Annotated in this window: 106 protein-coding genes and 8 pseudogenes (1 of these 114 running past the window's edge); 60 read left to right on the top strand and 54 right to left on the bottom strand. The window is 72.0% G+C overall.

Features of this window, described 5'->3' with window-relative positions; all coding sequences use genetic code 11:
* Positions 1–92, top strand: the final stretch of a protein-coding gene (locus tag ACZ3X1_RS02705) for a SigB/SigF/SigG family RNA polymerase sigma factor (RefSeq protein ID WP_436840744.1). The gene continues 829 nt to the left of window position 1, outside the view; 92 of the gene's 921 nt are visible here — the last part of the coding sequence; its start codon lies beyond the left edge, outside the window; the stop codon is at positions 90–92.
* An 85-nt stretch (positions 93–177) separates the two neighbouring features.
* A complete protein-coding gene (locus tag ACZ3X1_RS02700; RefSeq protein ID WP_467275856.1) occupies positions 178–1308 on the top strand; it encodes a mechanosensitive ion channel family protein in 1131 nt (376 codons plus the stop codon).
* Here ACZ3X1_RS02700 and ACZ3X1_RS02695 read toward each other — a convergent pair.
* From ACZ3X1_RS02695 to ACZ3X1_RS02660, 8 genes are all read right to left on the bottom strand, one after another.
* The gene (locus tag ACZ3X1_RS02695; protein WP_467275854.1) at positions 1289–2131 is read right to left on the bottom strand and encodes a class II glutamine amidotransferase; all 843 of its coding nucleotides are present in this window, start codon (positions 2129–2131) and stop codon (positions 1289–1291) included. The two genes, ACZ3X1_RS02700 and ACZ3X1_RS02695, sit on opposite strands and share 20 nt — an antisense overlap.
* Before the next feature lie 173 nt (positions 2132–2304).
* Complete coding sequence (locus ACZ3X1_RS02690; RefSeq protein WP_030652127.1) at positions 2305–2556, bottom strand: EF-hand domain-containing protein; 252 nt, start codon at positions 2554–2556, stop codon at positions 2305–2307.
* Positions 2557–2656: 100 nt separating this feature from the next.
* Positions 2657–3208 (bottom strand): rhodanese-like domain-containing protein, encoded by a 552-nt coding sequence (locus tag ACZ3X1_RS02685; RefSeq protein ID WP_467275852.1) that lies wholly within the window; start codon positions 3206–3208, stop codon positions 2657–2659.
* Between the two features lie 316 nt (positions 3209–3524).
* Positions 3525–4034 (bottom strand): hypothetical protein, encoded by a 510-nt coding sequence (locus ACZ3X1_RS02680; RefSeq protein ID WP_356811557.1) that lies wholly within the window; start codon positions 4032–4034, stop codon positions 3525–3527.
* A gap of 107 nt (positions 4035–4141) precedes the next feature.
* On the bottom strand, positions 4142–5074 hold the full coding sequence (locus ACZ3X1_RS02675) for a 2-dehydropantoate 2-reductase (protein WP_467275848.1): 933 nt from the start codon (positions 5072–5074) through the stop codon (positions 4142–4144).
* Complete coding sequence (locus tag ACZ3X1_RS02670) at positions 5071–6030, bottom strand: DMT family transporter (protein WP_467275846.1); 960 nt, start codon at positions 6028–6030, stop codon at positions 5071–5073. Before ACZ3X1_RS02670 ends, ACZ3X1_RS02675 begins: the two co-directional genes overlap by 4 nt.
* A gap of 53 nt (positions 6031–6083) precedes the next feature.
* Positions 6084–6818 carry an ArsR/SmtB family transcription factor gene (locus ACZ3X1_RS02665; RefSeq protein ID WP_467275844.1) on the bottom strand — a complete coding sequence of 245 codons (735 nt, stop codon included), beginning with the start codon at positions 6816–6818 and terminating at the stop codon, positions 6084–6086.
* Between the two features lie 59 nt (positions 6819–6877).
* Entirely contained in the window at positions 6878–7402 is a 525-nt protein-coding gene (locus ACZ3X1_RS02660; RefSeq protein WP_467275842.1) for a hypothetical protein, read from the bottom strand.
* 116 nt (positions 7403–7518) lie between these two features.
* Between ACZ3X1_RS02660 and ACZ3X1_RS02655 the strand changes: the two genes are divergently transcribed.
* Entirely contained in the window at positions 7519–8352 is an 834-nt protein-coding gene (locus ACZ3X1_RS02655; RefSeq protein WP_356811562.1) for a class I SAM-dependent methyltransferase, read from the top strand.
* 30 nt (positions 8353–8382) lie between these two features.
* On the opposite strand, the pseudogene ACZ3X1_RS02650 reads toward ACZ3X1_RS02655, so the two are convergent.
* The 3 genes and pseudogenes from ACZ3X1_RS02650 to ACZ3X1_RS02640 all read right to left on the bottom strand — a co-directional run.
* A pseudogene (locus tag ACZ3X1_RS02650) lies at positions 8383–8857 on the bottom strand (NUDIX hydrolase); the annotation flags it as partial.
* Positions 8858–8926: 69 nt separating this feature from the next.
* Positions 8927–9424 (bottom strand): GNAT family N-acetyltransferase, encoded by a 498-nt coding sequence (locus ACZ3X1_RS02645; protein ID WP_467275839.1) that lies wholly within the window; start codon positions 9422–9424, stop codon positions 8927–8929.
* Complete coding sequence (locus tag ACZ3X1_RS02640) at positions 9421–9789, bottom strand: ArsR/SmtB family transcription factor (protein ID WP_356811564.1); 369 nt, start codon at positions 9787–9789, stop codon at positions 9421–9423. The genes ACZ3X1_RS02645 and ACZ3X1_RS02640 overlap by 4 nt, the downstream gene beginning before the upstream one ends.
* Before the next feature lie 212 nt (positions 9790–10001).
* On the opposite strand from ACZ3X1_RS02640, the gene ACZ3X1_RS02635 reads away from it, so the two are divergent.
* The 4 genes from ACZ3X1_RS02635 (at position 10002) to ACZ3X1_RS02620 (ending at position 13132) form a co-directional block, all read left to right on the top strand.
* Entirely contained in the window at positions 10002–10130 is a 129-nt protein-coding gene (locus ACZ3X1_RS02635) for a hypothetical protein (protein WP_467275835.1), read from the top strand.
* A 142-nt stretch (positions 10131–10272) separates the two neighbouring features.
* On the top strand, positions 10273–10470 hold the full coding sequence (locus ACZ3X1_RS02630) for a hypothetical protein (protein WP_467275833.1): 198 nt from the start codon (positions 10273–10275) through the stop codon (positions 10468–10470).
* A 56-nt stretch (positions 10471–10526) separates the two neighbouring features.
* Positions 10527–11894: an FAD-dependent oxidoreductase gene (locus ACZ3X1_RS02625; RefSeq protein WP_467275831.1), complete on the top strand. Its 1368-nt coding sequence runs from the start codon at positions 10527–10529 to the stop codon at positions 11892–11894.
* Complete coding sequence (locus ACZ3X1_RS02620; RefSeq protein WP_467276292.1) at positions 11891–13132, top strand: MFS transporter; 1242 nt, start codon at positions 11891–11893, stop codon at positions 13130–13132. Before ACZ3X1_RS02625 ends, ACZ3X1_RS02620 begins: the two co-directional genes overlap by 4 nt.
* A gap of 91 nt (positions 13133–13223) precedes the next feature.
* On the opposite strand, the gene dacB is transcribed toward ACZ3X1_RS02620, so the two are convergent.
* The 7 genes and pseudogenes from dacB to ACZ3X1_RS02585 all read right to left on the bottom strand — a co-directional run bounded on the left by dacB (position 13224) and on the right by ACZ3X1_RS02585 (position 18575).
* Positions 13224–14870, bottom strand: coding sequence for a D-alanyl-D-alanine carboxypeptidase/D-alanyl-D-alanine endopeptidase (dacB, locus tag ACZ3X1_RS02615; RefSeq protein ID WP_467275829.1), 1647 nt, complete (start codon positions 14868–14870; stop codon positions 13224–13226).
* Between the two features lie 272 nt (positions 14871–15142).
* Complete coding sequence (locus tag ACZ3X1_RS02610; protein ID WP_467275827.1) at positions 15143–15397, bottom strand: hypothetical protein; 255 nt, start codon at positions 15395–15397, stop codon at positions 15143–15145.
* Positions 15394–16266, bottom strand: coding sequence for an isocitrate lyase/PEP mutase family protein (locus ACZ3X1_RS02605; RefSeq protein ID WP_356813237.1), 873 nt, complete (start codon positions 16264–16266; stop codon positions 15394–15396). Before ACZ3X1_RS02605 ends, ACZ3X1_RS02610 begins: the two co-directional genes overlap by 4 nt.
* Before the next feature lie 184 nt (positions 16267–16450).
* A pseudogene (locus ACZ3X1_RS02600) lies at positions 16451–16672 on the bottom strand (carotenoid oxygenase family protein); the annotation flags it as partial.
* A gap of 41 nt (positions 16673–16713) precedes the next feature.
* Positions 16714–16983 (bottom strand): annotated as a pseudogene (locus tag ACZ3X1_RS02595) (carotenoid oxygenase family protein); the annotation flags it as partial.
* Positions 16984–17151: 168 nt separating this feature from the next.
* Positions 17152–17556, bottom strand: coding sequence for a hypothetical protein (locus ACZ3X1_RS02590; protein ID WP_362622123.1), 405 nt, complete (start codon positions 17554–17556; stop codon positions 17152–17154).
* A 122-nt stretch (positions 17557–17678) separates the two neighbouring features.
* Positions 17679–18575 (bottom strand): oxygenase MpaB family protein, encoded by an 897-nt coding sequence (locus tag ACZ3X1_RS02585; RefSeq protein ID WP_356813240.1) that lies wholly within the window; start codon positions 18573–18575, stop codon positions 17679–17681.
* A 108-nt stretch (positions 18576–18683) separates the two neighbouring features.
* Here ACZ3X1_RS02585 and ACZ3X1_RS02580 point away from each other — a divergent pair, with 108 nt between their 5' ends.
* A complete protein-coding gene (locus ACZ3X1_RS02580) occupies positions 18684–19034 on the top strand; it encodes an STAS domain-containing protein (protein WP_356813241.1) in 351 nt (116 codons plus the stop codon).
* Between the two features lie 64 nt (positions 19035–19098).
* Positions 19099–19557: a DUF5709 domain-containing protein gene (locus tag ACZ3X1_RS02575; protein WP_356813242.1), complete on the top strand. Its 459-nt coding sequence runs from the start codon at positions 19099–19101 to the stop codon at positions 19555–19557.
* Positions 19558–19598: 41 nt separating this feature from the next.
* On the opposite strand, the gene ACZ3X1_RS02570 is transcribed toward ACZ3X1_RS02575, so the two are convergent.
* A complete protein-coding gene (locus ACZ3X1_RS02570) occupies positions 19599–20135 on the bottom strand; it encodes a SixA phosphatase family protein (RefSeq protein WP_467275821.1) in 537 nt (178 codons plus the stop codon).
* A gap of 119 nt (positions 20136–20254) precedes the next feature.
* On the opposite strand from ACZ3X1_RS02570, the gene ACZ3X1_RS02565 reads away from it, so the two are divergent.
* Complete coding sequence (locus ACZ3X1_RS02565; RefSeq protein ID WP_356813244.1) at positions 20255–20629, top strand: hypothetical protein; 375 nt, start codon at positions 20255–20257, stop codon at positions 20627–20629.
* A gap of 40 nt (positions 20630–20669) precedes the next feature.
* Here ACZ3X1_RS02565 and ACZ3X1_RS02560 read toward each other — a convergent pair whose 3' ends face one another.
* Positions 20670–20855 (bottom strand): hypothetical protein, encoded by a 186-nt coding sequence (locus tag ACZ3X1_RS02560; RefSeq protein ID WP_356813245.1) that lies wholly within the window; start codon positions 20853–20855, stop codon positions 20670–20672.
* A gap of 136 nt (positions 20856–20991) precedes the next feature.
* Here ACZ3X1_RS02560 and ACZ3X1_RS02555 point away from each other — a divergent pair, with 136 nt between their 5' ends.
* Together ACZ3X1_RS02555 and ACZ3X1_RS02550 are read left to right on the top strand one after the other, a co-directional pair.
* A complete protein-coding gene (locus ACZ3X1_RS02555; RefSeq protein WP_390074158.1) occupies positions 20992–22200 on the top strand; it encodes an FUSC family protein in 1209 nt (402 codons plus the stop codon).
* A 50-nt stretch (positions 22201–22250) separates the two neighbouring features.
* A complete protein-coding gene (locus tag ACZ3X1_RS02550) occupies positions 22251–22637 on the top strand; it encodes a VOC family protein (protein WP_356813247.1) in 387 nt (128 codons plus the stop codon).
* 46 nt (positions 22638–22683) lie between these two features.
* Here the strand turns inward: ACZ3X1_RS02550 and ACZ3X1_RS02545 are convergent, their stop codons facing one another.
* Positions 22684–22839, bottom strand: coding sequence for a DUF6131 family protein (locus ACZ3X1_RS02545; RefSeq protein ID WP_167389254.1), 156 nt, complete (start codon positions 22837–22839; stop codon positions 22684–22686).
* 642 nt (positions 22840–23481) lie between these two features.
* Here ACZ3X1_RS02545 and ACZ3X1_RS02540 point away from each other — a divergent pair.
* Positions 23482–24341 (top strand): IS5 family transposase gene (locus ACZ3X1_RS02540; protein WP_467276289.1). Its coding sequence is split into 2 segments (ribosomal slippage): positions 23482–23827 and positions 23827–24341, totalling 861 coding nucleotides; the frame shifts between segments, so codons are not numbered across the junction.
* Between the two features lie 61 nt (positions 24342–24402).
* The gene (locus ACZ3X1_RS02535) at positions 24403–24918 is read left to right on the top strand and encodes a GNAT family N-acetyltransferase (RefSeq protein ID WP_356813248.1); all 516 of its coding nucleotides are present in this window, start codon (positions 24403–24405) and stop codon (positions 24916–24918) included.
* 57 nt (positions 24919–24975) lie between these two features.
* Here the strand turns inward: ACZ3X1_RS02535 and thpR are convergent, their stop codons facing one another.
* Both thpR and ACZ3X1_RS02525 read right to left on the bottom strand, forming a co-directional pair.
* Positions 24976–25596: an RNA 2',3'-cyclic phosphodiesterase gene (gene thpR / locus ACZ3X1_RS02530; protein ID WP_390074164.1), complete on the bottom strand. Its 621-nt coding sequence runs from the start codon at positions 25594–25596 to the stop codon at positions 24976–24978.
* A 26-nt stretch (positions 25597–25622) separates the two neighbouring features.
* The gene (locus tag ACZ3X1_RS02525; protein ID WP_467275814.1) at positions 25623–27230 is read right to left on the bottom strand and encodes an FAD-binding oxidoreductase; all 1608 of its coding nucleotides are present in this window, start codon (positions 27228–27230) and stop codon (positions 25623–25625) included.
* Positions 27231–27298: 68 nt separating this feature from the next.
* Here ACZ3X1_RS02525 and ACZ3X1_RS02520 point away from each other — a divergent pair, with 68 nt between their 5' ends.
* Positions 27299–27937 carry a TetR/AcrR family transcriptional regulator gene (locus ACZ3X1_RS02520; protein ID WP_356813252.1) on the top strand — a complete coding sequence of 213 codons (639 nt, stop codon included), beginning with the start codon at positions 27299–27301 and terminating at the stop codon, positions 27935–27937.
* 57 nt (positions 27938–27994) lie between these two features.
* Here ACZ3X1_RS02520 and ACZ3X1_RS02515 read toward each other — a convergent pair whose 3' ends face one another.
* Positions 27995–28960, bottom strand: a complete 966-nt coding sequence (locus ACZ3X1_RS02515; protein WP_467275811.1) for an ArsR/SmtB family transcription factor — start codon at positions 28958–28960, stop codon at positions 27995–27997.
* Positions 28961–29044: 84 nt separating this feature from the next.
* Between ACZ3X1_RS02515 and ACZ3X1_RS02510 the strand changes: the two genes are divergently transcribed.
* A complete protein-coding gene (locus ACZ3X1_RS02510; protein WP_467275809.1) occupies positions 29045–30118 on the top strand; it encodes an alpha/beta hydrolase family protein in 1074 nt (357 codons plus the stop codon).
* A gap of 144 nt (positions 30119–30262) precedes the next feature.
* Here the strand turns inward: ACZ3X1_RS02510 and ACZ3X1_RS02505 are convergent, their stop codons facing one another.
* A complete protein-coding gene (locus tag ACZ3X1_RS02505; RefSeq protein WP_356813255.1) occupies positions 30263–31246 on the bottom strand; it encodes an aldo/keto reductase in 984 nt (327 codons plus the stop codon).
* Between the two features lie 101 nt (positions 31247–31347).
* On the opposite strand from ACZ3X1_RS02505, the gene ACZ3X1_RS02500 reads away from it, so the two are divergent.
* A complete protein-coding gene (locus tag ACZ3X1_RS02500) occupies positions 31348–31929 on the top strand; it encodes a TetR/AcrR family transcriptional regulator (RefSeq protein WP_356813256.1) in 582 nt (193 codons plus the stop codon).
* A gap of 108 nt (positions 31930–32037) precedes the next feature.
* Here the strand turns inward: ACZ3X1_RS02500 and ACZ3X1_RS02495 are convergent, their stop codons facing one another.
* A complete protein-coding gene (locus ACZ3X1_RS02495; protein ID WP_356813257.1) occupies positions 32038–32493 on the bottom strand; it encodes a hypothetical protein in 456 nt (151 codons plus the stop codon).
* Positions 32494–32833: 340 nt separating this feature from the next.
* On the opposite strand from ACZ3X1_RS02495, the gene ACZ3X1_RS02490 reads away from it, so the two are divergent.
* The 5 genes from ACZ3X1_RS02490 (at position 32834) to ACZ3X1_RS02470 (ending at position 41031) form a co-directional block, all read left to right on the top strand.
* Positions 32834–34246, top strand: coding sequence for a family 2B encapsulin nanocompartment shell protein (locus tag ACZ3X1_RS02490; RefSeq protein WP_467275805.1), 1413 nt, complete (start codon positions 32834–32836; stop codon positions 34244–34246).
* An 89-nt stretch (positions 34247–34335) separates the two neighbouring features.
* Positions 34336–35688, top strand: a complete 1353-nt coding sequence (locus tag ACZ3X1_RS02485) for a family 2 encapsulin nanocompartment cargo protein terpene cyclase (protein WP_467275803.1) — start codon at positions 34336–34338, stop codon at positions 35686–35688.
* A 14-nt stretch (positions 35689–35702) separates the two neighbouring features.
* Positions 35703–36587, top strand: coding sequence for a geranyl diphosphate 2-C-methyltransferase (locus tag ACZ3X1_RS02480; protein ID WP_362622081.1), 885 nt, complete (start codon positions 35703–35705; stop codon positions 36585–36587).
* A 116-nt stretch (positions 36588–36703) separates the two neighbouring features.
* On the top strand, positions 36704–37645 hold the full coding sequence (locus tag ACZ3X1_RS02475) for an NAD-dependent epimerase/dehydratase family protein (protein WP_356813261.1): 942 nt from the start codon (positions 36704–36706) through the stop codon (positions 37643–37645).
* Entirely contained in the window at positions 37642–41031 is a 3390-nt protein-coding gene (locus tag ACZ3X1_RS02470; protein WP_467276287.1) for an aminotransferase class I/II-fold pyridoxal phosphate-dependent enzyme, read from the top strand. Before ACZ3X1_RS02475 ends, ACZ3X1_RS02470 begins: the two co-directional genes overlap by 4 nt.
* A gap of 11 nt (positions 41032–41042) precedes the next feature.
* On the opposite strand, the gene ACZ3X1_RS02465 is transcribed toward ACZ3X1_RS02470, so the two are convergent.
* The 11 genes from ACZ3X1_RS02465 to ACZ3X1_RS02415 form a co-directional block, all read right to left on the bottom strand.
* Positions 41043–41621, bottom strand: coding sequence for a toxin (locus ACZ3X1_RS02465; protein ID WP_356813262.1), 579 nt, complete (start codon positions 41619–41621; stop codon positions 41043–41045).
* The gene (locus tag ACZ3X1_RS02460; protein ID WP_362622075.1) at positions 41618–42070 is read right to left on the bottom strand and encodes a helix-turn-helix domain-containing protein; all 453 of its coding nucleotides are present in this window, start codon (positions 42068–42070) and stop codon (positions 41618–41620) included. Before ACZ3X1_RS02460 ends, ACZ3X1_RS02465 begins: the two co-directional genes overlap by 4 nt.
* 300 nt (positions 42071–42370) lie before the next feature.
* Complete coding sequence (locus ACZ3X1_RS02455) at positions 42371–43534, bottom strand: MAB_1171c family putative transporter (RefSeq protein WP_467275797.1); 1164 nt, start codon at positions 43532–43534, stop codon at positions 42371–42373.
* Position 43535: 1 nt separating this feature from the next.
* Positions 43536–44264 carry a TetR-like C-terminal domain-containing protein gene (locus ACZ3X1_RS02450; protein ID WP_467275795.1) on the bottom strand — a complete coding sequence of 243 codons (729 nt, stop codon included), beginning with the start codon at positions 44262–44264 and terminating at the stop codon, positions 43536–43538.
* Positions 44265–44406: 142 nt separating this feature from the next.
* Entirely contained in the window at positions 44407–46959 is a 2553-nt protein-coding gene (locus ACZ3X1_RS02445; protein WP_467275793.1) for a discoidin domain-containing protein, read from the bottom strand.
* 173 nt (positions 46960–47132) lie between these two features.
* Positions 47133–49517, bottom strand: a complete 2385-nt coding sequence (locus ACZ3X1_RS02440) for an ATP-binding cassette domain-containing protein (protein WP_467275792.1) — start codon at positions 49515–49517, stop codon at positions 47133–47135.
* Between the two features lie 95 nt (positions 49518–49612).
* The gene (locus tag ACZ3X1_RS02435; protein WP_467275789.1) at positions 49613–50026 is read right to left on the bottom strand and encodes a VOC family protein; all 414 of its coding nucleotides are present in this window, start codon (positions 50024–50026) and stop codon (positions 49613–49615) included.
* 10 nt (positions 50027–50036) lie between these two features.
* The gene (locus tag ACZ3X1_RS02430; protein WP_362622058.1) at positions 50037–50489 is read right to left on the bottom strand and encodes a helix-turn-helix transcriptional regulator; all 453 of its coding nucleotides are present in this window, start codon (positions 50487–50489) and stop codon (positions 50037–50039) included.
* 185 nt (positions 50490–50674) lie between these two features.
* Complete coding sequence (locus ACZ3X1_RS02425; protein ID WP_356813270.1) at positions 50675–51769, bottom strand: carboxylate-amine ligase; 1095 nt, start codon at positions 51767–51769, stop codon at positions 50675–50677.
* A gap of 184 nt (positions 51770–51953) precedes the next feature.
* Entirely contained in the window at positions 51954–52202 is a 249-nt protein-coding gene (locus tag ACZ3X1_RS02420; protein WP_467275785.1) for a hypothetical protein, read from the bottom strand.
* Positions 52203–52232: 30 nt separating this feature from the next.
* Positions 52233–52556 carry a plasmid stabilization protein gene (locus ACZ3X1_RS02415; protein ID WP_356813272.1) on the bottom strand — a complete coding sequence of 108 codons (324 nt, stop codon included), beginning with the start codon at positions 52554–52556 and terminating at the stop codon, positions 52233–52235.
* A 165-nt stretch (positions 52557–52721) separates the two neighbouring features.
* Between ACZ3X1_RS02415 and ACZ3X1_RS02410 the strand changes: the two genes are divergently transcribed.
* Positions 52722–52964: a DUF6213 family protein gene (locus tag ACZ3X1_RS02410; protein WP_356813273.1), complete on the top strand. Its 243-nt coding sequence runs from the start codon at positions 52722–52724 to the stop codon at positions 52962–52964.
* Between the two features lie 18 nt (positions 52965–52982).
* Here the strand turns inward: ACZ3X1_RS02410 and ACZ3X1_RS02405 are convergent, their stop codons facing one another.
* A complete protein-coding gene (locus tag ACZ3X1_RS02405) occupies positions 52983–53417 on the bottom strand; it encodes a DUF5133 domain-containing protein (RefSeq protein ID WP_467275782.1) in 435 nt (144 codons plus the stop codon).
* Between the two features lie 207 nt (positions 53418–53624).
* Here ACZ3X1_RS02405 and ACZ3X1_RS02400 point away from each other — a divergent pair, with 207 nt between their 5' ends.
* The 5 genes from ACZ3X1_RS02400 to ACZ3X1_RS02380 all read left to right on the top strand — a co-directional run bounded on the left by ACZ3X1_RS02400 (position 53625) and on the right by ACZ3X1_RS02380 (position 59342).
* A complete protein-coding gene (locus ACZ3X1_RS02400) occupies positions 53625–54542 on the top strand; it encodes a hypothetical protein (RefSeq protein ID WP_467275780.1) in 918 nt (305 codons plus the stop codon).
* A gap of 138 nt (positions 54543–54680) precedes the next feature.
* On the top strand, positions 54681–56834 hold the full coding sequence (locus ACZ3X1_RS02395) for a CHAT domain-containing protein (RefSeq protein ID WP_467275778.1): 2154 nt from the start codon (positions 54681–54683) through the stop codon (positions 56832–56834).
* 12 nt (positions 56835–56846) lie between these two features.
* On the top strand, positions 56847–58265 hold the full coding sequence (locus ACZ3X1_RS02390; protein ID WP_467275775.1) for an alpha/beta hydrolase: 1419 nt from the start codon (positions 56847–56849) through the stop codon (positions 58263–58265).
* A 43-nt stretch (positions 58266–58308) separates the two neighbouring features.
* The gene (locus ACZ3X1_RS02385; protein WP_356813278.1) at positions 58309–58821 is read left to right on the top strand and encodes a GNAT family N-acetyltransferase; all 513 of its coding nucleotides are present in this window, start codon (positions 58309–58311) and stop codon (positions 58819–58821) included.
* Between the two features lie 95 nt (positions 58822–58916).
* Positions 58917–59342: a secondary thiamine-phosphate synthase enzyme YjbQ gene (locus ACZ3X1_RS02380; RefSeq protein ID WP_467275771.1), complete on the top strand. Its 426-nt coding sequence runs from the start codon at positions 58917–58919 to the stop codon at positions 59340–59342.
* 20 nt (positions 59343–59362) lie between these two features.
* On the opposite strand, the gene ACZ3X1_RS02375 is transcribed toward ACZ3X1_RS02380, so the two are convergent.
* Positions 59363–59821 carry a hypothetical protein gene (locus ACZ3X1_RS02375; RefSeq protein ID WP_362622035.1) on the bottom strand — a complete coding sequence of 153 codons (459 nt, stop codon included), beginning with the start codon at positions 59819–59821 and terminating at the stop codon, positions 59363–59365.
* Positions 59822–60007: 186 nt separating this feature from the next.
* Here ACZ3X1_RS02375 and ACZ3X1_RS02370 point away from each other — a divergent pair, with 186 nt between their 5' ends.
* The 6 genes and pseudogenes from ACZ3X1_RS02370 to ACZ3X1_RS02345 all read left to right on the top strand — a co-directional run bounded on the left by ACZ3X1_RS02370 (position 60008) and on the right by ACZ3X1_RS02345 (position 65600).
* Positions 60008–60928, top strand: coding sequence for a YhjD/YihY/BrkB family envelope integrity protein (locus ACZ3X1_RS02370; protein WP_467275767.1), 921 nt, complete (start codon positions 60008–60010; stop codon positions 60926–60928).
* A 41-nt stretch (positions 60929–60969) separates the two neighbouring features.
* Positions 60970–63654 (top strand): winged helix-turn-helix domain-containing protein, encoded by a 2685-nt coding sequence (locus tag ACZ3X1_RS02365; protein ID WP_467275765.1) that lies wholly within the window; start codon positions 60970–60972, stop codon positions 63652–63654.
* Positions 63655–63825: 171 nt separating this feature from the next.
* Positions 63826–64023, top strand: coding sequence for a hypothetical protein (locus tag ACZ3X1_RS02360; protein WP_030662027.1), 198 nt, complete (start codon positions 63826–63828; stop codon positions 64021–64023).
* A gap of 124 nt (positions 64024–64147) precedes the next feature.
* On the top strand, positions 64148–64612 hold the full coding sequence (locus ACZ3X1_RS02355; RefSeq protein ID WP_356814990.1) for a DUF7144 family membrane protein: 465 nt from the start codon (positions 64148–64150) through the stop codon (positions 64610–64612).
* Between the two features lie 217 nt (positions 64613–64829).
* A pseudogene (locus ACZ3X1_RS02350) lies at positions 64830–65116 on the top strand (NAD(P)-dependent oxidoreductase); the annotation flags it as partial.
* Positions 65117–65360: 244 nt separating this feature from the next.
* Positions 65361–65600, top strand: a complete 240-nt coding sequence (locus ACZ3X1_RS02345; RefSeq protein WP_356814989.1) for a chaplin — start codon at positions 65361–65363, stop codon at positions 65598–65600.
* A gap of 65 nt (positions 65601–65665) precedes the next feature.
* Here the strand turns inward: ACZ3X1_RS02345 and ACZ3X1_RS02340 are convergent.
* Positions 65666–65954: pseudogene (locus tag ACZ3X1_RS02340) on the bottom strand (carbonic anhydrase); the annotation flags it as partial.
* Positions 65955–66359: 405 nt separating this feature from the next.
* Between ACZ3X1_RS02340 and ACZ3X1_RS02335 the strand changes: the two are divergent.
* Complete coding sequence (locus ACZ3X1_RS02335) at positions 66360–67007, top strand: hypothetical protein (protein ID WP_356814988.1); 648 nt, start codon at positions 66360–66362, stop codon at positions 67005–67007.
* A gap of 27 nt (positions 67008–67034) precedes the next feature.
* Here the strand turns inward: ACZ3X1_RS02335 and ACZ3X1_RS02330 are convergent, their stop codons facing one another.
* Positions 67035–68519, bottom strand: coding sequence for a glycoside hydrolase family 18 protein (locus ACZ3X1_RS02330; RefSeq protein ID WP_467275760.1), 1485 nt, complete (start codon positions 68517–68519; stop codon positions 67035–67037).
* A 1105-nt stretch (positions 68520–69624) separates the two neighbouring features.
* Between ACZ3X1_RS02330 and ACZ3X1_RS02325 the strand changes: the two genes are divergently transcribed.
* From ACZ3X1_RS02325 to ACZ3X1_RS02305, 5 genes are all read left to right on the top strand, one after another.
* Positions 69625–74340 carry a DEAD/DEAH box helicase gene (locus ACZ3X1_RS02325; protein ID WP_467275758.1) on the top strand — a complete coding sequence of 1572 codons (4716 nt, stop codon included), beginning with the start codon at positions 69625–69627 and terminating at the stop codon, positions 74338–74340.
* Positions 74337–75854: a nuclease-related domain-containing DEAD/DEAH box helicase gene (locus ACZ3X1_RS02320; protein WP_467275756.1), complete on the top strand. Its 1518-nt coding sequence runs from the start codon at positions 74337–74339 to the stop codon at positions 75852–75854. The genes ACZ3X1_RS02325 and ACZ3X1_RS02320 overlap by 4 nt, the downstream gene beginning before the upstream one ends.
* Positions 75851–79030 (top strand): helicase-related protein, encoded by a 3180-nt coding sequence (locus ACZ3X1_RS02315; RefSeq protein WP_467275754.1) that lies wholly within the window; start codon positions 75851–75853, stop codon positions 79028–79030. Before ACZ3X1_RS02320 ends, ACZ3X1_RS02315 begins: the two co-directional genes overlap by 4 nt.
* On the top strand, positions 79011–80813 hold the full coding sequence (gene drmB, locus ACZ3X1_RS02310) for a DrmB family protein (RefSeq protein ID WP_467275752.1): 1803 nt from the start codon (positions 79011–79013) through the stop codon (positions 80811–80813). Before ACZ3X1_RS02315 ends, drmB begins: the two co-directional genes overlap by 20 nt.
* A 387-nt stretch (positions 80814–81200) precedes the next feature.
* Positions 81201–81761: a hypothetical protein gene (locus ACZ3X1_RS02305; RefSeq protein WP_467275750.1), complete on the top strand. Its 561-nt coding sequence runs from the start codon at positions 81201–81203 to the stop codon at positions 81759–81761.
* A gap of 658 nt (positions 81762–82419) precedes the next feature.
* Here ACZ3X1_RS02305 and ACZ3X1_RS02300 read toward each other — a convergent pair.
* Positions 82420–83862, bottom strand: a complete 1443-nt coding sequence (locus tag ACZ3X1_RS02300; RefSeq protein ID WP_467275748.1) for an NF041680 family putative transposase — start codon at positions 83860–83862, stop codon at positions 82420–82422.
* 703 nt (positions 83863–84565) lie between these two features.
* On the opposite strand from ACZ3X1_RS02300, the gene ACZ3X1_RS02295 reads away from it, so the two are divergent.
* A complete protein-coding gene (locus tag ACZ3X1_RS02295; RefSeq protein WP_390074201.1) occupies positions 84566–85066 on the top strand; it encodes an SMI1/KNR4 family protein in 501 nt (166 codons plus the stop codon).
* Positions 85067–85150: 84 nt separating this feature from the next.
* Here the strand turns inward: ACZ3X1_RS02295 and ACZ3X1_RS02290 are convergent.
* From ACZ3X1_RS02290 to ACZ3X1_RS02275, 4 genes and pseudogenes are all read right to left on the bottom strand, one after another.
* Positions 85151–85579, bottom strand: a pseudogene (locus ACZ3X1_RS02290) (IS5 family transposase); the annotation flags it as partial.
* 199 nt (positions 85580–85778) lie between these two features.
* Positions 85779–86049 (bottom strand): annotated as a pseudogene (locus ACZ3X1_RS02285) (VOC family protein).
* Between the two features lie 38 nt (positions 86050–86087).
* Entirely contained in the window at positions 86088–87194 is a 1107-nt protein-coding gene (locus ACZ3X1_RS02280) for a PP2C family protein-serine/threonine phosphatase (protein WP_467275744.1), read from the bottom strand.
* Between the two features lie 111 nt (positions 87195–87305).
* Positions 87306–88109, bottom strand: a complete 804-nt coding sequence (locus ACZ3X1_RS02275) for a LysR family transcriptional regulator substrate-binding protein (protein WP_467275743.1) — start codon at positions 88107–88109, stop codon at positions 87306–87308.
* Positions 88110–88167: 58 nt separating this feature from the next.
* On the opposite strand from ACZ3X1_RS02275, the gene ACZ3X1_RS02270 reads away from it, so the two are divergent.
* Positions 88168–88572, top strand: a complete 405-nt coding sequence (locus tag ACZ3X1_RS02270) for a DUF5997 family protein (protein ID WP_356814982.1) — start codon at positions 88168–88170, stop codon at positions 88570–88572.
* An 88-nt stretch (positions 88573–88660) separates the two neighbouring features.
* Here the strand turns inward: ACZ3X1_RS02270 and ACZ3X1_RS02265 are convergent, their stop codons facing one another.
* Entirely contained in the window at positions 88661–89236 is a 576-nt protein-coding gene (locus ACZ3X1_RS02265) for a YdeI/OmpD-associated family protein (protein WP_356814981.1), read from the bottom strand.
* A gap of 74 nt (positions 89237–89310) precedes the next feature.
* Positions 89311–89766, bottom strand: a complete 456-nt coding sequence (locus tag ACZ3X1_RS02260; RefSeq protein WP_467275739.1) for a DoxX family protein — start codon at positions 89764–89766, stop codon at positions 89311–89313.
* A gap of 472 nt (positions 89767–90238) precedes the next feature.
* Between ACZ3X1_RS02260 and ACZ3X1_RS02255 the strand changes: the two genes are divergently transcribed.
* From ACZ3X1_RS02255 to ACZ3X1_RS02235, 5 genes are all read left to right on the top strand, one after another.
* On the top strand, positions 90239–91192 hold the full coding sequence (locus ACZ3X1_RS02255) for a tellurite resistance/C4-dicarboxylate transporter family protein (protein ID WP_467275737.1): 954 nt from the start codon (positions 90239–90241) through the stop codon (positions 91190–91192).
* 128 nt (positions 91193–91320) lie between these two features.
* Complete coding sequence (locus tag ACZ3X1_RS02250; protein ID WP_356814978.1) at positions 91321–91755, top strand: VOC family protein; 435 nt, start codon at positions 91321–91323, stop codon at positions 91753–91755.
* A 79-nt stretch (positions 91756–91834) separates the two neighbouring features.
* Complete coding sequence (locus tag ACZ3X1_RS02245) at positions 91835–92521, top strand: Rossmann-fold NAD(P)-binding domain-containing protein (protein WP_467275735.1); 687 nt, start codon at positions 91835–91837, stop codon at positions 92519–92521.
* A gap of 57 nt (positions 92522–92578) precedes the next feature.
* Positions 92579–94864, top strand: a complete 2286-nt coding sequence (locus tag ACZ3X1_RS02240; RefSeq protein WP_390074207.1) for a phosphatase domain-containing protein — start codon at positions 92579–92581, stop codon at positions 94862–94864.
* A gap of 24 nt (positions 94865–94888) precedes the next feature.
* Positions 94889–95257, top strand: a complete 369-nt coding sequence (locus ACZ3X1_RS02235; protein WP_467275731.1) for an NYN domain-containing protein — start codon at positions 94889–94891, stop codon at positions 95255–95257.
* A gap of 7 nt (positions 95258–95264) precedes the next feature.
* Here the strand turns inward: ACZ3X1_RS02235 and ACZ3X1_RS02230 are convergent, their stop codons facing one another.
* Positions 95265–95753: a hypothetical protein gene (locus ACZ3X1_RS02230; RefSeq protein ID WP_467275729.1), complete on the bottom strand. Its 489-nt coding sequence runs from the start codon at positions 95751–95753 to the stop codon at positions 95265–95267.
* Between the two features lie 1025 nt (positions 95754–96778).
* Here ACZ3X1_RS02230 and ACZ3X1_RS02225 point away from each other — a divergent pair.
* The 5 genes from ACZ3X1_RS02225 to ACZ3X1_RS02205 all read left to right on the top strand — a co-directional run bounded on the left by ACZ3X1_RS02225 (position 96779) and on the right by ACZ3X1_RS02205 (position 99770).
* Entirely contained in the window at positions 96779–97153 is a 375-nt protein-coding gene (locus ACZ3X1_RS02225) for a YbjQ family protein (protein WP_356814973.1), read from the top strand.
* A 47-nt stretch (positions 97154–97200) separates the two neighbouring features.
* The gene (locus ACZ3X1_RS02220) at positions 97201–97830 is read left to right on the top strand and encodes a class I SAM-dependent methyltransferase (protein WP_356814972.1); all 630 of its coding nucleotides are present in this window, start codon (positions 97201–97203) and stop codon (positions 97828–97830) included.
* A gap of 274 nt (positions 97831–98104) precedes the next feature.
* Positions 98105–98563 carry an LPXTG cell wall anchor domain-containing protein gene (locus tag ACZ3X1_RS02215; protein ID WP_467275725.1) on the top strand — a complete coding sequence of 153 codons (459 nt, stop codon included), beginning with the start codon at positions 98105–98107 and terminating at the stop codon, positions 98561–98563.
* 8 nt (positions 98564–98571) lie between these two features.
* Positions 98572–99255, top strand: coding sequence for an RNA polymerase sigma factor (locus tag ACZ3X1_RS02210; protein ID WP_467275723.1), 684 nt, complete (start codon positions 98572–98574; stop codon positions 99253–99255).
* Positions 99252–99770 carry a hypothetical protein gene (locus ACZ3X1_RS02205; protein ID WP_467275721.1) on the top strand — a complete coding sequence of 173 codons (519 nt, stop codon included), beginning with the start codon at positions 99252–99254 and terminating at the stop codon, positions 99768–99770. Before ACZ3X1_RS02210 ends, ACZ3X1_RS02205 begins: the two co-directional genes overlap by 4 nt.
* Positions 99771–99824: 54 nt before the next feature.
* Here ACZ3X1_RS02205 and ACZ3X1_RS02200 read toward each other — a convergent pair whose 3' ends face one another.
* A complete protein-coding gene (locus ACZ3X1_RS02200) occupies positions 99825–100280 on the bottom strand; it encodes a MarR family winged helix-turn-helix transcriptional regulator (RefSeq protein WP_467275719.1) in 456 nt (151 codons plus the stop codon).
* Here ACZ3X1_RS02200 and ACZ3X1_RS02195 point away from each other — a divergent pair.
* The 3 genes and pseudogenes from ACZ3X1_RS02195 to ACZ3X1_RS02185 form a co-directional block, all read left to right on the top strand.
* A pseudogene (locus ACZ3X1_RS02195) lies at positions 100264–100932 on the top strand (MFS transporter); the annotation flags it as partial. The gene ACZ3X1_RS02200 and the pseudogene ACZ3X1_RS02195 overlap by 17 nt on opposite strands.
* Positions 100933–100972: 40 nt before the next feature.
* Positions 100973–101431, top strand: coding sequence for a GlcG/HbpS family heme-binding protein (locus ACZ3X1_RS02190; RefSeq protein WP_467275717.1), 459 nt, complete (start codon positions 100973–100975; stop codon positions 101429–101431).
* 59 nt (positions 101432–101490) lie between these two features.
* Positions 101491–103113 (top strand): beta-N-acetylhexosaminidase, encoded by a 1623-nt coding sequence (locus tag ACZ3X1_RS02185; protein ID WP_467275715.1) that lies wholly within the window; start codon positions 101491–101493, stop codon positions 103111–103113.
* Positions 103114–103184: 71 nt separating this feature from the next.
* Here ACZ3X1_RS02185 and ACZ3X1_RS02180 read toward each other — a convergent pair whose 3' ends face one another.
* Complete coding sequence (locus ACZ3X1_RS02180) at positions 103185–103490, bottom strand: DUF3040 domain-containing protein (RefSeq protein WP_467275713.1); 306 nt, start codon at positions 103488–103490, stop codon at positions 103185–103187.
* A gap of 114 nt (positions 103491–103604) precedes the next feature.
* Positions 103605–104429 (bottom strand): endonuclease I family protein, encoded by an 825-nt coding sequence (locus ACZ3X1_RS02175; protein WP_467275711.1) that lies wholly within the window; start codon positions 104427–104429, stop codon positions 103605–103607.
* Between the two features lie 227 nt (positions 104430–104656).
* Between ACZ3X1_RS02175 and ACZ3X1_RS02170 the strand changes: the two genes are divergently transcribed.
* Positions 104657–105223: a DJ-1/PfpI family protein gene (locus ACZ3X1_RS02170; RefSeq protein ID WP_467275709.1), complete on the top strand. Its 567-nt coding sequence runs from the start codon at positions 104657–104659 to the stop codon at positions 105221–105223.
* Between the two features lie 112 nt (positions 105224–105335).
* Here ACZ3X1_RS02170 and ACZ3X1_RS02165 read toward each other — a convergent pair whose 3' ends face one another.
* Complete coding sequence (locus ACZ3X1_RS02165) at positions 105336–106148, bottom strand: glutamate ABC transporter substrate-binding protein (RefSeq protein ID WP_356814962.1); 813 nt, start codon at positions 106146–106148, stop codon at positions 105336–105338.
* Between the two features lie 218 nt (positions 106149–106366).
* Between ACZ3X1_RS02165 and ACZ3X1_RS02160 the strand changes: the two genes are divergently transcribed.
* Together ACZ3X1_RS02160 and ACZ3X1_RS02155 are read left to right on the top strand one after the other, a co-directional pair.
* Positions 106367–107485, top strand: a complete 1119-nt coding sequence (locus ACZ3X1_RS02160; protein WP_467275707.1) for a hypothetical protein — start codon at positions 106367–106369, stop codon at positions 107483–107485.
* A gap of 125 nt (positions 107486–107610) precedes the next feature.
* Positions 107611–108162, top strand: coding sequence for a TerD family protein (locus ACZ3X1_RS02155; RefSeq protein WP_467275705.1), 552 nt, complete (start codon positions 107611–107613; stop codon positions 108160–108162).
* A 151-nt stretch (positions 108163–108313) separates the two neighbouring features.
* On the opposite strand, the gene ACZ3X1_RS02150 is transcribed toward ACZ3X1_RS02155, so the two are convergent.
* Complete coding sequence (locus ACZ3X1_RS02150; RefSeq protein ID WP_391704233.1) at positions 108314–108946, bottom strand: TetR/AcrR family transcriptional regulator; 633 nt, start codon at positions 108944–108946, stop codon at positions 108314–108316.
* 151 nt (positions 108947–109097) lie between these two features.
* Here ACZ3X1_RS02150 and ACZ3X1_RS02145 point away from each other — a divergent pair, with 151 nt between their 5' ends.
* Both ACZ3X1_RS02145 and ACZ3X1_RS02140 read left to right on the top strand, forming a co-directional pair.
* The gene (locus tag ACZ3X1_RS02145) at positions 109098–110012 is read left to right on the top strand and encodes a phosphatase PAP2 family protein (protein WP_467275702.1); all 915 of its coding nucleotides are present in this window, start codon (positions 109098–109100) and stop codon (positions 110010–110012) included.
* Positions 110009–110908, top strand: a complete 900-nt coding sequence (locus tag ACZ3X1_RS02140; protein ID WP_467275700.1) for a DMT family transporter — start codon at positions 110009–110011, stop codon at positions 110906–110908. Before ACZ3X1_RS02145 ends, ACZ3X1_RS02140 begins: the two co-directional genes overlap by 4 nt.
* Positions 110909–111043: the final 135 nt, after the last annotated feature.

Below are 111043 nucleotides of genomic sequence, written 5' to 3'. Positions count from 1 at the left end.
TCGGCGAGGAGGTCGGCCTCTCCCAGATGCACGTCTCCCGCCTGCTCGCCCGCACGCTGGAGACCCTGCGCGAGGAGATGCTGCACGACTGACCGCGGTCCGAGGACCTCAGGCGGTCGGGCGCCCGTCGGCGCCCGACCGCCCCGACCCGTTCCCGAGACCTGACACCGGGGAGTCATGAACAGCTTCGTCCGACTGCTGGCCGTCCTCGGCGGCTCCGTCGTGCTCACCCTCTTCGTGGGCCGCCTCACCGACCTCCTGCTACGGCGGGCGGACGCCCGCCACCCCGAGACACCACTGTGGAACATGCTGCGCCGCTGCGGACCGTCGGTGCGGGTGCTGCTGTTCACGGCGGTGCTGCGCGGGGCGTACCGCCAGATCGAATGGCAGCCGCTGCGCGAGCACGAGACCGCCGTGGGCCGGACCCTGACGCTCGTACTGATCGGCGCGGGCGCCTGGTGCGTCGTCGGCATCGCCTCCGCCATCGTGGAATCCTCCTACGCCCACTACGCGTTGGGTACCCGCGACCCCTCCCGCGTGCGCCGGGTCCGCACCCAGGTGACGCTCATCAGAAGGTTCGTCACCGCCGTCGTCGCCGTGGTCGCGGCGGCCGCGATGCTGCTCACCTTCCCCGCCTTCCGGGCGGTCGGCACGTCCGTACTGGCCTCGGCCGGCATCATCGGCATCGTCGCGGGCGTGGCCGCCCAGTCGACCCTCGGCAACCTCTTCGCCGGCTTCCAGATCGCCTTCGGCGACATGGTGCGCATCGGCGACACGGTCGTCGTCGACGGTGAGTGGGGCGTGGTCGAGGAGGTGACGCTCACCCTCATCGCCGTGCGCACCTGGGACGAGCGCCGGATCACCATGCCCGTCTCGTACTTCACCTCGCGGCCCTTCGAGAACTGGTCGCGCGGCGGTGTCCAGATGACCGGCACGGTCTTCCTCCACTGCGACCACACCGCCCCCGTCTCCCTCATGCGCGAGAAGCTGAAGGAAATCCTGGACGGCTGCGAGGCGTGGGACGGCCGCGGCTGGGACCTCTCCGTCACCGACACCACCCCCACCACCATCGTGGTCCGGGCGATCGTCACCGCCCAGGACGCGGACCGGCTGTGGACCGCGCGTTGCGAGGTGCGTGAGCAACTGGTCGGCTGGCTGGCCGAGAAGCACCCGTACGCCCTGCCCCGCGTCGCCACGTCCACCGCCGTGCCCTCGCCGGAAGCCGGAGCGGGAGCGGGTGCGGGCATGGGAGCGCCCGCGGAAGGGCGTACCGAGGCCCGTGCCGACGTCAGGCGGCCAGCGGGGTGAAGGGGTACAGCCCCTCCGCACCCGGCTGCACGACGCCGTAACTGCTCTCCGGCACTTCGTTCCACGCCCCCGGCAGATTCCCGAGGGGCTCGGACACCACCAGGCGTGTCTCGTCGGACACGTCCTGGAGGAAGCGCACGTCGGGGTGCAGCCTGCGCAGCGTGTCCACCCGGCTGCTGTAGAAGAGCGACCGCGAGGCGCCCTGGCTGGAGTAGCGGAAGGCCCACACTGCGGCCCCGTCGGTGACGGCCACCGTCATCTGCATCGGGTACTCCACGCCGTGCTCGTGGCCGACGCGTTCCACCACCCCCACCATCCTGGCGACGGCGCCCGGAGGGTCCTCCTCCAGGCCGAAGGTGAGCGCCAGGTAGAACATGACCTCCGAGTCCGTCGTGCCCTCGATATCCCCGAACAGCGCGGGGTCGACGAGCAGGGCGAGGTCCCGCCGCATCGCGTGGAAGCCGGCGATGGCTCCGTTGTGCATCCACATCCAGCGGCCGTGCCGGAACGGGTGACAGTTCGTCTGCTGCACCGCCGTGCCCGTCGACGCCCGGATGTGGGCGAAGAACACGGGGGAGGTGACATGGTCCGACAGCTCCCGCAGGTTGCGGTTGTTCCATGCGGGACCGACGTCCCGCATCAGGGCGGGCGTGCCGTCGCCGCTGCCGCCGTCCGGATACCACCCGATGCCGAAACCGTCACCGTTGGTCGTCTCCACGCCCAGCTTCGAGTGGAGGCTCTGGTCGATCAGCGAGTGGGCGGGTTTGTACAGGATGGTGTCGAGCAGCACAGGGGTTCCCGAATACGCCAGCCACCGGCACATGTGCGATCACCTGACTCGTCCGCCCCGTCCGGGTTGGTCGTGCCGCGGACCGGCCGGGGCCGTAACCGCCCGCATGGGCGCCCCGCCGCCCATGCGCCATTCTCCCGCTGCCCGGGGGCGGCCGCACGCGGGACGACCGCACCCAGGGCGCAGCGCGCCGGACGGCCCGGCGGCTACCAGCCGAAGCGGCGGTCGACGACGGCCGCGAACTCCTCGAAGCTCAGCACGCGGTCGCCGTTCTGGTCGGCGGCGTCGAAGAGGGCCGAGGACTCCTCGGTGTCCCCCACGCCCCAGAACGGGATCGCTCCCTGCGCGGCGAGGGTCGGACCCTTCGAGCGCAGGGCACCGATGACCTCGGCCCGTGTCAGGGTGCCGTCCTGGTCGAGGTCGAGGGCGTCGAACAACCGCCGGGCCTTCTCACTCATCACATGTCCTCTCAGCGGTGCACACGCCGTCTCGGCCGGCGGGTCCTGTACGCAAGGACGCGCTGCGGCCCCGTGAGGTTGCCGCGGCCGGGGCCGGACCTCAGGGACGGACCTCGGCGCCCCTCCGGTTGAACGGCAGCCGGCCCAGTAGAACCGCCATCCCGCAAGTGCCGGTGAGCGCGGAGAAGACCAGTCCGCCGCCGATCGCCGCGGACAGCAGCGACAAGGCCGGGTGGAGGAGCAGCCCGAGGAGCAGACCGGCCAGCACGAGGGCACCCGCCGTGCCGCGGACCTGGCGTTCCATCGCCCACACGGCCCGCGACCGGGCACCGCCGGGGTACTCCAGGGCGTGGCCGCCGGCCGCCCAGGCCTGCGTACCGCCCGTGAGACCAGTTGCGGGGATGCCGTGCGGGGCGAGGGCCGCGACGGCGTCGGCCGAGCGGGCTCCGGAGGCGCACACGATCAGCAGGGGGCGGCGTTCGGCGGCCCGCCGCAGTTCCGGCAGGCTCCGTACGAGCCGGTCGAGGGGGACGTTGACGGCGTCCGGGAGGTGGCCGGACGCGAACTCGCCCGGTGTGCGGACGTCGACGACGGTCAGTGCGCGCAGCCGCGGGTGCGCCTGCTCGACGTCGAGCGAGGTGGGGACTTTCATGGCGGACCTGGTCCTTGGCGCGGGGGAACGGAGGGGAGGTCCGGCGCCGCGCGCCGCACGGGGTGCGGTACGGCCCGCGGCACCGGAGCCCTGCCGGGGATGGTAGGCCCCCGCGGGGCGGCCCGGCCGGATCCCGGCGGCCCTGCCACACGACTGCCATGTTCCGGAAACAGCCGGCGCCCGGGCGGGCCCTTGCCCGTTCGTGCTCACCAGGCCGCTACGGCGGGGAATCAGCGCCGCTCGACCATGCCCGGCTGCACCCGTCCCCGCGGCCGGCCGCGGGGACGGCCCGTCGGCCCGGGGTGCCCGCCGGAGTTCAGTAGCGCAGGGCCGTGGCGGTCTGCGCCGACACCGTGCCTGTCAGCTTGTGCGTGCTGCGGGCCGTGCCCTGGCCCGTGCCCTTCCCGGCGACATCGGAGACCGTCACCACCACGGTGTCGACGACATGGCCGCTCTCGTCCTTGAACTCGACCTGCACCGCGAAGGACTTGGTGGCGTCGTCGGTGTTGCGCACGGTCACGGGGACCGTCGTGTAGCCGTCCGCGTCGCCGGCCACGGCGCCCAGGGACACCTGGTCCTTAGCGTCCACCCCGCCCTTGACCTCGGCGAGCTTGTCCTTCGCGACGGCGGCCGCGGACTCGGCGGACTTCGCGGCCTCGGAGGCGGCCGACGAGACGGCCTCTCCGGCCGACTTCACCGCGGACGCGGCACTGGAGACGGTCCCGGCCGGGTCGCCGTCGCCGCCCGAACAGCCCGCGGCGCCGAGCGCCACCGCCGCCAGTACCACGCCTGCCGCACCACGCATCCACGCGACCGTCGCCACCACGCCTCCAAGGATGTTCCGGGCCCCCCAGTCAAAGCCCCGGCGACCCCCGGATGCCCACTGGACGGGGCATCCGGGTGAGGAGCTGCGGCGATGGGCGAGACAACCCCCTAGGGGGTGCGTCCCGCGGCCAGGCGGTGCTCGTGGACGCGGAGGTGGAGGGCGGCCAGGTCCAGCAGGGGAGTGGCCACCCCCAGCGCGCGGGCGCGGACGGTGAGGTCGGTCAGCACGTGGTCGGCCTCCGTCGGCGCTCCGGCGACCAGGTCGCGGTAGAGGGACGGGGTGAGGGGTGAGCCGGGGGCCGTGACCGTCGCCGTGGTGAAGGCCAGCTCGGCCGCGGGCACCGGGTGCCCGGCCGCTGCGGACACCGCCGCGGCCTCGGCGAGCAGGGACGCTCCGAGGGCCGCCCCGCCCGCGACGGCGTTCACCTCCCCGACGGTGCCGCGCATCAGGCAGGTGACGGCGACGAGGGTGGAGATGAAGACCCACTTGTGCCACATGGCGGCGACGATGTCCGCGGTCGGCGGCGAGTCGATGCCCGCCCCGGTCAGGACCGTACGGATCGCGTCCACCCGGGCCGAGGGACGGCCGTCGAGCTCGCCGGTCAGGATGACCGCGGGCGGCGCCATGCGCAGGATGTCGCCCTCCTCGTTCAGGGTGGTGACCACCTTCGCGACCCCGCCGAGGACCGCGCGGGCCCCGAGGCGCGCGACGAGCGCGTCGAGCTGGGCCACCCCGTTGAGCAGCGGTACCACGGCGGTCCCCCGGCCGACGGCCGGCGCGACGTCCGCCAGCGCCTGGTGCAGGGCGGTCGCCTTCACCGAGAGCAGGACCAGGTCGTAGTCACCACCCGGGGCGCCCGCCGTCACCAGCTTCGGCGTGAGGCGGAGTTCCTCCCCCTGGCCGTCGACCCGCAGGCCGCGGGCCTCCAGGGCCTTCGCGCGGGCCGGCCGGACCAGGAAGGAGACGTCCTGGCCGGCTTGCGCGAGCCGGGCGCCGAAGAAGCCGCCGACGGCGCCGGCGCCGACGCTGAGGATCCTCATGCGCGGGTGCCTTTCGTGGGGGTGAGCGGGGTGCCGTCGACAGGGGTTCGAGGGGAGCGCGGGGTGCGCGGCGCATACCGGGAGACCGCGACGCCGGCCAGGCACAGCAGCCCGCCGAGCAGCGTCAGCCAGGCCGGTACCTCGCCCAGCAGAGCCCAGCTCAGCAGGACGACGATGGCCGGGACGGCGTACGTCGTCGCGCCCAGCCGGCCGGCGGGCATGCGCGCCAGGGCGTAGGTCCACGTGGTGAAGGCGAGGGCGGTGGGAACCACGCCCAGGTAGACCATGTTCAGGGTCGCGGACACCGGCGCCCGCGGCAGTTCGTCGAGCAGCCGACCCGTGAACGGCAGACAGACCGCGGCGCCCGTCATGCAGCTGTACGCGGTGATCTGGAGGGGCGTCCCGTACGAGAGGGCGGGTTTCTGGGCGATGACGCCGGTCGCATAGGCCACCGCTGCCAGCAGGCACAGGACCACTCCGAGGAGCGAGGTGGAGCCGCCGTCCCCCGACGACATGGACAGGCCCACGACCACCGCCCCGACGAAGGAGACGGCCATGCCGGCCAGCAGGCGCGGCGGCAGCGCCTCGCCGAGCAGGCGGGCGGCCAGGAGCGCCATGAGGATGGGCCCGGTGTTCACGAGCAGGGACGCCGTACCGGCGTCGACCAGCCGCTCGCCCCAGTTCAGCGCGACCGTATAGCCGCAGAACCACACCACGCCGGAGATCAGGATCCCGCGCCACGCCTCGCGGGGCGGCAGGCCCTGGCGGCGGATCAGGAGCAGGACGCCGAGCACCAGCGAGGCGGCCAGCAGTCGGCCGAGGGCCAGGGCGCCCGGGGAGTACGCGGCGCCCGCGCTGCGGATGGAGACGAAGGCGGAGGCCCAGGCGAACACCGTGAAGGTGACGGCGCCGACCGTGAGGACGCCGGGCGGGATCGGATGCGAGCGGAACGTCATGCCACCACTCTAGGACCGAAACATTTCGGCGTCGACCGAAATAATATTCCAGCTTAGCCCCATTCCTGAGAGGTGATCCCCAGAAGGTCAGCGAAGGCCCGCTCGCCGGCCGCGGTCACCTCCAGTGCGCGCCCGCCGCCCGGTGGGCGCACCACCCAGCCCTCCGCCAGGGCCCGCGCGCACAGCCGCGCCCCCGCCAGGCCGCCCAGATGGCGGCGCCGCTCGGTCCAGTCCAGGCAGGAGCCGGCCGGCCGCCTGCGGCCTTCGCCCGCGAGGGCGATCCCGGCCTCGGCGCACCAGAGGCGGCCGGCTTCCGTCAGTTCGAACACGCCGTCCGTGCGCAGCAGTCCGCGCCGTTCCATCGCGTCGGTCACCGCCATGCCCAGCCGCCCGGCGAAGTGGTCGTAGCAGGTCCGGGCCCTGGCCAGCGGATCCGGTGCGCCGACCACCGGAACGGCGTGCGCTGCGTCCCGGTCCGGGACCGCGTACGAGGCGAGTTCGTCCAGCAGGCGGGCGGTCGCGGCGTCCGCGATGCGCACGTAACTGTGCCGGCCCTGCCGCTCGGTCACGCAGAGGCCGGCATCGAGCAGCCGGGTCAGGTGGCCGGAGATGGTGGAGGGCGCCACCCCTGTGGTCCGGGCCAGCTCGCCGGCGGTCCAGGCGCGGCCCTCCAGCAGCGTCATGCAGATCGAGGCCCGTGTCTCGTCGGCCAGGGCGGCGGCGAAGGCCGCCAGCCGGGCCGCGGGGGCCGCGGCGTCCCCGGGCGGCCCGGGATGCAACTCGTCCATGCGTCCAGGATGCCCCATGATTTCGGCATACGGCGAACCATTCGCCCCCGTAGGCGGTCTCAGTGCCCCGCCGCGGCCTTCACCAGGGCCACCGCCAGGCCGATCGCCGCGTCGAGGGCACCGGCCAGCAGGGCGACGGCCGCGCCGCCGCCCATGCGGACGCCGCCGTACCAACCCCAGCCGAAGAGGCTGGCGACGCTCACGCCGGCCGAGGCGTACAGGGCGGTCCGCAGGTCCATCACCCCCAGGGCGGAGGAGGCGATCAGGATCAACGGGGCGACGGCGGACAGCAGCAGGGGGCTGCCGACCCACAGCATGTGCCGCAACTCGGCCCCGGTGGCGAGACGGCCGTGGACCACGCGGTGCGCCTGCTGGTCGGCGACGAGCGTCGCCAGCCACAGCCCGACGGCTGCGGTCAGCACCGTGGCCGCGGTCCCGGCGGCGTCGGCGTGCTCCGATGCGGCCAGACCGATCACCACGGAGATCATGGTGATGGTCGCGTACAGCCGCTCCTTCAGCCGGGCGGCGGCGGCCGCCGCCACGCCGGCGGGCGAACCGGCGTCTCCGGCATCGGCATGGTCCATGCCGTCAGACTAGAGTGTGTCCGGCCCCGGACCCGCCCTCTGTCCTGACGGGGCTTCACGGGCCACACTGGTGGCTCGGGGGTGCGACGCCCCCGTCACGAGGAGGCGGTGGCGTGGTGTCGGAAGACCCTGCGGAGCGGCCCGCTCCGGCGGTACGGCCCGAGGTGTGGGAGACGTACGGACCGGCCGATCTCAGCGCCGTGCCCGTGTTCGCCGGAGGGTTCATCAACTTCGGCTACTGGCACTCCCTCGACCTCGAAGGGCCGCTCTCGCAGGACGACCGGATCCGTAGCGAGCAGGACCTCTACCGGCACGTGCTCGACGCGGTCGCCCCCGACGGCGGCCGCGCCGTGGAGGTCGGCTGCGGCCTCGGCCTCGGGTGCGCCCTCGCCCTCGACGAGTACGGACCCGCCACGGTCACCGGCGTGGACATCCATCCCCAGCAGCTCCGGCGGGCCCGCGAAGCGAACTCCCCGCTCCTCGCAGCGCAGCCACGGCGGCTGCACTTCGTACTCGGAGCGGCCGAGAGCCTCCCGCTCGGCGACGCGGAGTTCGACTGCCTGTACAGCGTCGAGGCGGTCCAGCACTTCCCGGACCTGCCGGCGTTCGCCCGGGAGGCGGCGCGGGTGCTGCGCCCCGGCGGGCGGGTCGCGGTCGCCGGCTTCTTCAGCGTGGACGGCGCGTCCGCCCCCGAGGAGCGGCTCGCCGCGCTGCTGGAGACGTTCGCCAGCGGACTCGACATCGCCCGGCCGGTCTCCCGGCTCGCGGACGCCCTCGCCGAGGCCGGCTTCGGCGACGTCCGGGCCGACTCGATCGGCCCGCAGGTCTGGCCCGGCTGGGACCGCTGGCTCGCCCGCCTCTGGGCGCCCGGAACCTGGCCGCGGAATTTCATGGCCGCCTGGGAGCAGCAGATCTTGGACTACTACCTGGTCACGGCCGCCCGCCGGTAGCCGTCCGGGAGGTCGCCGCAGCTGCGAGCGGCTCGCCCGGTAGAGCCGGAACGCCTCCCGGGCATCGGGGACGAACGCCTGGTCGCGGACGAGGTCGGCCAGTTCGCCCTCGGTCACCCAGCTGTGCCGGGCGATCTCGGAAGGATCCGGCCGGACGGGTCCCGTGGCGACCGCCTCGTGCAGACCGAGCCAGTACGGGCTGATCGCCCCCGCGCACAGGAACTTGAGCACGAGACGAGGGCGGGCGAGAACGCCGAGTTCCTCCGCCAGCCCCCCTCGCGGCGGCATCCTCGTACGACTCGGCGACGTTCACGGCGCCGCCGAGCATCCAGTTGAGGTGCCCCGGAAAGCGGGCGACACCGTCAGGGCGGCGGTGGACCAGGATCCGTCCCCCGTCGTCGCGGCACACGATCGTCGCCACGCGGTGCGCCCAGCCGCGACGAATCGCCTCCCTCCGGTCCACGACGCCCAGCACCTCGTCGTGCTCGTCGACCCGCTCAACCAGTTACGCTCGGCTGGTCCTGGGCCGACCCCATCGCCGCCCTCGCGCGTACGGGAGACCTGAATTCCCGGATCAGTTCACCAGGCCGCTGCGGCGCTCCAACAGGAGAACGTCCCGCCACGCGCCGTGGTGGAGGCCGATCCGCTCGCGGGTGCCGATGACGCGGAAGCCGGCTCCCTGGTGGAGGGCGAGGCTGGCAGTGTTCTCGGGAAAGATCCCGGACTGGATCGTCCAGATTCCCGCGGTCTCGGTGGAGGCGATCAGCGCGTCCAGCAGTGAGCGGGCGACGCCGCGGCCGCGGGCCTCGGGGTGGACGTAGACGGAGTGCTCGACCACGCCCGCGTACGCGCACCGGTCCGAGACCGGGCTCGCCGCCACCCACCCGAGCACAGCGCCACCGCCATCGAGGGCGACGAACCGGTGCCGGGGCAGCCTGCCTTCGTCGAACGCCGTCCACTGGGGGGCTCGCGTCTCGAAGGTGGCGTTGCCCTCGTCGATCCCGGCCTGGTAGATCGCCAGAACCTCCTCGGCATGCCCGGGCAACAGAGCCTCGATCCGCACTGCGCTCACGCCGTGACCCCCGCGCCGGACAGGAGGGCGCCCATCGCGGCGAGCACGGCAGGCTCGACCCGGTAGTAGACCCACGTCCCGCGCCGCTCGGAGGACAGCAGCCCGGCCTCCTTCAACTTCTTGAGGTGGTGGGAGACGGTGGGCTGGGACACCCCCACGTCGGAGATGTCGCACACGCACGCCTCACCGCCCTCGTGGGAGGCGACGGCGGAGAACAGGCGCAGGCGGACCGGGTCGCCGAGGGCCTTGAACATCTTCGCCGCGACCTCGGCCTCGTCCGCGGACATGGGGCGCTCGTTCAGCGGGGGGCAGCACGGGACGACGGCCTCGGGCTCCAGGAGCGGCAGAACCTTCGCATTCGACATACGTCTATGTTGACACATGTCGAAGCAGGCCGGGTGGGGCGTGCCTCACCGCAGATGCCGGGCCAGTCGGCGGGGCCGCGCGAGCAGCGTCCCGGCCGGCGCCGCGCAGGCTGTTCGAGGGCAGGCCGCGCCGCCACTCCAGCCCGACGAACGCGAGCCCCGGGTGGGCCGGGGAGGCGCCGTCGCGGTGCCGCGGGCGCGGGGGCGCAGTCGTGTCCAGGGTGCCGTCCCGCCACGCCGCCGGCCCGGGCGTGAAGATCCGCACCGGCTGCGGCCCGGCCCGCGTCGCGACGGAGGCGGGCAGCCGGTTCCGGGTCGGCCTGGAGGACGGGCCGTTCTGACGGCCGGGGCCGTGGTCGTGGCGTCGGGGAGCTTCGGCAGCAACCCCCTAGAATTCGACGAATGTCTATGTTGACGTTCATCGAAACAGGTGCCATGCTGGCGGCAAGGCATCGACAGTCATCGAAACAACAAGGAGTGGTCATGACCGAGCCCGTCACCCCCGTCACCGAGACCGCAGCCTCGTGTTGCGGCCCGGCCCCCGCGCAGTCCGCCGCCGAGACGGCCCCCGCCGAGGCCTCGCCGTGCTGCGGCACCAGCGAGCGCGCGGAAGAAGCCGGAGCCTGCTGCGAGCCGCAGGCCAAGCGCGAAGCCGTCGCCACCGGCGCCGGCTGCTGCTGACCACCCGAGCCCGCCCCACCTGCCCGCCTGCTGCACGAAGACCCCGGAGACACGTCATGAGCGAGACCACCACCGACCTGCCCGTCGTCGTGATCGGGGCCGGCCCCGCCGGCCTGGCCGCCGCCGCCCACCTCCACGAGCGGGGGCTGGACTTCCTCGTCCTCGAAGCCGGTTCCCGCGCCGGAACGGCCACGCGCGAGTGGTCGCACGTGCGGCTGTTCTCCACCTGGGGTGAAGTTGTCGACCCGGCCGCCGAGAAGCTCCTGGCGCCGACCGGCTGGACCAAGCCCGACCCGGCCACCTACCCCACCGGCGGGGACTGGGCCGCCCTCTATCTCCAGCCCCTCGCCGACACCTTCGGTGACCGCGTCCGCTACCGGGCCCGCGTCACCGGCGTTTCCCGGGCGGGCCGCGACCGCATCGTCGACGCCGACCGCGAGGCCCAGCCGTTCGTGGTCCACGTCGAGTCCGGCGACGGCCGCGAGGAGCGTCTGTTCGCCCGTGCGGTGCTCGACGCCTCCGGCACCTGGTCCACCCCGAGCCCCGCCGGCGCGAGCGGTCTCGCAGCCCTGGGTGAGAAGGCTGCCGCGGACCGGATCACCCACCGCGTCCCGGACCTCACCGATCCCGCCGTCCGCGCCCGGTACGCAGGTAGGCGCACCGCTGTCATCGGCTCCGGCGCCTCCGCCTTCACCGCCCTGGCCTACCTCGCCGACCTGGCCGAGACGGACGACGGGGCCGGCACGCACGCCACCTGGATCCTGCGCCGCGGTATCTCCGGCTCCACCTTCGGCGGCGGGGAGGCCGACGAGCTGCCCGCCCGCGGCGCGCTGGGACTCGCGGCCAAGGCCGCGGTGGACGGCGGCTACGCGGACGCGGTCACCGGCTTCCGCACCGACGCCTTCGAGCGGGACGGTGACGGCCGCCTGGTCCTGGTCGGCGAGGACGGGCGCCGACTGGACGCGGTGGACGAGGTCATCGTGCTGACCGGCTTCCGCCCCGACCTGTCCTTCCTGGACGAACTCCGCCTCGGCCTGGACGAGCGCCTTCAGGCCCCGCTCGCCCTGGCACCGCTGATCGACCCCAACCAGCACTCCTGCGGCACCGTCTACCCGCACGGCCAGGCCCAGCTCTCCCACCCGGAGAAGGACGTCTACCTCGTCGGCATGAAGTCCTACGGCCGCGCCCCGACCTTCCTGGCCATGACCGGCTACGAGCAGGTCCGCTCGATTGCCGCCCACCTCGCCGGCGACCACGAAGCCGCCGAGCGCGTCGAACTCACCCTCCCCGAGACCGGCGTCTGCGGCGGCGCGGGCCTCTTCGACCAGCCCGAGGCAGCCGAGCAGAGCGGCGGCGGATGCTGCGCAGCCCCGGCCACCCTCACCCTCGCAGCCCCCGCCGCGGTCTCCTCCGGCGGCTGCTGACGGTGCCGAACACCAAGGCCGGCGTGGCCGCGACCGGGACGGGGGTCCCGTCGCGGCCACGCGGCGTGCTGCCCGCCCTGTGTGTCACGCAGATCACCAGCTGGGGCGTCCTGTACTACGCCTTCCCCGTCCTCAACCCGGCCATCACCCGCGACACCGGCTGGCCCGCGAGCGCGACCACGGCCGCGTTCTCCGCCGCCCTCATCGTCTCCGCGGTCGTCGGCATCCACGTGGGCCGGGTGCTGGACCGTCAGGGCCCCCGCACGGTCATGACGGCCGGCTCAGTCCTCGGCCCGCTCAGCCTCCTCGTCGTGGCCGCCGCTCCCAACCTCGTGGTCTTCACCGCCGGATGGCTGCTGGCCGGGGCGGCGATGGCCGCCACCTTCTACCCGCCCGCCTTCGCCGCCCTCACGCGCTGGTGGGCTCCCGACCACATACGGGCCCTGACCGTCGTCACCCTCGCCGGCGGACTCGCCTCCACCGTCTTCGCACCCCTGACCGCCGTCCTCGCCGAGCACTACTCCTGGCGCACCACCTACGCCGTCCTCGCTGGAATCCTCGCCGCCCTGACCATCCCCACCCACGCCCTCGCCCTCCGCGCCCCCTGGCCGCCGGCCCCCCGCGCCGGTTGCCACCAGTCGGCCGCCGGACCGGACCCCGCGGTGCGGAGCAGGGCGTTCTGGATGCTGGCCGGGACCTTCACCTTCTCGGGGTTCGCGATGTACGCCGCCGTCATCACCCTCGTCCCCCTCTTCCTCGAACGCGGCTACACCACCACCCAAGCCGCCTGGGCCCTCGGACTCGGCGGCGCCGGACAAACCCTCGGCCGCACCCTCTACGCCGCCCTCGCCCGCCACACCGGCACCCTCACCCGCACCGCAACCCTCGTCGCGCTCGGCGGGCTCACCACGACCGCATTCGCCCTCATCCCGGGCCCGTACGCCCTCCTCGTCGCGCTGTCCGTGCTGGCCGGGATCGTCCGCGGCAATCTGACCCTCCTCCAGGCCACCGCCGTCACCGACCGCTGGGGCACCACCCACTACGGCCGGCTCTCCGGACTCCTCGCCGCACCCGCCCACACCGCGGCCGCCCTCGCCCCCTTCGCCGGCACGCTCATCGCCGGCCCGCTCGGGGGCTACCCGGCCTTGTTCGCCGTACTGGCTGCCCTCTCAGCCACTGCCGCCATCACGGCCATCGGCACCCGCCCGGCGAGGACCAGTACCAGGGCCAGGACCTGACGGCCGTCCGGGTCGGCCAGTTCCTGCTCCGTCCGCCCGCCCGCCAGGGTCTGGCGGCCGCCGGCCGAACCGGACCCCGCACCGGCGCCCGTCAGGGCGTGGGCGGCGCCTCCTGCAAGTAGGCGGCGATCATGGCGAGGTCGTTGGCGATGGCCACCACGTCCTGGGTGTTCGGGCCGGGGGTGGAGGCGCCGTTCACCCCCGCGTAGAAGGGGTCGAAGCGGCCGCCGCCCCGGTCCAGGTACCCGGCGATGGTGATGGCCCCGACGGCCAGCCGGTCGTTGAGCGCGTCCGCTCCCACCGCCGCACCGGTCTTGCCGAACACCTTCCCGCGCGCCGGGCAGTCGCGGCAGTTCGAGGCCAGCAGACCGTCGACGCCGAGGATGGGCAGTGCCTCCCGGAACAACCGCGCGTCGGGCGTCCGCTGCCAGTACGCCAGCATCTGCACCAGCGCGGCGGGCGTGGCCCGGTCGGCCGGGTTGCCGCCCCGGCCGTCCGCCAACTGCAGCTGCCCGCGCTTGACACCCGCCTCGTCCAGGAAGCCGGCGAGGACCGGGAAGCCGTCCTCGCACTGGCGGCTGCCCGTGGACACGGCCATCAGGCAGATGCCCAGGTTGGCGCCCAGATTGTGGCTGACCTTGAGGATCAGCTTGGCGTACTGGGCGTAGGGCGGGGAGGTGTACGCGGCCACCCGCGGGCGGCCCTCGTAGTCGCGGGGCAGCCTGGCGACCGGATTGGGACCGGCCGGATCCGCGGTGACCTCCACCCCGGCGCGCCCGAGGGCCTCGATCAGCGCGGCGCGCCCGAACGCGGCGGGGTCGGTGACGGGGGAGGTGCGCAGCAGCGGCTGGGCGTCCGCCGCGATGGTGCCCGAGAGCCGGATCCGGGTGCCCCCGTCCGTGGCCGTCACCGTGATGTCGGTCGGTTGGCCGGCGGCGACCGTCTTCACCGTGGTACTGACCTCGTACGGGGCGACCTTCGGCCGCCAGTCCAGCCGGGCGGTGGCGCCCGCCCGGTCCCCGGGACGGGTCAGGAGGTCGATCAGGTTGTCGTTGATGATCAGCGGCGTGGGGGTCGGGTCGAGGACCGGGTCGGGGGCGAACAGCCGGCTGTCGACGATCACGTCCCCGTCGACGCGGGTGATGCCCGAGGCGCGTACCTGCCGGGCGAGCTCGTCGATCCCGGCGAGGGGGTCCTCCGGCGTCAGGGTCGCGCCGGTGAAGTCGTTGGCGTAGGTGTGGTCGAGGTCCGTGTACGCGACCGTGCCGTCGGGGCGCGTCCTGCCGCCCATGGTCAGGTCGCCCTGGGCGACGAGGTCGAGGTCGCCGGTCAGGGTGGAGCCGCTGCGGGCGCCGACCGCGTAGACCGGTGTCACGAAGCGGTGTTCGGAGCCGAGGGTGTGCCACGGACCGGAGACGCTGATCAGCTTGGCGGTGGACCCGGGGACGAAGAACTGGTCGGGGTACATGCTGTGCACCACGCGGCCGCCGTCCGGCCCGGTCTGCAGCAGACCCCATTGGGCGTTGCGGTACTCCGGCTTCCGCATGATTTCCGTGATGCGCGGGTCGAGCCCGCCGGCCTCCCCGCGGCCGGACGACGAGGGGGCGGGGGTGGGAGTGGGGGGCGGGGACGGGGCCGCACCGGTCGCGGTGCCCGAGGCCGGCGCCACGAAGAGGAGCGCGGCGAAGGCGGCGGCCAGGGCGCGGCCCAGCGGGGCGGAAAGGTTCGGACCGTTCACAGCGCGCTCCGTTCGTCGCGGCTGCCTTCCCCGAGGCCTGTGAACAGGGTGGCACGGGCGGTTCCGGCATGCATGTCACCGCCGGCCGCACCCACCCGGGTCACATGCGGTGACCCCCGCGGGCAAGATCGTTCGCAGGCATGCGACTGAACGTACGAACCGCCGCGACCTGTCGGGGGAGGACTGACGCGTACCGGCAGCGGAGAACGGCCGGCCCCGCCGCTGCGGGGCCGGCCGTTCCCGTCGGCGCCGGGAAGGGTCGGTCGGTCCGGTCAGTCGTCCTCGTCGCCGGGGCGCACCGCCTCGACGAGGGTGGCGAGCACCTCGACGGCGCTGCCGTCGTGGTCGCTGCCCGCCGTCCCGCTCCCGCTCTGGAGGTTGGCCGCGCGGTCGACCTCGACGACGGAGTCGGAGTGCGAGTTGTCGATGACGGTGATCAGGCTGCCGCTCGCGGCGGCCGGCGTCGCGCCGCCGCCGACGAGGGCCACCGCGAGCGCGGCCGCGGCCCGGATGCGCGCGCCCGTCACACCTTCACGCTCTCACGTGCCACCGGTACGGGGCGGTGGCGTGAGATGTTCTTCGTCAGCAGCCTCGTGGACTCGCCGACACCGACCTCCTCGCCGCCGTCCGCCGCGGGCAGCCGCCCGTCGGCGAGCCGCAGTTCGGCGAGGGCGGTGTCCATCGCCTTGTGCGCGGCGAAGAGGCACGGGGTGCTGTAGATGGCCATGTCGACACCGAGGTCGGTCAGCTCGCTGAGCGAGAGCCGCGGTGACTTGCCGCCTGCGATCTGGTTGAACAGCAGGGGCTTGCTGCCGACGGCCTCGCGGATCCGCTCGATCCACTCCACGCTGCGCACCCCGTCGACGAGTACGACGTCCGCGTCGGTCGCCGCCAGGGCCTGGGCGCGGTGGATGATGTCCGCCTCCTCCGTCGCGTCGGTCCGCGCGACGACGACCAGGTCCTTGCGGGTCGCCAGGACCATCTCCAGCTTCTCGAGGTACTCCGCCAGCGGCAGCACCTGCTTGCCGTCGGCGTGCCCGCACCGCCGGGGGCGCTTCTGGTCCTCCAGGATGACGCCGGAGGCGCCCATCCGCTCCAGCCCCTCCACGACGTGGCAGGCCACTTCGGGGTCGACGTAGCCGTCGTCGATGTCGACGAGCAGGTGGTGACGGGGGAAGGCGCCGCGCAGTCGCTGGACGAAGGCCACCATGTCGGGCCAGGCGATGAATCCGATGTCGGGCAGCCCGTAGTAGGAGGCGGCGAACCCGAAGCCGGACACGAACATCCCGTCGTAGTGCGCGGCCGCCACCGAGGCCGAGTACATGTCGTACACCCCGATGAGCGGCGTGGTGCCCGGCTTCGCGATCTGTTCCCGCAGCTTGTTCCCGTAAGTCATCGTTCGGTTCCTCCGAGGAGCGCATCGGCACAGGGAGGTAGAGAGCCGCGCCACCAGGACTCTTTACCTAAAGCAGATCCTTCCTTGGTGAAGTGCAGATCTTTCGCGGATGAAGCCTTTACTCACCCTGATGGCCCATCCGGTTCACCACAGAAACGTCACTGGGCGAGGCCGGCCGCCGGGTTCACGCTCCGCCGGCAGCCAGCAGCCGTGCAGCCCGAGCGGCACCCGGAGGGATGCGGGCACGGGCCACCGGCCCCGCCGCCGGGTCCTCGGCGGGGATGACCAGGAACCAGCTCGCCCCGTCCGTACGGTCGGTGGCGAAGGTCAGCCGGTGCCCGTGCTCCTCGGAGTCCCGCCCGGGCTCGGGGGCGAAGACCGGCTCGCCGACGGACAGATCGCCGGCCTCCCGGACGCGGGAGCTTCCCGTCTCCGTGTCGTACCGGCGCGCGGCGTCGTACGGCCCCCGGAGACCCGGACCCCGTGCAGCCTGCCGTCGCCGTCGATGGGGTAGAGGTACGAGCCGATCGGGGTGAACCGCGGGTTGGGGCCGTTGCGCAGGTACAGGCCGTCCAGCGAGGGCGGGAGTTCGCCCGTCACCTCCAGGGCGGCCACGTCGACCTCCTCCGAGACCGGGGCGAACGACCCCAGCAGGCGGGGGACGCGGGTGGGGTCGAATCGGGGCGGCGTCTGCGTGTTCACGGAACCTCCCGGCATGTGACCGGCGGGGTCCGGCGACCGGAAGGGGCCTCCCGCACGGGCGCGCTGTCACGGCACTCTCCAGTGAAACGCGGTCCCCGTACGTACGGGTGCCGGAGCGGGCCGGCCACGGCCGGCCGGACACCCGTGCCCGTACGGGCAGTCGGGCCGGCCCGTACCGGCAGGTCAGGCGGGGGCGAAGAGGTCCGCCCGGGCGTCGTCGAGGACGAAGCCGTTGTCGAGGCGGACGCGCACCGTCACCCGCGGCCCGTGCTCCCCGTGCGCGATCCACCCGGGTTCGAGGGAGGCGACCTGCTCCTCCAGCTGCTGCCTGCTCGCCGGGGGCATCTGGTGGCCGAAGTCGTCCAAGAGCGCCTTGAGCCGCACATATTCGCGCACTTCGTGGCTCTGCTCCCGTTCCCGGGGCGCGTCCACGCGCTCGACGGTGCCCGCGGTGCCCGACGCGAGGGCGAGCGAGCCGACGCCGGTGTCCTCGCCCGCCGGGGAGGCCCCGGCCGTGACGACCGTCCCGGCCAGCCTGAGGTCTGCCGCCAGCTTGACGCGCTGGCCTTCATGGAGCTGGGGCGTCATTGATCGTTCACGTCTCCGGTGGGGGTCGGGTCAGGGCCGGCGGTCGGGGTCGGGCGGCTGCCTACGCCAGTGTCCCACCCCTCCCGACGGCGACGATCTCGGCTCTCGTGCTGGCCGGTTGCTCAGCCGCCGCCGCGCGGCGACGGTGGAGGAGCCGGCGGCAGGGCCCAGCGGATCGCCCGGGTCACCGCATGGCCGCCCGCCCGGGCGGCCGGGCCCGGCAGCCGCTCGGCCGCGGAGCCCGAGCCGCCGGCGACGGCCGCCCTCGCCCACGGCGGCAGCAGGTCCACGGCGGCCGCCGCGAGCAGCGCGTACGGCAGCCGGGCGGCCCCCGGCAGCGGCGGATCGGTCAACAGGAAACGGGCGGTGTCCCGGGACGCGGCCGTCGGCCGCAGGCAGGGCCGGAACCGCGCCAGCCGCGACGCCAGCTCCCGCACGTCCTCCGGCGGCCGGTCCGCGCCCAGTGCCCGGGCCACCCGTGCCGTGTCGGCGAGGTAGGCGTCGCAGCCCGCCGGATCCAGCGGGCGCCTGCCGTACCGCTGGTGGGCGCGCAGGAAGCAGTCCGCCTCGGCGATGTGCACCCAGGCCAGCAGCTCCGGATCGTCGGCCCGGTACGGCACGCCGTCGGCCGTCCGGCCGCGGACGCGGGCGTGGACCTCCCGGACGCGGGCCACCGCCGCCTCGGCGTCCGCGCTCGTGCCGAAGGTGGTGACCGCCAGGAAGGTACTGGTCCGGTGCAGGCGCCCCCACGGGTCGCCGCGGTAACCGGAGTGCGCCGCCACGGCGGCCATCGCCACGGGGTGCAAGGACTGGAGCAGCAGGGCGGCGAGGCCGCCGACGAACATCGACGCGTCCCCGTGGACCCGCCTGACCGGCCGGTCCGGGGTGAACCAGCGGGGCCCGGGAGCCGAGTGGATCCGCTCCCGGTTGCGGGCTCCGTCGGGTCCGGCGACGCGCAGGAACACCGCCTCGCCGGTTTGCCGCCTGATCCGCCGGACGGCCGTCGTCGGGCTCGCCATGTGCCCAGTATGCGCCCGGCGCCGCGCCGCGGTCCCATGGACCGTAGGACGGCCGGGACGGTTGAGAGGTACCGCGCCGGGCAGGTGCCCCGTACGAGGAGGTACGTCATGGCTGCTGAGCACGCGCCCGTACCGGAGGCCGCCGCGGGCACCGAGCACCACGACCGTTACGTGGTGCGGGTGAGGGGCGACATGGACATGGACCACGCGGGCGAGCTGCGGGAGACGCTCGCCGCCGCCCTGTCACAGGCGCCCGAGGGCGCCGCGGTCACCGTAGACCTGCGCAATTCCTCCTTCTGCGACTCCACGGGCCTCACCACGCTGCTGGACGCGCGGCGGCACGGCGCACGGACGGGCCACGTCCTGCGCTTGGCCACCCCCAGCCACCAGCTGCTGCGTCTGCTCGAACTCGCCGGTTCGAGCGGCTCCTTCCCCCTGGACGCCTCCGTGCCCGGCTGAGCGGTCCGGGGACCGGTGCGCCCCCAGCCGGCGGCACGCCGACCCCGAACGATCGGAGAACCCGATGACCAGCGCCGACGAAACCTACGGCGACGACGTCTACCAGCCGCAGGAGACCGACGAGTCCGCCGAGGCGCAGCCCGACCTGGAGAACACCCTCGACGAACCGGGCCTCGACGAAACCCTCGACGCCGCCTACGTGCCCTTCGACCGTCCCTTGGCGGTCGACGACAGGGGGACCACCGCAGCCGAGGCGCGCACGGGCGAGACGCTCGAACAGCGCCTGGCGCGGGAGCAGCCGGAGGTGTCGGACCAGGACGAGATCTCCGACGAGGCCGGCGACGCCATGCTGGTCGGACCGGACCGCGCGGGCCGCCTCGCCGCCGTGGACGAGTCCTCTCCGCAGCGCCACGTCTCCGTACTGGCCCGCGACGTCGGGATCGACGGCGGCGCCGCCTCGGCCGAGGAGGCCGCGGTCCACGTCGTCGAGGAACTGCCGCCGGGCGAGGACCTGGACGCCTGAGCGGCGCCGCCCGCTTCCCCTCCCGCGGCGGTCGTCCGGCGTCAGTGAGCCGGTGACCACATGGCGGTCAGGTGCCCCCTGCCGGGAGCCAGGTCCTCCCAGCCGCCCGCAAGGTCCACCACCACGACCCCGGACGTCGGGAACCCGTCCTTCAGCTGTTCCAGCAGCTCCGCCGACCCGGTCCCGCACAGGGCCGTGGCCAGCTCGTGGATACCGGTGTTGTGGCCGACCAGCGCCACGCAGCCGAGCCCCGCCCCACGCTCGGTCAATACGGTGACCAGCGCGTTCGGCGCCGCGTTGTAGAGCCTCTCGTCATAGACGACGTCCGGCGGGTCGGGCAGGGCGGGCGCCAGCAGCTGCCAGGTCTGGCGCGTCCTGCGGGAGGGCGAGCACAGCGCCAGGTCGGCGTTGTAGCCCTTGTCCGCCAGCCAGCGGCCCGTCCGAGGGGCGTCGGCCTTGCCGCGTTCGCCCAGGGAACGCTCGAAGTCCTCGGCGGGATCCCCTTTCGGAACCGCTTTGGCGTGCCGTACCAGCAGCAGTCGGCACCCGGTCGTGTGCGGCGCTGGGTCCGAGGACATGGCGGTCTCCCTTGTGGCGGGTGCGCGTACACGGGCGCACGGTCATGGTGCGGTCGGCCGGCGGCGCGTGCACCCGGACGCGCACCCGGTCCGGCCGCGGGCGCACTACGCTCCACAGGATGGAACGCGCAGACGTACTCAGGCGAGTGATCGGCATCCTCACCGAGGCCCAGGACATCCGCCGGGCCGCCGAGGCGGGGGCGGACGAGGACATCCCGGCCGGGACGGCCGGAGTGGCCACACAACTCCTGAACGAGATGCTGCCGTCGATCAGCGTGCCCGCCGACGCGTCACCGCAGCAGGTGGCGACCCTGGTGGCGGAGGCGCTCGGTCCGGCCCTGCACACGATGGTCTCCGGTTTCAGCCTGGCGTTCACCAGCCTCGCGATCGCCCACGACGACGGGCGTACGGACATCTCCTCGATCGAGGTACTCCAGGAACTCGCCCTGGAGGTCGAGGCCGGCACCTACGACGGGGGCCCGTGGGAAACCTGACCCCGCCCGGAGGGCGGCCGGCGCCCGTGAGCGGACGACGTCACTGCGCGTCCCGATCCTGCGGGTGGGACATCTTCCGCTCCTGGCGGATGCGCAGCTCCTCCGGCGTCTTGCCGGCGACCGGCTTGCTGGCCTCGGGGTGCACCGGGTCCGGACCCGGATGTTCCTGCGCCTGCTCTTCGCGGCCTCCGACCGGCTCCTGAGGCCTGCCCTCCGTACCCTTCATGGCTGTCGCTCCCTCGCAGATCCGATCAATGCGGACTTCGGACTCCCTCCACCTACCCCGCGGGCCACTCCCGACACGACCGGACCCATCAGTTCCGGTACGCGTCATCCGTCACAGGCTGGGAAGATGCCCAGACATGTCGGAAACGATCAGCAGCTTCGCCACCCGTGTCGTGCGCCGCCGCCGCGAGCCGGTCGCCGTCCAGGCGCTCCGCTCCACCGCCGCGGCCGTGATCAGCTACGTCGTCGCGCTGCGCCTGAGCAGCGAACCGAACCCGCTGACCGCGCCACTTACGGCGCTGCTCGTCGTCCAGGTCACGCTGTACTCCACGTTGACCACCAGCGTCCGCCGGGTCAACTCGGTGGTCGTCGGAGTCCTGATCGCCATCGGGTTCAGCGTGCTCGTCGGCCTTACCTGGTGGAGCCTCGGGCTGCTGATCCTGGCCTCCCTCGTGGTGGGCCATCTGGTGCGCGTGGACGAGTTCGTGCCCGAGGTCGCGATCAGCGCCATGCTCGTCCTCGGAGTCACCCAGGTGGCCGACACCGCCTGGGACAGGGTGCTGGAAACCCTCATCGGCGCGGTGGTCGGGCTGCTCGTCAACCTCCTCCTGGCACCGCCCCTCTGGATCGGCCCGGCCGGCGCCGCGATCACCGATCTCGCCCTGCGCATGAGCCGCCTGCTCGACCACCTCGGCGAGGAACCCCTCGGTCCGGGAAAGGTCGAACAGGCCGCCGCCCGGCTCCACGAGGCACGCCGCCTCGACAACGACATCGCTCAGGTCGACACCGCGCTACGGCAGGCCGAGGACAGCATCCGGCTCAATCCGCGGGTCAAGGAGGGCCTGCTCTTCCGGCTGGTGCTGCGCACCGGCCTGGACACCCTGGAGATCTGCGCGGTGGTGCTCCGCGTGGCTTGCCGGACCGTGACCGACCTGGCCAAGGCCCGCCCCGACGGTCCGCTGTTCGAGCCCGCGACCGCCGCGGCCCTGCGCGAGGTGCTGCGCCACACCGCGATCGCCGTCGAGAGCTTCGCCCAGCTGATCACCGCTCAGGTGAGCGCCAACGCGGAAGAGGCCGAGGCGCGCCTGACCGGCGAGCTGGCCGTGGCCCGGGCCCACCGCGACCGGCTCGCGGACCTGCTGCTGGCCTCCGCCCGCGAGGACCCCGAGCACTGGCAGTTGCGCGGTGCGCTGCTCACCGAGATCGACCGGGTCCTCGACGAACTGGGCGTGGAGAAGCGCTCGCAGCGCCTCCTGGAGGAGCTCGACCAGCACGCCCGTACGCAGCACAAGGGGCGACTGCGGGCATGGACCCGCAGGCGCGGCCGCGCGGAGCGCGCGGAGTGAGCGAGCGGGATGCGCGTGCGCCCGGGCGGCCCGTGCGCGAGGGTGGGGGCATGGTGCATGTACTGGGCAGCAGGGTCCTGCTCCGTCCCACGGACCCGGAGCGCTCCCGCACGTTCTACGGCGAGACGCTCGGCCTCGCCGTGTACCGCGAGTTCGGCACGGGACCCGAGCGCGGCACGGTGTACTTCCTGGGCGGGGGCTTCCTCGAGGTGTCGGGCCGGGCCGACGCGCCGCCCGCACCGGGCATGCGGCTGTGGCTCCAAGTCGCCGACGTACAGGCGGCGTACGAGGAGCTGCACAGCCGCGGCGCCGAGGTGCTGCGGCCCCCGCTGCGTGAACCATGGGGACTGATCGAGATGTGGATCGCGGACCCGGACGGCGTACGGATCGCCGTGGTGGAGGTCCCGGCGGACCATCCGCTGCGCTACCGCCCCTGATCGGGGCGGATCCGGGTCCGCCGGGAGCGCCAGGAATGCCCCGGCGTCAGTAGTAGTGCTTGCGGCCGCCCACGGCGTGCCCGACCGCGCCCAGCAGCCAGAGCACCAGGCCGATGACGACGAGGATCACGCCTATCGTCCAGAGGATCGAGATCCCCGTGACGAAGCCGATGATCAGCAGGATGACGCCCAGAACGATCATGACTACCTCCTGGTTCTTGTCGAACCGGTTTGCAGGGCGTCTACCACGGTTGTGCGTCCTTATGCCTGTTTCGGCCCAGATGTCATTCAGCCCGCACGTCATTCAGCCCGGATGCCGGTCGGCCCGGGCCGGCAGTCCCACGAGCCCCGTGTCGCGCATGATGCGCTCGACCGTCTCGGCGAGGGCGCTGTGGGCTCCGACGACGGTCTCGACGCCACCGGGGAGGAGGTCGCGCCGGGCCGGCGCGCTGAAACTCGCTCGAACAGGGTGAGGTCATCCTCGCGGGGGATCGCGCGGCCGTGCGCGGCCTTTCCGGTCCATGGGGGGCGAACTTCGGCCTCTCCCGCTGAAGTGGGGTGAGGCGCGGTCCCTTCCGGACCCCGTGGCGACTGCAGGGCGGGATCCCGCCGGTCACCGCAGTGGCCACGTCGGTCACGGGGGCCGGCCGCCGTGGCCCGGGCCGGGAGTGGCTCGCCGATCACCAGGTGGTGGAGCGCATCGGCCCGGGCCCCGTGCGGCCGCGGGCCTGTTCCGCCTGCTCGCGCTGGGCGCCCCCGCGTAGTCGGTGGCGCACCTCCGCGCGTGGCCGTAGGGCGTCCGGTACTCGACGGTGCCGCTAGGCCGTTTCGTTCGGATCATCCGATCGTTGGGCTGGGTGTGTCGTTGACTGACGCGCAGTGGGCGCGGATCGAGCCTCTACTTCCGGATCGGTCACCAAAGCGCGGTGGCCGATGGCGCGACCACCGACACGTGATCGATGCGATCGCGTTCACGTTTCAGACCGGCTCGCAGTGGGTGCACCTACGGGAGAGGTTCGGCAACTGGCGGGGCGTTTACAACCGCCTGCGGATGTGGGCCGTGGACGGCACCTGGGAGCGGGTGTTCACCGCGCTCATGGCCCAGGCCGATGCCGATAAGGACCTGAACTGGGCCGTCTCGGTGGACTCGACCATCGTGCGGGCTCACCAGCATGCGTCGGGGGCCCGCAAAAGGGGGCCCCAGCCGGCGAGCCACTTGACCATGCCATCGGCCGGTCCCGCGGAGGACTGACCACAAAGATCCATCTCGCGTCTGACGCCCACTGTCGTCCTCTGGCCTTCGTTCTCACCGCTGGGCAGGCCGGTGACGCACCTGCATTTCCGGAGGTGATGGCACAACTCCGCGTCCCTCGTCCACGCGGGCGACCCCGGACCAGGCCGGACATGGTTCTCGCCGATAAGGCGTACTCCTCACGCGCCATCCGCGAACATTTGCGTAAGCGCGGCATCCGTGCGGTGATCCCCGTCCCGGCAGACCAGCAGGGCCACCGGCTACGGCGAGGCAGCCGGGGCGGAAGACCTCCGGCCTTCAACCGCGAGGAATACAAACAACGCAACACCGTCGAGCGATGCATCAACCGCCTGAAGCAATGGCGCGGTATTGCCACCCGCCACGAGAAGACCGCCACGATCTACCTGGCCGGACTCCACATCGCGGGCATCTTCCTTTGGTCCGCGAGATGAGGTCATCTCACGGACGGACCCTGCACACACGCCGGACCGGCCGGGGAGTCAGACTGCGTAGATGCTGATCAGACGAGAGACCTCCGCCGACCTGGCCGCAGTCCGTGCGGTGACCATCGCCTCCTCCCACCAGCCAAACGAGGAGGAACCGGTGGAGGCGATACTGCGGGACACCCTGCGGAGTGGTGAAAACTGGATCCCAGCGCTCTCGCTGGTGACCGAGAGCGACGACGGCGCCATCATCGGCCATGCTCTATGCACCTGGGGACGAATCGGTAACGCCCGAGTCCCCAACCTCAGCCTGCTCGGCGTTCACCCCGACCATCGCCGCTGCGGCTTCGGAACAGCGCTGGTCCACGCCACGCTCGCAACCGCGGACGCCCTCGACGCCCCCATGGTCGCTGTCCTCGGCGACCCCGACTTCTACGGGCGGTTTGGCTTCCGACCGAGCACTGACTTCGGCATCGTCGGCGAGGAACCGGCCTGGGAACACCTTTTCCAGATCCGCATTCTGGCCGCCTACGACCCGTCCGTAGCAGGCGAATTCATCTACCCCGAACCCTTCGGCAGCATCTGACCCCGACGCGGCCGTGAGGTGGAGCCCGGCCTGACTCGGTGATCCAAACGAAACGGCCTAGCCGCCGTGCTGGAAGCTCCAGGCCTCGATGTCGCGGTAGTGGATCGGGCCCGGGCCGCGGCCGAAGTTGCTGCCCACCAGGTGCAGGCGGGCGGTCCGCCAGCGGCGGCCGGAGAACGCGGCGAGTCCGGCGGCGGCCTCCACCACGCACGCGGGATCGTTCCGGCGGGTCCGGGCCAGTGTGAGGTGGGGGCGCAGCGGGCGGTCCTGGAAGGGGACACCGCACTCCTTGACCACGGCGCGCACCTCGGAGGCGAGCAGGTGCAGTCCTTCGAGGTCGCCGTCGATACCGCTCCACAGCACCCGCTCGTCGAAGTGTCCGCCGCCGCGCAGTGCCAGTTCCAGGGGGCGGCGGGCCGCCGCGAGATCCGCCAGCGGCGGCCGCAGGAGCGGAACGGTCCCGACCGGCAGCTCCCCGAGGAAAGCCAGCGTGATGTGCCAGTCCTCGATCCGGTTCCACCGCATGCCCGGGTACGCCGCGTAGGCGGGCCGCAGCGCCCGCGCGAGCTCCTCCTTGGCGTCGTCGGGCGGGGCCAGCGCTATGAACACGCGAACGGTCGAGGGCTGGATCTGTTCCTTCACGGAGTCTTCGTACCGCACGCCGCCCGTTCCGGTCATCTTCCGGCCCGTCGCTGCGCTGCCGCTCAGTCGACGAGCACGCCCGGGTTGAGGATGCCCCGCGGGTCGAGCGCGGTCTTGGCGGCGCGCAGCGCGAGGGCGAAGGGGTCGGGGCGCTGGCGGTCGTAGCCCGGGCGGTGGTCGCGGCCGACGGCGTGGTGGTGGGTGATCGTGGCCCGGTGGCGGTGCAGGACGTCGCTCGCCACGGCCTTCAGGTCGTCCCAGAAGGCCACCTCGTCGCCGGGGCGGCCGGCGGCGAGGACGGTGAAGTACGGTGCCGCGCCGTCGGGATAGACGTGGGTCAGGCGGCAGTTGACGGTCGCGGGGTGGCCGGAGGCCTTGAGCGCGGCGTCCCCGACCTCCTTGCGGACCGCTTCGATCAGGCCGGGGATCCGGTCCCAGGTGGCCGCCGTCTCGAAGGTCTCCGCGACGGCGCCCATCCGGGCCAGACCGTCGCGGAGGTAGGGCATCCGCAGGAAGGCCGAGCGCCAGGCGCTGACGGCCGCGTCGGAGTTCGCGGCGTCTGCGCCGTCCACGCTGCCGGGCCTGCCGCCGTGGGAGCGGGCCAGGTCGACGGCCTGCCCGAGCCGCGCGGTGACCGGTCCGTCCGCGGACTCGAATCCCAGGACGAGCACGGCGGAGCCGTCGTGAGAGGCGCCCGACAGCGCGGCCTCGCCGCCGTCCAGCAGCCGGCAGTTGGCGGGGGAGAGGTCCGACTGCGCGATGGCGCGCACCGCGTCCAGCGCGGCGTGGAAGTCGGTGAAGGCGAGGGAGGCGGACGCCTTGTGGGTGGGGCGTTCCTGTAGGCGCACCCACGCCTCGGTGATGACCCCGAGTGCGCCTTCGGAGCCGAGGAACATCCGGTCGGGGGAGGGACCCGCGCCGGACGCGGGCAGCCGCCAGGAGGCGCTCGTGCCGGCCGGCGTGACCACGCGCAGGGACTGGACGAAATCGTCGATGTGCGTGCGCCCGGTGGCGTAGTGGCCGCCGGCCCGGGTGGCGAGCCAGCCGCCCAGGGTCGAGAACTCGAAGCTCTGCGGGAAGTGCCGCAGGGTCAGTCCGTGGGGGCGTAGCTGGTCCTCCAGGCTCGGCCCCAGCGTGCCGGCCTGGATGCGCGCCGCCCGGCCGACGGTGTCGACCTCCAGGACGCGGCCCATGGCCGTCAGGTCCAGGGACAGCACCGCGCGGTGGGCGTCGCCGCGGTACTCCACGCCGCCCGAGACCGAGGAGCCGCCGCCGTACGGGACGACCGCGACCTGCCGCTCGCCGGCCCAGTCCAGCAGGTCGGCCACCTCCCGCTCGTCCGTCGGCCGTGCGACCAGGTCCGGGATGCGGCCGGGGCGTCCGCGCAGGGCACGCACGACGTCCCGGTAGGCCTTGCCCATGGCATGGGCGGCCCGCTCGTCGGGCCCGGTGGCGACCAGGTGCGCCAGACCGGCGGGGGGCTCCACGGCGGGCCGCTCGATGTCGAGGTCGCGGACGCGCGGGACGGGGAGGGGGTGGGCGAGGGTGCCGGGTACCAGGGCGCCCATCGCGGCGCACTCCGCGTCGTCGGGGTGCGCGTCCGCCCACCCCCACCCCCACCAGGACCGGGTGCGCGGTGCGGAGGTCGGCTGCGGCGTCGTACCGGGCATGGGGCGCTCCAGGGGTCGCGGGACGCGAACTTACCTTGCGGTAAATTACTTACTGATAATATCGGTCCATGGCAACCCCACGCTCGAACGCCGGCACCAAAGGTGTCCCGCGGCAGCAGCGCCGGCAGCAGATCCTGGCCGCCGCCACGGAGGAGTTCGGCACCCGCGGCTACGCGGCCGCATCCCTCCCCGCCATCGCCGAGCGCGTCGGAGTCACCAAGACCCTGCTGCACCAGTACTTCGGCACCAAGGAGGACCTGTACCTCGCCTGCCTGGTGCCCGTCGGGGACCGCCTGCTGGACACCGTCCGCACCGCCATGGGCCAGGACGGCACCACCGCGCACACCCCCCTGCGGGTGCTGCAGAGCATCTTCACCGCCCTGGAAGGGCAGCGGGAGGCGTGGTTCGTCCTGTACGACACCTCCCTGCCGGCCGACGGCGCCGCCGCCCGCCGGGCGGCTGAGTACTGGTCCGCCATCGACGCCCTCGCCGCCGGCGGTACCGCCGAACTGCTGCGCTCGGCCGGGTCCGACGACCCGCTCGACGCGGACGCGCTCACCTACGTCTGGCGGGACCTGGTCGCCACCCTCGTCCGCTGGTGGGTCAAGCACCCCGACCAGTCCCCGGAGGCCATGACCCGGCGCTGCGCCCGCCTCTTCGCCGCGGCCGCGGCCCTCACGTCCGATCCCGTCGACCCCTTCCGCTGACACCTTCGGGGAGCTGTCCGCCGAACAGGGCAGCTTCGCGGACCCGCCGCTGGCGGACTACGGCGGCCCGGCACCCGCGACCAGAGTGCCGAGGGCCGTGCGCCGGTGGGTGACTGAGCGGCCCGTACGGGTCGTCGTCGCCAAGCCCGCCGATCTGAGCGCCGCCGCGTGGGAGGAGGCCGTCGCGTTGCTGACGCGGAGGGCGCGGGCCAGGGACGTCGTGGTGTGAGGCTCGGCGAGGAGGCGCAGGGCGTCGAGCCGGGTGCGGCCCAGAACGGCGGCCAGGGCCTCGACCTGGACGACCGCGCGCCCGGCCGTGGGCGGGAGGCCGGGACCGGCCGGGTACGTCAGGACGGCGGACCGGCCAGGGACGTCCTGAAGGAGTGGGCCCTCCGGGTGGTGGAAGGTGGGCAGGAGAACCAGGCCGCGCCCGTCGAGGCAGACATCGCGGGCCGGTGCTGCGCCGGGCCACCTCCACACGCCCTCATGGAACCGGCTGCCCGGGGCCAGGGCGGTCAGCGCGGCGGCCACGCCGTGCTCCGCCACCGTCAGGGCGTAGCGGGTGAACTCCGCGCGGTGCAGGTCCTGCACGACGGGCCAGACCGGGGCGAGGACCGTCTCGTACGCCGCTTGCTGGGCGCGGTGCAGGGTGCGCCAGGCCGTCTCGTCGCCCGCGTGCAGAGCGCGGATCCAGCGGGGGGCAGCCATCGACCCGTAGACCCGTTCCAGCTCGGAGCGGACGACGCCGGGGCCGGCGGTGCGGATCTTTTCGAAGCCGTCGGCCATGGTGTCGCCGAGGACGTCGAGGAAGGAGGGCGGGCGGCCCGCCGGCACCAGGTCGGCGAGCGCGCCAGCGGCGGCCGGGAGAGAGCGCAGGACACGGCCGCCCCACTGTGCGAACAGCGGACCGCCTCGCCGGGCCACGGCTGTCGTCAGGGCGGCGTGCAGCTCCTGGAGCGGCGCCGGACGGGGTGCGAAGCGGATGCGGACGATGTCCGCTGCGGTGAAGTGGATTCGCAGCACCCTCACAACTCCTCGTTCCGCGCAGGCCTTTCGGCCAGCGCCTGAACCTTCGCACCGTGACGGCCCCGCCCCAAGGATGCACATATGACTTCTCGACGCACTCTTGTGAAAGGCACCCTGTTCGCCAGTGCCGCCGCCCTGCTGCCCACGGCTGCGTCCGCCGTCGGCGGCGGCTCGGTCCTCCGGCTGCCCGCGCCTGCCGGCCCGTACCCCGTAGGCATGCGCAGGGTCCATCTGACGGACCCCTCCCGAACCGACCCGTGGGTGGGCGGTGTGCGGGAGTTGATGCTGACCGTTCTGTATCCGGCCCGATCGGTGCGCGGCTTCTCCCGCGCCCCGCAGCTCACCCCGGAAGAGGCCGAGGTGTTCGCCGGGTACGCGCCGCTCGTTCGTCCGGGGCTGCCCGAGCCGGGGGCGGTGGACTGGGGCGAGGTCCTCACCCACGGGTATGTGGGCGCGCCGCCGCTGCCCGGGCGGCGGCCCGTGCTGGTGTACTCACCCGGCGGCGGTGACTCCCGGACGCTCGGCAGCACCCTCGCAGAGGACCTGGCGAGCCACGGCCGGGTGGTCGTCCTGGTCGACCACCCCGGTGACGCTTCCCAAGTGGAACTGCCGACCGGCATGCGAACGACGGTCCTGATCGGACCGCCGGATCCGGCGACCTTCCGCACCATGGTGGACACTCGGATCGCCGATCTGCGCCTGGTCCTGGACCGGCTCGGTGACCTGCCGCTCGCCCCGGTCATGGACTCCTGTCGGATCGGGCTGTACGGGCACTCCGCGGGCGGCACGGCAGCGGTGTACGCGGCCCTCCGCGACCGCCGGGTCGGGGCGGTGGCGAACCTGGAGGGCTACCTCGACCTGTACCCGACGCCGGTCGGATCCGAACGGCCGATGCTGCTGTTGCGCACCGACGGATTCGTGGGCGGCGGCCGAATCGAGTCTTCCTGGGAGAGCTTTCCCGGCCGCCGCGTGTTGCTCGCCGCCGCGAACCACTGGGCGTTCACCGACTACGGCCCGCTCGTCGCACGGCTCCAGGACGCCGGTCTGGTGGCGGCGACAGCGCGTGCCGCGCTCATCGGCACCGGCGACCCGGTGGTGACGCTCGATGAGGTACGGGCCCGGGTGGGGGCCTTCTTCGCCCGCCACCTGTCGTAGCCGGCCCATGAGGCGGCGGGCGGTGGCCTGCTGCGGCCGCACGACGGCCGTCGGCCGTCCGTCGTCGAACGATCGGATGACGACGGTTCGCCTGGTTCCCGGCCGGCGTCGGCAGCGTGACGAGGAGTCCGGCCCCCGGGCCGGTCAGCCGTTCAGGGAGGCCATCAGTTCGGGGGCGTAGCGGTCGCCGGAGGCCACGCCGTGCGGGGCCACGGCGTCGATCGCGGCCAGTTCGGCCGGGGTGATCGTCACGGCGGTGGCGGCGACGTTCTCCTCCAGGTAGCGGCGGCGCTTGGTGCCCGGGATGGGCACCGCGCCCTGGTGGAGGGTCCAGGCGAGGGCGAGCTGCGAGGGCGTCACGCCCTTCTCGGCGGCGAGCCGGCGCACCTGGTCCACGACGGCCAGGTTCCGGTGGAAGTTCTCGCCCTGGAACCGCGGGTCGGTGCGGCGGAAGTCGTCCGCCGCGAAGTCGTCGGGGCTGGTGATGGCACCGGAGAGGAACCCGCGGCCGAGCGGGGAGTAGGCGACGAGCCCGATCCCCAGTTCGCGGAGGGTGTCGAACACGCCGTCGTGCTCGATGCCGCGCTCGAACAGGCTGTACTCGGTCTGTACCGCGGCCAGCGGGTGCACGGCGTGGGCGCGGGCGATCGTGGCGGGGGAGACCTCGCACAGGCCGATGTGGCGGACCTTGCCGGCCTCGACCAGTTCGGCCAGGGCGCCGACGCTCTCCTCGATCGGCACGTTCGGGTCGACGCGGTGCAGGTAGTAGAGGTCGATGTGGTCGGTGCCCAGGTGGCGCAGGGAGCGGTCGGCCGACCGCCGGATGTACTCGGGGCTCGCGTTGTGGCCGAGCAAGGCGCCCTCGTCGGTGAACTCGACCCCGGTCTTCGTGGCCACCACGGCCGCCTCGCGGCGGCCGGACAGGGCCTTGCCGAGCAGCTGCTCGTTGCGGAAGGGGCCGTAGCCCTCGGCGGTGTCGAGAAGGGTGACGCCGAGCTCCAGGGCGCGGTCGATCGTGGCGAGGGACTCGGTCTCGTCGGTGGCGCCGTAGTGGGCGCTCATGCCCATCAGCCCGAGGCCCTCGGCCCCCACCTCCAGACCCTGGCGGCCCAGTGCGCGCATCTCCATGGTGTGCTCCTCGAAAGAAAGTAACTAACCGGATAGATAGAGTCTGCGACGCGTCGGTGCCAGTTGTCAATAACTGGATAGTTACTTGCTAGGCTGCGGGCATGGCACGGGATTCCCACGCGACCAAGGCGCGCCTGCTCGACGCGGCCTTCTCCGAGTTCGCGACGTACGGCATCGCCGGAGCGCGCGTCGACCGCATCGCCGAGGCCGCGCAGGCGAACAAGCGGCTCATCTACGTCTACTACGGCAACAAGGAGCAGCTCTTCGACGCCGTGCTCCAGCGGGCCCTGGAGACCGGCTCGGAATCCGTCCCCTTCGACGTCGACGACCTGCCCGGCTACGCGGGCGCCGTCTTCGACCACCTCGTCGAGCGGCCCGAGCTGATGCGGCTCGTGCTGTGGAAGCAGCTGGAGCGCCCCGGGTCCACGGGCGCGGAGGCCGCATCCTACGAGGGCAAGATCGAGGCCGTGCGGCAGGCGCAGGAAGCGGGCCGCATCGACGCGGGCATCGCCCCCGCGGACGTGCTGACGCTGGTGATCGGCATCTCGCAGGCCTGGTTCGGAGCGGTGGGCGGCCCGGCGGCGGGAGCCACGGGCACCGCCTGGACCGCCGGCCGTCTGGCCGCCCACCGCGCGGCCGTGATCGAGTCCGTCCGCCGGCTCACGGCACCCGCGACCGCCTGACACCGGCGCCGCGCCCGCGCCGTTCGCGCCGTTCGCGCCGTCCGTGCCGCGTGGCGTCGGTGCCGCGAGGAGCGCGGCCAGGGACCCGGACCCGCTCCAGGGGTCCGGTCAGCGCGCCGGCGGAGCGGAGGGACGCTGGGCCAGCAGTTCGGCCACGTGCCGGGCGGTCTTCTCGCCCGCCCGCTGCTTGATCAGCCCCTCCTTCGCGGCGCCGCGGACGCGGACCGCGGTGGCCCCCGGTCCGGTGCCCGTCAGCGTCACGGTGACCAGGACCGGGTTCATGTTCCCGAACCCGCCGCCGACGAGGGCCCGGACGACCCGTACGTCGCCGGGGCGCTCCGCACCGGCGGTGCGCACCGGGGTCCCCAGGCGCAGGAGGACGTCGGCGGCGCGGGCGGCGGCCTCGGCCGGCGAGACACCCCCCAGCGCCAGCTCGACCTCGTGCACGTTCTTCTTCAGCCGTCGGGCCGCGAACTTCGCGCCGAACCGGCCGCCGGAGCCGCCGCCGACGGCTCCCGCCGCGCCCAGCGCTTCCGTGAGTATCAGGTCCTCGTCGTCCGTCACGGCGGTAGCGTACGCCGTCACCGCGACCGCCACCGCGAGCGCCCCGGAACCGGCCGCGGCTGCCCGGAAGTTGACCGCGCGACGCGGCCCTGGCGGAAAGCCCACGGCGCACATGTCCGAAACCGCCGAGATCATGATCAAACACGGCGCGGCTCAAGATCACCGGTTCGAGGTAATCCCCGTTCCTTCCCTTGGGTGTGCCGGTTCACAGACGGTTACTGTGCTTCCGGATCTAGAGGGATTGCCCGGGTATTCACCCTATTTTCTTCTTTCACTGGTGACGTGCACGCCCATGCGCTGATCACCGCCCGCACGAAGACACGAAGGAAAGGCCTGCGCGATGACCGTGGACACCAGCCCAGAGGCCCAGCTGGAGCCGACCCAGCAGAAGAGTCTGGGCACGGCGGCCGCCCGCAACCTTGCCACCACGACCAAGTCCGCCCCCCAGATGCAGGAGATCACCTCCCGGTGGCTCCTGAGGACGCTCCCCTGGGTGGAGACCAAGGGCGGCACCTACCGCGTCAACCGCCGCCTGACCTACACCGTCGGCGACGGCCGCATCGAGTTCGTCCAGGACGGGGCCACCGTCCGGGTGATCCCCCGCGAACTCGGCGAACTCGCCATGCTGCGCGGCTTCGAGGACGAGCAGGTACTGGCCACGCTCGCCGACCGCTGCGTCCAGCGCGACTTCCGCGCCGGTGAGGTGCTCATCGAGCGGGGCGCCCCCGCCGAGCGGATCCACCTCATCGCCCACGGCCGCGTCAACCAGACCTCCGTCGGCAAGTACGGCGACGAGATCGCCGTCGCGGTACTGGCCGACGGTGACCGCTTCGGCGAGAACGCGCTGCTGGACCCCGACGCGACCGCCGACTGCACAGCCACCGCCGAGACCTCCGGCACCCTGCTGACCCTCTCCCGCGCCGACTTCGCCGCCGTCCTCGACGCGGCACCGAACCTCCGCGCCCACATCGAGCGGTTCGGCTCGCTGCCGCACCAGCGGCAGAACAAGCACGGCGAAGCCGAGATCGCTTTGTCCGCCGGCCACACCGGCGAGGCCGAGCTCCCCGGCACCTTCGTCGACTACGAACTCAAGCCGCGCGAGTACGAACTCTCCATCGCCCAGACCGTACTGCGCGTCCACACGCGCGTCGCCGACCTCTACAACGGGCCGCACAACCAGACCGAGGAACAGCTCAGGCTCACCATCGAGGCGCTGCGCGAGCGCCAGGAGTACGAACTCGTCAACAACCGGGAGTTCGGCCTGCTCCACAACGCCGACTTCAAGCAGCGCATCCAGACCCACTCCGGCCCGCCCACCCCGGACGACATGGACGAACTGCTCTGCCGCCGCCGCGGCACCAAGTTCTTCTTCGCCCACCCCAGGACGATCGCGGCGATCGGGCGCGAGTTCAACGCCCGCGGGCTCTACCCGGACCACGTCGACCTCGGCGGCCAGCAGGTCCCGGCCTGGCGCGGGGTCCCGATCCTCCCCTGCAGCAAGATCCCCATCAGCAAGGAGAACACCAGCTCCATCCTCGCCATGCGCACGGGCGAGGACAACCAGGGCGTCATCGGCCTGCACCAGACCGGGCTGCCCGAGGAGTACGAGCCGGGCCTGTCCGTGCGCTTCATGGGCATCAGCGAGCAGGCGATCATCTCGTACCTGGTCACCACCTACTACTCCGCAGCCATCCTGGTGCCCGACGCCCTCGGCGTGATGGAGAACGTCCAGATCGGCCGCCGGCGCGACTGACGGCCCGGCCGCCGTCAGCCCGGACCCTCCCGGATCCCGGCCGCACGTGCCCGGGATCCGGGACAGCCCACCTCACCTAGGAGCCACGGATGCCCGTTCCCGGGCCTTCCCCTGCGCAGTCGAGCCCGCCTGCCGCCGCGGCCCGCTTCGGGGCCCACGGCCGCGGGGCCGACGCCGTCACCGTAGGCAAGCCCGCGCTGCCGACCGGGCCCGCACTGCCCTTCGGGCCGGCGGCCGCCCGGCCTTCCCCCCTCGCCCCCGATGCGCCGCCCGTACCGGGCGGCGACCTGGTCGCGGAGCCGGCTCGGGTGGCCGCCGCCGCGACGGCCACACCGAACCCCGCCCTGGAGCGGATCATGCGCGGCCCCAGCGGCGTGGGCACCGAGGGGCTGTTCTTCACCCCCCGTCAGGCCCCGCCCACCGCGCCGGCACCCGAGGCGCCCGCGCCCCCGCCGGCGGCGGAGGGCCGGCCGATCCCCGGCCTGTACCACCACCCGGTCCCGGAGCCCGACCCCGCCCGCGTGGCGGAGGTCAGCCGCCGGATCAAGCGCTGGGCGGTGGACGAGGTGGAGGCGTACCCACCGGAGTGGGAGGACCAGTTCGACGGCTTCTCCGTCGGCCGCTACATGGTCGCCTGCCACCCGGACGCCCCGACCGTCGACCACCTGATGATCGCCACCAGGCTGATGGTCGCCGAGAACGTGGTCGACGACTGCTACTGCGAGGACCACGGAGGTTCGCCGGTCGGACTGGGAGGAAGGCTTCTGCTGGCGCACACCGCACTCGACCCCGTCCACACCACGGCGGAGTACGAGCCGAAGTGGGCGCGAACACTTCTCTCGGACGCGCCCCGGCGCTCCTACCGCTCGGCCATGGAGTACTTCACTCGGGCGGCGACGCCGTCGCAGGCCGACCGGTTCCGGCACGACATGGCCCGGCTCCACATGGGGTACCTCGCCGAGGCCGCCTGGGCCGAGACGAAGTACGTCCCGGAGGTGTCGGAGTACCTGGCGATGCGCCAGTTCAACAACTTCCGCCCCTGCCCCACCATCACCGACACCGTGGGCGGCTACGAACTCCCGCCCGAGCTGCACGCGATGCCCGCCATGCAACGGGTGATCGCGCTGGCGGGCAACGCCACCACCATCTCCAACGACCTCTACTCCTACACCAAGGAGCTCGAAAGCCCCGGCATGCACCTGAACCTGCCGGTGGTCATCGCCCAACGGGAGGGCCTCTCCGACAAGGAGGCCTACCTGAAGGCCGTCGAGGTCCACAACGACCTCATGCACGCCTTCGAGGCCGCGGCCGCGGAACTGGCCGTCTCCTGCCCCGATCCACGCGTGGTGCGCTTCCTCCGGGGCGTGGCCGTCTGGGTCGACGGCAACCACTACTGGCACCAGACCAACACCTACCGCTACAGCCTGCCCGACTTCTGGTAAGGATGGACTTGTTCGTGACTAGCACCGATCTCACCGTTGCCGCCGCCACCTCGGCCTTCATTCCCGCCCCGGCGACGCCCTACCAGGGCGACATCGCCCGCTACTGGGACCACGAGGCACGGCCGGTGAACCTGCGCCTCGGCGATGTCGACGGCCTGTACCACCACCACTACGGCATCGGTGACATCGACCACGCCGCCCTCGGGGACACCGAGGACAGCGCATACGAGAAGAAGCTGATCGCCGAGCTCCACCGCCTGGAGTCCGCGCAGGCGGACGTCCTGCTGAGCCACCTCGGCAGCATCGGTCGCGGCGACACGCTCGTGGACGCCGGCTGCGGCCGCGGCGGTTCGATGGTCATGGCCCACCAGCGGTTCGGGTGCAAGGTCGAGGGCGTCACCCTGTCCGCCAAGCAGGCCGACTTCGCGAACCAGCGCGCCCGCGAGCTGGGCATCGAGGACTCCGTCCGCGCCCGCGTCTGCAACATGCTCAACACGCCGTTCGAGACCGGGCAGGCCGCCGCCTCGTGGAACAACGAGTCGAGCATGTATGTCGACCTGCACGACCTGTTCGCCGAACACTCCCGCGTCCTCGCGGTCGGCGGCCGCTACGTGACCATCACCGGTTGCTGGAACCCGCGTTACGGCCAGCCTTCGAAGTGGGTCTCCCAGATCAACGCGCACTTCGAGTGCAACATCCACTCCCGCCGCGAGTACATGCGCGCCATGGCCGACAACCGCCTCGTCCCGCAGGCCGTCATCGACCTGACCCCCGAAACCCTGCCCTACTGGGAGCTGCGTGCGACGTCGTCCCTGGTCACGGGTATCGAGGAGGCGTTCATCAACTCCTACAAGGACGGCTCCTTCCAGTACGTCCTGATCGCGGCCGACCGCGTCTGACGCCGGGCGAAGGAGGCCGGGCCCGTGCGGACGGGCCCGGCCGCCGCATGTCAGAGGTTGTCTTGTACTGGCCAAACTCGTAAGAGATCGATCAGGTCTCGCGCTACTGTGCGCCCGTGAGTCTTCATGTCGTCATGGGTTTCGGGCCCGCGGGCGCCGCCACCGCCCGTTTGCTGGCCGAGCAGGGACATTCCGTACGCGTCGTCACCAGGTCGGGCAGAGACCCGGAACCGGGGATCGAGCACCTCGCCCTCGACGCGGCCGACCGGGAGCGGCTGACCGCCGCCGCCCGGGGCGCGACGGCGATCCACCACTGTGCCGCGCCGCCCTACCACCGCTGGGTGCGCGAATGGCCGCCGCTCGCCGCCTCGGCCTGCGCCGCGGCCGAGGCCACCGGGGCCGTCCTGGTCATGCTGGGCAACCTCTACGGCTACGGGCCGGTGGACGGCCCCATGACCGAAGGGCTGCCCCTCGCGGCGACCGGCCCCAAGGGCCGCGTGCGCGCCGCCGCGTGGGAACAGGCGCGGACACTGCACGAACAGGGCCGCATCAGGGCGGTCGAGGTGCGGGCCTGCGACTTCTTCGGCCCCGGCGTCACCGACGGCGGGCACCTCGCCGGACGGGTCGTGCCGGCGCTGCTGCGCGGCAGGCCGGTCTCCACGCTCGGTGACCCGGACGCACCGCACAGCTGGACCTACCTCCCCGACGTGGCGGCGGCGATGGCCGAGGTCGCCGGCGAGGAGCGGGCCTGGGGACGCCCCTGGCACGTCCCGACCCGACCCGCGCACTCCGTGAGGGAAATGGCGGACCTGCTGGCCGCCGGCGCGGGAACCGGGCCGGCGGTGGTGCGCAGGATCCCGCCGGCGGTACTCGGCCTCGCGGGTCTGTTCTCCCCGCTGATGCGCGAACTCAAAGAGATCCGCTACCAGTTCGACCGTCCCTTCGTCGTCGATTCGAGCGCCTACGAGGCCGCGTTCGCGGTGCGCGCCACCCCCGTCGACGAACAGGTCAAGGCCACGCTCGACTGGTGGCGCGCACACCCGACCACCACCCGATGACCTCCGTGACAGGGGCCCGGCCCCCGCTGCAGGAGCGCGAGGCGATAGCGGTCGTGGGCATGGCCTGCCGGTTTCCGGGAGCCCGGAACCCCAACGAGTACTGGCGGCTCCTGACGGCCCCGCGGGCACAGTTCTCCACCGTCCCGGACTCGCGCTGGCGCAGCGCCGCCTTCCTCACCGACGACTTCCGCGACACCTCGTCCGCCTACACCGACACCATGGCGCTGCTTGCGGACGTGGGCCACTTCGACGCCGCGCACTACGGGATACCGCCGCGCCGGGCCGCCGCGATGGACCCCCAGCACCGGCTGCTCATCGACCTCGCCCGCGAGGCGATCCAGGACGCGGGATGGGAGGCCGACGGCTTCGACCGCGAGGAGACCTCGGTGATCACCGCCCTCACCGAGAGCGGCTACCGCGAACTGAGCACTATGCGGATACGGATGCGCCAGCTGGCCGGCGGCGAGTTCGGAGCCCCGGCGGCGGACCCCGGCTGGCAGGAGACCGTACGCGCGGTCCACGGCCTGCACGGTACGTCCGTCGCCGGCCTGCTCCTCAACATGGGACCCAACACCATCAGTTCGGTCTTCGACCTGCACGGCGAGAGCTACGCCCTGGACTCGGCGTGCTCCGGCGGGCTCATGGCCGTCGCCAACGCGGTCCACGCGCTGCGCGCGGGCCGCTCCCGCATCGCGATCGCCGGTGGGGCCCAGCTGATCCTCGCCCCGGACCTGCTGGTGGGGCTGTGCCGGATAGGCGCCATCTCGCGCAGCGGCAGATGCCTGCCCTTCGGCGCCGAGGCCGACGGCTTCGTACTGGGGGAGGGCGCCGGCGTCCTGGTGCTGCGGCCCCTGTCCGACGCCCGGGCAGCCGGCGACCGCGTCTACGCGGTGATCCGCGGCGTGGGCACGGCCAACGACGGAACCGTGCAGGGCGGGCTGCACCCCCGGGCGGGCGGCCAGCTCAGGGCCCTGCGCCGGGCCTACCGCGACGCGGACCTGTCCCCTGGCGCCGTGGGCTACCTGGAGGCGCACGGCACCGGTACCACCGTCGGCGACCCCGTCGAGCTCGCGGTCCTGGGCGAACTGCGCGGTGCGGACGCCGCTCCCGCCCACCTCGGCGCGGTCAAGGCGGTCGTCGGGCACTCGCTCAACTCCGCAGGACTGGCCGGACTCATCAAGACGGTCCTGGCCGTGCAGCGGGGTGTGATCCCGCCACAGCCGGAGTTCGGCCTCGCCGACACCGCCGCCCTCGACGCCGCGCGGCTGACCGTCGCGACGGCACCGGTCCCGTGGTCCGGGAGCGGCCTGCCCCGCCGTGCGGGCGTGAGTGCCTTCGGCTTCGGCGGTACCGGCGTCCACATGGTCGTGGAGGAGTGCCCCGAGCCGCCCGCGGCGCGGGCACCGGCCGAGGGGCCGTACGAGCTGGTCCTCACCGCCCGGGACCGGACCGGTCTGGCCCGGTACGCCAGGGACGTGGCGCGGACCATCGCCGAGGACGGGCCGCCACTGGCCCGGGTGGCGGACACCCTGGCCCGCCGCGCCCCCTTGACGGAGCGCCTCGCCCTGGTGGCGCGGGACAGCGCCGACGCCACCGCCCGGCTGACCGCGGCGGCCTCGGCGCTGGAGGCCGGGAATGCCGGAGAGTCCGTGGCGACGGCCGCCGGACCCTCCGCGGCCGGACGCACACCGCCGTGCACCCTGCCGCCGAGCCCGCTCGCCCCGCGCCGCCACTGGGTCGTGGACGATGCGGCACGGGAGGTGGCGGAGCTCCCCGTGGGCCCCGCGACCGAACGCGCACCGGTCGAGCCGGCCGCCCCCGCCGAGCCGGCCGCCCCCGCCGAGCCGGCCGCGCCCGCCGTGTCCGGCGCTTGCGCCGCTCCCGGCCAGGACACCGCGTCCCTCGTGCTGGCGGAGGTGTCGCGCACCGGGGTGTTCCCCCTCGCGGACCTCAGCGAGGACATGACGCTGGTGGCCGGCCTCGGCTTCGACTCCCTCATGCTCCAGGAACTGGCGGTCAACATCGGCAAGCACGCGCCCGGCTTCCGCTCCGAGGACCTGTTCGCACCCGAACTCACCGTCGGCGGACTGATCGCGCTGCTCGATCCGGACCGCGCGGGGCCGGCCGCCCCCGTCCGGCCGCAGTCCCACGGGGCACGGACGGCCGAATGGCGCGCCGATGCCGCGAGCGTCGACGCATTCCCGGAAGTCGCCGTCTTCGAGCAGCGCCTGGGCGCGGTCACCGCCGGTGGCGCCGCCTTTCCGTACTTCCGCGTCCACGAGGGCACCATCCGCGACACCACCGTGATCGGCGACCGCTCGTACCTGTCCTTCGGGAGCTACAACTACCTCGGCATCTCGGGCCATCCGGCGGTCAACGAAGCCGTCCACCGGGCCGTGGAGCGGTACGGGACCTCGGTCTCCGCGAGCCGCGTCCTCTCGGGCGAGCGGGAGCTCACGGTCCGGCTCGAAGGCGCCCTGGCCGATTTCCTCGGCGTGGAGGACTGCCTCACGCTGGTCAGCGGCCACGCCACCAACGTCACCGCGATCGGGCACCTCGTCGGCGCGGGAGACCTGGTCCTGCACGACGCGCTGGCCCACGACAGCATCCTGCAGGGCTGCGCCCTGTCCGGGGCGGCGCGACGTCCGTTCGCCCACAACGACGCCGACGGTCTGGAACACCTGCTGCGCCTCAACCGGTCCCGCTTCCGCCGGGTGTTGATCGTCGTGGAGGGCGCGTACAGCATGGACGGCGACCTGGCAGACCTGCCCGCCGTCATCGAGCTGAAGAAGCGGTACGGCGCCCTGCTGATGGTCGACGAGGCGCACAGCATCGGCACCGTGGGCGAACACGGCCGTGGCGTCGGGGAGTTCTTCGGCGTAGACCGGTCCGACGTGGACCTGTGGATGGGCACCCTCTCCAAGTCCTTCGCCAGCTGCGGTGGTTACCTCGGCGGAACGGCCCGTACGGTCCGGTGGCTGCGGCACACCCTCCCCGGCTTCGTCTACAGCGTGGGACTCACCCCGGCCAACGCGGCCGCGGCCCTGGCCGCCACCGAGCTGATCGCCGCGGAGCCCCACCGCGTACGCGCACTCAGACGCAACGCCGCACTGTTCCTCCGTCTGGCCGCCGCAGCCGGTCTGGCGACCGGCTCCAGTGCGAACACCCCGATCGTGCCGGTCCTCCTCGGCGACTCGACGCGCACCCTGCACGTCGCCGACCGGCTGTTCGCCCGCGGGGTGATCGCCGATCCGATCTTCCATCCCGCCGTCGAGGAGGGCCTGTCGAGACTGCGGTTCTTCCTCACGTGCGAGCACCGGGAGGACGACATCCGCCGGGCGGTCGCCGCAGTGGCCGAGGAGGTGACGGCGTCCGCCGGTGCCTGACCGGGCCATCGTCAGAACAGCGTTCGTTCGATCCGGCTGAGCATGGCGCTGGTCCCGGGGTCGCCGGCCGCTGCCGCCTCTCCGGACGGGGTGGCACCGTCCCGCCCCTCCGCGCCGCCCATCCGCTGGGAGAGCAGGTAGGCGATGATCTCCGCCTCCTGCTCCTGTACGTCGTCGTAGGCCGCGCGCAGGAGCATGTCGCGTACGAGTTCGGGGTCGAGGTTGGGGAAGAGCAGACGGGCGGCCGTCTCGTCCAGCCCGCCGGCCCCGCGATGGCAGCAGATGATGTGGCCCAGCTCGTGCAAGATGATGTGCTCCTGATGCGCGCTGGTGGTGTTGGCGTCGTAGAAGATGAGGTCCTCGTCGCGGGCGGCGACCCACATGCCGCACGGATGCGACGAGGGCATCTGCATCGGGACCAGGATGATCGGGCGGCCCCGCGCCTCGCCGAGGTGGCGGCACAGCTCGGCGACGTCGGTCGCCGCCGGCAGGTCGAGTTCGGCGATCCGCTCCGCACCGGCCTTCCGGAGCTTCTTGAGCTGACTGCGGCGGTCCTGGTCCGCCGACCGCTCCTTCCTGGCGCCCCTCATTCGGGGCCGGAGGGGTCGTCGACGGGCGGGAGGCCCTGCAGCTGCCGGTACTGGTCCATGATCGCCGTGATGGCCCGGAGGTTCTCCTTCTTCATCCCGGCCGCCCGCATCGCCACGGCGCGGACCCCGGACTGTCGCAGCGCCTCGATGGCGGCGATCTCACTGAGGACCGACTGGGCGACCTTGTCGTCGAAGAAGTAGGCGACCGAGACGCCGAAGAAGCGGGCGAGGGCGGCGAGGAGGTCGGGGGAGGGATTGGAGCGCTTTCCGGTGCGCAGCTGCGACAGGTACACGCCCCCGACCTTGAGTTCGGGGTTGACCCGCTTCAGTTCCTCCGCCACCTCGGCGTTGGTCCAGTGCTTGCCCTTGGGGCGAACCGTCTTGAACAGGTCGTCGAGACGCACTGCGAGCAGGGGCCGGTCATCGCCCCCGGTCTCGGTCTCCGTCATGGTGAACCTTCCTCCCGTCACCTCCTCGGCATAGCCCTTGGCTATACGTCACTTTCCCAGAATAGCGGTCAGTTGACAATTGGCCTGGACTCCGCCAACGTTGGGTCTCGCCGATAGCTGTCAGCTAACGCGACTCACGGGGGAAACGGGGTCGTGTTGCTGCGGAAATCGGAGTGGCCCGGCCCTCGGGGGATGGGCCGGGCCAGTCCGGGCGGAAGCCACCGGTCCGGCCCGATGGAACACGGGGGAACGGGAGAAGCCCGCCCGGTTTGACGGGGGATGCAAACCGGGCGGGAGCTCTCAACTCGCCTTGCTGAGCTTACTGTAGGCGGCGGCAACCTGGGTGAGCCAGGCGACTTCCGCTCCGAAGTTGTCGGTGTCCCGGTCGTCGAAGTCACCGGCGTCCTTGCTGTGGTCGGGGACGATCCCGGTCCGCTTCGCCTTCAGGGCCTGCTTGATCTGCGCCGCTTCGGCGAAAGCCTGGCGCAGCTCCGCGCCCGCCTCCCCTGCCGTGTCCCCGCCCGCAACGCCGGCCGCGTTCGTCTCGCGGTCGATGTAGGGCCTCAAGTCCCGCCATCCGTCGCGGATTTCGACCACCCGGCGGTGCAGCCGGTAGTTGAGGTCGGATACCGAGGGCCCCGGGGGCTCCAGCGCGATGTCCGGCGAGGCCTCGTACAGGTCCCGCCAGAGCGGGTGCAGAGCCCGGTAGGACCGGTAGCTGCGGGCCCACTCCGTCAGTCGTGAAACGGGCGGCCCCCAGAGGGAGTTGATCAGGCTGAGGGAGAGGATCACGATCCCCGAGGCGCTGAAGACGTTCGAGGCGAGTTTCCAGGCGCCGATGTCCACCCCGGCCGCCGCGGTCAGGATGTTGACCGTACGGGCCGTGCAGTAGAGGAACAGCACCACGGCGGCGACCGACAGCATCCGCAGGGCCTGTCGCAGCGAGGCGTTGTCCGTCATCCGGGCGTACGGGCCGCACTGGCGGTAGATCGTCACGCACGGAACCGCCTGGGACACGATGAAGACCAGGAGGTAGGTCAGGAGCAGCGGCCTGCTGGTGCCGTCGAAGTCCGAGGCCGGCCGGCCGGGGCCGTCCGCGAGGAAGAACAGGGCCGTCAGCAGCACGTCCAGGACGATGCCGGTGATCAGCCAGTACCTGGTCCCGCGGGCCGCCGCCTCGTCCGTCGCCGCCCAGCGCAGCAGGATGATCTGCGCGGCGACGCAGAAGGCGACGGCGGCCAGGTGCATGATCAGGATGGCCAGGTTGCCGACGCCCAGGAAGCTCCCGCCGCCCATGGCGACGGCGCCCATGGTGAAGGTGAGGCACTGGAGCAGCAGGGTGGCGATCAGGGCGCGGTAGGCGCCGTCCCGCCAGCTGCGGCGGGCTTGGGAGAGGCGGTAGAAGAGCGCGGCGTAGGAGGAGAGCGCCGCTGTCGCGAAGCAGAGGGTTCGGATCGCGTTCACGTCAGTGGCCGCCCTCGCCCAGCGGGACCACGAGTCCGACGGTCTCGGCCGTCACGGCCACGGCGTAGTCGAAGTAGGCGGCCTCGTCGCGGACGCTGTCGTGCGTACGGCTGAAGACCTGGAACACCAGCAGCCCGATCAGGCTGCTCCACAAGGCGATGCCGCGTTCGACGATGTCCGAGAACGGAGCCGGGGGCGCACCGCCGAAGAGGTCCAGGGCTTCCGGTCGGAGCAGCGACGGGCCTGACCGCGTCCGGCGGGGCGGGGTCAGTTCACCGCCTTCCAGCGCCGACCGCAGGATGCCGGCGAGCACCGCGGGAGTGCGCGAGGCGGGCGCCACGGTGTCCTGCGGGGCGTGGTAGCCCGGCACGGGCGAGCCGTAGATCAGCGTGAACTCGGCCGGGTGGGCGAAGGACCACTGCCGCAGGGCGCGGGTCGCCGCGAGCAGCCGGGCGCCCGCCGGCGCACCGGTGTCCGCGGCGGCCCGGTCGGCCTGCTCCATCGCGGCGCCGGACGCGTCGTAGGCGTCGATGACCAGCGCCGTCAGCAGGTCGTCCCGGTGCGGGAAGACGGCTTCCACATCGGTGACGGGGAGACCGCTGCCGCGGGCCACCCCGTCCAAGGACAGTCCTGCCGCCCCCAGTTCCCTCATCTGGCGGCGGGCGGTGTCCTTGACCACCGCCGACAGGGCCATGTCGTTGTCACTCGATCGGGTTGTGGAAACGTCCATGCGCGAACCGTACCCGTGGACGACCGGACGGGCAGCCGAGTCGCCCGAACACCCGTGCCACCCGCCGTGTTCCGGCCACGGCGGGTGGGGTGGGGGCCGGGCGCGGCCGCTTCGGGCCCCGGCCCGGGACGCGGCCTGCCGGTCAGGAGACGGTGACGAACTGCCCGATGCTCGGCACCCCTTGGGCGTCGAGGGCGAAGAGCATGTACGTCCCCGGCAGTACCACGCCGGTGTCCGAGGGGATCGACACCGTGTACGCGCCCGCTCCCGCAGGAGTGGACACGAGCGGGACCCGCCGCTGGTCGTTGTCGGTGGAATGGGTCGCGGCCGCGGCCCGCATCAGGACGAACGACGACACGGACGACTCGGTCCTCACCGTCAGCGACGTGCCGGGAGCCGCCCTCGGGGGCACGCCCCCGGTGATGACGGGCCTCGGCTTCGGCGTCCCGTCCGCGTTGAGCAGGTAGGGCGGCGTGAAGACCGCCCCGTCGGGATGGTTGGTGGCGCAGTCGCCGCACAGGCCGCCGCCGCCGGAGAAGATCCGTCCGTCCGGCAGCAGGTTGGCCACACTGTGGTAGTTGCGCGGGACGGCCATGGTGGCGAGCGGGGTGAACCTGCCGGTCGCCGGGTCCCAGAGCTCGGGGGTCAGGACCGAGGTGGCGTCGCTGAACGGCACCGGGTGGGCCTGGCCGCCGAAGACGGCCACCTTGCCGTCGGGCAGGACGACGCTGTTGCTGAACGCGCGGGCGTACTCCATGTCCCCGGTACGGGCCGCCTGGACCTGGCTCCCCGAGATGCCCACGGTGTAGGCGCGCCGTGTGGCGGGGGAGTCCTGGTACGCCGGCGAGCCGCCCAGTGTGACCAGCTTGCCGATGTCGTACGGGACGGCGTTGCCGGTCATGGCGTCCTGGCTGTCGGCCCGGGTGCCGGCGGGCGTCACGGCGCCCTGGCCGCTGGTCGAGATCCAGTTCATCTGCTTGCTCGGACCCAGCTGCAGGACCTTGCCGCCCGAAGTGGCGTGCAGCCACATGTGGTTGTCGGCGCGGTAGGGGCCGGCCGGATCGGCGGTCAGCGCCTGCGCGGCGGGGACGCCGGGGAGCCTGCGCCACGTACGGGTGTCCGGCGACCAGACCTCGCCGGCCTTGTCGGTGCTCGCGCTGCCGCTCCAGGACCCGCCGAGGACGAAGGCCTCACCGGTGGAGAGCAGGGTCATGGCCTGGTAGCCGCGGGCGATGTTCATGCTGGTGGTCGCCGACCAGGAGTCGGTGGCCGGGTCGTAGACGCTGGCCTTCTCCGCGTTGCTGCCCCCGGTGACCAGCACCCGGCCGTCGGCCAGCATGGCTATGCCGGGGCAGAACATGTCGTGGCCGGTGTTGTCGATGCGGCGCTGGGTGACCTTGCCCGTCTTCAGGTCCAGGATCGCCGTCTGCGTGTAGCCGCTGCTGCCGCCGAAGCGGTCCACCGCGTACGCCGACCACGCGAGGAGCTTGTCGCCGGGCAGGGCGGCGGTGGCCACGGGCACCAGCGGGAAGCCGATGATCCGGCCCCAGGAACCGTGCACGGCGGGGCTGGCCGGCCCGCTCAGGCGTATCTCGCCCGCCGAGGTCCACGGACCGCGGCCGCCGGCCTCGCTGGTCACGGTGAGGCGCACGTACCGGGCGCGCTCGGCACGGGTGAAGGTGGCGGTCTTGGCGGTTTCGTCGTCCCGCCAGGTGCCGGAGGCCACCGGGGCGCCGAAGGCGAGGCCGTCGGTGCTGGTCGCGACGGTGTACGCGCCGGCGCGCCCGTTGGGCCCGTCGCCGCGGGGATGGTAGGTGAGCGCGGAGACGACCGCCGTGCGGTGCATGTCGATGGTGATGCTGTGCGGCAGCGGAGTGGGGGTGCCGGACCACTTGCTGTGCCAGATGGTGTTGGCGTTGCCGTCGAGGGCGTTGGCGGCGCGGCCGTTCTCGCCGGTGGTCTCCTCGTCGCTCGCCGTCGCCGTCCACCCCGCCCGGGACAGGTCCACGGTGGCGGCCGGGGTGCCGGGGTCGCCCAGCAGGTCGATCTCGGCGGCGGAGGTCCAGGGCCCGCGGTTGCCGGCCTCGGTCAGCGCCGTCAGCCGCACGAACCGGGCGCCCGTCGGGGCGAATCCGAGGGTCTTGGCGGTCGCATCGTCCGCGAGGGTCCCGGTGGCGAGGGGGCTGCCCCAGTTCTGACCGTCCGCGCTGACGTCGATCGCGTATTCGCCGACGCGCCCGTTGGCGCCGCCCGCACGGGGGCGGTAGACGAGCGCGGAGACCACCGCCGTGCGGTGCATGTCGATGGTGATCGTGTGCGGCAGCGGAGCTGCCGTAGCAGTCCACTTGCTGTGCCAGATGGTGTTGTTGTCACCGTCGAGGACGTTGGCGGCGCGGCCGTTCTCGCCGGTGGTCTCCTCGTCGCTCGCGGTCGCCGTCCATCCGGCCCGGTCGAGGACGGGGGCCGCGGGTTCCATGGCGTTCGCCGGCGCGACACCGTGGTGCGGTGACTGTACCGCCGCCTGCTGGTCGGTGGGCACGGGCGCGGCCCGCGGTCCCGGGGTGCGGCCGGCCGCGGTGCTCGTGACCGCGAGCCATGGCGTCAGGCCGATCAGCAGGGAGCCGAGGGCGAAGGCTATGAGCAGGTGGGAACGGCGTAAGAGACGAGAGAGCGCGAGGGGGCGCCTGGACTGCAATCTGACCTCCTGGGGCGAACTGATGTGCCCCGAAGAAGATAGTCAGCGCAAGTGCAACTCGTCCGGAAGTGTGGAGAGTTGGCGGGAAATCACAACGGCCCGTACGCGTCCGCGAGCCCCGCGGCCGAAAGGCCGCGGGGCCGCGCGGGGCCGCGCGGGGCCGACGGCGGGGGTCAGGCGCCCACGTAGGCCGCGAGGTGCTCCCCGGTGAGGGTCGAACGGTCGGCGACGAGATCGGCGGGCGTGCCCTCGAAGACGATCCGGCCGCCGTCGTGGCCGGCCCCGGGGCCGAGGTCGACGATCCAGTCGGCGTGCGCCATGACCGCCTGGTGGTGCTCGATGACGATGACCGACTTGCCCGAGTCGACGAGCCGGTCGAGCAGGCCGAGCAGTTGTTCGACGTCGGCGAGGTGGAGACCCGTGGTCGGCTCGTCCAGGACGTACACACCGCCCTTGTCGGACATGTGCGTGGCCAGCTTCAGCCGCTGCCGCTCGCCGCCGGACAGCGTCGTGAGCGGCTGGCCGAGGCTGACGTAGCCCAGCCCGACATCGGCGAGCCGGCTGAGGATGCGGTGCGCGGCCGGCGTGGCTGCCTCACCGGACCCGAAGAACTCCAGCGCCTCGGTCACCGGCATCGCGAGCACCTCGCTGATGTCGCGGCCCCCCAGGTGGTAGTCCAGCACCGACGCCTGGAAGCGCTTGCCCTCGCAGTCCTCGCAGGTGGTCGCGACGCCGGCCATCATCGCCAGGTCGGTGTACACCACCCCCGCGCCGTTGCACGTGGGGCAGGCGCCTTCGGAGTTGGCACTGAACAGCGCCGGCTTCACCCCGTGGGCCTTCGCGAAGGCCTTGCGGACCGGGTCGAGCAGACCGGTGTACGTCGCCGGGTTGCTGCGCCGGGACCCGCGGATCGCCCCCTGGTCGATCGACACGACCCCTTCGCCCGCCGGGATCGAACCGTGGATCAGCGAACTCTTCCCGGAGCCCGCGACTCCGGTGATGACGGTGAGAACGCCCAGCGGGATGTCCACGTCGACGTCACGCAGGTTGTGCTTCGCGGCACCGCGGATCGCGAGCGCGCCGGTCGGCTTGCGCACCGTCTCCTTCAGCGCGGCCCGGTCGTCGAAATGCCGGCCGGTGATGGTGCCGCCCCTGCGCAGCCCGTCGACGGTGCCCTCGAAGCAGACGGTTCCGCCCGCCGTCCCGGCGCCGGGACCGAGGTCGACGACGTGGTCGGCGATGGCGATCGTCTCCGGCTTGTGCTCCACGACGAGCACCGTGTTGCCCTTGTCCCGAAGCCGCATCAACAGGCCGTTCATGCGCTGGATGTCGTGCGGGTGCAGCCCGGTGGTGGGCTCGTCGAAGACGTACGTGGTGTCGGTGAGCGAGGAACCGAGGTGGCGGATCATCTTCACGCGCTGCGCCTCGCCGCCGGAGAGCGTGCCCGCGGGACGGTCCAGGGAGAGGTAGCCGAGCCCGATCTCGACGAACGACGCGAGGGTGTGGTGGAGCGTGGCGAGCAGCGGTGCCACCGAGGGCTCGTCGAGGGAGTCGACCCATTCGGCCAGGTCGCTGATCTGCATCGCGCACGCGTCGGCGATGCTGACCCCCTTGATCTTCGACGACCGGGCCGCCTCGGTGAGCCGGGTGCCGTCGCAGTCGGGGCAGGTCGTGAAGGTCACCGCCCGGTCGACGAACTCCCGGATGTGCGGCTGCATCGACTCGCGGTCCTTGGCCAGCATCGACTTCTGGATCCGGGGGACCAGCCCCTCGTAGGTCATGTTGATGCCCGCGATCTTCATCCTGACCGGCTCGCGGTGGAGGAAGTCGTGCAGTTCCCTCTTGGTGTACGTGCGGATCGGCTTGTCGGCGTCGTAGAGGCCCGACTCGCTGTAGAGCCGGTAGCTCCAGCCTCCGGGCTTGTAGCCGGGGACGGTGAGCGCGCCGTCGTTCAGCGACTTGGAGTCGTCGTAGAGCTGGGTCAGGTCGAGATCGGTGACCGAGCCCCGGCCCTCGCAGCGCGGGCACATCCCGCCGGTGATGCTGAAGGAGCGGCGCTCCTTGACGGTCTGGCCGCCGCGCTCCACGGTGACCGCGCCCGCTCCGCTGATGGAGGCGACGTTGAAGGAGAACGCCTTGGGCGAGCCGATGTAGGGCTTGCCGAGTCGGCTGAAGAGGATGCGCAGCATCGCGTTGGCGTCGGTGGCGGTGCCCACGGTGGAGCGGGGGTCGCCGCCCATCCGCTGCTGGTCGACGATGATCGCGGTGGTCAGGCCGTCGAGGACGTCGACCTCGGGCCGTGCCAGCGTCGGCATGAAGCCCTGCACGAAGGCGCTGTACGTCTCGTTGATCAGCCGCTGCGACTCGGCGGCGATCGTGTCGAAGACCAGCGAGCTCTTGCCCGAGCCGGAGACGCCGGTGAACACCGTCAGGCGGCGCTTGGGGATCTCGATGCTGACGTCCTTGAGGTTGTTCACGCGGGCGCCGTGCACGCGGATCAGGTCGTGGCTGTCGGCGGCGTGCCGGGCGGGGGGCTGCGTGTTCTTCCTCGTGGCCATGCTCGACGTCTCTCCATCCATGGTGCGGGCCTCGGCCCGGTCACGGTCACGCCGGTCGGCGCGGCCGTGACCGGGGCCGTCAGGGCGGGTGGTTCCTACTGCTTGCGGGGCTGGTTGAAACGGAGCATGTTGCCCGCCGGGTCGCGGAAGGCGCAGTCGCGGACACCGTACGGCTGGTCGATCGGCTCCTGCATGACCTCCCCGCCGGCCGCCCGGATGCGTTCGAAGGTGGCGTCGACGTCGTCGGTGGAGAAGATGACACCGCGCAGCATGCCCTTGGCCAGCAGTTCAGCCATGGCATGCCGGTCCGCGGCGGGGGCGCCGGGGTCGGCGAGCGGCGGTTCGAGGACGATCTCGACGTCTTGGGAGGGTGAGCCGACGGTCACCCAGCGCATCCCTTCGAAGCCGACGTCGTTGCGTACCTCCAGGCCCAGGACGTCGCGGTAGAAGGCGATCGCCTTGTCGTGGTCGTCGACTGCGATGAAGCACTGCGAGAGGTTGATGTTCATGGCTCCGACGCTACGAGGCGCCCGCCGATTCCGCTTCTCCATTCCTGATCGGTTCACGGCGGATCGGTTCACCACCCCTGACCGGTCGTGTCATGAACTTCGCGACGCACGCCGGGATGGCCTCACCCGCCTCGTGCCGGCGGGCCCGGTAGGCGCTGGGGCTCTCGCCGACCAGCTCGGTGAAGCGCGAGCTGAAGGACCCCAGCGACGTGCTCCCGACGGCGATGCAGACGTCGGTCACGCTCATGTCGCCCCGCCGCAGCAGAGCCTTCGCCCGCTCGACGCGCCGGGTCATCAGGTAGCTGTACGGGGTCTCCCCGAAGGCGGCGCGGAAGCTGCGGGAGAAGTGCCCGGGGGACATCAGGGCGACCTTCGCGAGCGCCGGAACGTCCAGCGGCTGCGCGTAGTCGCGGTCGATGACGTCCCGGGCGCGGCGCAGCCTCACCAGGTCTTCCAGAGTCATGCCCAAAGCATCGCACGGCGCGGGCCGCTCGCCCCGGCGTCCGCGGGATCCGGCCGAGTCCGCGCAGGACCGTCGCCGCGGCGACGGTCCTGCTGACCGCCTGCTCCTACGCGGTCACGACCCGGGCACGCACCCTGCCCCCGACCCGACCGAGGGCGGGCCGGGCCCCGGGCCCGGCCGGCCGGTCAGCCGGAGGGGGAGTCGCCGACGATCAGGCTTCTGAGGGCCGGCATGCCGCCCTCCCGGAGGGCGCGCCGCTGCCGGTCGGCCGGCGTCCCCTCCTGGAGGAGGCGGTGGACGAGGGACGACACCTCGCGCTCGTCGCCCGACTCCGCCAGGGCCGGAGCGACATGGGCGAGCAGGGAGTACAGCACGTCACCGCTGCTGCGGCAGCGCCCGTCGGGATCGACCAGGGTGGAGTTCAGGCCGTGCCGGGCCGCGTGCCAGTTGGCGGCCTGCAGCAGCTCCGGCCGGCACCGCACCGGAGCGGCCCCGGCCTTCTCCTCGGCGAGGGCGACCGAGACCAGCGCGCGGACCAGGCCCGCCAGCATCACCGCGTCGTCGGCCCGCAACTGCACGTCCAGGCACCGCACCTCGACGGTCGGGAAGCGGTCGGACAGACGCGCCTGCCAGTACAGCTGGCCCCGGTCGGCGATCACCCCGGAGCCGACCAGGGCGTCGATCCGCTCCTCGTAGTCGGCGAGCCCGTCGAAGTACGGTGGCGGGCCGCTCACCGGCCAGCGGCCGAAGACGATCGTGCGCCAGCTCGCGAAGCCGGTGTCCTTGCCGTCCCACAGCGGAGAGTTGGCCGACATGGCAAGCAGTGTGGGAAGCCATACCCGGATGCGGTTCAGCACCGCGACGCCGGTCTGCGGATCGGGCACGCCCACGTGGACGTGCATGCCGTTGATCAGCTGTTCGTCCACCAGCTGCCGTGCCTGGCCCTCCATCCTGAGGTACCGCGGCTTGCGGGTGACCGGCACCGCCGACGTGTCCCTGAGTGGTGCGGCCGCGGCCATGGCGACCCGGCAGCCGTGCTCCTCCGCGGCCGACGCGACCGCGTGGCGCAGCCGCAGGAGGTGCCCGCCCACCTCCTCCAGCTCCGTGCAGACCGGCGTGGCCACCTCGACCTGCGCCTGGAGCAGCTCGTCCTGCACCTCGCCGTCCTCGACGAGCGGACCGAGGCCCGCCGCCCTGCGCACGTACTCGGCCCCGGGGACCGGCAGCACCGTCACCGGGTCCACCAGGAGGTATTCCTCTTCGACGCCGAATGTGATCACGCCGTGCGGTTACCCCGGGAGCGGCACGATCATCCGCCGAATGCGCCGACCGGCCTAGGGTGTGTCCGCGAAGCCCCGCCTGCGGGGGCGCCCGCACTCCGGGCGGCCGACGCTGCTTCGCGGGCACTCCCCAGGACGTGTTTTCCGGATCCTGTCGGGCAGCGCGGGCCCGGCAACGGACCGCTCAGCGGTCGTCGTCCCCCGGCTCGGTGCGCTCGCCCCGCGGGGGGTGCGGGCGGACCTGTTCCTCGCGGCCGGTGCCCGGACGCTGCCGCTTCGCGGCACGGGCGTCCGCCTCCCCGTCGGCCCCGCCGTCCGAACCGCTCAGGACGGCCTCGTCCGCCTCCCTGCGGGCCTCCCGGTCACCGCTCTCGCCAGGCGCCTGTGACGGGGTGGTCCGCTCCCGCCCCTGGTTCTTCCCCTGTCGTGTCATGGTGTCCTCCTTCGTCGGCGTGCGCCGGGCTCAGTAGCCCAGCTCCCGCTTGAGCTCGGCCTTGTCCATGGACGACCGGCCATGGAGGTTCTTGCGCCGGGCTTCCTCGTAGAGCTGGTCGTAGGTCGGCCCCTGGGCACCCTTGTGGGAGTGCAGCCCGCCGCGCTTCGCGGACGACATGTCCTCCAGCGAGGTCCTGCTCGCCGTCTCGGACTCGCCGGCCCGGGCCCGTTCCTTGTTCACGGTCCGAGCGGCGATCTCCTTGGCCCGCTCCGGGCTCTCGCCGCGCTCTTCGGCGCTCTCCTTGATGTGCTCGTACTGGCGTTCCCGCTTGGGGCTGGAACCGCGAGGCATGATGACTCCCTGGCTGCTGTGCGGCCGGTCCGGTACGTCGGGCGCCTACCCCTGGCGGGACGCCGCACACGGCCCGCCCCGGCCGGCGGTCCGGGGCGGCAGGTGGATTGGCCGGCCGTTGACCGGGTAGTCGCCGCGGACAAGGGTTCTCCGGGAGGGCTTGCCATGATCCACGTGTCGATACCGCTGATCCCCGCGACGGACGGCGCACTGCTGATCCCCGCCGACCACGTGACCACCCTGCTGCGCCGCCTCGCGGCGGACTGGGTGCAGTCGGCCGAATCCGGCGAGCTGCGCGGCGACCGGCAGACCGCCGGCGACCTTTCCGGAGTGCTGACGGAGCTCGCCGACCAGATCGACGTCGAGTGCATCGGGTTCGCCTCCGCACTCGACGACGACAACGCCTGAGGGGAGCCGCCGCGCCGGTCAGTCCGGTCCCGCTCCCGCCAGGTGCAGTTCGGCTGCCAGGACGGCCTCCTGGACGGTCGACCGGCCCATCAGCACACACAGGGTGTAGGCGACGTCGTCCATGGCCCTGCGGGCCGTCCCGTCGCCGGGGGCCGCGGCGAGTCGCTCCCGCGCCGTCCGGAAGCGGGCGAGGACCTCCCCGGTCCGGGCCCGGCTGGGCAGCAGCCCCACACCCCGGACGCCCCGGCCGCCCTCCGGCCCGGGCCGGGGGCCCAACAGGGCATCGACCGCCCGGCGCAGCGCCCGCTCCCACCGGGCGGGTACCGGTTCCCCGTGCGCGCCCGCGACCACCGCGGCCGCGAAGTCCGCCAGCGGGAGCTGTGCCAGCTCGGCGGCGGCCGCCAGTACGAGCCGCGCCTCGCGGGTCCCGCAGGGTGCCTGGGCCATCACCATGCCCGTGGCCCGCTCCACCGCCTGCTCGCCACGGAGGACCGGTACATGCCCTTCAGAGGACTGATGAATGCTTTGAGACGTCACCGATCATCCTTTCAACCGAAGGCTGCGCGAGCGGTGGAGGGAAGTATGGAAGGTATTCCCGCGCCGACTGGCTTCCCACACCCGAAGTAGGCTCCCTGGCCGCCGCCTTGTAGGTTCGGCCGCATGACCTTCACGACCCCACCGCGGCCGCTCGACGTCGAGGCCCTGTTCCCGGGGCTGGCCGCCCATCGCGCGACGGCGACCCGGCTGCACCCCCGCGCCGGCAGTCCGACGGCGCGGGACAGCCACGTGGGAGGTCCGCTGCTGTGGCCGGCCGGCGAGCCGTGGCCGGTGTGCGACGAGCCGCACCGGCACAGCGGGCCGCTGCTCGCGGTGGCCCAGCTCTACACCCGGGACGTTCCGGACCTGGCCGCCGGACCCGACGGCTGCGATCTCCTCCAGGTCCTCTGGTGCCCTTTCGACCTCCACGGGCCCACGGGGCACGGCATGCACGTACGGCTGAGGTGGCGGCGGTCGGCCGAGGTGCGTGAGGTACTGGCGCCGCAGCCGGCACCGGCGCGCGTCGGCTTCGACGGGTACCTGCCCAACCCCTGTGTGCTGCACCCGGAGCGGGTCACCGAGTACCCGTACATCGAAACGCTGACCGGCGAGCTGGGCGAGCGCGTCGAGGAGTGGGAGGACGCGCAGGAGGAGGCCGCCTACGAGGCCGAATGCGAGCAGGGCTTCGAGGTCGAGTGCGAGGACGGCCACGGGGCCGGGGGCGAACCCCCGCCCGCCCTGCCGAGCTACCAGTGCGACCTGTCCGTCGCGCCCGGCTGGAAGGCCGGCGGGCACGCGGCGTGGAACGTCACCGGGCCCGGGAGCACGGACTGCCCCGGCTGCGGCCGCGGGATGCGCCTGCTGCTGACCGTCGACTCGTACGAGTGGCGTTCCGACACCGAGAGTTGGCGCCCGCTGCCCACCTCCGCCGGAGCCGACGCGAACCGCCCGACGTCAGTGGCCGTGGCCAACTTCGGCAAGCTCAACATCTTCGCCTGCCCCCACGACCCCGCCCACCCCCACCGCTTCAGCCTGCAGTGAGGTTGAACGTCGAACCTTCGCCCCGTACTTCGCCCTGCTTCGTCAGGGCCGGGCAACGAATCGGTGGGATAATCCTGTGTGGGGAGACCGGCGCCGCACACCGGATCGCAAGGCTCGGGCGACTCGAAGGAGGACGCGATGAGCACCCCCGCCGCTACCATCGCCGACCTGCTGGAGAACGTACCGAGGGCCGCCAACCCGGCCACGCGGCCACCGCCCCCGCCCCCCGAGGAGGCGCCGCGCGCCGACGGCCCGTCCCTGGGCATCACGGTGATGTGGGGCGACCTCGCGGAGGTCGCCGCCGACCTGCACGTCACAGGGCACTACCAGTCGGTGGTGCCCGCCGACGCGGAGCTCGCCCTGGACCGCGCCATATCCGTCGGGCCCCGCGGACTGATCACCGCGCACACCAAGCTCGGCTGGATCGACGCCCAGCTGGGGGAGGTCACGTACTTCCCGTGCGGCGACGGTACGGTGCGGTCCGCCGCCGTCGTCGGCATGGGCCCGATGGGGACCCTCACGGAACGCCGCGCCGGCCAGCTGTACGCCTCCCTGCTCGGCGAAGCGGTGGCGCTCGGCCACGTCGGGACCATGGCCACCGTGCTCATCGGATCGGGCACGGGAAACCTCAGCGTGAAACAGGCGGCCCGCGCCCTCGTACGGGGATTCGCCGGGGTCCTCGCCGCGCTGACGACGTCCCCGACGCCGCCCCGCCTCACCGAGGTGCTCCTCGTGGAGGTCGACCGACTGCGCGCCGAGCAGCTGCACCTCGCGCTGACCGAAGCCACCGCGAACCTGCCCCGGCTGAGGATCACCCCGGAGCTGCGCGAGGGCGGCGGCGGCCGGATGTCCAGGCCCTCCGCCGCCGTGTACGCCCTGGCCGCTCTCACCGGGCTCGGCGGACCGGACGACGAGAGCGCCCTGCGCGCCGTACTGAAGGACTTCGACGACAACATCCAGGCGCAGATCCGCGAGCAACTCATCGACCTGGCAACGGTGAAGCGCACCGACCTCTCCCTGACGGTCGGCCGGTCCGCAGAGGCACCGGACGGCTCCGTGCCCGTCCGGATGTCCGTGCAGTCGGGCATCGGCGGGCTGCGCTGGGCCGCGCTGACCGGGCGGGCGACCGTACCCGAGCGGCTCGTCCCCGTGGAGATGGGCCTGCTGCGGGAACTCGTGGACCGGCTGACGGAGCCGAGCGTCGAGGACGCGCGCGAACTGCCCGACCTGCTCTCCCGGTTCGTGGTCCCCTCGGAGTTCCAGCGGCTGATCACCGACGACGCCACGGTGCTGCTCGAACTCGACCGGGACACCGCCTCCGTACCGTGGGAGTTCCTGACCGAGATCCGGCAGGCGGGCGCCGAGAGGCGCGACCCGCTGGCGATCCGCACCCAGCTGTCCCGGCAACTGCGCACGCCCTACTCGCGCGTGATGACCGAGGGGCTGTCGGACGGGCCGCTGAGCGCCCTGGTGATCGGCGACCCGGGGGACCCGGAGAAGGGCTTCAAACTGCCCGGAGCCCGCGAGGAGGCCCTCGGCGTCGCCGCCCAGCTCAGGGAACTGGGCGTGAACGTGACCCTGTTCATCGGCGCGACCAACGCCTCCCGCGAGCAGGGGGTCGATCTCGCGCGGCGCCTCGACGTCCTGCGGGTCCTGCTCTGCGGCGGCAACCACATCGTCCACTACTGCGGACACGGCGACTTCGACTTCTCCGGTACGGGTCGACGCGCGGGCTGGGTCTTCGCGGACGGCCTGCTGACGTCCCAGGAGCTGACCATGCTCGAACAGCCGCCCCTCATCGTCATGGCCAACGCCTGCTACACGGCCCGCCTCGGCGGGCCGACCGGCCCCGGTACGGGGACCGGGACCGGCAGCGGCGCCGGCGCGGGCACCGGCGCCCAGCCCCTACCGTCCGCGGTCGCGGACCGGACGCCGTGGGGGAACCCGCAGGCCGCGCTGGTACCGAGCCTCGCCGACGAGTTCCTCCGCGCGGGTGTCGGGCACTACATCGGGGCGGCCTGGCGGATCCCCGACGACCAGGGGGTCACCTTCGCCCGGCAGTTCTACAAGAACCTGTTCTCCGACGGCACCGGCGACGGCCCGCCGACCGTGGGCGGCGCGGTCCGGGCGGCCCGCAAGGCGATCTACCGGCCGGACGCCGGAAGCGAACAGGACCCGGGCACCGTGACGAACGGGCAGCGGCAGAGCGCCTGGGCCGCCTACCAGCACTACGGGGACGCGGCCGAACCGTTCGCCCCGCCCGGCACGTCCGACCGGCCGGGGAGCAGCTAGGAGGTTCCGCTCATGGCCAGGATTCCGATGGGTGACGTCGTCGTACTGCTCCCCGGCATCGCCGGGAGCGTACTGACCAGGAACGGCAAGGACGTCTGGGCGCCCTCGCCGTCCGCCGTACTGGGAGCGCTGGCCAGCCTGGGCGGCTCGCTGGACTCCCTCGAACTGCGGGGCGACGACTGGCGCGCGGACGATCTCGGAGACGGCGTCGTCGCCGACCGGCTGGTTCCCGACCTGCACACCCTCCCCGGCCTGTGGAAGATCGACGGCTACACGGCGGTCGAGAGGTTCCTGCTGGACCGGTTCGACCTGGAGAAGGGCAGGAACTACTTCCCGTTCCCCTACGACTGGCGGCGCGACAACAGGGCCGCCGCCCGCCGACTCGCCGAACGGAGCACCACCTGGCTGCGCGACTGGCGCGAGACGAGCGGCAACAACGCGGCCCGGCTCGTCCTGGTCGGGCACTCGATGGGCGGACTCGTCGCCCGCTACTTCGTCGAGGCCCTGCAGGGATGGAGGGACACCCGCGCCGTCGTGACCTTCGGCACCCCCTACTACGGCTCCCTCAACGCCGTCGAGTTCCTGTGCAACGGCTTCCAGAAGCGGATCGGCCCCTTCGAACACGACCTCACCCGCCTGCTGCGCTCCCTCACGTCCCTGCACCAGCTCGTGCCCGTCTACAAGTGCGTGTACGGGCCGGACGGCCGGGCCGCGGTCCCCGCCAAGGCCGGACTGCCCGGCTGGCAGCCGCAGTGGAGCAGCCATCTCACCGAGTTCTTCGAGGAGATGGAGAACGCCGCCGACGAGAACCGGAAGGATCCGGCTTGGGAGGCCGACCCGGTGGTCTACCACCCCATCGTCGGCATGGACCAGCCCACCCTGCAGTCGGCCCGGATCACCGACCACAAGGCCGTGACGCTGAGGGCCCGCGACGCCTTCGACGAGGGCGGCGACGGCACCGTCCCCAAGCTGTCCGCCGCGCTCTCCGGCACCGAGGACGCCCGCACCTTCGTCCCGCAGAAGCACGGGAGCCTGCAGAACCAGGAGGCGATGCTCGACCACCTGAAGGGCATCCTGCAGTCCCTGCACGACATCCGCATCGACGACCTGCGATCCGCCGTGACCTCCTGGTTCAGCTACCTCGGCGACGACCTCTACCTCGTCGACGAGCCCGTCGTCTGCGAGATCGGAGCCAACAGCGCCCTCCGTGACCGGGACCTGCCCGAGATCGAGGCCAACCTCTCGGTGACCGACCGCTCCACCGGTCTGAGCGTCCGCAACGTGCCCGTCACCGTCCCCCGGGTGCGGCAGCAGTTCACCCTCGGCCTCCTGCCCCCCGGCACGTACGACCTGCTGATCAGGGCGAAGGCCGACACCGCGCCCCTGTCCGACGTCTTCGTCGTCGCCGACCCCAACACCGCGCAGCCCTGACCCGGCCACGGGTCCCCTCGGCCGGGGATGCCATCCTCTCGTCATGAGCGAGCACACCACGGCGACCGTCGTCCGCAGCGTCGGCCGCCTGGTCCGGGAACCGGACGCACTGGCGGCACTGCTGACCGCATACCACCTGCGCACCGAAGAGGAGAAGGGGAACCCGGTCGCGGACGCGACCCGGCTGCCCCCGCGCTACCGCGCCGAGATCCAGGACCCGCGCACCGCCTTCGCGGACGACACGGTGCTGATCGCCGTCGAGGGCGGCGTTGCGGCGGGCTGTCTCGTGGTGACCGCTCCGGCCGGCGGGAGTGCGGAGATCAAACGGTTGTGGACCGACCCGGCCCGTCGGGGGCGCGGCATCGCCTCCGTGCTGCTCCGCGAGGCGATCGCCCACTGCGCGGACAGCGCTGTCGCCACCGTCCGCCTCTCCGTGTGGCGCTGGCGGACCTCCGCGATCGCCCTCTACGAACGCTCGGGCTTCCGGGTCACCGGATCGTGGGACCCGCGCGAGGACCTCGTGTGCATGGAGTACCCGGCGGCGACCCGGAGGTGAGCGACCTTTGGGGGTGGGCATCGCGGACCTCCGGTCACCCGCCGGCACCGGCCTGGTTGCGCCGGCGCGGAGCGGGGCGGGGCGAGGATGGCGACATGGCAGACACCTTCGTATCGCGCACCATCGACGTGACGACCGGGGACCGGGAGACCGTCCACGACCTGACCTCGGCGTGTGCCGCCTTCCTCGGGGAGGTGGCGCGCGGCCGGAGCGGACTGCTCAACGTCTTCACGCCCCACGCCACCGCCGGGCTCGCCGTCATCGAGACGGGAGCGGGCAGCGACGACGACCTGCTGACCGCCCTGAAGTCGCTGCTGCCGGCCGACGACCGGTGGCGGCACCGGCACGGCTCGCCGGGCCACGGACGCGACCACGTCCTGCCGGCGATCGTCCCGCCCCACGCGACGCTTCCGGTGGTCGACGGGACGCTGGAACTGGGAACCTGGCAGTCCGTCACCCTGGTGGACACCAATCGGGACAACCCCCGCCGTCAGGTCCGGCTCTCCTTCCTCGCCGGCTGACCCGGCCGCCGAGCGGGCGCTCACCAGCGCCAGGTGAGGGATCCGCCCTCCGCCACCTCCGACCAGCGTCCGGCGGCACCGTCGAGCGCCGCGCACGCCAGGGCGACCTGCCCCTCGTCGAGCGGGCTCCGGCCCACCCCCCTGCCCTGCGTGCTCAGCCCCGACCAGACGCGGTAGGCCCAATTGACGGACAGCTCGGCCCGCAGCACCGCGTCGCCGCCGCGCCGCAGGACCTTCAGCCCCGACCGGCGGTGGCGGGTCGGTACCACCGGTTCGAAATCCTCGAAGGTCGCGCCCTGCGCCATGGCCCCCCAGAACCCGTCGGTGATCGAGAGCGCGCTCTCGACCGCCGCGTGTACGAGGTCGTGCGGCATGCTCGGGCCGGTCGCCCGGCCCAGCAGCCGCACGTCCGGCCCCCGCCGGCCGCGCACTTCGAGATCGTGCCGGTTGTCCGGAAGCTTCCGGAAGATGATCTCCATCGTTACTTCCCTCCTGCGCCTGACGGGCCCGGCCCGGATCGTAGGCGTGCGGCCGCCGTGGCCGCGCGCCTTTTTCCCGCGCGGAAACCGGCCTCCCGACGTGCCGGACCCCCCGGGCTGCCCCATCCTGCTCATGGACGGCAACCGCAGCTGACAGGCGCCGTCCCCGCGGAAGGAGCCGTCACCGTGTCCGGACCGCGCGACGACAAGTCGCCCCGCTTCACCGTGCCGGGCTGGATGCGCAAGTACACGCCGTTCCTGGGCCGGACCCTCGAACAGTTCGCCCGCGTCAACCTGCTGGACTGCGCGACCCGGCTGGCCGCGCAGGCCTTCCTCGGCGCGATCCCCGCCATCTTCGTCATCGGGGCCCTCGCACCCGACTGGCTGCGCACCCAGCTCATCTCCACCGTCAGCACGACCCTGGGCCTGACGGGTCCGGCGCTGGACCAGATCCGCGCGGTGTACCAGGCCGGTGACACGGCGGCCGTCGCGAGCACCGGGGCGGTGGGCGTCGTCGTCACGCTGCTGTCCGCGACCGCCTGCAGCCGCGCCCTCCAGCGGACCTGCGAGCGCGCGTGGCACCTGCCGAAGGCGGGCGCCCGGCTCGCCGCCTGGCGCTGGGTGGCCTGGCTGCTGGTCTGGCTGGCGGCCCTGTTGTTCCAGGGGCCGGTACAGGAGGCGTTCGGGGCAGGCCGGGCCCTCGGTGCGGTCGTCTCGCTCCTCAGCGGGACCCTGCTGTGGTGGTGGACCCAGCACCTCCTGCTGGGCGGCCGGGTCGCGTGGCTGCCCCTGCTCCCGGGCGCCGTCCTGGTCGCGGTCGGCGAGAGCGTGCTCAGCTGGGGCTCCAGGTTCTACATGCCCCGCGCCATGAACCACAGCCTCCAGCAGTTCGGCGGCCTCGGGATGGTCTTCGTCATCCTGTCCTGGCTGATCACGCTCTTCGTCGTCGTCACCATGGGCATCGCCCTGGGATACGTCCTGGCCCACGAACACTGGGCGGCCCACCGGCTGCGCACCCCGGACGACCCGCCGGACCCGGCCGCCACCCCGCAGCCCGCCCGCACCTCACCCGGGGCGGGTGACCCGAGTGGTGATCACGACCGATGACGGCTTGAGTGGAGGCTGTGGCCCGACCACAGTGCGACCCGATGCTCACGGCCAGATTCACCGCACCGGCCGTGCCGAAGACCCTCGTCCACCGGCCCGAGCTGCTCAGACGCCTGACGGCCGGGGTACAGGGCCCGCTCACCCTGATCAACGGTCCGGCCGGCTCCGGCAAGACGGTGCTCACCGCGCACTGGGCGGCGGCCGGCGTGCGTGCGCCACGGGCCCCCTTGTGGCTGACCGTCGAGCCCGACGACGCCCCCGGCGTCTTCTGGGCGTACGTCCTGGAGGCCCTGCACCGGGGTGGGGTCGAGCTGCCCGCCGCCGTGGGCCGACCGACCCGCGCCGAAGGGGTGACCCAGTCGTTCCTGGTGCGTCTGGCGGCGGGCCTGGCCGAGTCGGCGCAGCAGCCCGTGGTCCTCGTGTTGGACCAGTTCGACACGGCCCAGCCGCCCGCCATGACCGAGGGCCTGGACTTCGTTCTCCGGCACGCCGCCGGAGGGCTGCGCATCGTACTCACCAGCCGGACGGACTCCCTGCTCCCACTGCACCGCTACCGCGCGGCGGGCGAGATCGCGGAGATCCGGCACGCCGACCTCAGGTTCACCCACGCGGACGCCGAGGCCCTGCTGGGCGAGCACCGGCTGGACATCTCCCAGGCGGGCATCCGGCTGCTGATGCGGCGGACCGAGGGATGGGCCGCGGGGGTGCGGCTGTGCGCCCTCGCGATGCAGCGCAGCCCGGACCCCGAGGCCTTCGTCCGGCAGTTCGCGGCGGACCGCACCACGATCGCCGACTACCTGCTCAAAGAGGTGCTCGACGCGCAGCCGCCGGACACCCAGGACCTGCTGCTGCGCGTCAGCGTCACCGACCGGGTCCACCCCGACCTCGCCGACGTGCTGACCGGCCGCGACGACGCCGCCCGGACACTCGCCGGGCTGGCCCGCGACAACGCGTTCCTGGAACAGGTCGACGCCTCGGCCTGGTACCGGCTGCACCCCCTGTTCGCCGAAGTACTGCGCGCACACCTGCGCCAGCGCCACCCCGGCCTGGAGCAGCAGCTGCACGGTCGGGCGGCGCGCTGGCTCGCCGGGACCGGCCGGCTCACGGAGGCGGTGGTCCAGGGGGCCGCCGCCGGCGACTGGCCGTTCGCCGCGGGGCAGCTCGTCGACGACCTCGCGATCGGACGGCTGTTCACCGGCCTGGAGGCCGAGCAGCTGAACCGGGCCTTCGCGGCCCTGCCGGCCGAGGCGCCGGGCGCGGCACCCGCCCTGGTCGGCGCGGCCACCCGGCTCGTCGTACAGGACATCCCCGGATACGAGGACGCGGCGCGGCGCGCGGACTCCCGCCTGAGCCCCGGCTCCGGCGCGGCCGCCCGGCTCAGCCGAGCCTTCCTCGGCGTGCTCGCCGGTCGCACGAGCGGCGACCTCGCGGCGACCGAGCGGGCGGCGGCCGACGCCGAACGCGTGCTCGGCGAGCTGCCGCCCCTGCGCGTCGCCGCGCACCCCGAGTTGCGCGCCCTGCTCCTGGCGGCCCTCGGCGCGGTGCGGCTCGGCGCCGGGCGGTTCGACGCCGCCGAGAGCGCCCTCGCGGCGGCCGTCGAGGCCTGCGGGGGGCCGGGTACGGAGCCGGGCACGGCCCCGGCCACGGCACCGGGTACGACACCGGGCACCGATCCGCGAACCGATGCGGACGCTGATCCGGGCACCGATCCGGGGACGCAGTACCCGCTCTGCGACGCGCTCGGTTCGCTGGCCCTCGCCGAGCTGATGCGCGGCCGGTTGCGGCGGGCCGCCGAGCACGCCCGCGCCTGCCTCGTCGTTGCCGAGCAGGCGGCGCTGCCGCCCGAGCGCCGGTCCGGCGCCGGCCACCTCGTCCTGGCGGGCGTCGCCGTCGAGCACGACGACCTGCCGGCCGCCCGCTCCCACCTGGAGCTGGCCACGGCGATCGCGGCCGCCGGGCCCCGCCCCGATGCCGTGACCGCGGTCCTGACCGCCGTCATCGGCGCCCGGATCGCGGTGTACGAGGGCGACGGCGAGGCCGCGCTCGCCGTACTCGCCCGCCTGCGCCCGGCAGCCACGGCCGTGCCCGCGTACGCACGGCCGTGGGCGGTGGACGAGCTGGCCGTCGCCGAATCGGCCGCGCACCTGGCACGCGGTGACGCCGCAGCGGCCCTTCGGGTACTCGACGCCGCGCCCTCCCGGCGGCCCGAGCACGCCCTGGCCCGTGCCCGCGCTCTCCTGGCGGCCGGCCGCACGGGGCCCGCCGCGCGGGAGCTGGCGGGCCTGCCCGCGGACGAAGGCCTCGCGGCGCCGGCCCGGCTGGCGGCGTGCCTGCTCGGGGCGCAGCTCGCCGAAGCGGAGGGCGACACCGAGGAGGCCCGGCGCAGGCGGGCCGAAGCCGTGGACCTCGCCCGGCCGGAGGGACTGCGCCTGCCGTTCGCGGGGGGCGGCTCCCGCGTACGCCGGACCCCGCCCGAGGCCCCGCGGCCGGCACCGGGCCGCGGCCGTCCGGCCGACGGGCCGCCGCCCGTGGTGGAGTCGCTCAGCGTGCGGGAGGCAGAGGTTCTGCGCCAGGCCGCGCGGATGCTGTCCACCGAGGAGATCGCGGCCGAGCTGTACGTGTCGGCCAACACCGTCAAGACCCACCTGAAGAGCATCTACCGCAAGCTCGGCGTCGCCCGGCGCAGCGACGCCGTCCACCGGGCGCAGGACCTCGGCCTGCTGTGAGGCCCTTGGCGCACCGCCCGTGGCGGGCGAGCGCGCGGCGCACTCGCCCGCCACGGGCGATGACCGGACGCGGGGCGCGGGGCGACGATGGCCGGGCACCACCAGGCCAGATCCAGCTGCAGCTCCCGCTCCAGCACTGAAGTCTTCCTACGGAGAGAAGTGAGTGCTCTCATGCGCTACGAGTTCCGCATCTCGGGCGTCGTGCCGGACACACTCGCCGCGAACTTCCCCGAGCTCGACCGGATCCCGGTCCGGGAGCAGACGCTCCTCCTCGGCATCGTGGCGGACGAGGCACACCTGTACGGGCTCCTCACACGCTTCCAGTCCCTGGGCCTGCGAGTGCTCGAAATGCGCCAGGTACCCGCCTGACGCCGCGCCCGCCACCGGACCCGGAAGGGAGGACCACCCGCTTCGGGTGATCACAAGAAGCCGTCGGCCGGACGACACTGCGATGAGTGTCCGGCGCGGTACCGCCAACTGTGAGGTGAGTTCGATGGGCCAGTCGACACCGACCGGGGGAACTTGGAACACCGGCCCCGCGCCGGGCACCACACCGCTGTCCAGCGGTGGCGACGGAACCGGAGGAGCGGTCGGCACGTTCTTCGCCGCGGTCCTCCTCGTCGTGACCGGATGCCTCGCGATCTTCCAGGGCATCGCGGCCATCGCCGAGGACGACGTGTACGCGCGCCTCGGCAGCTACGTCTTCGAATTCGACCTGACGGCGTGGGGATGGATCCACCTCATCGTCGGACTCGTCGTCGTCCTGACCGGAGTGGGCCTGTTCTTCGGCTCCAACGTGGCCAGGGGCGCGGGCATCGCCCTCGCCAGCCTCAGCATCATCGTCAACTTCCTGTGGCTGCCGTACCAGCCGTGGTGGTCGATCATCATCATCGCGATCGACGTGTTCATCATCTGGTCCCTGTGCACGAGTTGGTCGCAGAAGCCCGCGACCGCGTGACCAGACGCGGTGGGTACGCGAGCACCCGGTCCGATCCGACGGACCGGGTGCCGCCGCGCGCGCCGTCCCCGGCCCGGGCGAAAACCCGCCCGTGCCCGGTGACGACGAAGCACTTTGCGGCACACTCCCCAGGAGCATTCCCCTGTCGCTTCGCCGCCCCCGCACCCTTCTCGCGATGGAACCCGGGCTGCGTTCCCGCCTGCTGGACGACGCCGCCACCCGCCGAGGCGGAGGTCCTGCCCTGGTCGACGGGCCGGCCCTCACGGCCGAGCTGACGTCCGGCCGGCTCCACGCGGTCATCGACGTCACCGAGCCTGAGGTCCTGCCCGCCGACTCCCGCTGTACGACCTGCCCAACGTCCTGCTCACGCCGCACATCGCCGGGTCCCTCGGCGACGAACTCCACCGCATGGCCGACTCCGCGATCGAGGAGATCGCCCGCTACGGCGCCGGTCTGCCGTTCGCCCACGAGGTGCGCCGCGAGGACCTCCACCGGACCGCCTGAACCGCAGCCACGCGGTCCCGGTGACAGGGGAAGTCGAAGAAGGCGGGTCGGCCGCCCGCTCGAACAGGGCCTCGAACCGGCCCTCGCGCGGATACGACCAAACGGAGGCCGTGGGACACCTCTTCGGGGGAACGGAGCCGTCCGGACTTCGGCCGACGGTGGTCGGCTGCCGAAGAAGGAGGGGCGGTCCCCCTCGGGGCCGTGCGGTGCTCCGGCACCGCCCTGCACGACAAGGAGATTCCACGTGTCGCGTGTTTGGAAGAGTGCGGGCCTCGCCCTGGTGCTGGGTCTGGCGGTCATCGGCGGTGCGTCCTCGGCCTCCGCGGACTCCGTCGCGGAGGGCTTTGCGGTCGGCTCGCCGGGCGTCCTCTCGGGCAACGTCGTCCAGATCCCGATCCACATTCCGATCAACGTCTGCGGGAACAGCATCAACGTGATCGGCGCGCTCAACCCGGCCGCCGCCAACACCTGCGTCAACGTCTGAACGACGTAGCACCGAGCCCGTCCCGGCCGGACCCCCGGCCGGGACGGGCCGTTCGTGCGTCCGGTTCAGGGCAGGACGCGTACCTGCTGGTCGCGCAGGTCGTAGCGGGCGTCGGCCACGGCCAGTTCACCCGCCGCCACCTTCCCCGCGAGGTCCGGCTCCGCGGCCAGGCGTCGGGCGGACGCCGCGCGCGTGCGCGTTGATCGTTGCGTCGACCCAGGCGTCCCCGTGCTGACCCCGCTCTACGGACGGTCGTATCTGATCGGCGAGGTACCGGATGTGGGCGGGCAGCGGCTCGCCCGTCCCGTCCGCGTGGACGGCCGCCGCGACGGCTCCGCAGGACTGGTGGGCCAGGGGCGCGAGCCGCTGCTGTCGTAGACCCCTGCGACGCGCGACTCGCGCCGGCAGGTCATCCGCAGCTGCCGGCCGCCCTCTGGGTGCCGCACGTGCCCAGCAGCTCGCTGACCACGAGCAGGACGTCGTTCACGTCGGCCCCGGGACACCTGGCCCGGAGGAAGCGTACGGCGGCGCGGCTCACCGGCACGGTGGCCGAAAGGAAGGCCGCTTCATCCCCTTTCCAGCTGCTTCCTCCTCCACGGGCATCCCCGCGGGCAGGTCCGCGGCGACCGTCGGCGATCGGGCCGACCGGCAGCGGCCGAACGAGCGGGGCAGGAGATCACGCGGACGGCGGCGGACCCCCGTACCGCGCCCGCCCCGCGGCGTGCGAGGCTTGCCCGGCACCCGGAAGGAGATCACACCATGCACACGCCGAGCCGGCCCGAAGACCTCGACCACCCCGACGAGTTGTGGGCCCGGGCCGCGATCATGGCCATGGTCGACGCCGCCTGCTCCACCCGCACGGAATTCGCCCTCGACGAGGACGGCCTGTGGTGCCACGCCACCGGCGCCGGCGGCTGGTGGCGCCTGAGCGTGTTCGACGGGGGACGTGCCGTGTTCTGCGGTCAGGACCCCGACGGCAGCCACACCCACGTGGGCGGCGAGCAGATCGACTTCCTGGCGGGCGGGCCCGACTGGCTGCCCTGGGACCTTCTGCGGGACGACGCCGACGGCAACCTGTTCGGCTTCGTGTACTGGTGGGAGGACGGTGCCTGGCACCGCATCCCGTACCCCGAGGAGGTACGCGAGGACGGACTGGAGGGAGCCGCGCCCTGGGTCGGCTCGCACGAGGAGTTCCTCGGGCTCACGGCTTCCTCCCTCGATGTCCCCTCCGTGCACGAGCGGGCCCTCGCCGGGGCCGTCGACCGGTTCGCGGCGCTCGCGCGGGAGGGCAGGGCCGACGCCGACGCGGTGACGGCCCTGCTGACCGTGCCCGGCGCGGAGGGCCGCCCCGCTCCACGCCTCGACGTGGCGCTCGACATCGCCGGCCGCGCGGGCATCCTGGCCTGAGCCGGCCGAAGCCGGACGGTTCGTCCGCTACTTGAGGGCGGCGAACGCCCGGGTGAAGGCCAGCGGCTGCTGGAGGATCGAACTGCAGGTGGCGTCGGCGTAGTTGACGGCCCCGGCGGCGCACTGCTTGTCACGCGTCGAGGACCACATCGCCAGCCTGCCGATCCCCTTCGCCGCCGTGAACTCCACCAGCTGCGTGGCGTCCGCGACGGTGAAGACCTCGCTGGTCACGTCGTTGACACCGATCATCGGCGTGACGGCCACGGCCTTCCACGCCGCCGCGTCGGAGAGTCCGAGCACCCCCTTGATCTGGGCCTGGGTCGCCGTCGCGGCCTGGATCGCGTACTGCCCCATGTCGCCGCTGTACGCCGGCCCGTAGTCCATCGCCATGATGTTGACGGCGTCGACGCGGACGCCGTTCTTGCGGGCGTCGGCCAGCAGCGCCACGCCCGGCTGGGTCAGGCCCTCGGGCATCACCGGCAGGGTGAAGGCCACGTCCAGACCCGGGTGGGACTTCTGGAGCTTGGCGATGGCTTGCGCGCGGCGGGCGTTGGCGGCGGTGTCCGGCAGGGCCGCGCCCTCGATGTCGAAGTCGACCTTGGTGAGCCGGTACTGGTCGACGACCTTCCCGTAGGCGGCGGCCAAGTCGTCCACGGTGGCGCAGTTCAGCGCCAGTTCGTGCCCGGCGGCCCCGCCGAAGGACACGCGGACGTCGCCGCCCTTGGCGCGCAGCGCACCGATCTGCGCGGCGACCTTGTCGTTCGCGAGATCGGTGACGCCGCCCCACAGCGGTGCGCAGCCGCCGCCGGAGGTGATGAAGGCGAGGTGGAACTCCTTCACGCCGGTCTGGGCCGCCGTGTCGAGCAGGTCGTACGCGGGGTACAGCGAGGTGTCCACGTACGGCGCGAAGCGCGCGCCACCGCCTGTCGGGGCGGTCGCGGTCGCCGTGGGGGAGGGCGAGGCGGTCCGGGTCGGTGCGGCGGAGGTGGCCGACGCCGTCGGGGCCGTGGTCGGCGCCGCGGTGGCGGTGGGACGGGCGGTGGGGCGCCCGCTCGGCTGGGCCGTCGCGCCCTGGTCCACGGAACACTTCACCCCGTTGATGCGGCAGCCCGCGGGGTCGCCGGGTGCTCCGGGGCTGCTCGCCACGAAGCCGACGGTGACGGAGGCGCCGGCCGCCAGCTGCCCGTTCCAGTCGGCGGGCTTCACGGTGACGCGCCGGCCGGCGACGGTGTGGGTGCCGTTCCAGAGCGAGTCGATCTTCGTGCCCTCCGGCAGGTCGAACTCCAGCGTCCAGCCCGACTGCGCCTGCCCGGTGCTGTTGGTGATGACGTACTGGCCGGTGTAACCACCGCTCCAGGAGCTGGACTTCGTGTAGACGGCGCCGACGGTACCGGCGTGGGCGGTCCCGGTGAGCGCGAAGGCCGCACCGCCGATCACCGCCGCCGCCACGATCGCGCCCGTGACCCTCGCCGTACGACTCGTCCTGCGCCGGTGACCGACTGTGCTGCCCATCGCGTGCCTGCCTCTGTGTTACTGGGGAGTTGGGGTTGCGGCAGCACGCTAGCCGCACCGAAACGGACATTCGTCCGTTTCGGCGCGGGCCTGGTGAGTCTTAGGTTCCGCTTAAGGCAGGCATAGGGAGGGGCTCAGGTGGCGCATGCCGGACGGCACGGCGAGACCTGCTGGGCGGCTGTGCCACGTCCGTGGAAGTCCGCCCGGGTGTTGCTGTGGGTGGCTCCGCCGTTTGGCTTCCCGACCATCGCTGGATGCCCTGAAGCCGGCTGGGGCGCAGCGTGGTGGTACAGGGGCGCACGACAGGCGCACTCCACCACTGCTGTGCCCCGATCAGCGTAGCCCGATCCGGCAGAAGAGCTTCCACTTGGCCAGGAGTTGCCGGAGCCTTTACGAAGCGCGAGCAGGGAGACTTGTGAAGACCGGTTCCTGTGCACGGAGCCAAAGGCCTCTGGTTGCGGTTGAGGCGTCCAGGTGCACGCGGTTGACGCGGTTCCAAGATGGGTGCGTTTTGCCTGACAGGCCAAACCCTTGACGACGTGCTGGTTCCGGGCTGCAGGCTGTAGCCGATCTGCGGATTGCGAATCGGTAACGGGGGTTCCCCGTGGCGTAGATCTATTGAACGCTTGAGGTTCACGAATGCGGGGGGAGTGCGAACATCGCAGCGTGTCTGGCGCACTTTCAAGCGAAGTGCCTGGGTCGGTCGTTGACCTCGCACTGACGCAAGAGGAGCCATGTACATCTGCGTACCGGGGCGGGGTGACGCCGACCTGCCTCTGAGGACGAGCATCGTCGAGGTCGGTCGAACGATGCCGGACCGTGGGGTGGATCGACGGCGCTCGTACCGACCTGTGGTCGGAACACCTTGCGCGAAGGGCGGCGAGTTCACCCCCTGCGGCAATTTGAACGTTCTGGCGCCCGCGCGCCGATCGCCACTTGAGGATTTCGAGGAGGCGAGCTGTCGGTGGCTGAGCTTACCGTCCGTGACGCTTCGACGGCGTGTGGCATCCCATGCTGTCGGAACATCGGCAATCGATATTCAGGAACCTTAGGTGCAGTTCAAGCATCGGTGAATCGTGGTACTGGAAGTGGGGGCGGTGCAGCCGTGGCGAGGAAGAATGTCGATTGGGCGCCGGATGCGGGCTTGGTCCGCGAGGTTGACGAACTCTTCGAACGGGCGATCAGCGCGTATCGCGCGAATTCGAACCTGATCACGGAGCACGCCAACCAAGAGGATTCCATCCGGGTCGGCGGTTACTCGAACCGCACGCTTCTGGAACTGGTGCAGAATGCGGCAGACGCCATGTCGGGGGCTGCCGAGCACGAGGAGGGGGCGGGGCGGGTCGAGATCGTCCTCGACCTCGCCCGCCAGACACTGTACTGCGCGAACGCCGGACGACCGTTTTCCCGAAGCGGCCTCACCACGCTCGCTCACGCGCATCTCAGTGGCAAGCGGGGCGACGAGATCGGGCGGTTCGGGCTCGGTTTCAAGTCGGTGCTCGCGGTCACCGACACTCCGCAGGTGTTCAGCCGATCGGTCGCCTTCGAGTTCAACTCTCCGAAGGCGAAGGCGGCGATCGCGACGATCGGGCCTGTGCCCAAAAGACTCCCGGTCCTGAGGACTCTGACTCGGATCGACGCGGAGGCCGAGTTCGTCGAGGACCCGATCCTGGCCGAGCTGGCGGAGTGGGCGGTGACGATCGTCAGACTGCCGCATGCGACGAGGCTGGAGAACCTCAAGAAGGAGATCGAGGAATTCCGCTCCGAGTTCCTCCTTTTCGTCAACTCGGTGCGTAAGATCCGACTCCGAGTCGTCGGAGCCGACGCGAACTTCGTGACGAGCCATGTGTCGCGCGACCTGGGTGACGGCAAATTCCGGATCGAACGCCCCGACGGTGGCCATGACGAGTGGTACGTCGACAACCGAATGCACGTACCCAGCCCCGAAGCTCGGATCGAGGTCGGTGAAGCGGTGTCACGTGACCGAATGAAGGTCACGGTCGCCATGCCCGCACGCTTCGCTCAACTGAGAACGGGTGAGTTCTGGTCGTACTTCCCGCTCCAGGACAGGACATCGGCGTCCGCCCTCTTCAACGCCCCCTGGAGCGTCAACGACGACCGCACCACCCTGCTCACGAACACGTACAACCGAGAGATCCTCTTGACTCTCTCGGGGATGTTCCTCGACATGCTGCCGAAGGTCTCGTCCGTCGACGATCCGGCGGCACACCTGGACTACATGCCGGCGCGTGGCCGTGAGGCCCACTCGTTCGGCGACGAGATCCTCTGTGCCCATGTCCCGCAGCTCGGCTGCGAGAAGGCCTTGATTCCCGACGCGACCGGTGCGCTGCGCACGCCGCCGGAGCTCCGCCCTCTCGACTTCGGTGTCGGCGACGCGTCCGAGCGTGACCACGAGGAGTGGATCAAGTCACCGCACACCGACGACGCCGTGCCGCACTGGCGCTGCTATGCCAACGGTCAGCGCGTAACCCGCCTGAGGGCGCTCTACGTGTGCAGTGTCTCCTCCGCCTTCGTCGACTCGCGTCCCAGGGACGAGCTGAAGGCGTTGGAGAGGGTGCCCAAGCGAGGTGTCCTTTCCTGGTTGCGCGAGTGGGCGGAGGGACCCGACGTGGCCTCTGCGGCGAAGGCACTCGATTTCGTGCTGCGGAATCCCAACGGTTTCGGCCCTGCGAAGGTAATACCGACGACCGACGGGATGCTGTCCCTCAAGGACCGTGATCGGGTCTTCCTGCACCGTGCGGAAGACGTTGACATCGAAGGGTCGTGCTTCGTCGATCCGGACTTCCTGGCCGTTCCCGGCGTCGAGAAGAAGCTCGTGGACAGGGGGTTCCGGGACCTCGATCCTCTCGCGAAGTTCGAGGCCAGGATGGCCAGGCTGTCACCGGAGGTCCAGGACGACGAGCTCCCGAAGTTCTGGGAGGCCGCCACCGATGTGCCCATGGCACAGGCGCAGAAGGTCGTGGCGGGCAACAAGGCGGGTGCTCTCAGGGTCCCGACGCTCGACGGTGGTTGGGCCTTGCCCGCGTATGTGCTGGACATCGACGGCCTCGGCGAAAGTGCTCCCGATCGAGTTCTCGACCGGACGAAGTGCGTGCCCCAGCTCGCACACGCGGCAGGCGTCATCACCGAGCCGGTCGGCTCGTACTCGCTCGAGGACGAAGTCCACTTCGTGGACTACTGCCAGTACGTGCTGGACGAGGTGAACCAGAGGCTCGGTCCTGGAGAGCGCCCCGTCGAGCGGGTCGAGTTCGACAGGGGGGACGGCCCCGGTCCGTTCTCGGCACTCCTGATGTTGCAGGACGCGGGCGCGCCCGAACTCGTACGCGAGCGGTGGACGGAAGGACTGCTCAGGCTCGACCAGACAGGTCACTGGCTCTGCACGGACATCGACACGGGTCTCAGCCACCGGGTCCTGTCCCCTGTCCGATGGGCGGCGGTCCGAGCCGGCCTGTTGAAGTCCACTCGCGGCTACCAGACTCCCAGCCGTGTCGTCTCCGCGTCGCTTGTTGAATACGAGGCCGTGCTGCCTCTCTTCCGAGGACCGCGCCACGTCGAGGCCGCTCTGGCACTGCCCAAGGACCTGGGCGAGGTTCCCGCGGAGGTCCTGCGGGCAGCGCTTGAGGCGGAGATCACCTCGCAGATCAGCAACACGGCACTGACGGGGTTCGTCCTCACCGCGAGTCGGTTCGCGTTCCCGGAGGGGCGTCCGGTCTTCATCCCCGCCCGGGTGGGACGCGCCATCGAGAGGAGGCGGCCCGATGCGGTGTACTTGGCGACGACGGAGGAGGAACGGGAGTTCCTCAATGCCAAGCAGAAGCCGTACCTCAAGGTGGATGAGGACGAAGCGGAGCAGTTCGTCAAAATGGTCGGATGCCGCCGGTTCGAGGACAGCTTCTCCTTCGACCTGCTGGTCGACGGCCGACAGGTCGAGGAACGCGTCGTCGACCTGTACACCGGACTGCGTTCGACGTTCGTCGAGGACAGGGTCATGAACGTGACCGTGGCGAAGGCCGTCCAGATCACGAAGCGTGCGACCACCGAGGACGGGGTCGAGGACCAGTCGCTCGAATGGCACCTGCAGGGACTGACACTGGTGGTCCAGGCGGATCTTGACGAACGTCGTATCCTGCAGATCGTCAACGGGGCGTTCGACCTTCGCCTGTCGAACGCCGAGCTGAGCGACATCCTCCAGGCACGCGTCAACCAACAACTCGAGACCCAGAGGCAGGACGCCCGGGCCGCGTCCAGTGACGCGGAGCGGCTGGCGATCTTCATCGGTGACGACACGCTGAAGGAGAACCTGCCGAAGGGACTCTGGCAGGCACTTGAGGGGCAGAACCTGGTGGACGACTCCACGTGCGTTGCGGAGCTCTTCCTGACCGTCTACGGCAGTGACTCGATCAAGCTCCTCGCGGAGGAGTTCAGCGCCGAGGGGTACACGGACGTTCCCACGACATGGGCGGGTGGAGCCTCGACCGTCGCCTGGCTCAGGAAGATGGGGTTCGGTGCCAAGTACGCCGGGCGTCGCACCCGGCACCAGGATGACGAGTTCGTCGTGCCCGGTGCCGTGAAGCTCAAGCCCCTGCACGACTTCCAGGAGAGGATTAGCGAGGAACTGCAAGAGGTCCTGACGTCCCGGGGAGCCGACGGTCGCGCGCGCAAGGGCATGGTGGAGCTTCCGACGGGAGCCGGGAAGACCCGGGTGGCCACCGAAACCGTGCTGCGGCTGTTCGTCGATGGCGACATGAGCGGAACTGTGCTCTGGATCGCGCAGTCGGAGGAGCTCTGCGAGCAGGCGGTGCAGACGTTCAGCACCGTCTGGCGTTGGCTCGGTGACGAGCGCCCGTTGGCGATCGGTCGGCTCTGGAACACCAACATCGTCCACGAACCCGACACCGAGTTCAGCGTGGTCGTGGCCACCGACGCCAAGCTCGACAGGGTGGCCGGCACCCCTGAGTACGAGTGGCTGAGCCGGGCCTCCGCGGTGTTCATCGACGAGGCGCACCGGGCTGGCGGGTCGAAGATGTACACGAAGATCCTCAAGTGGCTCGGAGTCGACGGTCGTAGCTGGGAACGGCCCCTGGTGGGCGTCTCGGCGACTCCCTTCAAAGGGAAGAGCGACGTTGTCACTAAACCGACGGAGGAGCTGGCGGCCCGCTTCGGTCACCACATCATGCGAGCCTTCGGCGGCAACGCCTACGAGGAGCTCTCGAAGAGAGAGGTCCTCGCTCGGGTCCGACATGAGGTGTTGCCGGGAGTGGACGTCGCGCTGAAGCCGGACGAACTTGAGCAGGTGCAGTCGTGGCGCAAGCTGGAGCCCAAGGTTCTCGACCGCATCGGTCAGGACCAAGCCCGCATGCGGATTCTCGTGGAGCACATTCTCCGCCAGGACCCGGAATGGCCGATCCTCGTGTTCACGCCGAACGTCCTGTCCGCCCAAGTCCTCGCCGCGACACTTCGCTACCGGAAGGTCACGGCCGAGGCGGTGAGCGGCCAGACCGGACGACAGACGCGCCGTGACGTCATCGAGAGGTTCAAGAGGAACGAGATCAGGGTTCTGGCCAACTGCGACCTGCTGATCCAGGGATTCGACGCGCCCGGCGTCCGGGCGCTGTACATCGCGAGGCCCACGTTCAGTCCCAGCGCGTACATCCAGATGGCCGGCCGCGGTCTGCGCGGCCCCGCGAACGGCGGCAAGCCGGAATGCCTCATCGTGGACGTCGCCGACAACTTCGGTGCGGTCAACGACTTCCTCGGATACCGCGCCTACGAAGACCTCTGGCGGAAGCAGGGAGCATGATCCTCATACCGGACCTCGCCGACATCGAGACGACGACCACCAGCAACGCCGAACGACGGGTGGCCCGACTGCTGAGGGCGATCGACGGCCCCCACGACGCGGTCGCCTTCCACTCCGTGAAGCTGCGGAGCCACGCGGTCAAGCAGCAGGGAGAAGCGGACTTCGTCGTGCTCTGGAACGGCGTCATCATCATCGTCGAGGTCAAGGGCGGAGGCGTCAGGAAGTACGACGGCGTCTGGTACTCCATCGACCGCCACGGTGACTGGAAGAAGTTGCGCGAGTCGCCGATGGACCAGGCGCAGTCGGCGATGTACGCACTTCGCGACATCCTCCACGAGGAAGGCGTCGGTTGGTTCGCAACCGAGGCCGTCGCCCTCACCCCCGACATAGACGCGCCTCCGGCTGCCGTCGAATGGAAGGGAAGCCACTGGTGGGCCAAGGAACAGATGAGTATCGCCGCACTGACGGAGGCCTTCGATAAGGTTGCCGGTGAGGCAAGGACCGCCCCCTTCGGAGTCAGAGTCGCCCGGCCCGAGACCCTCCGGGCCCGTCTTTTCGGTGAATTCACGAGGATGCCCGTCATCGATGCACAGCGGGGCGCGGTGCTGGAGGAGCAGAATCGTGCGACCGAGGGCCAGGCCAGGGTCTTGGCCGCGCTCTCCCGCAATCCGAGGATGCTCGTCTTCGGCGGCGCGGGCACCGGGAAGTCCCTGGTACTGGCGGAGGGCGCGAAGCAGGAGGCGGGCGAGGGGAAGTCGGTCCTCATCACCTTTCACTCCCCCGCCCTGGTCGACTTCTTCGGCCCGCGGATCGAGGGCAGGGACATCGACCTCATTCCGTTCGCGGACCTCTCCGGTGACAATCAGTACGACGTTGTCTTCGTCGACGAGGCACAGGACCTCATGAACGCCGAGGGCATGGACGCACTGGACGCCGTGATCCGCGGAGGCCGCGAGGGCGGCCGGTGGAGGATGTTCCTCGACCCCAACAACCAGGCACGTGTGGACGGCGAGTTCGACCCGGACGTCTGCGAGTTGATCCAGCAGGAGGCACTCCAGTACGACCTGGACCGGAACGTCCGCAACACCCGTGCGATCGTCCACGTCGTGCAGGAGTACCTCGGCGCCGATGTCGGGGACCCGGGCATCGTCCACGGCGACCGAGTGGAATGGCGGTGGTCCGACGGGACGGCCAGCGTCTCCGCGGCCGAGACGGTGGCTTGGGACCTCATCGCGAACGGGGCCCGCCGTCAGGACATCTGGATCATCGGTGTCTCCGGGGACGCCGAGCCGCGCAGGAGCGAGGCCGGATTCCTCGTGACGAACCCTCGCTTCGCCAAGGGGCTGGAAGCAGAGCATGTCATCGCCTGCGACCTGCCCCGGCAATACGACGACCGGGGACTCGCCGCGTTCTACGTGGCGGTCACGAGGGCACGGGTCACGCTCCACGTGCTCGCGTCCAAGGACGACAAGAAGCGGCTCCAGGATCTTCTTCGAAAGCAGGTTGGCAAGTGAACCTCACAGCGGCCCAGAAGGAGGCCCTCCGCCATCTCCGAGAATCCTACGTGGGGCCCGAGGCGGGGGACGACGAGGTTACGACCAACCTGCCCCACCGGCAGTACGCCGTCGGCATGCTGTTCCCGGTCGAGGCCGAGGCACGCGGAACTCACGGCGGCGGGGGCACGGACGAGGACGTCTCCGCGGATGTCCCCGAGGGTGATGTCGAGGAGAAGGGGGCCGGGGTCCCCCTGGCCGAGGACTGGAAGCCCTCGTCCGTCGCGCTCTCCTTCGTCACCGACGGTGACTCCGTCGACGTCGACTTCTCGTGCGGTACGTACGCCGCGGTCGAGGGGGACGGACCGCCCAGGTGGCGGCGTACCCCGTTCTCCGTCGACGGCCTCGATCTCCGGCGGGGGAAGGGGCCCGAGCGTCTTTCCGCGGGCGGGGTATCGCTCGAGATCGGATCGCGGTGGCGCGCCTTCCGGGGCGACTGGCTGGTCACCGTCCACGTACGGATCCTGACCGAATCCACGGGCGACGACCGACTCGACATCCCTCGGACGCTGTTCCAGGTTCGTCTGGCTGCCTCTCCCTCCGAGGAGGCGGAGATCCTGGAGTACGACACGACGCGCTCGATCGACACCGACTCGGAAGCCGCTGAACTCCGCCTGCGATACCGCAACCGGAAGGTGTACGCGGTCGGGCACGGAATGGCCGCGGACTGGGAGTGCACGACGGACCGGTGCACCAAGGTCTTCCTCGATCCCGTGCCGGCCTCCGTGGTGCCCGCCGTCGAGACCACGGGCTTCGACAAGGGGACGCCCGAGGCCGAGGCCCTGGAGCTGGGGCACCTCCAGCGGATCGACAGGGATCCCGAAGCGGTCCTTCGATCGCTGGACGCCTTCGTCGAGGCGTTCGCCAGCTGGGCCTCCCGGCAGATGGAACGGGCGGAGGCGTTCGGCGACGACAGGACCGTGGCCGTCCGGATCGCCGGGCGTTCGCAGGACGCCGTCGGCAGGATGAGGGAAGGCATCGACCTCCTCCGGGCGCCGGGACGGCAAGACCTCCGAACGGCTTTCTCACTTGGCATGGCCGCCATGCGTCTTCAGATGCGCCAGGCGTCGATCAACCGCGGGAAGCCGCAGGAGCAGGTGCCCGAGCCGCAGTGGCGTCCCTTCCAGCTCGGCTTCCTGCTCGTGTCGCTGGCCTCCACCGTCGATGACAGGCACCAGGACCGGGACCTCGTCGACCTCATCTGGTTCCCCACCGGTGGCGGCAAGACCGAGGCGTACCTGGGTCTCGCCGCGATCGAGGTCTTCCGCCGACGGCTCGCCCCCGGCAGGGCCGGGGGAGGGACCGCCGTCATCACTCGCTACACCCTGCGGCTCTTGACCTCTCAGCAGTTCCAACGGGCCGCGGCGCTGATCTGCGCGATGGAGAAGCTGCGGGACACGGACGACCGGGCGAAGGGCATGGCGCCGTTCTCGATCGGTCTGTGGGTGGGCAACGAGGTCACGCCCGGCACGCGCTCAGAGGCACGTGAAGCACTCAAGCGGCTCCAGAAGGCCACGCGTCCGGAGGAGGCGAACGCGTTCCAGGTCGAGAGCTGCCCGTGGTGTCTGACGCCGTTGGTGCCGAAGCTCAGGAGCGACAAGCCACAGGACTACGGCATGCGCCTGGTGGGCGCGGACGTAGTGCTCCACTGTGTGGACGAGTCGTGCGAGTTCGCCGACGAACTTCCGCTGGCGGTCGTCGACGAGGTGCTGTATCAGGAACCGCCCACGATTCTCCTGGCCACCGTCGACAAGTTCGCGCGGCTGCAGTTCAAACCGGAAGCGGGCAGGCTGCTCGGTCTCGGGACGACCTTCGAGCAGCCGTCCATGATCATTCAGGATGAGCTGCACCTGCTCGCGGGACCGCTCGGGACCACCGTCGCCGTCTTCGACGCGGTGATCCAGCTCCTGCTGAGACGGTCGGGCTCCAGCCCCAAGATCGTGGCCTCGACGGCCACCATCCGCGCGTCCGATGAGCAGGTGAAGGGACTGTACGGGCGCGAGGTCGCTCTGTACCCGCCATCGGGACTCGACGATGACCGGACCTTCTTCTCCCGCCCGGTGGAGAGCGGGGAAGGACGTCTCTACGTCGGCCTGATGCCGCAGTCGGTCTCGCAGCCGTCGGCCGTCATCGCCGCCGTCACTCCCATGGTGGAGATGCCGGAGGCGCTCGCCGCCCGCGCCCCATCCGCCGCGTCACGGGACGCGTACTGGACGCTGGTCATGTACCACAACAGTCTTCGTGAGCTCGGGCGTACCGGGACACTGGTCGTCGACGACGTCAACGGCCGTCTGGAGCCCCGGGCCGAGAGGCTCGGCTTCCCGCTGCGCCCCGTCAGGGCTGGGAAGGTCCTTGAACTGACGAGCCGTCGCGGAGCCGAGGAGCTGCCGAACGATCTCCGCGCGCTCCGGGCCAGGGCCGACGAATCGTCGGAGGCCGTCGACGTGGTCCTCTCGTCGAACATGCTCTCTGTGGGCATCGACATTCCGCGGCTCGCGCTGATGCTCATGGTGGGGCAGCCGAAGACCACGGCCGAGTACATCCAGGCCACGAGCCGTGTGGGACGTGGAGACACGAAGGGCGTCGTGGTCACGCTGTTCCGGTCGGGCAGGGCCCGTGACCGGTCGCACTTTGAGACCTTCCGCGGCTACCACGAGGCCCTCTACCGGAGCGTGGAGCCCACGAGCGTCACGCCGTGGTCGTTGGCCTCGCGCGAGCGATCGCTCGCCGGCGCGCTCGTGGCTCTGCTGCGGCAGTCGTTCGCCGCACTCGCCCCGCATGACGCAGCGGGTCGGTTCGACCTCGGGGACGACAGGATCCGCGAGGCGGTCGATCGACTCGTGGACCGGTTCCTCGGCTACGTGACGCGCGCCGATGATCTCGAAGCCTCGGAAACACGCTCCGCTGTATGGAGCCTCCTAAGGGACTGGGACCGACGGGCAGCGCAGGCACGCGAGTCGGACGAGCCTCTGTACTACCAGCGGACGACGAAAGACCAGGCAGCTTTGTTGAAGAAGTTCGGTCAGCCCGGTGAGGGGTGGCTCGTCGGAGACTCGATGAGGTCCGTGGAGCCTAACGTGGCGGTCGAGGTCCAGGAACCGCAGGAGGAGGTGCACCGTGGAGAAGATCAGGCATGACCTGCGCATCTCCGAGACGATCTCACCGTTCGGTGTGGGAGCGATCGTCGATGTGCGAGGCGAGTCGCTCGTGGCGCCGGACACGTCCTGGTGGGACAAGAAGTTCGCCCACGAAATCAGCTGTGAGCGCCTGATGGCCCGCCTCGGTGCCGGTGTGCTGAGGCAACCGCCGGCGCATGCGGGTCGTGCCGCCAAGGAGACTCCCGCGCTGCCGTACTGGCGCTTTCCCGCGTGGCGGTTCTGCGAGCGCTGCGACAAGCTCTCGAAGCTGACCGGGAGGAAAAAGGGCAAGTGGAGCAACACCTGCGACTGCGGCGGCGTGCTCGTGCCGATGCGATACGTCGCGGTCTGCGAAAAGGGCAGCCACATTCAGGACGTCAACTGGTTCAAGTGGGCGCATCGCGGGCGTGCGGCGAACCTCAACGAGGCGGTCCGCGTCTGCCGTGACTACAAGGCGCTCAGGTTCCACAAGCTGTCCACCCGCGGCGAAGGCCTCGCTGCACTGGTGGTGAAGTGTTACGGATGCGGGAACGAGCGCAAGCTCGCGGAACTCGTGACGAAGGGGGCCCTGCACCAGAACGGGATCCGCTGCGCGGGACGACAGCCTTGGGAGCCGGAGGCCTCCGTCAAGAAGCTCTGCTCGTACGAGCTGGTCGCCGTGCAGCGCGGCGCCACGGGCAACTACATCGCCGACAGGATCTCGGCTCTCGACATACCGGAAGAACGTCCGCAGTCAGCGGAGGCGGCAGACAAGATCCGCGGTCACATGCTCTTCGGGAAAGTCGTGACCGACAACGGTGGGCCCCAGTCGGAAGTGCTGGCGCAGTTGATCGCCGACGATCTCGGAGTGACGGCGGAAACCGTCCTAGGCATTGCGGTAGGAGAGGAAGGCCCCGCGGGCGAGCTCTTGCTCGACCTGAAGGACGGCGAGTGGTCGGCGTTTCTGAAGAAACTCGACGAAGGGCGCGACCGCACGGGAAGCGACTTCGTCGTCGACGGACGAAACCACGAAGGGCTCGCGGGACCGCAGAGCCTCCTTGACAAGATCAGCGGCATCGGACAGGTACGCCGGGTGCGGGAGGTCCGCGCCCTGCGGGGGTTTCGACGCCACCATGCGGAAGCGGCACTGATCGACGCCGACCTGGGGGCGGACCGGTCGTATCGGCCCACATACCCGGCGATCGAACTGTTCGGGGAAGGGATCTTCCTGCGGTTCGACGAGGAGAAGCTCGCCGCATGGGAGGCGCAGCCGGAGGTGCAGGCACGCGCCGGCATCCTCAAGACGAGAAGGGCCGACTCTCCCTGGGCCGGCCGCCTCGACGTGCCGGAACCCAGATACATCGCCCTGCACACGCTGGCACACCTGCTCATCCGGCGACTGGCGTTCGCCAGTGGCTACGCGTCCGCCGCGTTGCAGGAAAGGATCTACGCGAACTCCGATCGCACGGACAAGACCGCCGGGATCCTGATCTACACCGCGGCGGGGGACGCTCAGGGGACCCTCGGCGGCCTCGTCAGGCTCGGGGACCCCAAGAAGTTGATCCCGCTCCTGGTGGCAGCCCTGGACGACGCGGACTTCTGCTCCAACGACCCGGTCTGCATCGAAAGCGACCGTCAGGGAGCCTCGCAGCTGAACCTCTCGGCCTGCCACGGTTGCTCCCTGGTGAGTGAGACCTCCTGCGAGACCGGAAACCGGCTGTTGGATCGACAGCTGGTCCTGGGCGGAAGTGACGTGAGAGGACTGCTGGACGACGTCCTGACGGACGTCCGACGACCCGGGTGACGATCTTTCAGTCTCTGCGGCCCCATAGCACATGCTTGGGGCCGCAGAGCGGCCATATCCTCGACCGCTGTCGGGCGGAGTCCGTATCCGCAGCTACCTCCCAGCCGCCGAGGCCCTGATCAGCATGGCTACGGAAGGCCCCTTTGGCTAACGTCGGCCGACGGGTCTGTCTACTGTGCTGCACTGCTGCAACAGTTCCGGAGGCCCCGTGTGTCTCACAAGTCTCTGCAGGTCAGCTCCCTGCGAAGGGCATTCCGAGCCCTACTGGTCCACGAATAGGCCGCAAGCGCGCTTCTGCACGCGGTTCACTCGCGCGCGCCGCAAGTGAAGTGCGCATGTGTGAGCGCTGGGGGACACTGGAGCCGTCGCCGCTTCCAGGAGGCGGTTATGAGCGGAGAGTCGCCGACGCGGCGAGCGGAAAGCCAGCTCCGGAGTCACATTGGCTGGTGGCTGGGGGCACTATCGGCAATTACCGGCATCCTGGCATTCATTTTGACTCAATGCACAAGCGCGGCTCCTACCATTGACCAATGGAGAGTAAAAGCAGAGGCAATCTGCGAGCAAGAAATGCCCGGGATAAACAGGATGCGGGCGGAAGCCCTGGACGGCATCGCATACGGGAAGCTGAAACCCAATGCCAACGAAGCCGAGCGAAAGGCCGCTGCATGGAAGTTCAGGGACACACAAATCGCCTACATGCGGCTCATCGGAAGATGGCGGGAACTCGAAATGCCTGGCGAACGAAGAGGTGACATTGAGAAGATCCATGAAGCTGGGGTTGCCGTAGCACAAGCTGAAAGCGTGTGGGAACAGGCAGTTGAGATCGGACTTCCAACCGCGGATGCCAGCTGGAACTCACTCGACGCAGAAACAAACTTTCTTAGGAAGATGCTAGAGCTAGACTTGTGGGGATGCTATCAAGTGGTGTCTAAAGGAAAACCGACCTAGGTTCCCGGTGACTACTCCGCGCAGTTGCGCCCGCGCTGGACCAAACGGCCCACAGCCCGCGCAAGTGACGACTTCGCTGGAGTTGGCTGCGTGCGCGGCTTGTCCTGGGTGGCAGACGGAAAGGGAGTTCCCCGCCCCAGCCCGCACGGGCCGGCACCCGCGTACGGCGCCCCCGCCATCCCGGAGCCCGAGGCACCCGCCGGAGGCATGTCGGTGACAGATGGAACCGCGGGTCGTGGGGGCTCGTCCCATGCTCTTGTGCCTATCCCTTCTTGAGGGGCGGGCGTCGGCGCAGCGGGGGCGGAGCGGGCCGAAGGCAGGAGCGGCGCCGGAGCCGGGAAGCCCGCCCGGCGGAGCGGAGCGCAGTCGGGTGCTTGATGTAGCAGGGAAACTCCCACCAACCCGAACCGTTACGGTTTTCAAGAGCGCTCCGCTGGAACGGCCAACCCCATCTGACCGGCACGTTCCCGTGTTCCCCGAGCGGAAGATGGAAGCGCAGGGTGGGGTGATACCTTCGACACCAAGGTTCCAACTAACACGGCTTTCGATGAATGCCTGGACCGAAACTTGAGCACGTGGGAGCGGATCTTGTTTCTAAAAGGCCCCAGTTTTCAAGTCGATATCGAGTTTCACTTTCACGCTTAAGCTTGTTCTTTATCTACCAAGATCTTCCCGGCTTGCCGATGGCCTTGAGGGTCTCGGGGCGTTTGACGGTTTTGCCGACGTCGTAGCGGGGTGCCCGGTGTCTGTTCTTGACGCCGGGTGGTCGTCCGGAGCCGGCGCCTCGGGGTTTGGGAACACGGGCCGGGCAGGCGAGGTGGGCGCGGATGTTCCGAAACCCCCGGCGGACCCGGGCCGGGGTGAGCCGGTCGGACGCGGCGGGCTTCTCCCAGGGCCGGCGGAGGTCCGCGGCCAGCGGACGAGCGAGCCGGAGCTGGGTGTGGGCGACGATCACGATCCAGGTCCAGCGGTCCGCGGCTTCGGGAGTACGGAGTTTCGGGGTGGTCCAGCCGAGGGTCTGCTTCGCGAACCGGAAGGTGTGTTCCAGGTCGAACCGGCGGAGGAATGCCTGCCAGAAGCGGTCCACGTCGTCCGGGGTGGCACCGGTCTTCGAGGACCATAACCACACGGGCGGGGCATCCCGGTCCTTCGACAGATGCTCGACCTTCAACCGGATCAACGTCCCCTCGACCACTGGGAGTTCACCGTCGTGGTCGAGCCAGGAAGAGCGGTGGGTGAGCCGGGGATGAACCCGATCCCACGCCTGGGTCTCGGCCTTGCCGTAATTGGTCGTGTCGGTGACCGTGGTGATCGCGGGTTCGGGCCAGGTCTCCGGCTTGGTGAAGCGGAACTCCGGGCCGTGCTTGGGCGGCCGGCCGTTGACGCCGTGCATCCGCGGCGGCTTCGGCAGCCGCATGACACGGTCGGAGCGGACCCGGCCCACCAGCTCGACCGGCAGGTCGCGCAGGACCCAGGCCAGGCGGGTGACGTCGTAGCCGGCATCGCTCACGACCACGATGTGCGGGTCCCCGGCCTGCCACTGACCAGCGGCGATGAGTCGCTCAACCACTCCTCGGAGTTGGGCGGCGGTGACCGCGGTCGCGTCGTCGGCAGGTCCCAGCCGGACCGCGTCCAGGATCGCGGTCCAGGATGTGGCGCCCGGCTCCAGCACGGCGACGAAGGAGTAGGGCCAGCCCGGGATGAACTGCGAAGCTGTCTTCGCCCGGCCGTAGACGTGGCAGAACAGTCGCTCCGCCGAGCACGGCGCGTCCGAGCGAAGCCACGGCGACACATCGACCGCCAGGACCAGGCGCCCGCCGTCGAACCGCGGCAGCGACAGCCCGGCCAGCACGGTCCGCAGCCGGCCGACGTCGATCCGGCCGTGGTTCAGGCCGCCGTACATCGCTCCGTGCCCACGACGATGCTCGGGCAGCAGCGTCCGGTCCACGGGGGACCTCACCGCACCGTCCGCACACAGCACGGCATCGGCCAGCTCGAACAACTCGTCGCGCCGCGCGGTCAGACACTCGTAGAACTCGCCCCGGAAGCGTGACGCTTCCGCGAACGCTTCCCTCCGGACAGCATCAGGCAGCAGACTCACCTCACGGCCTTCGTCGTGGTCACGTGCACCTTGGTCGGAGCACATGATCAGACGAAGGCCGCCTCCACGTCAGGTGAATCCCCAGGCGAGCGAATCCGTTCGAGGGACTGTTCGAGGTCGTGGCACCATGTACGGCATGACGACCAACCGAAAGGTCCATGCCGCGTAGACGGCCAGGACGCATCCGGGCCAGCATCCCGGACCGACAGCAGTCACAGCACTCAAGGCCGGCCATCGACCGCCTCTCCTCGCGAGCGTTGTCCGAGATAGTTCGCCTTGAACGCACTCGGAACTATCTCCAGCCGGGTGACACCAGCGCGGCATTGCGTCTGTGGAAGGACTATGTCCACCGCCCCGCACGCGAACTCTGGCACGACGACGAGTTCGGCAACGTGCACTGGTACTGCTGCGGCAACCCTCTCGATGGCCGCGCCCTACTCGACGGCGTGATCCGAGCAATGTCACCTCGCGGAGCCCGCGAACTCCGAAAGATCATCGAAGATCTGGACGCCTCCATGGGCCCGTCTTACCCGGCCACAGACCACCGAAGATAAAGAACAAGTTAAGGTAATGTTTCTAATGGCTTCGATTCGTCGTCCTCAGCATTGTCTGCCTGGCTCTTCATTGTCGGGTCGACAGCGGAGGGGCTGGGTGGGTGGATCCGCTCATGGGCGTGTCACAGCGGTCTGGCAGGCTGCTGCCCATGACGGACGCTCCCATCGAGACACAGACGCCGAAGCGCCGCATCACGGTCCGGCAGAGGCTCTTGCAGCGCTTGAGCGCTATCCCAGGCTTGGCCGACTCTCGTCGATCGGCGCCGGCTGCGCTCGACTGGGCCTTGGTCGAGGAGAGCTTGGGCACCGCACTGCCGTCCGACTGCAAGTACCTCGCCAAGTGGTACCCAACGTTCGCCATCGGCGACTACATTCTCGTGAGCCTGCCTGAACCGGTCGAGGAACACCGCGTACACCGTGGCTTTCAGCACAGCCTGGATGTACTTGTCGATGCTTTGTCGGAACCCGATCTCGTCCTGCTGGCTTATCCCGCACCGGGCGGCCTTCTGCCGTGGCCGCAGTCGGACGAGAGTGACCAGTTCATGTGGAGCACTGCTGGAGAGACCCCACAGGAGTGGTTCCTTACCGTGGCCGGTCGCGGCGGAGCCTTGGTGGCACTATGCGGGCGGGGCGGTGCAGTTCCTGGCTGAACTCTGCGACAGCACAGTCGAACCCTGGGGCCTACGCATTTTCGACCCAGAGGTGACGCCCTGCTGAGCTACCGGCTGGGAACGTCATCCGCAGGTCAGACGGCGGTGGCAGATGCGGGCTGCGGCAAGGCCGACGAAGGCGAGAAAGTGTTCCGGCTTGCGTTCGTAGCGGCGGTGAAGCCGACGGCAGCCAGCTAGCCAGGACACGGTCCTCTCAACGACCCATCGATGACGGCCGAGCCTCTGTGAGGACTCAACGCCCTTGCGGGCGATGCGGGGCCGGATCCCACGCTCGCGGCGCCATCGGCGCAGGTGGCCGTAGTCTTAGCCCTTGTCCGCGTGGAGTTTTCCAGGCCGCCTGCGACGCGGACCTCGACGAGACCGAATGGGCGGGATACCACGCACGAGCGGTTCCAGACCCTGGCTGTCGTGCATGTTGGCACCGGAGATACCCAGGGACAAAGACAGCCCATTCCGGTCGGTGATCAGGTGGATTTTCGATCCCAGCTTAGGGCTGTCCCGTAATCCCCGGCGGGAGCACGGCGTTGTGGTGGGCACGGTGTACCTCGCGCGGCGCGAGGGGGCGGCGCCACACGTCGCCCTGAAGACCATCCACCCCCCCAACTCCCCGACCACGCCGAGCTGCTGCTCCGCTTCGAAAGCGAGGTGGAGGTCCTCTCCATGGTCCATCAGTCGGGTCGGGTCAGGGGAGTCAGCCGTGGGTCGCGTCGATCACGCAGAACCGGTTGCCTTCGGTGTCCGCCAGCACCACGAAATCAGGGTCCTGCGGGTAGGAGTCCCAGTCCACGTGCCGCGCACCCAGCGCCACCAGGCGTGCCACCTCCGCCGCCGGCCGGGACCAGCACGGTCCAGTCGTCGTCCACCTCACCGTCGCGCGGTACGTAGCCCAGCGCCCCGCCCCAGAATTCCGCGGCCCGCCGCACGTCCTCGGCGCCCATGACGATCGTTCCGATGGTCAGCATGATCCGATTCTGGCAAACGCCGCCCGGCCGGGGCCGCCTCAGGGCTGCGCGGGCCGCTCGACCGCGACCATCGCCGCGTCGTCGCCCAGGGTGTTCCCGGTCGCGTGCACGAGGAGGTCCTCGCACAGGTGGTCCAGCAGCGCCTGCGGGTGCGCGCCGACGCACGCGGCGACCCGCTGCGAGAGGGGATAGAAGGTGCCCGCCCGGTCGCGCGCCTCCAGGACGCCGTCCGTGTACAGCAGGAGCACGTCACCGGGCCCGAAGGAGAAGGTCTGAGCCGTGACCGCGGACGCAACGAGCCCGGCGAGACCCAGCGGCGGCGCGGACCGGACGACGTCGAGACTCGAGACCGTGCCGTCGCGGCGCAGGACCAGCGGCGGCGGATGCCCGCAGCTGACCAGGCGCACCACCGGCTCGTCGTCGGGGATCTCCAGCACCGCGGCCGTCACGAAGCTCTCGCCCTCGTCCCCGCCGCCGTCCAGGTCCGCGGAGACCGCGGCCTCCAAGTAGTCCACCAGCCCGGCCAGCCCGGCCTCCTGGTGCGCGGAGGCCCGGAAGGCTCCGAGGACGAGCGCGGCGTCCCCGACCGCCTCCAAACCCTTGCCTCGGACGTCGCCGATGATGAAGCGCGTCCCCGTGGCCGTACGGGCGGCCGCGTACAGGTCGCCGCCGATCCGGGCCTCCGCCGCCGCGGCCAGGTACACCGAGGCGACGCCCAGCGGTCCGATCCGGTCGCGCAACGGCCGCAGGACGACCTGCTGGGCGGTCTCGGCCACCGTGCGCAGCTGCACCACCTCCTTCTCGTGCACCTCCCGCAGGTGGGCGAAGAAGGTCACGAAAACCGAGATCATCACGAGCGCGATGATCTGGAAGGTGTGGTTGAGGTCGGTCAGCGTGGTGCGCGTCGTCGAGACCACCACCTGGGCGAGCACGGCCACCAGCCCCACGAAGCCCGTCATCCGGGGCCCCGCGAACGAAGCCGTCATGGCCGGCGCGGCGACCAGGAACGGCCCGAGGTGCACCTCGGGCGGGGCGAGGATGTCGACCACCGTCACGACGGCGATGAGCGCGAACGGGGCCACCAGCTGCGCGTGGCTCAGCTGCAGGGACCGGTGGTGGCGCGTGTGCGGCGGCCGGAGATCCATCCCTCCTGCATACACCGGGAGGCGATCGCGATCCCCGAGGCCAGGCCGTTGCAGGACCGGGGGGTCCACCGACGGTTCAGCCGGTCCCGCGGCCGCCGGGGTGTCGTGGGCCTACGGACGCCGGCGGGGCTTGCCGCCCTTGGCTCCGCCGGAACCGCCGCGCGGGCTCTTCCCGGCCGACTTCCCGGACGCGGGCTTTCCGCTGCCGCCCCCGGTTCCGCGCCGTGCGCCGGCGCCGCCGGCCTTGCCGGCACCCGCCTCCGGCCGCTTGCCCTTCGCCTTCGGCTGCGGAGGGGTCTGCGGACGGCCCCGCGTGCTGTTCACGGTCCGGCCGCGGACGATCCCGATGAACTCCTCCACCAGATCCGGGGTGGGCTCAGCCTGCGGCCACGACAGCGCCACCCGTGACGTGGGCGCGTCCGACACCGGCCGGTAGGTGAGGTCCCTGCGGTGGTGCAGACGGGCCAGGGACTGGGGTACGACCAGTACGCCCACGCCCGCCGCCACCAGCTCGATCGCGTCCGCCGTCGTGGCGGGCCGCTCGATCGCGGGCCGGCCCGGCAGCTTCTCCCAGTCCAGTGTGTCGTCGAGGGGCTGCCAGACGACCTCGTCGGCGAGGTCCTCGGTGGTGACCTCCTCGGCAGCCGCCACGACGTGGTCCTTGGGGACGACGACCACCGTCGTCTCGGTGTAGAGGGGGATCGCGCTGAGGTCCGTACGGTCGACCGGGAGCCGGACGAAGCCCGCGTCGGCGTCACCGGAGCGCAGTACGCCGAACACCTCGGCGGAGGAGACCTGGGCGAGGGCCAGCGGGACGTCGGGCAGCCGCTCGTTCCAGATCCGCACCCACTTCGCAGGGGTCACGCCGGGGACATAAGCGAGCCGAAACGCATGGGGTACTTCCGAGCCTGTCACCCCGCAAGGTTACCGGGCGTGGTCGGAACCCGTGCACACGCTCGATACCCTTGACCTCATGACGTCGCACCAGAACACCCAGACGATGAAGCCCGCTACCGCGGCGAAGAAGCTGGGCGTGTACCTCGAGGCCACCCCCGCAGAGTTCCAGGAGGGTGTCGTCTCGCGCAGTGAATTGAGTGCGCTCCAGGCCGACCCGCCCGAGTGGCTCCAGGAGCTGCGCCGCAACGGCCCCCACCCCCGCCCGGTGGTCGCCTCCAAGCTGGGCGTCTCCATCGCGGGCCTCGCCCGTGGCGGAGTCACCGAGCCCCTCACCACCGAACAGATCGAAGCACTGAAGCAGGAAGCCCCCGAGTGGCTCCAGCGGGAGCGGGCCACCCAGGCCGACGTCCGCAAGGAAGCGGTCCGCATCAAGGAGCGGAACGCCGAGCGGGCAGAGAAGGCGCGCGACCAGGAGTCCTGACCCGCGGCGCGGATCCCGTCAGGCCCGGCCCTCTCTCACGGGGAGGACCGGGCCTGACGCCGTCTTCCGGGTTCGTCGCCGCACCGGCTCACTGCGGAGGGTCGCCCGCCAGCAGGCGCACGGCCCGGTCGAGCCTGGCCCGCCTGGTCTCCGGCGTGAGCGCCTGCAGCAGCGGCAGGGCCACCAGATAGCGCCCGGTCCGGTCCAGCGCCTCGAAGGCCGCACGGGCCTCGGGGCGGGCTTCGAGCGCCGCTTCGAGGTCCTCCGGCACCCCCGCGGTCCGCTGCGACGCGTAGGCGCCGCCCCAGCGGCCGTCCGCCTGTGCCCGGCGCACCTCGGCCAGCCCCGGTTCACGCATCCGGCCCGCCGCGGTCAGCACGGCGACCTTGTCCACGTTCACCTGCGACCACAGGCTCTTCGCCCGCCGCGGCACGTACTTCTGCAGGTAGTGGAGCTCGTCGAGGGAACGCCGCTGCCCGGAGATCCAGCCGTAGCAGAGGCCGATGTCGACGAGCTCGTCGTCGGTGACCGACGGAATGCCGGACTTCTTCTTCGCGACCTTGATCCACACCCCTTCCCTGCGCGTGTGGTGCTCGGCGAGCCAGCTCTCGAACGCCTCGGCGTCCGCGAAGCCGACGATCTCCACCCCGTTGAGTTCGTCCATGCGCCACAGGCTATCGGCCGCCCTTGGGGGCCGGTCCGCGCTGCCACGGCTGACGCAGAACCGATTCCTGCGGGTCAGGCGGCCACGGTCTCCGGGCGGGTGTCGTCACGGTGCCCGGAGGCGGCCGAAGCGCGTGACGCGAACAGGCCGTCCAGTGCGAGGGCGCCGGGGCCGGTGAACACCAGCAGCAGGAAGGCCCAGCAGAACATCGCGGAGGCCTCGCCGCCGTTCTGCAGCGGCCAGAGCGCACCGGGCTGGTGCACCGTGAAGTACGCGTATGCCATCGAACCAGAGGCGACGAAGGCAGCCGTCCGGGTGCCCAACCCGAGCAGGACCAGGGCGCCGGCGACCAGCTGGATGGCGGCCGCGTACCAGCCGGGCCAGGTGCCGGCCGCGACGGTACCGCCGCCGTGGGCACCGCCGAGGACGCCGAAGAGGGAGGCCGCCCCGTGCGAGGCGAAGAGCAGGCCCGTGACGATCCGGAACAGGCCGACGGCGTAGGGCTGGGCATGGTCGAGACGTGCGTTCATGGGGGGAGGCTCCTTCGGTCGGGGACGGGTCCCGAAGTCGTGCCGAACTGCTCGAGCGCGAGCGAGCCATAGGTTAGGTAGGCCTAACAGTCGTGACAAGCGCGAGTTCCGGCCACCCCACCGGACGCTACGCCGGCTCCTGCGGGCCCGTCGGCGGGGCGCGGGGCCTTCCCCCGCCCGGCCTGCCGGGGCCGGTCCGTGCGGGGATGCCGACGAGGGGGCGAGGGGCGAGGGGCGAGGAGACGCGGGGCGGGGAGACGAGAGGACGGGGAGACGAGGGGACCCCGCCGGTCCGTTCCCCTGTGACGCACCGGCAGGTCTTCGTCCCCCGCCGAGCCCAGGACCGGGCCGCACCCCCGCAGGTGCACTGCGCGCACGTTCCCTCGATCTTCCGCGCAAGACGTTCGGCGCCGGTCGGCCCGGTCGGCCCCGCCCGCTGGCGGTCCGCCTGCACGTGGGGTCCGCTGGAGGCGTGAGCATCCTCCCCGGCCCGGGCTGGTGGGCCGGCCTCCCGCCGGCGGCGGGAGCCGTCGTCATGGCAACGGGCATCCTCTCCGTCGCGCTGCACATGACGGGGCACGAGGCCCTGTCGCAGGTCGCCTTCGTCATCGCCGTCGCCCTGTGGCTCGTACTCGCCGTCGACTTCGCGGCCCGGCTGCTCGGCGACCGCGGGCGGTTCCGTGCCGAGGCCGACACCCCGGCCGCCCTGACGGCCGTCGCCGCCACCACCGTCATCGGTACCCGGCTCTCCCTGTCCGGCTGGCAGAGCGCGGCCGCCGCCCTGCTCGCGCTGGCGGCGCTCCTCTGGCCCGGCCTCCTGCTCAACGTCGTGCGGCACTGGCGCCGCCGCATGCCCGGGGGCGCCTTCCTCGGCTGCGTGGCCACGCAGGGGCTGGCCGTCCTCGCGGCGGTGCTCGCCGCCGTCGACCGCCAGGACTGGCTGGCCCGGGCGGCGCTGGCCGCCTTCTGCCTCGGGCTGCTGCTGTACGTGGCCGCCCTCTTCCGCTTCGACCTGCGCGAGGTGGTGGGCGGGGCGGGCGACCACTGGGTGGCGGGCGGTGCCCTCTCCATCTCCGCCCTGGCCGGCTCCAAGCTCACCGCGTCACCCGTCTGGACCGGGTGGGCGCACACGGCCCTGCGTACCGTCACGCTCGTCGCCCTCGCCCTGTCCCTCGTCTGGTACGTCGTCCTCCTCACCGCCGAACTGCGCCACCCGCGGCCGCGCTACGACATCCGCCGCTGGGCCACCGTCTTCCCGCTCGGCATGACCTCCACCGCCTGCCTCTCCGTCGCGGACCCGGCCGGCATCGCCTGGCTGGTGCCGCTGGGCGAGATCCTGCTCTGGATCGCCGTGGCCGCCTGGCTGTTCACCTTCGCCGCACTGGTCGCCTCCCACCTCGCCGCCCGGCGCGCACCGACCCCGTAGGGGTCGTCGTGCCGATCAGGCCGGGCTCACGGCGCCCGACACCGCGCCCGGCCCGGTCCGATCGGCAGGACACCCCGCCGGGCGCCGCTCCTGTGGCGCGCTCGACGCCCGGTCAGTAGGGTCCCGGCATGGCGTACACGTTCCAGGTGACCATCGACTCGCCCGACCCGCACCCGCTCGCCGACTGGTGGGCCGACGCCCTCGGCTGGGAAGTGGAGCCCAGCGACGAGCAGTTCATCCGCGGCCTGATCGCCGCGGGGCACGCGACCGAGGACGACACCACCACCCACCGCGGCACCCTCGTCTGGAAGACGGGCGCGGCGATCCGCCACCCGGAGGCGCTCGAAGGCGCGCCCCGCATCCTCTTCCAGCTCGTCCCGGATCCCAAGACCGTCAAGAACCGGGTGCACCTCGACGTGCGGACCGGCGACGACGACCCGCAGGCACTGGTCGAACGCCTCGTCGCCAAGGGCGCGAAGCACCTCCACGAGGGCCGCCAGGGCCCCAGCGTGTGGACGACCCTCGCCGACCCCCAGGGCAACGAGCTCTGCGTCTCACACTGAGGCGCCCGGACAGCTCACGCCGCACCGGCCCCGCCCCGACCCCGCGCGCGGACGCCCGGCACGGCCTACGCTTCCACGGGTGAACGTCATCCTCTTCGGCGCGACCGGGATGCTCGGCCGGGGCGTCCTGCGCGAATGCCTGCGCGACGACTCCGTCGACGGCGTCCTGGCCATCGGACGCCGCCCGCTCGGCGTCACCCACCCCAAGCTGCGCGAGCGGGTGCAGGACGACCCGTCCGACCTGGCCGCCGCCGGGGTCGACCCGGCCGCGTACGACGCCTGCTTCTTCTGCCTCGGCGTCTCCTCCGTCGGCATGAAGGAGGAGGAATACCGGCGCGTCACCCACGACCTGACCCTCGCCGTGGCCCGGCCGCTGGCCGCCGCCAACCCCGGAATGACCTTCGTCTACGTCTCCGGGGAGGGCACCGACAGCACCGGACGGGGCCGTTCCATGTGGGCCCGCGTCAAGGGGCGGACCGAGAACGACCTGCTGGAACTCCCCTTCCGTGCCTACATGTTCCGCCCGGGCATCGTCCAGCCGGTGCGCGGCGTACCGTCCAGGACCCGGCTCTACCGCGTCCTCTACGCCGTCACCGCGCCGCTGGTCCCGCTGCTGCGGCGGTTCGCACCCGACCTCGTCATCACCTCCGAGGCCTTCGGCCGTGCCATGATCGCCGTCGCCGCTCCCGGTACCGAGGTCCCCGGCCACGTGCTGCGGCCCGCGGACATCAACCGCCTGGGAGGCGCCCGGACCAGGCGTAATTGACTACCGGGCGCACCCTCCCGCAGGCGAGAATGAGCCATCTCAAACCGGGAGGACCCCATGAGCCAGGAGACCCTGACTCTGCATGACCTGCTGCCCGCCCAGGCGCTGGCCGACTCGATCGACGCCGGGTACGTGACCCGCAAACCGCACCCCGAGCTGCCGCTGTCCATCTACACGTACACGCGGACGGCCCAGTACGAGCGCGTCTGGAACGAGGTCACCACGCGCTGCCGCGGTCTCGTCGCCGACGACGAGACCGGCGCGATCGTCGCCCTGCCGCTGCCGAAGTTCTTCAACGTCGGTGAGCACGAGTCGGGTCAGCCGTACGCCCCGGCCCTCCCCGACGAGCCGTTCGAGGTGTACGACAAGGTCGACGGCAGCCTCGCGATCGTCTTCCACTACGCGGGCCGCTGGCGGGTCGCCTCCAAGGGTTCCTTCATCAGCGCCCAGGCCGTCTGGGCGCAGCGGCGGCTGGACGGCGCGGACACCGCGGCGCTGCAGCCGGGCACCACCTACCTCGCGGAGATCCTCTACCCGCAGAACCGCATCGTCGTCGACTACGGGGACCGTCGCGACCTCGTCCTCCTCGCCGCCTTCGGCCCGGACGGCACCGAGGTCCCGCTCGCCGAGGCCGCGGCCCACTGGGACGGGATCGGCTCCGTCGTCACGGTGTGGCCCGCCATGCCCCTCGACGAGCTGCTCGCGCTGACCGAGTCCAACACCCTGCCCGGCGGGGCCTGCGCGAACGGCATGGACGCCGAGGGCTTCGTACTGCGTTTCGCCTCCGGCGTGCGCGCCAAGGCCAAGCTGTCCGAATACGTACGGCTCCACAAGGTGCTCACCGGCGTGACCGCGCGGGACATCTGGCGCGGCCACGGCGTGCAGCGCTTCGCCGGCCTGCCCGCCAAGCAGCTCGCGCAGGGCCTGAACTGCACCGTCGCCGACATCGAGGCATCGGGCGGAAAGCCCCTGGACGCGCTTCTGGAGCAGGTGCCCGACGAGTTCGACCACTGGGTGCGCGAGGTCATCGCCGGCCTGGAGGAGGCCGCCGCCCGCCACGAGCGCGCGATCGACGAGGCGTACGCGGGCCTCGCCCACCTGGCCGCCGACCGGGGTGCCTTCGCCCGGGCGGTCGCGCAGCTGCCCGACCGGACCGTCCGGCCCGCGATGTTCATGCGGCTCGACGGTCGGCCGACTGAGCTCACGACCTGGCGCCGGGTACGGCCGGAGGCGGCCGACCCGTACATCACCGACGAGGAGAACAGGACCGTGTCCGAGGAGGACGACCGGACCGCGCCCGCGCAGGAGCGGACCCCCGCCGCCGTGCCCGCCCGCACCCCCGGGGCGGCGCCGCGGATCCCGGCACCGGTGGCGGACCGGACCGACCGCCCCGCGCGGCGGGAGGCCCCGCTGCCCGTCGTCCACGTCATGACGGGCCTGCCCGCCTCGGGCAAGACGACGGCCGCGCGGGCCCTCCAGGCCGAGGCCGGCGGCCGTATGCGCCGGGTCAACCTCGATGACCTGCGGGCCATGCTGGACCTGCCGGACCCGGCGCGGGGCCGCAGCTTCGCGCACGAGCAGACCGTGCTGGCGGTCCAGGACGCGGCGATCCGCGCGGCCGTCGACGGCGGCTTCGACGTGGTCGTCGACAACACCCATCTGACCAAGCACATCCCGAAGCGGCTGAAGGCGGCGGTCGGCGGTCTCGCGACCTTCGTCGTGCACGACTTCACCGACGTCCCGCTGGAGGAGTGCCTGCGCCGGGACGCCGCCCGTGAGCGCCAGGTCGGCGAGGAGATCATCCGCGTCCTGGCCGAGAAGCACCGCAACGCCCGCAAGGGCGGCTGGCGGCTGACGACGCAGTGGATGAACGGCGGCTCCGGCGCGGTGGCCGCGCCGCCCGTGACGCCGTACGTCCCCGACCCGGCGCTGCCGACGGCGGTGATGTGCGACATCGACGGCACGCTCGCGCTCACCGGCGACCGGGGGCCGTACGACTTCACGCGCTGCGAGCTCGACCTGCTCAACGAGTCGGTACGGCACGCGCTGGACGCCTTCCGGCGCGCGGACGGCGACGTGATCGTCCTGCTGTCGGGCCGTGGCGAGGAGTACCGGCCGCAGACCGAGGCGTGGCTGCGCCGCCACGCCGTTGCGTACGACGAGCTGTGGATGCGTGCGGCGGGCGACACCCGCCGCGACGACGTGGTCAAGGCGGAGCTGTTCGACGCGCACGTCCGCCACCGGTACGCGGTGCGGGTGTCGCTCGACGACCGGGACCGCGTCGTCGCGGTCTGGCGCCGGATGGGCCTGCCCACCTGGCAGGTCAACTACGGCGACTTCTAGAGTGCGAAGGTCTGGAGTGCCCGGGTGAGGACCGTCCTGATCGTCGATGCCGCGAACGTCGTCGGGTCCGTGCCGGACGGCTGGTGGCGCGACCGGCGAGGCGCCGCCGAACGGCTGCGCGACAGGCTGGCCGCCCGGGTCGTCGGCCGGGAGGACGACGAGGAGATCGTTCTCGTCGTCGAAGGCGCCGCCCGCGGTGTCGGGTCCGTGCCCGGCGTACGGGTCGAGGCGGCGCCCGGCAGTGGTGACGACCTGATCGTGGAGCTGGCCGCGGCCGGTGCGCAGGACGGCTGCCCGGTGGTCGTGGTCACGGCCGACCGTGAACTGCGGGCACGGGTCCGGGCGTACGGTGCGCGGTGCGTGGGACCGCGTACCGTACGCCCGGTGGACTGACCACGGGTCAGCGGCAGTACTTCACCTCGGAGAGGTTCTTGACGTAACGGGCGGATACCCAGCGCTCCTTCTCGTACGCCTTCGCGCGGTTGGGGTCCTGGCGGTCCTCGCGGTCCTGGCGGTCCTCGCGGTCCTCGCGGCCGGAGCCGTTCTCCCAGTTGTCGCGGTCCTCGTGCAGGCGGTACCAGATGCGGTTGCCGGCGACGTTCTCGCCGTACTTCTTGCACTCGATCTCGACCCTGCTGTTCGGCTGCACGTGGCCGACGGCGCGGGACGCGGTGGTCGGCTTGCTGCGGACCTTCAGCGGGCCCTTGGAGACGACCTTGCCCAAGGCGTACTTGTGGTACGGGTACTCGCCGGGCTGCGCGGACGCGGGCACCTCACCCACGATGATCTCCCGCGGACCCTCGTCCGCGACGGCGGCGCCCACCCCGACCAGACCGAGAACCAGGCTTCCGGTGGCGAGAGCGAGGATGGTTCTGGTGGGCTTCAGCATGAGCCGACTCCTCTGTGAAGACGTCCGACCGGCCGCGGCGCGCGGCACGGGATGGCAACCGACGTTGCCAGGGACGACTATGGCCAGGAGGGGAGCCGCAGCCCCGATGACTCACCGGCTTTTAGCCCGATATGACCAATCTGTCCACCGGGGTGCGGCGGCCGTGCCCGCCCCCGTACGGGCACGGCCGCGCAGCGGGGCCCCGGGGGGACGGGGCCGGCTGCCGGCCGTGCGGCCGACAGAGCAGCAATCTACGGGCGCGACGCCCTCGGCCGCGCCCATCCAAGGGTTGAGGCCGGCCTACCGCGTTGGGTGGCGGTCCCCTACAACCAGGGGAGTAGACAAGGGGGTTGACGTGCACTTCACCGGACGAACGGCGGCGGCCCGGGTCCGCGCCACGCGTGCGGCAGCCGGCCGGAACGTGTACGCCGTCCGCCCGCGGGTCGCCGTGGCGCGACCGGGAGGGGACGACGCGGATGCCGTCCGGACGCGTCGTCGATGACCAGTTCCTGATCCGGTCAGACTTGACCGCCCTGCTGAACGCCGCCCCGGGCCAGGAGGTCGCGGGCGAGGCGGTGCCGACGGGACGAGGCCGTGCGGCTCGCCGCCGAGACCCGACCCGACGTCGTCTTCGTGGACATCCGCATGCCCGGCACGGACGGCATCGCCGCCGCCGAAGTGGTCCTCGCCGACGGCGGGGACACCACGGACGGCGGGCCCAAGGTGCTCGTCCGGACCCCCATCGACTCCGCCGAGTACGCCTTCCACGCCCTGCGGCCGGCGCCGACGGCTTCCTCGTCAAGGACACCCCGTCCGAGCGGCTCCGCGCCGCCGTCGCCACCGTGCACGCCGGCGGGATGCCCTTCAGCCCGCGGGCCCTGCGCGGACTGGTCGACACTATGGCGCCCCGACGGCCGACCGGCACGGCTCACCGGTCACGCCCCCGCACGGCGCCGGCCGCCCGAACGCCCTGTCCGCCGGGGCTCCCGGATGCGGCTGCGGGCGGGGCGCGCCAGAGTGGGCGCATGGGTATCGATGACTACGGCGGCGGAGCCGGCGCACACGAGAGCGGCGTGCTCGTCGTGACGACCAACGACGTCCCCGGCTACCGGGTCGAGCGGGTCATCGGCGAGGTCTTCGGCCTCACCGTGCGCTCCCGCCATCTGGGCAGCCAGATCGGCGCCGGACTCAAGTCGATGATCGGCGGTGAGCTGAAGGGCCTCACCAAGACCCTGGTCCAGACCCGCAACCAGGCGATGGACCGGCTCATCGAACAGGCCAAGGCGCGCGGCGCGAACGCCGTGCTGATGATGCGCTTCGACGTCACCGACGCGGCCGACGTCGGGACCGAGGTGTGCGCCTACGGGACGGCCGTCGTCCTGGTCCCCGCCTCCGCCTGAGGCGTCCTTGTACGGTGGTTCCCCTCCGGAGACGAAGGGGCGGGCCGATGGGTCGACGCAAGTCAGCGGCAGAGGTGTTCGACGCGCTGGGGGAGCGGTACGAGGAAGTGTTCGGGCAGGTGCCCGGCCAGATCGAGGCCCTCGACTGGCTCACCGCCCGGCTGCCCGCGGGAGCCCGCGTACTGGACGTGGGCAGCGGCACCGGACGGCCCACCGCCGAGACGCTGGTCCGGGTCGGCTGCGACGTGACCGGCATCGACGTCTCGGCGGCCATGGTCGCCCTGGCCCGCGCCAGGGTCCCGGGAGCCCGCTTCGAACAGGCCGACGTACGCACGTACACGCCGCCGCCCGGCGGCTTCGACGCGGTGTGCTCCTTCTTCCCGCTGCTGGTCATGGACCAGCCGGAGGTGGCGGCGGCGCTGGACCGGATGGCGTCCTGGACCGCACCCGGCGGGTACTTCGTGATGGCCACGGTGCCGGGGGACATCCGGGGCCTGGACATCGAGTGGATGGGACACGAGGTCACCGTCAGCAGCCTGTCCACGGAGGACCACCTGGCCCGGCTCGCCGACGGGGGCCTGGAGGTCCTGCACCACCACGCCGCGACGTTCCGGCCCGTCGGCGACGGGGCGGTTCCCGAGGAACACCTGTTCTGTTACGCCCGCCGCAGCCCCTGACCCCCCTGGGCCGCGCCGGACCTCGCCGGAGGCTCCGTGGCGGATGCTCTCGCGGTCAGGCGCCGGACGGCCCTGGTGCAGCTGGTGGCCCGGCGGCCTCGGCTTCATGACACGTCCACCGTGCCGGGAACCGGTGGACATGCCCGGAACGCCCGCTGAACGACGCCGGGTCGGAAAGTTTTTCCGGTGGCGCGGCAACCTCCCGGCGGGTCGCGCGTCGTGCGGGGGTGAAGGGGCGCAGTCCGCGTCCCCGACCCGACCGTGGAGAACCACCGTGAAGAACCTGAAGCGTGTCCCCCTGGCCGTCCGCCGCACGGCGGTCGCCGCGGCCGCCGCGGGGACGGCCGTCGCCCTCGCCGGCCCGGCCCACGCCGCCGGCGGCGGCTCGGCCGCGCCCTCCCCGTCGGTGAGCGTCCCGGCCGGCGCCTCGCCCAGCGTCTCGCCCAGCCAGGGCGGCCCCGCGCCCGCTCCCTCGATCAGCACCCCGCCGCGCAACGGCAAGGACGCAGCCGGCGCGTCTCCCAGCGCCGCCCCCAGCGCCTCCCCGAGCGCCCCGGGGACCGGGGCCGGGCCCAGCGCGTCCCCCTCGGCGCCCGCCGCGGCGCCCGACGGGGCCGAACTCGCGCATACTGGCTCCTCGGCGACGGCCGTCGCGATGGGGGCAGGGGCGACCGGTCTGATCCTCACCGGCGCCGGAGCCCTCTACGCCGTGCGGCGCCGCGCGAACGGCTGAGGACCTCCGTGCTCCACCTCGCACCACCCGTCGGCCCCCTCACGCCCGGTTCCGGCCCGGTGTGGCGGGGCCTGTGGTCGTTGCTGCGCCGCGAGCGCTCCACCGCCCCGCGCGTCGCCCCCCGGTCGTACGGTCCGGCATACGGAACCGCGTACGAGGCCGGGCCTTCGCCCGCGCACGGCCACCCGGGCGACGGCGACTCCGGGCAGCCCACCGTCACCGAGCTCTACCACGCGCACCGGCTGGGCATGGTCCGGCTGGCGGTGCTGCTCGTCGACGACCTCGCCACCGCCGAGGACGTGGTCCAGGACGCCTTCACCGCCCTGTACCGGCGCCACGGCGAGCAGATCGCAGACGTCGACAACGCCCTCGGCTACCTGCGCACCTCGGTCGTCAACACCGCGCGCTCCGTCCTGCGCCGCCGGCGCACCGTACGGTCCTGGACCCCGCCTCCGGCGGTCGACGAACCGTCCGCCGAGGACCACGTCGTCCTGGACGAGGCACACCGCGAGGTGCTCGCCGCGCTCGCCCGTCTCACGCCCCGCCGCCGGCAGGTCCTCGTCCTGCGGTACTGGGCCGACCTCAGCGAGGCGGAGATCGCGACCACCCTGGGGATCAGCCGGGGAGCGGTGAAGTCCAACGCGAGCCGCGGCCTGGACGCGCTGGAACGGAATCTGGAGGGACGGATATGACGCCTGTCGGCGAGCGCCCCGGCGAACACCCGGGCGAGCGCCCCGTGGAGCGCAGGCTGCGCCAGGCGCTCGACGCGCGCGCGGACGGCGTCGACGTCCGCCGGCTGCGTCCGGCGAGCCCGCCGGGCGCGCGGGCGGGCCGGCGGCCGGCGGGGAGGCTGCGGCGGTTCGCGCTGCCGCTCGCCGGTCTGGTGGCGGCCGCGGCCGCCGGGATCGGGTACCTGCTCCTCGGCCCGGACGCGGGGCCGGACCCACAGCTGCCCGCCACTCCGCCGGAGGTCACGGCCCCGGGGCCGTCCACCGGGCCCCCGCCGGCACCCTCGCCGAGCCGGCCGGGCCCGGCCCCGAGCGGGGCCGCGCCGTCGGGCCCCTCGGGGTCCCCGGCCCCCGGCCGGTCGCTGAGCCCGTCGGCTCAGGCCTCTCCGCAGCGCTCGGGACCGGTGACGCCGTCGTACGGTTCGTCCGTCGCGCCCGGCGCGGTGACCACCTCGTCCCCGCCGCCGCCCGGGCAGTAGGGCGGTGCGGACCGGACCGGGCTGCCCGATGCGGTCGGGTCCGGTCCGCACGGCCTACGCCGTGCGGAGGTTCTCCACGGCCACAACCAGCGGCGCCAGTTCCGGATTGCCCGCCGCCTCGTCCAGGGCCTCCCGCAGGGCGGTGTCGTTCGTGGGGCGGGCCGCGGCCAGCAGCGCGAGTCCGGACTCGCTCACGTCGGTGTAGATGCCCCGGCGGTCGGTGTCGCAGATGTAGCGCTTCAGCAGACCGCGGTCCTCCAGCCTGCTGACCAGTCGGGTCGTCGCACTCTGGCTGAGCACCACCGAGTCGGCGACCTGGTGCATCCGCAGATGTCCGCCCGGTCCGTCGTGCTGGCGGCTGAGGACGTCGAGCAGCGAGTACTCGCGGACGCTGAGGCCGTGGCCGGCCTGCAGGGCCCGTTCGATGTGCGCCTCGATCCGGCCGTGCAGGAGCGAGAGGGCGCACCAGCCCTGGGAGAGGGCGGTGAGCGCGCTCGCCGCCTTCCGCAACGTCCAGGTGCTGCTCGCGATGGCCATGACCGTGCTCGGCTTCGGCGGCGTCTTCGCCGCGATCACCTACATCACGCCGATGATGACCCACGTCGCCGGCTTCGCGAACTCCTCCGTCACCTGGCTCCTCGTCCTCTTCGGCCTCGGCATGGTCGCCGGCAACCTCATCGGCGGCCGATACGCCGACCGCGCCCTCATGCCCATGCTCTACGTGTCCCTGGGCGCCCTCGCCGTCACCCTCGCCGTCTTCACCCTCACCGCTCACACCAAGGCGGGCGCCGCCGTCACCGTCGTACTGATCGGCGCCCTCGGCTTCGCGACCGTGCCCCCGCTCCAGAAGCGGGTCCTCGACCAGGCCGCCGGAGCGCCCACCCTGGCCTCCGCCGTCAACATCGGCGCCTTCAACCTCGGCAACGCCCTCGCCGCCTGGCTCGGCGGGCTCGTGATCGCCGCCGGGCTCGGCTGGACCGCGCCCAACTGGGTCGGCGCCGCACTCGCCGCCTCCGCCCTGGTGCTGGCCCTCGTGTCCGGAGCGCTGGAGCGCCGTACGGCCGGACGCGCGGCCCGCTCCGGCGGCCGGGTGGTCGCGGCCGCCGCTGCGGCTCCCGCCGCGGCTCCCGGGACGGCCGCCGCCGTACCCGCCCGCCACTGATCCCCCTTCCCCGTACGACCCCCCCCAAGGAGAAACCGGCATGTCCACCGCCACCCGCACCCCCACCGCCACCCGCACCCCCGCCCGCACCGCCGTCGCCCCGCTGACCACCGAGGACGCCGAGCTGCTCGTCGCCGTCGCCACGTCCGCCGCCGAAGCGGCCGCGGCCACCGTCAGCGTCACCGTCCTCGACGCCGGCGGCCACCTGCTGGCCTTCCGCCGCGACGACCGGGCCGTACTGATCTCCGGCGAGACCAGCACCCGCAAGGCCTACACGGCCCTCCAGCTCGACGCGCCCACCGCCGACCTCGTCGACGCGGTCCGCCCCGAAGGCCCCTTCCACACGCTGCCCACGGCCCTCGACCGTCCCCTGCTGTTCATCGCGGGCGGGCTGCCCGTCCACCGCGACGGCCGGCTCATCGGCGCCGTGGGAGTCGGAGGCGGCGCCCCGGACCAGGACCACGCCTTCGCCTCCGCGGCGCTCGACGCCCTGGTCTGAGACCGCCGGGTCGCGCGCCCGTGTCCCCCGTGCCACTTTGGTACGGGGGACACGGGTACATGATGCGGAAGACGAAGAGGCACAGGAGGGTCCACGCCATCGCGACGGCAGGTGTCGCCGCGCTGGTCGCCCTTGCCCTCCCGGGGTGCACGGCAGCGTCCGACGAGATCCGCGCCCCCAGCCCCACCGCCCGCGGCGCCGCCGGTACGACGACCTCCCCGGCCGCCGCCCCCACCCCGCCGGCCCCGTCCCCGACCTACGCCCTGTCCACGGCCCCGCGCACCATTCCGGCCGTACGGGAACACGAGCCGGCCCGCGGTCCCGGCTGGAAGGCCGCCCCCGGCGCCCGCGTGGTCGTCGCGCAGGACGACACGGCCGCGCTCGCCGACGAGGCCCGGCTGCTCGCCGGCGAACTGGGCCTCGCCTACGGCGAGTCGGCGGTGCCGCGCGCCGGCGACGTGGAGCTCTCGGTGGAGGGCGCGGGCAAACCCGAGTCGTACACCCTCACCGTCAAGGACGGCCGCGTACGCATCAACGGCCCCGACGAAGCAGGCGTCTTCTACGGCACCCGCACGCTCAAGCAGGCTGTGCGCGCCGCGGGCTCGGCCCCCGAGGGCACGGTACGGGACGGCCCGGCCAAGCCCCAGCGCGGCCTCAACCTCGACATAGCGCGCAAGCACTTCCCGCCCGACTGGATCAAGGGGCGGCTGCGCGAGATGGCCGACCTCAAGCTCAACCAGCTCGGCCTGCACTTCTCCGACGACCAGGCCTTCCGGATCCAGTCCGACAGCCATCCCGAGATCGTGTCCACCCCGCACCTCACCAAGGCGCAGGTCCGCGACATCACGGCGCTCGCCTCCCGGCTGCACATCACGGTGGTCCCGGAGATCGACTCGCCCGGACACCTCGGCGCCGTCCTGCGCGCCCACCCCGATCTGCAACTGCGCGACGTCAACGGCAAGGCGGTCAAGGGAGCGGTGGACATATCCAACCCTGCCTCGGCCAAGCTCGTCGACGACCTGCTGCGGGAGTACCGGCCGCTCTTCCCCGGTGGTGCCTGGCACCTCGGCGCCGACGAGTACCAGGCCCTGGTCGTCCGGGACCCGCAGGCTTCTTTCCCGCAGCTCGCGCGAGCGGCGCAGCAGCGCTACGGGCCCGCGGCCCGTGTGCAGGACCTGGCCACGGGGTGGCTGAACGACCGCGCCGGCGTGGTCCGCCCGTCGGGCAAGGCGCTCAAGGCGTGGAACGACGGCTTCTTCGGCGGCGGGGTGACCGACGCCGCCAAGGACATCCAGGTCGAGTACTGGACCGGCAAGGAGATCGGCGCTCGCCCGCCGCTGGAGTACCTGCGCGAGGGCCGCAAGCTGGTGAACCTCAACGACGAGTACCTGTACTACGTGCTCGGCGAGCCGAACCAGTTCACCTACCCCACCGGCCGGCGGATCTACGAACAGTGGACGCCGCTGGTGCTGCGCGGCACCACCCCGGTTCCGGCCTCCTACGACGGCCAGATCCTCGGCGGGCGCCTCGCCGTCTGGGCCGACCTGTCCGGCGCACAGACCCAGGACCAGGTCGCGGCGGGCATTCGGCTGCCGCTGGCGGCGCTGTCCCAGAAGGTGTGGGACGCGCGGACGCCGCAGCTGCCCTGGTCGGACTTCCAGGCCCTCGCCGGCCGGCTCTGAGCGGGCGGCTCCTGAGCGGGCCGGACCGGTCCCCGGGCCGGACCGGCTCCGGAGCGCGTACGCCCGTCCGCTCACGCCTCCGCGCGCGGCCTGACCCGTCGGCGGCGGTGGTGGGCCCACTCGACGGCCGGCGGCAGGGCCGTCACCACCGTCAGGACCCAGGCGGCGGAGCAGCTCCAGAGCAGCGCCTCGGACACGGTCACCGAAGCCGCGACGAACAACGCCGCCGTCACCGCGGCCCACACCCCGGCCCAGGCGGCGCGGCGCCGCCGGCGCCCGGACCGCAGCATCCGGTCGAGGCCGCGGTCACCCTTGAGTTCTGCCTCGATCGCGGAGAGGGCGCGCTGCTCGCGATCGGAGAGGCCGGCTCCGTCCATCACGACGCACCTCCGCGGGCTGCCGCCGCCGGGCGCGGACCGCAGCCTGTGGGCTGCGAATACCCGGCCTGACGCGCGTCAACCCCCGGAGGCCGCCGTGGCCGCCGAGCGACGTCACCAGATGGACTCGACCCACTCCGGGTGGTCGATGAACGGGTTGCGGTTGTGCTGGTAGACGTCGAATATGACCTGGTTGCGGCGCTGCTCGAAGGCGTCCGGCGGGTCCATCTGGTTCCACTGCTTCAGCAGGCTGATCCGGCCGAAGAGCGGGGCGGAACCGTTGTTCACCTTGTCGTTCATCTCCAGGTCCGCGAAGCCGTCCCCGCCCTGGTAGCGGACGGCCATGTAGAGCAGCATGCGGGCCACGTCGCCCTTGACCGCGTCGCGGGGCTCGAAGGAGTCGGCGTCGGTCAGGCTGCCCGGTGCCTCGCTGACGGGGCTGCCGCCCTCGTCGAAGTCCTTGTTGCCGCGGGTGCTGTTGACGGTGACGTCCTCGGGCCGCAGGTGGTGCAGGTCGGTTCCGGGGCCGGTGGCCGTGCCGAAGTCGCCGTGGCTCTTGGCCCAGACGTGCTCGCGGTTCCAGTCGTTGGCACCGCCGCCGTTCGTCGACTTGGACTGCGAGCGGCCGGAGTAGAGGAGGATGACGTTGTTCGGGTTCGCCGGGTCCTGGTCGGTCGCCTTCAGGGCGTTCCACACCCCGTCGTAGCCGACCTTGGAATGCGTCTTGATGATGTCGTGCAGGGCCGCCTTCAGGGCGGCACCGGTCTTGCCCTCGGCGGGCGCGTAGTACGCGTCGTACGACGCGGCCGCGGCGGGGGCGGCCCCGGGGGTCCGGGGCGCCGCCGTGCCCTGCTGGCGCGCGGACGCGGCCGCCGGTACGGCGATCAGGGCGACGGCGGCGAGGCCGGCTGCCCAGGGGGTCAGGCGCGAGATTCTCATCGGGTGGGGGGTACCTCTCCGTACGCACCGTCCCCGCCCGGGGAATTGGCGGGGGATCAGGTGGCAGAGCGAGGATTGCATTGTCATGTGCCCATCAGGCAAAAAACTTGTGTCGGGGAGGTGGAAGCCAGGGTGTGCGCCCCCGTCGCCGCGGGCAGGGTAGCGATGGCCCCGGCGGGGCCGCCCGATCGTGAACCGCCTTGTCGACAGCCTCGTCAGGAGCAGCCATGGCAGTGAAGATCCTCATCGTGACCGGCGACGCGGCCGAGTCGTTGGAGGTGCTGTATCCGTACCAGCGCCTGCGCGAGGAGGGGTACGAAGTCCACATCGCGGCCCCGCAGGTGAAAGAACTGCGCTTCGTGGTCCACGACTTCGAGGACGGCTTCGACACCTACACCGAGAAGCCCGGCTACACCTGGCCGGCCGACCTGGCCTTCACGGACGTGGTGACGGAGGACTACGCGGCGCTGGTCGTCCCGGGCGGCCGGGCGCCCGAGTACCTGCGCAACGACCCCGAGGTGCGACGGATCCTGGCCGCCTTCGCACAAGCCGACAAGCCGATCGCACAGATCTGCCACGGCCCGCTCATCACCGCCGCCGCCGGGGGCCTGGCCGGCCGCCGGGTGACCGCGTACCCGGCGCTCGAGCTGGACATGAAGGCCGCGGGCGCCGACTTCGAGGACTCCGAGACGGTGGTCGACGGCACGCTGGTCTCGGCCAGGGCGTGGCCCGACCACTCGCGCTGGATGCGGGAGTTCCTGACGGTCCTGCGCGGCAAGGCTCCCGTGGCCTGACCTGGCCTGACCTGACCTGACCGGCGCGGCCGTCCGGGCGCCGCCCGGAGCGCGGACGTACGGGTGGCGGCGACCCCGGCACAGGGGTCACCGCCACGCGTCCGGGCGGGCGTCAGCTGCCCGTGGTGATCGCCGGAGCCGGCTCGTACTTGTAGTTCGAGCCGAAGTTCTTCTTCACGGCCGCTTCCCAGGATCCGTCCTGGACCATCTTCTTCAGCGCGTCGTTGATCTTGCGCTGGAGTTCCTTGTCGCCCTTCTTGACCCCGATGCCGTAGTTCTCGTTGCTGAGGCTCTGGCCCGTCAGCTTGAACTTGCCCTCGTTGCCCTTGCGGGCGGCGTACCCGGCCAGGATCGCGTTGTCGGTGGTCATCGCGTCGACGCGGCCTTCCCGGAGGGCGACGACGCAGTCCGAGTAGTTGCCGAGCTCCAGCAGGGCGGCCTTGGGCGCGAGGTTCTTCTTGAGGTTCTCGGCGGAGGTGGAACCGGTCACCGAGCACATCGTCTTCGAGTTGAGGTCCTCGGCCTTGGAGATCGAGGTGTCTTCGGCGCGGGTCAGCAGGTCCTGGTGGGCCACGAAGTACGGGCCCGCGAAGTCGACCTTCTCTTGGCGCTTCTCGTTGATCGAGTAGCTCGCGACGACGAATTCGACCTCGTTGTACTGCAGCAGCAGCTCGCGGTCGTTGCTGAGGACCTGCTTGAACTCGATCTGGTCCGGCTTGTAGCCGAGTTCCTTGGCCACGTAGGTGGCGACGTCCACATCGAAACCGGTGAAGGTGCCGCCGGTCTCCCGCATGCCGATGCCGGGCTGGTCGAACTTGATGCCGATGGACAGGGTCCCCTGGTCCTCGTCTCCACCACCGCATCCCGAGGCGGTCAGGGCGAGGGCGATCACTGCGGCGACCGCACCGGCCTGGGGAACCTTCATGCTTGCACTCTTTCCTGGGGGAACGCGGGACGCGTCACCGGGATCGCCGGGCGTGTGGAACCGCGGGAACGTACGACACGTCGAGACATGTGTACGAGGAAGCTAGGAAGAGGGCGGCCTTAGCGTCACTACATTTGAGCGAAACTTGAGGATAACGATCCGGCTCGACCGTAATTTCTTCGGTGAAACCGGGTCTCACCAGGAGAAAGGTGGCGGGTGTGGGAACAGGTTCGGTACGGGTGGACGGAAATGCGCTGCTTTTGGGGGGAGGGGTGCAGATCCGGTTCATACGGACCCTGCGCCTGCCCGAATCGGGAACGCACGCGCTGCCGCCGGGGCTGGGGGAATTCCCGCTGCGCCGGGTCGAGGACCACCCCGACACGGTCCCGCCGGAGTGGCTGGCGAAGGGCGGCGTGATGCTGCCCGTGTACCTGCGCGAGGCGATGTGGCTGAGCTTCGGCGGGACCCGGACCCCCGCCGCGCTCCAGGTCGGCGTCGGCAAGGTGTGCGCCGTCTCCGGCGCGCGCTGGAGCGGCAGGCTGGCGCGCTCCCCGCAGAACTACGTGGTGCTGCCGCGGCAGCCCTGGCTGGACGGCATCAACTCCGGGGACGGGACGGTGCGCCAGTTCGTCGCCGTGCCGCTGGGGCTCGGCGCGACGGTCGAGGGGCAGGTCACCGGGGAGGAGACCACCGGCGGCGTGCAGCTCCAGGCGTTCGAGCTGGGCCGCGAGGCGCTGGCGCAGTGGCACCGGGCCGAGCGGGCGCGACTGGCGCCGCCCCCGCCACCGCCCGGGAGCCAGGGCCTGTACGGAGCTCCGGCCGCGCAGGCCCCCATGGGCGCGGGCTTCGGCGGCCCGGTCCCCGCCCCGATGATGGCCCCGCCCGCGCCGGCGGGGGCCCCGGCGCCCCGGTCGGCGGCTCCCGGCGGCAGGTCGGGTCCGCCGGCGGCCCCCGCGATGGGGCTCGGCGTCGGCGGCAGCATGCACCAGGAGGTCTACCGGGACGAGCGCCCGCTCTCCGACTGGGCCGAGGAGCCGGCCGCGCGGGTCTTCGTACACCTGGTGCCCCCGCCCGCGTGGCGCGCGATCACCGGGGAGGAAGTGCCGCCCTCGCCGGTCGACCGGGCCGCCTACACCAGGGCGGGGCTGCCCTGGTTCGACTACTACGACGAATCGGCCACCGACCTGGCGCCGGCCGATGCCCTGAGCGGGGTCAAGCCGGTGGGGGAGTGGCTCGGCGACGACCACGCCCCGTGGGTGGAGCCCGCCTCCGGCCAGGTCAAGCCGCTCGGGAACGCCCCGAGGCCGGGCAAACCCGTACAGGACGGCGACTGGTAGCCGCGGGGATGCCGGCGGCGCGACCGGATCGGCCCGACTGGCCTGGAACGTACGGCCGTTCGGGCCGAGACGGGGTGCCCGTGGGATCATGGGCGGGCAGTACCCGCAAACGAAGGGGGAGTTCGGTGACCGGTGTACGCAAAGGACTGGCGAAGGTGGAGGTCGCGCTGCGGTGGGACCCCAGCCCGGCCGGCACTCCCGCGAACGACCTCGACATCGTCGCAGCTGTCTACGCGGCCGCTGATCCGCACGGGACCCCCGTCCAGCTCGTGCACTTCGGCAGCCGGTCGCCGGACGGGACCATCAACCTCAACCGGGACAGCCACACCGGCCAGGGCTTCGGCTTCGACGAGGTGATGACGCTCGAACTGCACAGGATGGGGCCGCAGTTGGGCCGTGTGGTGATCGGTGTGGTCATCCAGGACACCGGCACCGGAGCGGGCGGGGGCGAAGGCCGGGCGAAGACCTTCGCCGATGTCGCCGGCACGGGCTTCCGGATCCGGGAGGGTCACACCGACCTCGCCCAGGGCGATTTCGCGGGCGTGCCCGCCGCCACCGCCGCCACGGTCGCCGAGTTCACCCGGGACGCCTCGGGCGCCTGGTCGTTCGATGTGCGACTGGAGGGCTTCGACGTCGACCCGGAGGAATTCACCCGGGCCATGGGCGGGGTCCGCTGAATGCGGCGGAGATCGCCGCGGAGCCGCTCAGAGCGGGCGGCGGCCACTCGGGTGAGTGGCCGCCGCCCGGTCCAAGTGGCGCGCTGCCGCCGTCCCCACGAGGCAGCGCGGGCGGGTCGCCGTCCGGTCACCGGGACGACGGCCCGCCGGTTCAGGGGGCCTGGCCGGCCGCCGGCCGGGTGGGGCGGCCGGGCGCGAGACCCAGGGCCGGGAGCATGACCGCCTCCACGAACCGGATCAGGTAGTCGGCGTCCGCGTACCGCCCCTCCAGCACCGGCCGGATGCGCAGCACGCCCATCAGCTGGGCCGGCAGGAACTCCACGGCGGGATGGTCCGCGGCGATCTCGCCGCGCTCCACGGCCCGTCCGACCATCGCGTCGAAGGCGGCCAGTTCGGGCTCGACCAGCGCCTCGCGCAGGGCGGCCTGGAGCGCCTCGTCACTGAGTACGGCGTGGCCGAGGGCCTGCGTCAGCCGGGTGTCCCGGCCGGAGGTTCCGGCCGCGATCCGGGCCGCCTCGCGCAGGTCGCCCGCCAGGGTCCCGGTGTCCACCGCGGCGAGGGTTCCCCGCCGGGCGGAGCGCAGGGCGGCCGCGACCAGCTGGGGCTTGGTCCTCCACTGCCGGTAGAGCGTGGACTTGCCGCAGCTCGCCCGGGCGGCGATGCCCTCCATCGTCAGGGCCTCGTAGCCGTGCTCGCGCAACTGCTCCAGGACGGCGTCGTAGAACTCCTGCTCCCGCTCCGGGGTGATCTTGGAGCGGCGCGCGGGGATCGGCGTCGACGTCATGGGTTGCGGCTCTCCTCGGGGCGCCTCGACTGCGGGTTCCGCTACGAAGTGTACGGGAACGCGACCGTATCGGTACACCAGCGTATCGATACGCCAATGTATCGATACACTGGCGTGTCGCTGTGCGCGCAACAGGAAGAGAGACCGGGGGATGACCGCCCACACCACGTCTGCCGGGCCGCCGGCAGGCGGACCGAGAGCCGCTCGCCGACGCCTCATACGCGAGCTGCTGCTCGTCGCGGGCTTCTTCACCTTCTACAAGGCGGGCCGGCTGCTCTCGACGGACCGCACCGGGGAGGCCTTCCGCAACGCGGACCGGATCTGGGACGCCGAACGCGCCCTGCGCCTGCCCGGCGAGGGCGCGGTGCAGCGGCTGCTGCTGCACGGGGAAGCCCTCGTGACCACCGCGAACACCTACTACGCCGCCGTCCACTTCCCCGCCACCGCGCTCTTCCTGATCTGGCTCTACGTCCGACGCCCCGCGCACTACCTGTGGACCCGCCGGGTGCTCGCCGTACTCACCGGAGCCGCGCTCGTCCTGCACCTCGCCTACCCCCTCGCGCCTCCGCGGATGCTTCCCGACGCGGGGCTCGTCGACACCGGACAGGTCTACGGGCCCACCGTCTACCGGGCCGCTCCGGACGCCGACACGCTGGCCAACCAGTTCGCCGCGATGCCCTCCCTGCACTTCGGCTGGGCGCTGATGCTGGCGATCGGGGTGATCGCCGCGACCCGGGGCGGGAAGCGGTCGCGGTGGGGCCTGCTGTGGCTGCTGCATCCGCTGGTGACGCTCCTGGTGATAGTCGGCACCGCCAACCACTACTGGCTCGACGCGGTCGTCGCCGCTGTCCTGCTGGGGATCGCCCTGCTGGTGGTCCCGCGCCCGCGCGCGGGCGAGCCGGACACCGACCTGCCCGATGCGGGCACCGGCGCCGGCACCGGCGATGGCGCGGACGCGGAGGCGCCGGCAGCCCCCACCCGCCGCGACGCGGAAGGCGCCGTACAGGCCGCACCCGCCCTGCCGCACCAGAAGAGCACCGCCGAAACCGTGGGAGCGGGAAAGTGAACGACACCGCCCTCGCCGTCGGGCTCTGCCTCGCATCGGCAGTGGCCTACGCGGCCGGAGCCGTCGCCCAGGAGCGTCTCGCCCGCGCCGGCGTCGCGCGCAGCGCCGGGGCGCTGCTGGGCTCGGGTGTCTGGTGGTGGTCGGCAGGACTGAACGCGGCAGCAGCCTTGCTCCACGCCGCGGCCCTGCGGTACGGGCCCCTCACGCTGGTGCAGCCGCTCGGCGCGCTCACCCTGGTCGCCGCCGTGCCGATGGGGGCGCGCCGGGCCGGCCGCCGTGTGGCCGCCACCGAATGGCGCGGCACACTCGCCACCGTCGCCGGGCTCGGGCTGCTGCTGCTCCCGGCCTCCGGGCCGGCTCCCGACGACACCCTCACGCTGGTCGAGGCGTTGGCGGTGTCCGGGGCCACCATCGCGGTGATCCTGTTCCTGACGGCGGCGAAGGACCCGGGCTCGGGGCTGCGGCACGCCACCGCCTCAGGACTGGCGTCCGCGGTGGCCTCCGCACTGACCCAGACCGTGGCCGTCGCCGGCGGCCGCGGAGGGTCCCTCGTCAGCGTCCGGGTCGTCTCCGTGGCCCTGCTCGTCGTGGTGTTCGCGGTCGGCGGGATGCTCCTGTCTCAGCGGGCCTACCGGGGCGGCGGCCTCGGCGCCCCGCTCGCCGTGGTGAACCTGGCCAATCCCCTGGCCGCGGCCGCCATCGGCGCGGTCCTGCTCGGCGAACGCCTCCAGGGCGGGCCGGCGGGGCTGCTGCTGGCGGCGGCCGGCGCGCTCGTGGCGGCGCGCGGAGTGGTCCTGCTGACCAGGGCCCCGGCCGCCCCGAGGGGCGCACCGGGGGCCCTGGTGCCGGCCGGGGCGGCCGATCTGGCCGTGCCCGGGCGCCGGGTGCCCGTCTGATCCGGGAGGCCGCACGACCCTGTGCGGAAACGTTACGTCTCATCGTGTCCCCTTGCGGCGGACATCCGGCCCGTCGGGTTCCGGCCGTTGTTCCGCCCGCCCGCTCCTCGGGGCGTGTCTTGCGGATCATTGCCG

Source organism: Streptomyces sp. NPDC023541, from assembly GCF_055559995.1.
The sequence above is the reverse complement of the archived record's forward strand: the minus strand, read 5'-3'. Positions and strand labels throughout refer to the sequence as shown.

Coding starts and splice junctions, on each gene's coding strand:
- ACZ3X1_RS02565 (WP_356813244.1), top strand. CDS start 20,255: ATGGAACGCGCAGACGTACTCAGGCGAGTGATCGGCATCCTCACCGAG.
- ACZ3X1_RS02545 (WP_167389254.1), bottom strand. CDS start 22,839: ATGATCGTTCTGGGCGTCATCCTGCTGATCATCGGCTTCGTCACGGGG.
- ACZ3X1_RS02580 (WP_356813241.1), top strand. CDS start 18,684: ATGGCTGCTGAGCACGCGCCCGTACCGGAGGCCGCCGCGGGCACCGAG.
- ACZ3X1_RS02385 (WP_356813278.1), top strand. CDS start 58,309: ATGAGCGAGCACACCACGGCGACCGTCGTCCGCAGCGTCGGCCGCCTG.
- ACZ3X1_RS02585 (WP_356813240.1), bottom strand. CDS start 18,575: ATGGCGAGCCCGACGACGGCCGTCCGGCGGATCAGGCGGCAAACCGGC.
- ACZ3X1_RS02395 (WP_467275778.1), top strand. CDS start 54,681: ATGAGCACCCCCGCCGCTACCATCGCCGACCTGCTGGAGAACGTACCG.
- ACZ3X1_RS02575 (WP_356813242.1), top strand. CDS start 19,099: ATGACCAGCGCCGACGAAACCTACGGCGACGACGTCTACCAGCCGCAG.
- ACZ3X1_RS02490 (WP_467275805.1), top strand. CDS start 32,834: ATGACCGTGGACACCAGCCCAGAGGCCCAGCTGGAGCCGACCCAGCAG.
- ACZ3X1_RS02695 (WP_467275854.1), bottom strand. CDS start 2,131: ATGTGCCGGTGGCTGGCGTATTCGGGAACCCCTGTGCTGCTCGACACC.
- ACZ3X1_RS02435 (WP_467275789.1), bottom strand. CDS start 50,026: ATGAACATCAACCTCTCGCAGTGCTTCATCGCAGTCGACGACCACGAC.
- ACZ3X1_RS02305 (WP_467275750.1), top strand. CDS start 81,201: ATGAGCGGAGAGTCGCCGACGCGGCGAGCGGAAAGCCAGCTCCGGAGT.
- ACZ3X1_RS02175 (WP_467275711.1), bottom strand. CDS start 104,429: ATGAGAATCTCGCGCCTGACCCCCTGGGCAGCCGGCCTCGCCGCCGTC.
- ACZ3X1_RS02390 (WP_467275775.1), top strand. CDS start 56,847: ATGGCCAGGATTCCGATGGGTGACGTCGTCGTACTGCTCCCCGGCATC.
- ACZ3X1_RS02365 (WP_467275765.1), top strand. CDS start 60,970: ATGCTCACGGCCAGATTCACCGCACCGGCCGTGCCGAAGACCCTCGTC.
- ACZ3X1_RS02280 (WP_467275744.1), bottom strand. CDS start 87,194: ATGGATCTCCGGCCGCCGCACACGCGCCACCACCGGTCCCTGCAGCTG.
- ACZ3X1_RS02630 (WP_467275833.1), top strand. CDS start 10,273: ATGACCGAGCCCGTCACCCCCGTCACCGAGACCGCAGCCTCGTGTTGC.
- ACZ3X1_RS02605 (WP_356813237.1), bottom strand. CDS start 16,266: ATGACTTACGGGAACAAGCTGCGGGAACAGATCGCGAAGCCGGGCACC.
- ACZ3X1_RS02265 (WP_356814981.1), bottom strand. CDS start 89,236: ATGGACGAACTCAACGGGGTGGAGATCGTCGGCTTCGCGGACGCCGAG.
- ACZ3X1_RS02460 (WP_362622075.1), bottom strand. CDS start 42,070: ATGACGGAGACCGAGACCGGGGGCGATGACCGGCCCCTGCTCGCAGTG.
- ACZ3X1_RS02685 (WP_467275852.1), bottom strand. CDS start 3,208: ATGAAAGTCCCCACCTCGCTCGACGTCGAGCAGGCGCACCCGCGGCTG.
- ACZ3X1_RS02375 (WP_362622035.1), bottom strand. CDS start 59,821: ATGGAGATCATCTTCCGGAAGCTTCCGGACAACCGGCACGATCTCGAA.
- ACZ3X1_RS02205 (WP_467275721.1), top strand. CDS start 99,252: ATGACGCCTGTCGGCGAGCGCCCCGGCGAACACCCGGGCGAGCGCCCC.
- ACZ3X1_RS02415 (WP_356813272.1), bottom strand. CDS start 52,556: ATGCCTCGCGGTTCCAGCCCCAAGCGGGAACGCCAGTACGAGCACATC.
- ACZ3X1_RS02405 (WP_467275782.1), bottom strand. CDS start 53,417: ATGGTGATGGCCCAGGCACCCTGCGGGACCCGCGAGGCGCGGCTCGTA.
- ACZ3X1_RS02555 (WP_390074158.1), top strand. CDS start 20,992: ATGTCGGAAACGATCAGCAGCTTCGCCACCCGTGTCGTGCGCCGCCGC.
- ACZ3X1_RS02560 (WP_356813245.1), bottom strand. CDS start 20,855: ATGAAGGGTACGGAGGGCAGGCCTCAGGAGCCGGTCGGAGGCCGCGAA.
- ACZ3X1_RS02420 (WP_467275785.1), bottom strand. CDS start 52,202: ATGACACGACAGGGGAAGAACCAGGGGCGGGAGCGGACCACCCCGTCA.
- ACZ3X1_RS02440 (WP_467275792.1), bottom strand. CDS start 49,517: ATGGCCACGAGGAAGAACACGCAGCCCCCCGCCCGGCACGCCGCCGAC.
- ACZ3X1_RS02335 (WP_356814988.1), top strand. CDS start 66,360: ATGCACACGCCGAGCCGGCCCGAAGACCTCGACCACCCCGACGAGTTG.
- ACZ3X1_RS02355 (WP_356814990.1), top strand. CDS start 64,148: ATGGGCCAGTCGACACCGACCGGGGGAACTTGGAACACCGGCCCCGCG.
- ACZ3X1_RS02360 (WP_030662027.1), top strand. CDS start 63,826: ATGCGCTACGAGTTCCGCATCTCGGGCGTCGTGCCGGACACACTCGCC.
- ACZ3X1_RS02170 (WP_467275709.1), top strand. CDS start 104,657: ATGGCAGTGAAGATCCTCATCGTGACCGGCGACGCGGCCGAGTCGTTG.
- ACZ3X1_RS02320 (WP_467275756.1), top strand. CDS start 74,337: ATGATCCTCATACCGGACCTCGCCGACATCGAGACGACGACCACCAGC.
- ACZ3X1_RS02670 (WP_467275846.1), bottom strand. CDS start 6,030: ATGACGTTCCGCTCGCATCCGATCCCGCCCGGCGTCCTCACGGTCGGC.
- ACZ3X1_RS02535 (WP_356813248.1), top strand. CDS start 24,403: ATGCTGATCAGACGAGAGACCTCCGCCGACCTGGCCGCAGTCCGTGCG.
- ACZ3X1_RS02295 (WP_390074201.1), top strand. CDS start 84,566: ATGACGGACGCTCCCATCGAGACACAGACGCCGAAGCGCCGCATCACG.
- ACZ3X1_RS02145 (WP_467275702.1), top strand. CDS start 109,098: ATGACCGCCCACACCACGTCTGCCGGGCCGCCGGCAGGCGGACCGAGA.
- ACZ3X1_RS02625 (WP_467275831.1), top strand. CDS start 10,527: ATGAGCGAGACCACCACCGACCTGCCCGTCGTCGTGATCGGGGCCGGC.
- ACZ3X1_RS02220 (WP_356814972.1), top strand. CDS start 97,201: ATGGGTCGACGCAAGTCAGCGGCAGAGGTGTTCGACGCGCTGGGGGAG.
- ACZ3X1_RS02675 (WP_467275848.1), bottom strand. CDS start 5,074: ATGAGGATCCTCAGCGTCGGCGCCGGCGCCGTCGGCGGCTTCTTCGGC.
- ACZ3X1_RS02270 (WP_356814982.1), top strand. CDS start 88,168: ATGACGTCGCACCAGAACACCCAGACGATGAAGCCCGCTACCGCGGCG.
- ACZ3X1_RS02180 (WP_467275713.1), bottom strand. CDS start 103,490: ATGGACGGAGCCGGCCTCTCCGATCGCGAGCAGCGCGCCCTCTCCGCG.
- ACZ3X1_RS02590 (WP_362622123.1), bottom strand. CDS start 17,556: ATGACGCCCCAGCTCCATGAAGGCCAGCGCGTCAAGCTGGCGGCAGAC.
- ACZ3X1_RS02410 (WP_356813273.1), top strand. CDS start 52,722: ATGATCCACGTGTCGATACCGCTGATCCCCGCGACGGACGGCGCACTG.
- ACZ3X1_RS02570 (WP_467275821.1), bottom strand. CDS start 20,135: ATGTCCTCGGACCCAGCGCCGCACACGACCGGGTGCCGACTGCTGCTG.
- thpR (WP_390074164.1), bottom strand. CDS start 25,596: ATGACCGGAACGGGCGGCGTGCGGTACGAAGACTCCGTGAAGGAACAG.
- ACZ3X1_RS02550 (WP_356813247.1), top strand. CDS start 22,251: ATGGTGCATGTACTGGGCAGCAGGGTCCTGCTCCGTCCCACGGACCCG.
- ACZ3X1_RS02500 (WP_356813256.1), top strand. CDS start 31,348: ATGGCACGGGATTCCCACGCGACCAAGGCGCGCCTGCTCGACGCGGCC.
- ACZ3X1_RS02465 (WP_356813262.1), bottom strand. CDS start 41,621: ATGAGGGGCGCCAGGAAGGAGCGGTCGGCGGACCAGGACCGCCGCAGT.
- ACZ3X1_RS02240 (WP_390074207.1), top strand. CDS start 92,579: ATGAGCCAGGAGACCCTGACTCTGCATGACCTGCTGCCCGCCCAGGCG.
- ACZ3X1_RS02430 (WP_362622058.1), bottom strand. CDS start 50,489: ATGACTCTGGAAGACCTGGTGAGGCTGCGCCGCGCCCGGGACGTCATC.
- ACZ3X1_RS02190 (WP_467275717.1), top strand. CDS start 100,973: ATGTCCACCGCCACCCGCACCCCCACCGCCACCCGCACCCCCGCCCGC.
- ACZ3X1_RS02150 (WP_391704233.1), bottom strand. CDS start 108,946: ATGACGTCGACGCCGATCCCCGCGCGCCGCTCCAAGATCACCCCGGAG.
- ACZ3X1_RS02505 (WP_356813255.1), bottom strand. CDS start 31,246: ATGGAGATGCGCGCACTGGGCCGCCAGGGTCTGGAGGTGGGGGCCGAG.
- ACZ3X1_RS02510 (WP_467275809.1), top strand. CDS start 29,045: ATGACTTCTCGACGCACTCTTGTGAAAGGCACCCTGTTCGCCAGTGCC.
- ACZ3X1_RS02690 (WP_030652127.1), bottom strand. CDS start 2,556: ATGAGTGAGAAGGCCCGGCGGTTGTTCGACGCCCTCGACCTCGACCAG.
- ACZ3X1_RS02230 (WP_467275729.1), bottom strand. CDS start 95,753: ATGCTGAAGCCCACCAGAACCATCCTCGCTCTCGCCACCGGAAGCCTG.
- ACZ3X1_RS02700 (WP_467275856.1), top strand. CDS start 178: ATGAACAGCTTCGTCCGACTGCTGGCCGTCCTCGGCGGCTCCGTCGTG.
- ACZ3X1_RS02660 (WP_467275842.1), bottom strand. CDS start 7,402: ATGGACCATGCCGATGCCGGAGACGCCGGTTCGCCCGCCGGCGTGGCG.
- ACZ3X1_RS02525 (WP_467275814.1), bottom strand. CDS start 27,230: ATGCCCGGTACGACGCCGCAGCCGACCTCCGCACCGCGCACCCGGTCC.
- ACZ3X1_RS02450 (WP_467275795.1), bottom strand. CDS start 44,264: ATGGACGTTTCCACAACCCGATCGAGTGACAACGACATGGCCCTGTCG.
- ACZ3X1_RS02185 (WP_467275715.1), top strand. CDS start 101,491: ATGATGCGGAAGACGAAGAGGCACAGGAGGGTCCACGCCATCGCGACG.
- ACZ3X1_RS02380 (WP_467275771.1), top strand. CDS start 58,917: ATGGCAGACACCTTCGTATCGCGCACCATCGACGTGACGACCGGGGAC.
- ACZ3X1_RS02330 (WP_467275760.1), bottom strand. CDS start 68,519: ATGGGCAGCACAGTCGGTCACCGGCGCAGGACGAGTCGTACGGCGAGG.
- ACZ3X1_RS02485 (WP_467275803.1), top strand. CDS start 34,336: ATGCCCGTTCCCGGGCCTTCCCCTGCGCAGTCGAGCCCGCCTGCCGCC.
- ACZ3X1_RS02520 (WP_356813252.1), top strand. CDS start 27,299: ATGGCAACCCCACGCTCGAACGCCGGCACCAAAGGTGTCCCGCGGCAG.
- ACZ3X1_RS02400 (WP_467275780.1), top strand. CDS start 53,625: ATGACCTTCACGACCCCACCGCGGCCGCTCGACGTCGAGGCCCTGTTC.
- ACZ3X1_RS02165 (WP_356814962.1), bottom strand. CDS start 106,148: ATGAAGGTTCCCCAGGCCGGTGCGGTCGCCGCAGTGATCGCCCTCGCC.
- ACZ3X1_RS02470 (WP_467276287.1), top strand. CDS start 37,642: ATGACCTCCGTGACAGGGGCCCGGCCCCCGCTGCAGGAGCGCGAGGCG.
- ACZ3X1_RS02260 (WP_467275739.1), bottom strand. CDS start 89,766: ATGAACGCACGTCTCGACCATGCCCAGCCCTACGCCGTCGGCCTGTTC.
- ACZ3X1_RS02225 (WP_356814973.1), top strand. CDS start 96,779: ATGGGTATCGATGACTACGGCGGCGGAGCCGGCGCACACGAGAGCGGC.
- ACZ3X1_RS02250 (WP_356814978.1), top strand. CDS start 91,321: ATGGCGTACACGTTCCAGGTGACCATCGACTCGCCCGACCCGCACCCG.
- ACZ3X1_RS02665 (WP_467275844.1), bottom strand. CDS start 6,818: ATGGACGAGTTGCATCCCGGGCCGCCCGGGGACGCCGCGGCCCCCGCG.
- ACZ3X1_RS02640 (WP_356811564.1), bottom strand. CDS start 9,789: ATGTCGAATGCGAAGGTTCTGCCGCTCCTGGAGCCCGAGGCCGTCGTC.